Here is a 115,343-nt window from a genome sequence, read left to right as displayed (position 1 = left end):
ATTTGACCTTGTAGGAAATCACGGTTTTCAGCTTCGTATGCACGAACGCCATCCCATGAAGCCCACTGAGTATCAGTATCGATGTTCATTTTGATAACACCGTAACCGATTGACTCTTGGATTTCGGCTTCAGAAGAACCAGAACCACCGTGGAATACGAAGTTAAGTGCGTTAGGTGCGATACCAAACTTCTCAGCACAGTAAGCTTGAGAGTCACGTAGGATAGTTGGAGTAAGAACAACGTTACCTGCTTGGTAAACACCGTGTACGTTACCGAAAGATGCAGCGATAGTGAAACGTGGGCTGATAGCGTTTAGTTTCTCGTATGCGTATGCAACATCTTCAGGAGAAGTATAAAGCTCAGACGCGTCCATGTGAGAGTTATCAACGCCGTCTTCTTCACCACCAGTACAACCTAGTTCGATTTCTAGAGTCATGCCCATCTTAGCCATACGCTCAAGGTATTTGCCAGAGATTTCGATGTTTTCTTCTAGAGACTCTTCAGAAAGGTCGATCATGTGAGAAGAGAATAGAGGCTTACCAGTTTCAGCGAAGAACTCTTCACCAGCGTCTAGTAGACCGTCGATCCATGGAAGAAGTTTCTTAGCAGCGTGGTCAGTATGAAGAATAACTGGAACACCGTAAGATGCAGCTACAGCATGAACGTATTTTGCACCAGCTACAGCACCAAGGATTTGTGCACCTTGACCTTCAAGTTTAACGCCTTTACCAGCGAAGAAACCAGCACCGCCATTAGAAAACTGAACAACAACTGGAGCTTTAACTTTAGACGCAGCTTCAAGAACACCATTGATTGTGTCTGTGTTTACTACGTTTACCGCAGGAAGAGCAAATTTGTTTTCTTTTGCTACTGCAAATACTTTCTGTACGTCGTCGCCAGAAATAACACCAGGTTTTACAAAATCGAAGATCTTAGACATGGAAATAGTCCTATTTATTCTATCGTTTTAAAATTAAAAAACTTACGTTCAAATTTTTGCAAACGTTTGCTCACAACTTTTCTTATTGTATCAATAAACATTGTCATCAACAAACGCAAAAAGCGGGAATGTTTAGATTCCCGCTCTTAAATAATTATGCTTTAGCGCGCTCTTCAAGCATTGCTACTGCAGGAAGTACTTTACCTTCAACGAACTCAAGGAATGCACCACCACCAGTAGAAATGTAAGAAACGTCAGCTTTGATACCGAACTTATCGATAGCTGCTAGCGTATCACCACCACCTGCTACAGAGAAACCTTCAGAATCAGCGATTGCTTTAGAAATACCTGCAGTACCTGCTTCAAAGTTTTTGAATTCAAATACGCCAACTGGACCATTCCAAAGAATTGTTTTTGCGTTACTGATGATTTCAGCAAGAGCAGCTGTTGAATCTGGACCAAGGTCGAAGATCATGTCGTCGTCTTGAACTTCAGAAACGTGTTTGATTTCAGCTTCAGCGTTTTCATCAAATGCTTTTGCACATGCAACGTCAGTAGCAACAGGAATTGCACACTCTTTCATTAGCTTTTGAGCAGTCTCAACTAGGTCGGCTTCGTATAAAGACTTACCTACGTTGTGGCCTTCAGCAGCGATGAACGTGTTCGCGATACCACCACCAACAACAAGTTGGTCAGCGATTTTAGATAGAGACTCAAGAACAGTCAGCTTAGTAGATACTTTAGAACCGCCAACGATAGCAACAAGTGGACGAGCAGGCTTGTCCATTGCTTTACCTAGTGCTTCAAGTTCAGCAGCTAAAAGAGGACCAGCACACGCTACTGGAGCGTTCATGCCAACACCGTGAGTTGATGCTTGAGCACGGTGAGCAGTACCAAATGCGTCCATCACGAAAATATCACATAATGCTGCGTACTTCTTAGAAAGCTCTTCTTCGTTTTTCTTCTCGCCTTTGTTAAAGCGAACGTTTTCAAGAACAACTAGCTCACCAGCATTTAATTCAAGACCATCTAGGTAATCTTTAGCTAGTTTAACGTCACAATCTAGTGCGTCATTTAAGTAGTTAACTACAGGAGCTAGAGAGAACTCTTCGTTGTATTCGCCTTCCGTTGGACGACCTAGGTGAGAAGTAACCATTACTTTAGCGCCAGCTTCCAAGCAAAGCTTGATAGTTGGTAGAGATGCAAGGATACGAGCATCAGAAGTTACTTTACCATCTTTAACTGGTACGTTTAGGTCAGCACGGATAAATACGCGTTTACCTGCAAGTTCCAGGTCAGTCATCTTGATTACAGACATTTTTTGTCCTCTCAATTAAATAATAAAAAGTTTTCAAGCACGGCATCATTGCCAAACCGATTAAATTCTTACTGCATTATTCAGTAAATAGGGATGGAGTTCACTTTTTTCAAGGTGATAATTAATCTTTTTTCTCTTTCCATCACAAATAGTTTGAATGACGCTTTTATTTTCTCATTACTAATGCGGTATCTAACATTCGATTTGCGAATCCCCATTCGTTATCACACCAAACCAGCATTTTAACTAAGTGGCCATTACTCACTCTTGTTTGTGAACCATCGACAATCGCACTGTGGGGGTCATGATTAAAATCGATAGAAACAAGCGGCGCTTCAGTATAGTCAACTATATTATGTAATGTACACCGAGATGCGTTCACAATGGTTTGATTTATGTCATTAACTTTCACATTTGTATTAATTGTTACACTTAAATCCATCGCAGTGACGTTTACTGTCGGTACCCGCACGGAAATCGCTTCAAACTTGTTAGAAAATTTCGGGAAAATTCGCTCAATACCTTTATGAAGTTTAGTATCAACCGGAATAATTGATTGGCTTGCCGCACGAGTTCGGCGTAAATCAGGGTGATAAGCATCAATTACTTGTTGGTCATTCATCGATGAGTGGATAGTTGTAATGGTTCCAGAATCAATCCCAAATGCATCATCAATGGCTTTAATAATAGGAATAATACAGTTGGTAGTACATGAACCATTGGAGACAATTCTATGCTCTGGCAACAAAGTGTCATGATTAACACCATAAATGATGGTGTTATCTAAATCAGTACCACCTGGGTGTGAAAATAGAACCTTTTTAGCGCCAGCTTCAATATGTTTTTCACCATCCGCTTTTGAACCGTAAACACCTGTGCAATCTAAGACTAGATCGACATCTAATGAATGCCACGGTAACAGTGAAATATCAGCTTGATGCAATATTCGCACTTTATCCTGAGTACCATCAGATACATCGATATAGAGGTATTCTTGATCATGAGTGACTTTATGCTGAAAGCGCCCGTGGGTAGAGTCATACTGAAGAAGGTGTGCCATTCCCTCAGGTTGCGATAATTCATTCACCGCAACCACTTCAATTTGATCTCTTTTCCCGCTTTCATATAAAGCACGAAGAATACTGCGACCAATTCGGCCAAATCCATTTATCGCCACTCTTAACATAATTCTATTCACTCAGATTTATTTGCTGCCTATTGTACTCTTTTCGCTTTTTTCTTAAAGGATCAAAAAAGCGAAGCTACCTTTCGATAACTTCGCTCTCAATCTTATTTATGGCTTATTGCTAAATTAAGCTAATGCTTTTATTTAATTAAGCTAAAAGTTCTTTTGCTGTATTTACTACGTTTTCAGTAGTAAAACCAAACATTTTGAATAGCTCGTCTGCTGGAGCAGATTCACCAAACGTTGTCATACCGATGATCTTGCCACCGAAACCAACGTACTTGTACCAGAAATCAGCAATACCAGCTTCAACAGCAATACGCTTAGTTACTGATGATGGTAAAACCGCTTCACGGTACGCTTCATCTTGCTTATCAAATGCATCTGTAGATGGCATTGAAACAACACGTACAGCTTTACCGTCTGCAGACAATTGAGCCGCTGCTTCAACCGCTAGCTCCACTTCAGAACCTGTCGCAATAAGGATTAGCTCTGGTTGGCCTTCACAATCTTTTAGGATGTAACCACCCTTCGCGATATTAGCTACTTGCTCTGCGTTACGATCTTGTTGTGCAAGATTTTGACGAGAGAAAATAAGTGCAGAAGGGCCATCTTTACGTTCAATTGCTAGCTTCCAAGAAACAGCAGATTCAACTTGGTCACATGGACGCCATGTACTCATGTTTGGTGTTAGACGTAGAGAAGCGATCTGCTCAACAGGTTGGTGAGTCGGACCATCTTCGCCAAGACCGATAGAATCGTGCGTATATACTTGGATATTCTGAACTTTCATCAAAGCAGCCATACGCATTGCATTACGCGCGTATTCCATGAACATTAGGAAAGTTGCGCCGTATGGTACGAAACCACCGTGTAGAGCAATACCGTTCATGATAGCTGTCATAGCAAACTCACGTACACCGTAGTGAATGTAGTTACCAGAAAAATCTTCAGCCGTTAGAGATTTAGAACCAGACCACATGGTCAAGTTAGATGGTGCAAGGTCAGCAGAGCCGCCCATGAATTCAGGTAGCATAGCTCCAAACGCTTCTAATACATTTTGAGAGGCTTTACGTGATGCGATGTTTGCAGGGTTCGCTTGAAGATCAGCAATGATTGCATTTGCTTTCTCTTCCCATTCAGCAGGTAAACCACCATTTACACGACGCTTATATTCCGCTGCTAGTTCAGGGTGTGCGGCAGCGTATGCATCAAATTTTGCATTCCAAGATGCTTCTTTTGCAATACCTGCTTCTTTTGCATCCCACTCGCCATATACGTCAGCAGGGATTTCAAATGCACCATGCTTCCAACCAAGTTTTGCTTTAGTTGCAGCTATTTCATCAGCACCTAGTGGAGCACCGTGACAATCGTGTGTACCTTCTTTATTTGGAGAACCAAAACCAATAATAGTTTTAGTACAAATCAAAGTAGGGCGAGGATCTGCTTTTGCCGCGATGATTGCTGCATTAATCGCATCAGCATCGTGGCCATCAACCGCAGGAATTACATGCCAACCGTACGCTTCAAAACGTTTAGGTGTATCGTCAGAGAACCAACCTTCAACTTCACCATCAATAGAGATACCGTTGTCATCCCAGAAAGCAACCAACTTACCAAGACCTAATGTACCCGCTAAAGAACATGCTTCGTGAGAGATACCTTCCATTAGACAGCCATCGCCCATGAACACGTATGTATTATGGTCAACGATATCGTGACCTTCACGGTTAAATTGTGCAGCTAATGCTTTTTCAGCCATCGCCATACCAACACCGTTAGTGATACCTTGGCCTAATGGACCTGTTGTTGTTTCGATGCCAGGAGCATAACCGTACTCAGGGTGACCTGGAGTTTTAGAATGCAGTTGACGGAAGTTCTTTAAGTCTTCGATAGACAAGTCGTAACCTGAAAGGTGAAGCAGAGAATAAATCAGCATTGAGCCGTGGCCATTCGAAAGAATGAAACGGTCGCGATCAGCCCACTCTGGGTTTTGTGGGTTATGATTTAGGTGGCTACGCCATAATACTTCAGCGATGTCTGCCATACCCATAGGTGCGCCTGGGTGACCAGAGTTTGCTTGTTGAACACCATCCATGCTTAAAGCGCGGATTGCATTTGCTAGATGTTTACGTGAAGACATGCCTGCTCCTGAAAATTCGAAGGACTATATGTTTATTGAGCTCATTAACTCTTGATTAGTTACCCATAAATATGGATTAACTTAAATTTGCAGCGCCGTATTGTCGCAAAGCCTTATAACGACTGCAAACGTTTACTTAGGAAATAAAGCGCTTTTTTTCACGATTTAGACAGAAAACCTTATTTCTATGGATAATTATCACAATTAAACGCAAACGATTGGTTATGTCTTATATTCATATCATTCATTGAAATGGGTTGTAATTAATCAATTCTTCTCTATTATAGCCGTCTAGATGGAAGAACACCTACACTGTTAAACGTATAGACTTATATATACTGTGGGTATTTTCTTAAAATTTATTACCTATAGAAGTGGAGCTCATCATGGCTAAGCACCTATTTACCTCTGAGTCAGTATCAGAAGGTCATCCAGATAAAATTGCAGACCAAATTTCAGATGCAGTACTTGATGCGATCTTAGAACAAGATCCAAAAGCACGTGTTGCTTGTGAAACGTACGTAAAAACTGGCATGGTTATGGTCGGTGGTGAAGTCACCACTTCTGCATGGGTTGATATCGAAGAAATCACTCGTGAAACCGTTCGTGAAATTGGTTACGTACATTCAGACATGGGTTTTGATGCTAATTCTTGTGCAGTACTAAACACAATTGGTAAGCAATCTCCAGATATCAACCAAGGTGTTGATAAAGCCGATCCTAAAGATCAAGGCGCTGGTGACCAAGGTATCATGTTTGGTTACGCAACGAACGAAACACCAATTTTAATGCCTGCTCCAATTACTTACTCTCACCTACTTGTTAAAAAGCAGGCTGAAGTACGTAAGAGCGGCAAACTAGACTTCTTACGTCCAGATGCAAAATCTCAAGTAACTTTCCAATACGACCAAGGTAAAATTGTTGGCATCGATGCTGTAGTTCTTTCAACTCAGCATTGTGATTCAGTAACCACTCCAGATCTTCGTGAAGCAGTAATGGAAGAGATAATTAAGCCAGTACTTCCTCAAGAATGGTTAAATAAAGAAACTAAGTTCTTTATTAACCCAACAGGTCGTTTTGTTATCGGTGGCCCAATGGGTGACTGTGGCCTGACTGGTCGTAAAATCATCGTTGATACTTATGGCGGCGCAGCTCGTCACGGTGGCGGTGCATTCTCTGGTAAAGATCCATCAAAAGTTGACCGTTCAGCAGCATATGCTGCGCGTTACGTAGCGAAAAACATTGTTGCTGCAGGCATGGCTGATCGTTGTGAAATCCAACTTTCATACGCTATCGGAGTTGCTGATCCAACATCAATCATGGTTGAAACGTTTGGTACTGAAAAAGTATCTCACGACATCATCATTGAAGCGGTTCGTCAGCACTTCGACCTACGCCCATACGGTCTACAAGAAATGCTTAACCTTCTTCAGCCAATCTACAAGAAGACAGCAGCTTACGGTCATTTCGGTCGTGAAGAGTTTCCATGGGAAGCAACTGACAAAGCTGACATCCTGCGTGACTTTGCAGGCATTAAGTAAATTATTACTTAAATCTGTTTTAAAAAGGAAGCTTCGGCTTCCTTTTTTACTTTCAGGCCCCATATACTCTTTATAGCTTAAAGCATCACCTTTACAGCAACACTCAAAAATAAAGAGATTCAATGACTCCACTTCAACAAGCATCTATTGCTAAAGCTCAACAATGCATTCAACGAGCCTCAAGTTTTTTTAAACGTCCTTTTTCTTTACCTGAAATTAATTTTACTCAACGTGGAAAAATTGCGGGAACCGCTCGTCTTCAAGGCTGGGAAATACGCATCAACCCTATCCTATTAGAAGAAAATCAACACACTTTTATTAATGAAGTAATTCCTCATGAAATCGCACATTTAATCGTATTCAAATTATATGGCCGAGTTCGACCTCACGGTAAGGAGTGGCAGAGCGTAATGAATCAAGTATTCAATTTACCAGCTAGAACCACCCACAGTTTTAATGTTGAATCAGTCAAAGGAAAAACATTTACCTATCGTTGTAAGTGCACACAACACGAACTCACAGTACGTCGTCACAACCGAGTTCAACGTAAAGAAACTCAATACCTTTGTAAATCATGCCAGTCACCACTAAAACTCTCTAAACACCAAGCTTCATAGGCATAAAATCCCAAAATAAACCGATTTATCATTCTGTTTATTAAATTATCTATAATGCGAATTAACAATAAGCTACTCTTACTGCATTAATACAATAATCAGTAGAGCCTCTTATGAGATTAATTCGCTTAGCTATTGCAGCCTTTATTTTTTCTATCACTTTTCATGCTTTTGCCGCTCCTCCTTCTTCTTTTTCAAAAGCAAAAAAAGAAGCGGTCAAGATTTACCTTGATTACCCAACTTCATTTTATTGTGGGTGCGACATTACTTGGAAAAATAAAAAGAAAGGTATTCCAGATCTAGAAAGCTGTGGTTATCAAGTTCGTAAACAAGAAAAACGAGCCAGTCGTATTGAATGGGAGCACGTAGTCCCTGCCTGGCAATTTGGACACCAGCGCCAATGCTGGCAAAATGGTGGGCGAAAAAACTGCACTAGGAACGATAAACAATTCAAATCAATGGAAGCAGATTTACATAATTTAGTTCCAGCGGTGGGTGAAGTAAATGGGGACCGTTCTAATTTTCGTTTTTCACAATGGAATGGTAATAAAGGCGCTTATTATGGGCAATGTGCTTTTAAGGTCGATTTCAAAAGCAGAGTTGCAGAGCCACCAGCACAATCAAGAGGTGCAATTGCTCGCACTTATTTATACATGAATAATGAGTACCGCTTTAATCTATCCAAAGCCCAACGCCAATTAATGGAAGCATGGAATAAGCAGTATCCAGTATCAGCATGGGAATGTGAACGAGATAAGCGCATTGCCAAGATTCAAGGCAATCATAACCAATTTGTCTACAAAGCATGCACTAAATAAATTAGACAGAGCTAGAGGTTGAAAAAGCACATTTTAACCTCCATCCTTAAATGTAAGATAGTTAAAGAAAAGTAGACCATGAGAATACCAAGAATCCATCATCCAGAACTGCTTCCTTCACAAGGTAAAGTAAACTTAAGCGATGATGCCGCCAATCATGTTGGCCGTGTTATGCGAATGAAAGAAGGTGAAGCTGTACTATTATTTGATGGTAGCGGTGCTGAGTTTCCTGCAGTAATCACTTCTTCATCAAAGAAAAGTGTAGAAGTTGAGATCAGTGAACGTATTGATCGCAGCAGTGAATCACCATTAAATTTACATTTAGGCCAAGTGGTTTCTCGTGGTGATAAAATGGAATTCACCATTCAAAAATCCGTAGAATTAGGCGTAAATATCATTACTCCTTTGATTTCAGAACGTTGTGGTGTCAAATTAAACAAAGAACGTTTTGAAAAGAAACTCGACCAATGGCAAAAAATTGCGATTGCTGCATGTGAGCAATCTGGACGCAATATCGTTCCAGAGATACGTCCGATTATGTCATTAGAAGAGTGGTGTGCTGAAGAATATGAAGGTTTGAAATTAAATCTTCACCCAAGAGCAAAATACTCAATCAACACACTGCCAGAACCAGTCACTAATGTTCGCTTGTTAATTGGACCAGAAGGCGGGTTATCGTCTGATGAAATTAACATGACTGAACAGTATCAATTTGAAGAAACTCTGCTTGGTCCTCGCGTTCTTAGAACCGAAACCGCAGCGCTTACCGCAATTACAGCCTTACAAGTTCGTTTTGGCGATCTTGGCTAACTGGAGAAACACAATGATCAAACTCGGTATCGTAATGGATCCAATTTCATCCATTAACATCAAGAAAGACTCTAGCTTTGCCATGATGCTTGAAGCTCAAAAGCGTGGCTGGGAAATCCATTACATGGAAATGGCTGACCTACACCTAGATCAAGGTAAAGCAGTCGCTGATACCAAAGTGGTTAAGCTGAAAGAAGACCCAACAAGTTGGTATGAATTCAAATCAGAGCAAACTATCGATCTAGCTGATCTTGATGCGGTATTAATGCGCAAAGATCCACCATTTGATACCGAATACATCTACGCAACGTACATTCTTGAGCGTGCTGAAATTCAGGGGGCTTTAATCGTAAATAAACCACAAAGCCTACGTGATTGTAACGAAAAACTGTTTACAGCTTGGTTCCCAGAACTAACACCAACAACACTCGTTACTCGTAAAGCTGAAAAGATTAAAGCATTCCGCGAAGAACATGGCGATATTATCCTAAAACCACTAGATGGTATGGGTGGTGCATCCATCTTCCGTGTAAAAGCCGGCGATCCAAACGTATCGGTTATCATTGAAACGTTGACTAACCACGAACAAAACTACTGCATGGCACAAACCTTTGTTCCAGATATCAGCAATGGTGATAAACGTATTCTAGTGGTTGATGGCGAACCAATGCCTTATTGCTTAGCTCGTATTCCAGCAAAAGGTGAAACGCGCGGTAACTTAGCTGCAGGTGGTACTGGTGAAGCTCGCCCACTAAGTGAAACCGATTGGGCAATTGCTAACGCCGTTGCACCAACATTGAAAGAAAAAGGCTTAATTTTTGTTGGACTTGATGTTATTGGTGACAAACTGACTGAAATTAACGTAACTAGCCCGACTTGTATTAAAGAAATTGAAGCGGCGTTCGATATTTCAATCACAGGTAAACTAATGGATGCAATTGAGCGCCGAATTAACGCTTAATACTTCCAAGTAATATGAAGGGAGCTTAGCTCCCTTCAATGGAACTGAATAATTTAGGAGGCTATGTGGATTTAAAGAATCATTTTTTAGTCGCAATGCCTAGTATGAAAGATCCTTTCTTTCAGCGAAGTGTTATCTATATTTGTGAACATGATTCAGAAGGAACCATGGGGTTACGCATTAATGAAACGATTCCTATTTCATTAAAAGGTATGCTGGAACAAATTGAACTAGATAACCCCTCTCCAATTATATTTCCAAAAACCTTAACTCAACCAGTACTTAATGGCGGCCCAGTTTCTGACGATCGTGGTTTTGTTCTTCATTCAGAAAAAGACGCTTACACTTCGAGTATACGAGTAACTAACGAGCTTTATGTCACGACATCAAAAGATATTTTAGCGACATTAGGTACAGAATCTCAACCTCGTAAGTATTTGGTTGCTCTTGGTTATTCTGGATGGGATGCGGGTCAGTTAGAAAAGGAGTTGTCAGAAAACACATGGCTTATCCTAGAAGCAGATCCTTCCGTTATCTTTGATACTCCTATTCATGATCGTTGGAGAAAAGCGATTGGGATATTAGGTATCAATCCAGCAAATTTATCCAGCGAGGTTGGACACGCATGAGTTCACGTACCATCATGGCATTTGATTTTGGCACCAAAAGTATTGGCTCAGCCATAGGCCAAGAAATTACAGGTACAGCAAGCCCATTAAAAGCGTTTAAAGCACAAGATGGCACCCCTAATTGGGACGATATCGAAAAGCAAATTAAAGAATGGCAACCCGATTTAATCGTTGTTGGCCTGCCAACCGATCTACACGGCAAAGAGCTAGAAACGATTACACCGAAAGCAAAGAAATTTGCTAACCGTTTACATGGCCGTTTTGGTAATCAAGTTGAATTACACGATGAACGTCTATCAACAGCTGAAGCTCGCTCTGATTTATTTGAGTTCGGTGGTTATAAAGCATTATCGAAAGGCAATATTGACTGTCAATCAGCGGTGGTTATTTTAGAAAGTTGGTTTGAGAGTCAGTGGAGCTAAAATCTAAAAGCAGATGCAACAAGTTGCTTGAGACGCTTCGCTCCTATAAGCTCAAAAGCAGATATTAAGAGCAGTAATTATTTTACGTATTACTGCTTTTATAGTTTCTAGAGCATAGCCTTCTAGTTAGCGAAGCGTATCGCTTTTAGTCTAACGATATCGACACATTATCAAACTTCGACGTCGTAAATGAATCACCACGCTTCGTCTTCAGCATCAACCTCAAGTCATTCGCAGAATCTGCACTGTGCAATGCTTCATCTTCAGAGATTTTATTCGCTACCACTAAATCAAATAAACACTGATCAAACGTCTGCATGCCTGATTCTCGCGATTTTGTCATGGTAGCTTTTAATTCATGCAACTCACCTCTACGGATCAAATCCGAAATCCGAGGAGTATTTAACAACACCTCATAAACGCCATGACGCCCGTGACCATTTATATCAGGAACCAATTGTTGAGCAATGATCCCTTTTAAGTTCATAGAAAGGTCAAATAAGAACTGCTCTTTCTGATCTTTCGGTACTAAGTGGAGAATTCGCTCTAACGCTTGGTTAGCATTATTAGCATGGAGCGTTGCCATACAAAGGTGCCCCGTCTCCGCAAAGGTCATGGCGTACTCCATCGTCTCTCGACTGCGGATTTCACCAATTAAAATCATGTCAGGAGCCTGTCGCAAAGAGTTCTTTAACGCGACTTCATAGCTTTCGGTATCTAAGCCAACTTCACGCTGAGTAACGATGCATTTGTGGTGAGGGTGAACAAATTCAATCGGATCTTCAACTGTTAATATATGACCGGATTTATTATCATTACGATACCCTGTCATTGCTGCCATCGATGTCGATTTACCAGAGCCTGTTGCGCCAACAACCAGAACCAAGCCACGCTTAGCTATCGCTAGCTCTTTCATCACTTCAGGTAAATGTAATGACTCCATGGATGGAATTTTGGTTTCAATACGACGGATAACCACTCCTGGTTGCTCACGCTGCCAAAATGCACTCACGCGAAAGCGTCCACTTTCTTTTACAATGGCAAAGTTGGCTTCTAATGTTTGATTAAATTCAGTCTGGCGATCTTCATCCATCATCTCCGCTAATAATGCAGAAACAGATTCATTGGTCTGCTTGTGACCAATCGCTCTAAGCTCACCATGAATTCGCAATAAACATGGAGCATCAACCGTTAAATAAACATCCGATGCTTTTTGCTTTACCATTTGATGTAGCAATTCATCTAACGTCATAATTAAAAGCCCATGCTTGTTATTTCAACTTTCTTTGCAACTTCATCAGGATCAACCAAACCTTGAGCAATAATTTTCTTCGCATTTTGCTCCATTGTCTGCATACCAAAAGAAGAGCCAGTTTGGATAATCGAATACATTTGAGCGACTTTATCTTCACGAATCAAATTACGGATTGCAGGAGTCGCTATCATGATTTCATGACATGCAACACGACCACCACCAGTACGCTTTAATAAAGTTTGAGCCACAACAGCTCTTAATGATTCAGACAGCATAGAACGAACCATAGATTTATCACTACCAGGGAATACATCAATAATACGGTCAATGGTTTTTGCTGCTGAGCTAGTATGCAAAGTGCCAAACACTAAGTGACCGGTTTCTGCGGCGGTTAATGCTAGACTGATGGTCTCTTGATCTCGAAGCTCACCCACTAAAATAACATCAGGATCTTCACGTAATGCTGAGCGTAGTGCCGCTTTAAAGCTATGAGTGTCACGATGTACTTCACGTTGGTTAATCAAACATTTCTTATTCTTATGTACGAACTCAATCGGATCTTCAATCGTTAATACATGTTTATTATGATTCTCATTAATGTAATCCACCATAGCTGCAAGCGTGGTGGATTTACCCGACCCTGTTGGGCCTGTAATTAACACCAACCCTTTTTGATAATTTGAAATTGTTGTGAAAATTTCAGGAGCAGAAAGTCGCTCTAATGATGGGATATCAACCGGGATAGTTCGAAATACCGCAGCACAGCCTCTCGATTGATTAAATGCATTCACACGAAAACGTCCAACATTAGGTAATTCAAATGAAAAATCGACTTCTAACTTTTCTTCAAACTCACTGCGTTGAGAATCGTTCATAATGTCAGTCACTAAACGATGAACTTCTGCATGTGTAAAATCAGGCAATGTCAGTTTACGCACTTCACCATCAACACGTACCATAGGAGGAACTCCTGCAGATAGGTGTAGATCTGATGCGTTTTGTTTTACACTAAAGTCCAGTAGTTCTGTGATGTCCATAATTTTCCTCGGTAATCGTTTCTATGACTAGTATTAAGCAAAATATCCACCAAATCACTCTTCAGATAGAGAACAACATTCAAAAATGTGGTCGACGCCCAAATTCAGTGCAATTGTTAGCGGTAAGTAAAACCAAACCTATCGAGTTACTCGAACAAGCGATAGAAATTGGTCAGCGTGCTTTTGGTGAAAACTACGTACAAGAAGGCATTGAAAAGGTTCAATACTTTCAAAAAAACCATTCTGATACATCATTAGAATGGCATTTTATTGGCCCAATCCAATCTAACAAAACTCGTCCGATAGCGGAACATTTTGATTGGGTTCACTCTGTTGAACGTCTTAAAATTGCACAACGCTTAAATGAGCAACGTCCAAAAGAGCATGGCGAACTAAATGTACTTATTCAGGTCAATATTAGTTCAGAAGAGAGTAAATCTGGGACGACAAGCAACGAAGTAATGGAACTTGCAGCAGCTATAAATGAAATGCCAAATTTAACCTTACGTGGGTTAATGTCGATCCCTGCGAATGTATCCAATTACGATGAGCAATTGGCAGCATTTACACAACTTGCTTCCATTCAAAATCAATTACGCGCACAATATCCTCAAGTGGATACCCTATCAATGGGAATGAGTGGTGATATGGATGCCGCAATTGAAGCTGGCTCAACAATGGTTCGAATTGGTACCGCAATTTTTGGTGCTAGAGACTATAAAAACAAAGAATAACCTCAACTCGAATGATACCAATCTCAATTATAGCGATAGGTATAAAGTAAGGAAGACGAATGGAACATCGCAATATTGCTTTTATTGGCGCAGGCAACATGACTCGCTCGATTATTGCCGGTCTAATTAGCAGTGGTTACCCAAAAGATAAAATCACAGCCACAAATCCAAGCACAGAGAAACTTGAACATTTAGAAAAATGTTACGGCATTAATACCTCGACCAATAACATGACTGCGGCTGAAAATGCAGATGTTATCGTTCTTGCGGTAAAACCACAAATGATGGCAACCGCTGCTGAGCCACTACAAACCATCGATTACTCGACTAAATTAGTGATCTCTATTGCAGCTGGTATTTCTGCAAAGCGTTTAAATGAGATGTTCGCAACCGACCTAAACTTAGTGCGCGTTATGCCAAATACACCAGCACTAGTAGGCAAAGGCATGAGTGGTTTATTTGCTATTGAACATATCTCTGAACAAGATAAAACCTATGCAAGCGACTTAATGTCTGCCGTTGGTGAAGTATGCTGGGTCGAAAAAGAATCAGGCATTAACTCAGTAATTGCAGCAGCAGGAAGTGCGCCTGCGTACTTTTTCTTATTCATGGAAGCAATGCAAGCCGAAGCGATGAAACAAGGTTTTAGTGAAGACACTGCTCGTCTGCTCGTGCAACAATCTGCACTTGGTGCCGCTGAAATGGTCGTCGCTAACCCTGACACACAATTATCGACACTGCGTGAACAAGTGACCTCAAAAGGCGGTACAACAGCAGAGGCTCTACGCACATTTAATGAACATAAATTGCAAGAGATCGTAGCCAAAGCAATGCAAGCGGCTGTGTCTCGTGCAGAAGAGATGGAATCGTTATTTTAAGATAACCTTCTCTACTCAATTACTCTATTTACAAAACCAATGATTTTTAAGGTTAATAAACTATGAATGCAATGAGCTTTTTAATCTCGACCGTTTTTGATTTATACATCATGGTCGTGATCCTACGTATTTGGTTACAAGTCGCACGTGCCGATTTTTATAATCCATTTTCTCAATTTATCGTAAAGGCAACTCAACCCGTCGTTTCTCCTTTACGTCGTATTATTCCATCAATTGGCAGCCTAGACCTAGCAACCGTGTTATTTGCTTATGTGCTATGTGTCGTTAAATTTGTTGCATTACAAGTTGTCGTTGCAGGTGGTATTAATTTTGGCCCAGAATTCTTATTCATTGGTTTAATCGCACTAGCTAAAGCCGCTGGTGGTTTGCTGTTCTGGATCTTATTAGTACGTGCAATCCTAAGTTGGGTTAGCCAAGGTCGTAGCCCAATTGAGTATGTTATGCACCAATTAACAGAACCAATGCTTGCTCCTATTCGTAAAATATTACCTCAAATGAGCGGATTAGACTTAAGCGTATTGGTGTTATTTATTGTGCTTCAATTTGCTAACTTCCTAATGGGCGACTTAATTGGCCCAGTTTGGTATAGCTTGTAAATCAGTTATGCCAGTTAAATACGATAACGACGATTTGATCTTAAGACTTTACCTTCAACCAAAGGCCAGTCGAGATCAAATCGTTGGTATACATGGTGAAGAACTTAAAATAGCGATAACAGCCCCTCCAGTCGATGGGAAAGCCAATGCGCATTTAATTAAATACTTCTCCAAACTGTTTAAAGTTGCTAAAGGAAAAATTACGGTCGAGAAAGGAGAGCTAAATCGTCACAAACAAGTTCGAATTCATTCTCCGGAAATTATTCCAGAAGCAATTAAGCAGCTGTTACCATCAAAAAAATACTAGTGCCGAGTTAACCCTCGGCTTTTTTATATGGAAATCTTTTTATATGAGGATCGTTATGAAAAAAATAACCTTACTTTTGTCCCTGTTCCTTTTTAGCCTACCCACTTTTGCGGGACAATTTGTACAAATAAAAAATGTAGAGGTGCATTACTCTGCATTTAATTCCACCTTTCTAACTCCCAAAGTAGCCCGCGCTTATCAATTAAAACGCTCTGGTTACAACGCGCTAATTAATATCAGTGTGCTAGATACCTCTCAAGCAGGAAAGCCTGCCATCGCAGCCAAAATAACAGGTAACGCTAAAAATTTACTTGGGCAAACAAAAACGTTAACCTTCCGTGAAATTAAAGAGCAAAATGCGATTTATTATATCGCTGAGCTGCCAATTACTAATGAAGAAACCTTTCGCTTTGATATCGATGTATCTGCCGATACCAAGGGCGCAGGCAAATTAAAATTCAATCAAAAGTTCTACGTAGAAGAGTAAGAAAATCATTATGAGCAAAATCGTATTAGCAACAGGCAACCAAGGTAAAGTTCGTGAAATGGCAGATGTGTTATCTGACTTTGGATTTAATGTTGTGGCACAAAGTGAATTCAACGTCTCTGACGTAGCTGAAACAGGCACTACTTTCATTGAAAATGCCATTATAAAAGCACGCCACGCCGCTAAAGAAACAGGCCTACCTGCCATTGCTGATGACTCCGGTTTAGAAGTTGATGCATTAAATGGCGCTCCAGGCGTTTACTCTGCGCGCTATTCTGGTGAAGGCGCAACAGATCAAAAGAACATAGATAAAATGCTAGCTGCAATGGAAGGTGTTCCTACCGAAAAACGCACAGCGCGCTTCCATTGTGTTTTAGTACTAATGAAGCATGAGAACGATCCTACGCCATTAATTTGCCATGGTTCATGGGAAGGTCATATCACCACAGAACAACAAGGCGAAAATGGCTTTGGCTATGATCCTATCTTCTGGGTAAGTGAAGATAACTGTTCTTCAGCAGAGCTTGAACCTGCTCGTAAAAAACAATTGTCTCACCGTGGTCAAGCGCTGAAAAAACTGTTCGCTGCATTAAAAGAAGGTCAATAATTGATGCTAGTCCCACCACCACTTAGCTTATACATTCATATTCCATGGTGTATTCAAAAGTGCCCATATTGCGATTTCAACTCTCACGCATTGAAAACGACAATCCCTGAAGCACAATACATTTCAGCGTTAATTGACGATCTTGATACCGATCTTGCACGTTATGATATGGAAAATGAGCCACGTAAGCTGCACTCTATTTTTATAGGAGGTGGTACACCAAGCCTAATTACCGCTCCAGAGATTAAACGCTTATTAATCGAAATTGAAAAGCGCCTGCCGTTTGCTGATGATATTGAGATCACCATGGAAGCGAATCCAGGAACCGTAGAAGCTGGACGATTCATTGAATATCGTGAAGCAGGTGTCAATCGCATTTCTATTGGTGTACAAAGTTTCCAACAAGAAAAACTCGAAAAACTGGGACGAATCCATGGTAAAGATGAAGCCGTTCGCGCTGCTCGTCTGGCTCATGAAGCAGGATTAAACAGTTTTAATCTCGACTTAATGCATGGTTTACCAAACCAAACTATTGATGATGCCTTGTCTGATTTAAAACAAGCGATTGAGCTTAATCCGCCACATTTGTCTTGGTATCAGCTTACTATTGAGCCAAATACTGTGTTTTACTATAAGCCACCAACGTTGCCTGACGATGATGATTTATGGGATATTTTTGAACAAGGTCATCAAATTCTATCTGATGCCGGTTATGTTCAATATGAAATATCGGGCTACAGTAAAGTCGGTTATCAATGTCGCCATAATTTGAATTACTGGCGCTTTGGCGACTATTTAGGGATTGGTTGTGGTGCTCATGGCAAGCTCAGTTTTTCTGATGGTCGCATTGTTCGAACCACTAAAATCAAGCACCCACGCGGCTTCCTGGATTTAATGAAACCTTACTTAATTGACGAACAAAAGGTTACGGATCACGACAGACCTTTTGAGTTCTTTATGAACCGTTTTCGTCTATTAGAAACCTGTCCAAAGCAAGATTTCATTGATAAAACAGGGTTAGGATTTGAATCAATTCAAGAAACAATGGATTGGGCTAAAGAGAAGAAGTACCTAGAAGAAACAGAAACTCACTGGCAGATCACAGAGCACGGGAAGTTGTTTTTGAATGATTTATTGGAGGCGTTTGTGAGTGATGAGGATTAAAAACAGGGTTCAGAACGCTTCGCTTAAAGGTTTCAGGAAGAGCTTAAAAAGCTTTTCCTGAAACCTGCTCTTATTTTAAAATATAGAACGACCAATACGCTCTGAAAGCAACTCTAACGCTTTAGTTCCAGCTAACGAATTCCCTGATGGGTCCAACTCTGGAGACCATACCGCTATCGTCATCTCACCAGGAACAATCGCAATAATACCACCACCAACACCCGATTTTCCCGGCATACCAACACGATACGCAAACTCACCAGCTCCATCATATAAGCCACAAGTCGCCATTAATGCGTTAATTTGTTTACTCTGCATTGGCGTTACGATGAACTTATTAGTCTCTGGTTGAATACCTTTATTGGCTAAATAACCAAACGTTCTTGCTAAGTCAACACAGCTCATATTCAGTGCACAAGCATGAAAATAGTTTTTTAATACTGGCATCACTTCATTATCGAAATTACCAAATGAACGCATCAAATAGGCAATCGATGCATTTCGATCACTATGATCCATTTCTGAATTAGCGACGACACGATTATATATAATATGTTCATTACCTGAGAGCTTTCGCACAAATTCTAATAATCTATGCTTTGGTGCAGAAAAACGACTAAACAGCATATCGGCAACAACAATCGCACCCGCATTAATGAACGGATTACGAGGGACTCCTTGCTCCATCTCAAGCTGAATAAGGGAATTAAACGCTTGTCCTGATGGCTCTTTTCCTACTCTCTGCCATAATTCTTCAGGCTGATACAATTCCATAGCTAAAGTTAAGCTCAACGCTTTAGAGATTGATTGAATCGAAAAGCGTTCATCGGCATCACCTGATGTGATCATTTCACCATCATTGGTGTATACCGCTATCCCCAATTTATCGTTTGGAACACAAGCTAGAGCTGGGATGTAATCGGCAACTTTCCCTTGTCCAATAAGAGGACGCACTTCATTCAAAATATCATCTAATATTTGTTTTGTTGGCTTCATTATTTTTACTTCCTGTTGAGCGCAAGGACAAAAAAGCCAACACTGAGGTTGGCTTTAGTATTTATTTAGATTGGTATAAGAACCATGCAGCGCTTATGGTGCGCTGTCATACAACTTTAAAAAACTGATTAAACGTTACGACGGAATTTAATATCCCAAACGCCATGACCTAAACGGTGGCCACGCGCTTCAAATTTTGTTAGTGGGCGTTCATCTGGACGAGGAATGTAGTCACCATCTGTAGCGATATTCTCGTAACCCGGTGCCGCATTCATTACTTCGATCATATGCTCTGCGTAGTTTTCCCAGTCAGTAGCCATGTGGAAAATACCATCTGCATTTAACTTAGGACGGATCATCTCAGCAAACTCAGCTTTAACGATACGACGCTTATGATGACGTGCTTTATGCCATGGGTCAGGGAAGAACAATTGTAATGTATTTACTGATGAATCAGGGATCATTGATTCAAATACTTCAACGGCATCGTGACACATTACACGTAAGTTAGTTACGCCAGCTTCTTTCGCTGCAGCAAGACATGCGCCAACACCTGGGCGATGAACTTCAATTCCAAGGAAATTAAGCTCTGGTGCTTTCTGCGCCATCTCAACCAAAGATGCACCCATACCAAAACCGATTTCTAAAACGACAGGGTTGTTATTACCAAACACCTCGCTCCAGTCAAGCATTTGCTCAACAAAATCGATGCCCATGGTAGACCAGCACTCAGTAATAGCGCCTTCTTGGCCTTTCGTTAAACGTCCTTCGCGGCGTACAAAGCTGCGAATTTTACGAACAACTTTACCTTCTTCGGTAAAGTCGTTTTTAGTCACTTCAGTCATGATTGGATAACCTGGTTATTCTCTGAACAAGGATTGTGGATCCGGCATTATCCAAAGTTTAGCCCAGTGTTCAAGTATTATCTTTCGTTTTCGTCATAAACTCACTCAATACTCGAATTTATACTATCTAACGAATACCCCTATTTTCTGTCGGGTGTACAAATTCATTCTACTGTGGTGCAATTCACACCATTATAAAAAGCAATCGAGCATGTCATGACATCTTTCTCTCACGCCATTTTAGAGTGGTACGACAATTACGGCCGTAAGACGTTACCTTGGCAATTAGAAAAAACTCCTTATAAGGTATGGTTATCTGAGATCATGCTTCAACAAACCCAAGTAACTACCGTTATTCCCTATTTCGAGCGTTTCATGGCCCGCTTTCCAACGGTTGTTGATTTAGCTAATGCAGAACAAGATGAAGTCCTGCATTTATGGACCGGACTTGGCTATTACGCTCGTGCTCGTAATTTACACAAAACAGCCCAAATCATTGCTGAACAATATAATGGGAAGTTTCCAGAAACCATCGACGAAGTCATCGCTCTCCCGGGGATTGGACGATCTACTGCTGGGGCAGTGTTATCATTATCATTAAAACAACGTCATCCAATTTTAGATGGCAATGTAAAACGTACGCTTTCTCGCTGCTTTGCTATTGAAGGTTGGTCAGGTAAAAAGTCCGTTGAAAATGCCATGTGGGAAGTAGCCGAAGAACATACCCCAGAGTTTGGGGTTGAACGCTATAACCAAGCCATGATGGACATGGGGGCAATGGTTTGTACTCGCTCAAAACCTAAATGCAAATTATGCCCTGTCAATGATCTTTGCCAAGCAAAAGCACAAGATCGTCAATTGGATTTTCCAACTAAGAAACCCAAAAAAGACAAGCCAACCAAAGAGGCATGGTTTGCTATCTACTATCACGATGGTGATGTATTACTAGAGCAACGACCTCAAACGGGAATTTGGGGTGGACTATATTGCTTCCCCGAACAGCCAGAAAATACCTTAAATGATTTATCCGACCGCTATGGTATGGATGTGAAATCAAGCCAACAATTAATTGCTTTTCGTCATACCTTTAGTCATTACCACTTAGATATCACTCCTGTACTTATCACTCTGAGTAAGAAACCTCATATGGTGATGGAAGGAACGCGTGGAGTTTGGTATAACTTATCTCAACCAATGACGGTAGGATTAGCAGCTCCAGTTCAAAAACTGCTAGATACCTTACCGTTCGAAATTTCTAATGGAGAATAACCATGAGTCGCACTGTATTTTGCGTTCTTTTAAATAAAGAAGCCGATGGCCTAGATTTTCAACTTTACCCAGGTGAACTAGGTAAGCGTATTTTTGACAATATCTCCAAAGAAGCATGGGGCCAATGGCAGCATAAACAAACCATGCTTATTAATGAAAAGAAACTGAACATGATGGATCCAGAGCACCGCAAACTACTGGAAACAGAAATGGAAGGTTTCTTATTTGATGGCAAAGAAGTCATCATTGATGGTTACACACCACCAAGTGAATAAGTTATTGTAAATAAAGCAGTCTAATGGCTAATGCCGATCAGTTAGTCACTTTATTGAGTAATTACGCACTATTTATTCAATGTCTAATAGATATGGAAAAGTACCCGTTAAGAGAGTGAAAGATAGATACAACAAGGGCTCCAGAATGATTGTAATAAATTCGTCTGAAGCCCTTGTTTTTATTGATATTCGCTTAACTGACTGGCATTAGTCTAATGGCTGCTTTATTTTTATTCTTTTTCAGTTAGAGGGCATTCTGCCGTTAACATTATTATCGAGTTCTTATCTATATTGTCTTTATGAAAAAAATTATCCTGATTGCCTCTGCTTGTCTTTTTCTTACCAGTTGTAGCCGAGAATCAATAGAGTCTACTTTTGGTATTAATTACGATACCACTAATCGCTTTGCTAAAAACCTTGCCCCTCTTCCAGGGCAATTTACTAAAGATATAAAAGCACTCGACTCTTTAATTAACAGTTTTAATGCCAACATTGAAAAGCGTTGGGGTAAAAAGAATCTCGTTATTGCCAGTAAACGCTCATACGTAAAATATACCGATGGCTACTTAAGCCGATCTCAAGTTGATTTTACAACGGGCCGAGTTACGGTTGAGACGGTTGCAGGTACCGAGCCTAAAGCCCATTTACGTCAAGCAATTATTACGACCCTACTTACGCCTGACGATCCCGCAGGTGTCGATCTTTATTCTGATGCTGATGTTGCCCTTGATGGCAAACCCTTCTTATACCAACAAGTCGTTGATCAAGATAAAAAACCAATTGAATGGTCATGGCGTGCAGGTCGTTATGCTGATTATTTAATTGCTAATCACTTAAAAACAAAAAATATCGATTACAAAAAAGCCTTTTATGTCGATATTCCTATGGTAAAAAACCATACTCAGCTACGTGAATATCAATATGCTGATATTGTTCGTGGTGCATCTCAGCGTTATGACATCCCTGAAGATCTCATTTATTCCATAATTAGAACGGAAAGTAGCTTTAACCCATATGCGGTAAGTTGGGCAAATGCCTACGGGTTAATGCAAGTCGTCCCAAAAACAGCTGGACGCGACGTATTTAAATTAGTTAAGAAAAAATCAGGCGATCCAACCCCCGAATACCTTTTCAATCCTCACAACAATATAGATACCGGCACGGCTTATTTTCATATTTTAAAAACCCGTTACTTAAAAGACATTCGTAATCCTATTTCAAAACAATACAGTATGATTTCAGCTTATAACGGCGGCGCTGGTGGTGTATTTAATACTTTTAGCAGCAGTAGAAGCAGAGCAATTAGTGATATTAATAGCTTAAATCCAAATCAAGTCTACTGGGCTTTAACCAAAAAGCATAAAAATGCAGAATCTCGCCGTTACTTAGAAAAGGTTACAGCCTTTAAAAAAGAATTTAATTCAGGGAAGATTTAGCGATAAAATCGCCTATTCGATGAATTATCCATCAAACAACCAAAAAAATAGCGTATTTTGCAAAAAAAAGTTGACGGTAGGGGCAAAAATCCGTTTAATAGCGCTCGTTGCCCGGATAGCTCAGTCGGTAGAGCAGAGGATTGAAAATCCTCGTGTCGGTGGTTCGATTCCGCCTCCGGGCACCATACAATAAGATTGTTGGTGTAGTTCTAGATTAATTAAATGCTAGATCACGAATAGTCAAAAGAATTTAGTGTGCCGACTTAGCTCAGTAGGTAGAGCAACTGACTTGTAATCAGTAGGTCACCAGTTCGACTCCGGTAGTCGGCACCATTCTTTTGCCTCGATAGCTCAGTCGGTAGAGCAGAGGATTGAAAATCCTCGTGTCGGTGGTTCGATTCCGCCTCGAGGCACCATACAATTCCCTTTTAGTTCAGTTGGTAGAACGCCGGACTGTTAATCCGTATGTCGCTGGTTCAAGTCCAGCAAAGGGAGCCATACAATTTAATCTTTACGTTTTAAAGATTAATAAAAATTAGTGCCGACTTAGCTCAGTAGGTAGAGCAACTGACTTGTAATCAGTAGGTCACCAGTTCGACTCCGGTAGTCGGCACCATTTCTTACTTGTAAGAAGAATAGAAAATCTGTTCCCTTTTAGTTCAGTTGGTAGAACGCCGGACTGTTAATCCGTATGTCGCTGGTTCAAGTCCAGCAAAGGGAGCCACATTCAAAAGCCTTGTCGTAGGACGAGGTTTTTTTATTACTGACTTAATTCAGTAATAGCAAAAAAATATAGTGTGCCGACTTAGCTCAGTAGGTAGAGCAACTGACTTGTAATCAGTAGGTCACCAGTTCGACTCCGGTAGTCGGCACCATTTTTTTGCCTCGATAGCTCAGTCGGTAGAGCAGAGGATTGAAAATCCTCGTGTCGGTGGTTCGATTCCGCCTCGAGGCACCATATAATTCCCTTTTAGTTCAGTTGGTAGAACGCCGGACTGTTAATCCGTATGTCGCTGGTTCAAGTCCAGCAAAGGGAGCCATATTAAAAAGCCTCATCATTCTGATGAGGCTTTTTTTATGCTTGTTATTTGGCAAACTCAACACTACCATAACCTCCATTCATACCAATCCACAAACATACTATCATTACGATACAATAAGGATTGAGATCACTTATTTCACTAAGGTTACACCATGACAGATACTCCATCAGGTAAACCAGGCAATACTGGTATTAAACGAGTAATTAAAGCTACTGGGTTTTCTATTCAAGGTTTAAAAGCAGCATTTAAACATGAAGCCGCTGTTCGTCAAGAATTTGCGATGTTAGTTATCGCCACCCCTACCGCCCTACTACTTGATGTATCCACGATAGAACAAATCTTATTAATTGGTGTCTTTGTCTTAATCTTTATCGTAGAGCTATTGAATTCAGCTATAGAGGCTGTTGTAGACCGTATTGGGCCAGAACATCACGAATTAAGTGGCCGAGCTAAAGATATCGGCTCTGCAGCCGTATTTGTCGCTCTGTGCTTTGCAGGCTTTACCTGGCTAATGATCCTAGGTAACCATTATTTATAATTTTATTTATCTTGAATAGATAAATAGAACGTATCCATTTTAAAGAGGAAGATTTTAATGAACCCTATTATTCAAACATTAAAAGAACACAATGTTAGTGATGAAAAAATCTCAGAAGTATTTCAAGCACTAACACAAAACCCACTAGCAGCGATTGCAACAATCCAAAGCTTAGGGATTCCACAAGAACAACTTCAACCATTAATGATGCAAGTAATGACAAACCCAAGCTTAATTAAAGAAGCTGTAGAAGAACTAGGTTTGGATTTTTCAAAAGTAGAAGAAGCAAAAGCAAAGCTTGAAGAAAATCAATAAATCTTTTCAATGAGTAATACTAGAGCCCTGACTTCGGTTGGGGCTTTTTTGTATCGAGAGATCGATGGTGTGCTTTCTATGTTCCAAATACAACAAAGCCCCGATTTTCATCGAGGCTTTGTCATTTAAATATGGTACCGGTAGGCGGACTTGAACCGCCACTCCTTTCGGAAACGGATTTTGAATCCGTCGTGTATACCAATTTCACCATACCGGCTTTATCAGCATTACTGCTTGATGTGACTGATTATACTCAGAGATGATCATGGCGCAAGCTCTTTATTACTCTAAGATATTTGTTTGCTGAAATATTCAGCAGTTATTTACAATCTGATTTTCATTTTTATCGAATCTATCGTTATACTGCTGTCAGTTTTTTAATTTATGGAAGATAAAATGACAACACAAAAACAAGCAGGATTTATGCGCCGCATGGGGGCTTGGTTTTACGATACTCTAATCATCAGTGCTGTGATGATGTTAACCGGTGGTGCTATCGTAGCAACTCTTGAGATGCTATATGGCGTCGGCATAGTCAGTTATGGCTCATACCCTGATGTTAGTTCATATCTAAACCATGACCCTATGTGGAGCAATCTATACCCTATCACTCTTATTTCTGTTTTTGTTGGCTTCTTTGCTTACTTTTGGTGTCAGGGACAAACACTAGGAATGCGAGCTTGGAAACTACAAGTTCAACAACTTGATGGCTCACCAATTACATTAACTCAAGCCATTATCCGAATGTCTACCTCGGCATTTGGTTTAGGTAACCTTTTAGTATTCATGTCTCATGATAACGCCGCTTTCCAAGATACATGGGCAAAAACTCGAGTAATTGTTCTGGATAAAGCCGTATAGCTCTATTCACGTAAAATCAATTTATAGACACAAAAAAAAGGAGATACTTTACAGTATCTCCTTTTTATTGAATCGTTTATAACTTCCGATTTAACAAGGCCAAAGTAATTAACAAGAAAATTAAACTCGGTCCTAATGCACCAAATATGGGGTGGATGTTATACACCAAGGTCATAGGCCCAAACACTTCATTAGATATATAGAAGGTAAAACCAGCAATAACACCTGACAGTATTCTTGCTCCCATAGTCACACTTCGTAGCGGCCCAAAGACAAAAGAAAGAGCTAATAACATCATTACGGCAACTGATATAGGTTGCAATGCTTTACGCCAAAAAGCTAATTCATAACGCGATGCATCTAACTCTGAATCTTTTAAATAAGTAACGTAATCATATAACCCAGTAAGAGATTGCTCTTCTGGTTTTACAGTTACTACAGCCAATTTATCTGGCGTTAATGTCGTTGACCAATTCAGACTATCGACTTTCCTTTCACTAATGACTGCATCATCTTCCATTTGAGTAATAGAAACATCACTCATTAGCCAACCTGCTTCTTTAGATTGATAATCTGCTTTTCGTGCAAAAATAATATTATTTAATTGGCAGTCATCATCAAATTGCCACACGGTGACACCGTATAGTTTTTCTTGGTTATCAACACGAGATAAGTAAATAAAGTCATCAGCATCTTTAGCCCAAACCCCTGCTCTTACGGCAGCAATATTGCCGCCTGATGTTTCAAAAGTTCGTAAATCACGAGCCATTTTTTGGGCTTGTGGGGCTCCCCATTGACCTAACGCCATAACCATCAACATTAATGGGATTGCCGTTTTCAATACCGATACGCCAATATCTAATTTTGAATACCCCGCAGCTTGCATTACTACAAGCTCAGAGCTCGCTGCTAACATCCCTAAGCCAATCAAAGCACCAAGTAAGGCCGCCATAGGAAAGAACATTTCAATATCACGAGGCATGCTTAAAATAACAAAATAAAGCGCATCTAAAAGATCGTATGTGCCTTTGCCTACTTTTCGTAATTGCTCAACATATTTGATGATCGAAGATAACCCAACCAAGGTCACCAAACATAATGCAGAGGTTGCTATAATCGTACGGCCAATATACCAATCTAAAATCTTAAACATGTTTTGGTTTTCTCCGCATTTTATCTTTTAATTTTCTAACAAATACACTGTCCATTGAGTTCAATACAATACCAATAATTAATAGCACAGCATTTATGGCCCACAAGCCAATATAAGGCGCTAACCCACCGTCTTCTACTGCTGATTTACCCGCACTTAATGATAAGAAATAGGCAAGATACAACAGAACAGCTGGCCCCAATTTAGCAAAACGCCCTTGTCGGGGATTTACGGCTGACAACGGCACCACCACCATGGTTAATAGTGGTATACAAATAATAAGAGAGATTCGCCATTGCAATTCAGCTTTCGCTTCTAGTTCATTGCGTTTAATTAGATCCAACGTAGGAATCGCATCCCAATCACGACGCTTTTCTTTAACTTCTTTTTGTCCAATTAATAGCTCATAAGATTCAAAATTACTTTCAAGATAATCTAAACGAGTTGGAATACCTTCATATCGAGTACCACTTTGAAGATCTAATACTTGACGACCATCAGGCAATTCTTTCACTACACCTCGCTCTGCAACTAAAACGCTTGGACGCAATGAGTCACGAGGTATCGGTTGAGCGAGAAAAACATGCTCTAATTCTTTGCCATTTTTCGTATTAATATCATCAATAAATACGACAGCTTGGCCATCAGGAGAGCGCTGAAATTGACCTTTTTGCAATAAATCTACACCTGCATCAGTTTCAACAGTTTCCATTAATTGCGTTGTTTTTTCTTGGCTCCAAGGAGATAGCCATAGTGAATTAAACGCCGCGGCGGTTCCTGTAATTAATGCTAAGTAAAGCGCAGCACGAATAAGGATTGAATTCCCCATACCTGTAGCGTTCATTACTGTGATCTCACTCTCTGCGTATAAACGCCCAAAAGTAAGAAGAATACCTATAAAAATACTCAAAGGTAGCATCAGCAAGCCCATTGCGGGCATGTTCAAACCAACTAAAGATAGGATCAACCCTCCAGGGATATCTCCATCCGAAGCGTCAGCTAAAACGCTAATAAATTTTTGGCTCATAAAGATCAAAAATAAAACAAAAAAGATCGCAAATTGGCTCTTTAATGTTTCCTTGATCAAATATCTAATAATAATCACGTCGAATCTACCTATAGAAAACTTGTATTTTTGCCAGAATCACTATAATTTCCGTGTAAACCATTTATTTTTTAATCTTTGGCTAAATGTTAGCCTGCGAAATCGGAACACTAATAGTATAGTATCTAACTAGATTTTGCTCATTATCTAACATTTAGTTCTATTTGTCTTTAGGATGTAGGAGTACGCATGGAGTTCAGTGTAAAAAGTGGCAGTCCAGAGAAGCAGCGCAGCGCATGTATCGTTGTCGGTGTTTTCGAACCACGCCGTTTATCTCCAATCGCAGAACAGCTAGATAAAATCAGTGACGGTTACATCAGTTCATTACTTCGCCGTGGTGATCTAGAAGGTAAACCTGGTCAAATGCTGTTGTTGCATCAAGTACCAAATATTCTTTCTGAGCGTGTTTTATTAGTCGGTTGTGGTAAAGAGCGTGAACTTGGTGAGCGTCAATATAAAGAAATCATCAAAAAAACCATCAGCACACTAAATGAAACAGGCTCTATGGAAGCAGTATGTTTCCTTACCGAACTGCACGTTAAAGGTCGCGATACGTACTGGAAGGTTCGCCAAGCTGTTGAGTCTACTAAAGACAGCTTATACACCTTTAACCAATTCAAGAGTAACAAACCTGAGACTCGTCGCCCATTACGCAAGTTAGTATTTAATGTACCAACTCGCCGTGAACTTAACTTAGGTGAAAAAGCAATTAATCATGGTTTATCTATTGCCTCTGGCGTTAAAGCATCGAAAGATTTAGGCAATATGCCACCAAACGTTGCCAACCCAGCGTACCTTGCATCTCAAGCTCGTCGCTTAGCCGATGACTACGAAACCGTTACCACTAAAGTAATTGGTGAAGAAGAGATGAAAAAACTAGGCATGACTTCTTACCTAGCTGTAGGTCAAGGGTCTCATAATGAATCCATGATGTCAGTGATGGAATACAAAGGTCATTCTAATCCTGATGCAAAACCTATCGTACTTATTGGTAAAGGTCTGACGTTCGATTCAGGCGGTATCTCTATCAAACCAAGTGACGGTATGGATGAGATGAAGTACGACATGTGTGGTGCTGCCTCTGTCTTTGGTGCAATGAAAGCGCTTGCTAAGTTAAACCTTCCTTTAAACGTTGTTGGTGTACTTGCTGGTTGTGAAAACATGCCAAGCAGTAATTCTTATCGCCCTGGTGATATTTTAACTACAATGTCAGGTCAAACAGTTGAAGTATTAAATACCGATGCTGAAGGTCGTTTAGTACTTTGTGATGCGCTTACTTATGTTGAACGTTACGATCCAGAATGCGTTGTTGATGTGGCTACATTGACAGGCGCTTGTGTTGTGGCTCTTGGCCATCACATCAATGGCTTAATCGCAAACCATAATCCATTAGCTCATGAACTCATTAATGCGTCTGAACAATCTGGTGACCGCGCTTGGCGCTTACCTATGGCTGACGAATACAATGAACAACTGAATAGCCCGTTTGCAGACATGGCTAACATTGGCGGAAAAGCAGCTGGCACAATCACTGCTGGTTGTTTCCTTGCTCGCTTTGCTAAGAAATACCATTGGGCCCACATTGATAGTGCGGGTACTGCTTGGGTCTCTGGTGCCAACAAAGGCTCAACAGGCCGACCAGTCTCATTACTTGTCCAGTTTTTACTGAATCGTTCAGGCCAAGAAAACGTAGAATAAACCACTTCGTTTTATGATATAAAGGGCCTATATACAGGCCCTTTTTTAATGACTTATTTATGGTCATATACGCTGTAATAAATAAGAGAGATTATGAGCCAAGCACTGTTTTATGTTATTGAACCCACATCATCAACAGCGACTCAAGAAGGTCTGTTAAAATTTGTGTGTCAGCTTGCTCATTATTATTACTCTGAAAATGCTCGAATCTATATTTTAAGTAGCGATAAAGAACAAGCGTTATTAATTGATGAAGCACTTTGGCAGAATGAAATTTCTGAGTTCACACCACATAACCTTATTGGTGAAGGCCCAAAATCTGGTTCTCCAATTGAAATTGGTTGGGGAACACTACGCCCATCAGGCCGCCGACATGTGCTAATAAATTTAGCTCAAGAGGTCGCAACTTTTGCGGTTTCCTTTGCTCAAGTGGTAGACTTCGTACCCTGTGAAGAAAAAAGCAAACAACACGCTCGAGAAAGGTATAAAATATACCGAAATGCAGGCCGAGCCATGCAAACCGAGACATTAGAATAATGCCAATCATCATAGCTAAGTAACTTAATTAAAAGATAATTATTAACTTGAGCCATTAATTATGATATTTGGCATTCCACTTTTTAATAGAGATATTCGTGACGAACACTATGGAAAAGACATATAATCCGCAATCAATAGAACAAGCTCTGTACCAGACTTGGGAAGAAAAAGGCTACTTTAAGCCTCATGGCGATACATCAAAAGAAGCTTACAGCATCATGATCCCGCCACCAAACGTCACTGGTAGCCTGCATATGGGTCACGCTTTCCAAGATACCATCATGGATACACTTATCCGTGCTGAACGTATGAAAGGTAAGAATACTCTTTGGCAAGTCGGTACCGACCACGCAGGTATTGCAACTCAAATGGTTGTTGAGCGTAAGATTGCGGCTGAAGAAGGCAAAACAAAACACGATTACGGTCGTGACGCTTTCATCGACAAAATTTGGGAATGGAAAGCAGAATCAGGCGGCACAATCACGAAACAACTTCGTCGCCTAGGAGCATCAGTTGATTGGGATCGTGAACGATTCACAATGGACGATGGTTTATCTGCTGCAACTCAAGAAGTGTTTGTTCGTCTATACGAAGAAGACCTTATCTACCGTGGTAAGCGTCTAGTAAACTGGGATCCGAAACTGCACACTGCTATTTCTGATCTTGAAGTTGAAAACAAAGACAAAAAAGGCTTTATGTGGCACTTCCGCTACCCACTAGCAAACGGCGTTAAAACTGCTGACGGCAAAGACTACATTATTGTAGCTACGACTCGTCCAGAAACGATGCTTGGTGATACTGGTGTTGCTGTAAACCCTGAAGATCCTCGTTACAAAGATCTAATCGGTCAACACATTGAACTGCCTATCGTTGGTCGTTTAATTCCTATCGTAGGCGATGAGCATGCGGACATGGAAAAAGGCACGGGTTGTGTGAAAATCACTCCAGCTCATGACTTTAACGATTACGAAGTAGGTAAACGTCATAGCCTACCAATGATCAACATCCTTACTTTTAACGCTGATATTCGTGATACTGCTGAAGTATTCACAACAAACGGCGAAGAAAGCGATGTGTACAGCGCTGAACTTCCTGCTAAATACCACGGCATGGAACGTTTTGCCGCTCGTAAAGCTATCGTTGCTGAGTTTGATGAACTGGGTCTTCTTGAAGAAATCAAAGATCACGATTTAACCGTTCCTTACGGTGACCGTGGTGGTGTTGTTATCGAACCAATGCTAACTGACCAATGGTATGTACGTACTGCACCTCTAGCTGCTCCAGCAGTTAAAGCGGTTGAAGATGGTCAAATCGAATTCGTTCCTAAGCAATACGAAAACATGTACTTTGCGTGGATGCGTGACGTACAAGATTGGTGTATCTCTCGTCAACTTTGGTGGGGTCACCGTATTCCTGCATGGTATGACAACGACGGTAAAGTTTACGTTGGTCGTACTGAAGAAGAAGTTCGTGAGAAAAACAACCTTTCTCCAGTTATCGTTCTTCGCCAAGATGATGATGTACTTGATACATGGTTCTCTTCTGCACTTTGGACGTTCGGCACACAAGGCTGGCCTGAAAACACAGACGCACTTAAAACATTCCACCCATCAGAAGTTCTAGTATCTGGTTTTGATATTATCTTCTTCTGGGTTGCTCGTATGATCATGATGACCATGCACTTCGTGAAAGACGAAGAAGGCAATGCACAAGTACCATTTAAGACAGTTTACATGACGGGCCTTATCCGTGATGAGAACGGTGACAAGATGTCTAAGTCTAAAGGTAACGTACTTGATCCTATCGATATGATCGATGGTATCGGCCTTGAAGAGCTTGTTGAAAAACGTTGTGGCAACATGATGCAACCTCAACTTGCTAAGAAAATCGAAAAAGCAACGCGTAAAACGTTTGAAGGCGGTATCGAACCATACGGTACTGATGCTCTACGTTTCACTCTTGCAGCAATGGCATCAACAGGTCGTGATATCAACTGGGATATGAAGCGTCTTGAAGGTTACCGTAACTTCTGTAACAAACTATGGAACGCAAGCCGTTACGTATTAATGAACACAGAAGAGCACGATTGTGGCATGGCTGAAGGTGCAGAGCTTGAGTTCTCACTGGCTGACCAATGGATCGCGTCTCAGTTTGAAATCGCAGCAAAAGAATTTAATGCACACCTAGATAACTACCGTCTAGATATGGCAGCAAATACGCTGTATGAATTCATCTGGAACCAATTCTGTGACTGGTACTTAGAGCTAACTAAACCAGTTCTATGGAAAGGCACCGAAGCACAACAACGTGCAACGCGTTACACGCTAATTACGGTTCTTGAGAAGACATTACGTCTTGCTCACCCTGTTCTTCCTTACATCACTGAATCTATCTGGCAGAGCGTTAAGCCGCTAGTTAACGGTGTTGAAGGTGAGACTATCATGACTCAAGCATTACCTCAGTTTAATGAAGAAAACTTCAATGCTGATGTGGTTGCTGATCTTGAGTGGGTTAAAGCCTTCATTACAAGCATTCGTAACTTACGTGCTGAATACGACATCGCACCAAGCAAAGGCTTAGATGTGATGATTAAAGTCGCTGACGAAAAAGACGCTGCACGTATTCAAGCAAATGAGATTGTTCTTACTTCTCTAGCAAAACTAGACAGCATCAAAGTACTTACAGACAATGAAGAGACGCCTGCATGTGCAACCTCTCTTGTTGGTAAGTCTGAGCTGATGATCCCAATGGCGGGCCTTATCGATAAAGATGCAGAGCTTGCTCGTTTAGATAAAGAAGTAGCTAAAATCCAAGGCGAAATTAAACGTATCGAAGGTAAATTAGGTAACGAAGGTTTCGTTGCTAAAGCACCTGAAGTTGTTATCGCTAAAGAGCGTGAAAAACTAGAAGGCTATAAAGAAACCTTAGTTAAACTAGAAGCGCAAAAAGAAACAATCGCTGCACTATAAGTAAGCCTTTATATCTTTATTAGGTTGATATTATCGTAATGCATAAAAAAGGCCGATGTTAATACATCGGCCTTTTTGTTACCTGTCTCTTTTTATAACTAAAAAATCAATTCACTAAAATTAATGAGTCTACTTACAAAGGAAAGTGAATGACGTTTTCAGTTTTTGATAATCCAATCTCAAGTTCATGCAGTTGCCCATCAAGTATCACAGAAACCACATATAAATCATTTGAGTTCTTCGTTTGGTCATCCCAATACTTTGGTGCTTCAACCTGAAATAGTGCAGAAACATGCTCGCCTCTTACGTCGACAGGAATCGTTAATGTCATGCCATCAAACTTAATGCTGGCTGAAATTAAATTTGGCTTGTACATTTTAAAATGAACATCGACTTTAAGCTCACAACCATGGTGCCATATTTGCTCAACACTAATATGGTTTAGAGAAAGATGAGGGATTGGCTGGAAAAAGCAAACACCAAACACACCAATATCATCTTTAATATCGCTGTCTTTTACTGCACCAAAACGATAATGATATGCCTGATTTATTTCACAGACATTACTGACGTCATCATCATCTAATAACCAATCATCGTCATCTTCTTCTAAAAAGAGAACTTCGAAACGATTACCACCTAACTGTAAAAACTCTTTGATGTCTTTACGGTAACGAGTCATTTTTTCAGTACAATCAAATACGGCTACACCATTAATTCGCACCTCGGCATAGCGAGAGATCCCACTCATCACTAATTCAACCGCAGGATAATTCAGCAGCGTTTCATCCACCTCAAAAAAACGCATTAAATGCCATTCTTGACTATCTGCATCTTCAACAGAAAGAGCATCATGAGCAGAAGCAACGCCTTGTTGAATTGGAATGTCTTTAATGGACAATTTTGTGTCAGTTAACGGTGAAAGTTGCCATAACGCTTCTTTACCATTAAGTATAATTCTTGAGTTCATTACTATATTCATCCCTAAAAAAATGCCCTACACTTGTTATTACAAGCCTAGGGCACAGTCTCTCAATTGTCGCTATTCGACAATTTTTTATTCGTCGTCACCATCTTCGATAACATCATACTCAGCGTCTTCGCCTTCGTAGTATGTGCCCCAACCATCATAGATAATGTCGAATTTCTCAGCCAGTTGAACCAATTTTTCTACTTGAGCATCAATAACTTCAGCATCTAACGCTGAATCCATTACTGCATCACAGCAAAGGATCTTAGCACCATCTTCATCTTCAAGCTCTTCAGCTTCTAATACTTCAAAGCCCATTTTAAATGCTTCAACAACCGCATTTTCAAGCGCTTTAAAGTCTTCCGCCATTAAGTGGTGCTCGATAGCATACAGTGCGTCAGGCTCACTTCCGTCGGCTTTTAGCGATTCAATAATTTCACGCGTTTCCGCTTTTTGCAATTCAAGAAATTGCTCAACCGATAGATATTCATCTTCTTGAGACATAGTAAGACTCCACACTGTATAAAATAATAGAAATTAACTTGGGCATTATAGCCTGCTCAAACCAAATTCCCTAGCACTTCAATAATTAAAGAATATTTAGCTGCTATACGGTATTATTTCTCTTACTAGCTGTAGATATTAGAAAGGAATCTTATGAATAAGCTATTTGTTGGCTCTGAGATTGGTCAACTTCGCCGAGTTATTCTTCATCGTCCAGAAAGAGCATTGAGTCACCTAACCCCTACCAATTGCCGTAACTTACTTTTTGATGATGTACTTTCTGTTGAGAAAGCACTGCTTGAACACGATCAATTTGTAAAAACCCTCAGACAACAAGATGTAGAAGTCTTATTACTTCAAGATTTATTAGAAGAAACATTAGCAAACAAAGAAGCAAAGCAATGGTTGCTGAGACATCAAATATCTCACTATCGTTTCGGCCCTACTTTTGCTAATCAAATTCGGGTCTTTTTACTCGAAAAAGACAATAAAGAATTGGCTTCAATCTTATTAGGTGGTTTGGCATTTATCGAATTACCATTCAAAGCTCCATCGATGCTACAACAATTAAGTGACCCTTTTGACTTTGTCATTGACCCATTACCAAACCATTTATTTACTCGAGATACTTCATGCTGGATTTATGGTGGCGTTTCCATTAACCCTATGGCAAAAGCAGCAAGGAAGAGAGAATCAAATCATTTGCGAGCAATCTATAAGTGGCATCCTTTATTTTCAAATCATTCATTCCCCCGTTATTTTGAAGATGAAAATCGATACTATGATAATGCGACTATAGAAGGTGGGGATGTATTAGTTATCGGCAAAGGAAATGTCTTAGTCGGTATTTCAGAACGAACCACACCACAAGGCATTGAAAATTTAGCAAAGCAACTCTTTAGAACACATCAAGCAAAGCAAGTTATAGCCATTAAATTGCCAGAAGATCGCTCTTGTATGCATTTAGATACCGTCATGACTCATATGGATCATAATGTATTTTCTGTCTATCCAAGGGTCATTGACATGGCAATGTCCTGCTGGTCAATTACCGCTTGCGGCGAGCAACAACTGGCGATTAAAGAGATGCCAAACTTTCAGCACACTCTGATGTCCGCTTTAGAATTAGATTCACTTAATATTATTACAACGGGTGGTGATAGTTATGAAGCAGAGCGCGAACAATGGCATGATGCTAATAATGTATTAACCATTAAACCGGGTGTTGTCGTTGCTTATGAAAGAAATACTTATACCAATGAGAAATACGATAAAGCCGGCATAAAGGTACTACCAATTACCGGGGATGAATTAGGCAGAGGCCGTGGTGGTGCTCGCTGTATGAGTTGTCCTATTGAAAGAGATGGCATTTAATACCAATCGTAGTAAATAACTGGTCATCCTAGCTGGTTAAAATGCTCGATAACTACGTTGAAATTTTTGATTGTAGAATAACTACTTATCGAAAAATTTCGCCTTGTTCTCAAGCATTTTTCCTGCGCTATTTCTGATCACTTACTTACTGTGACTGGTATAGCCCTTTAAAATAAAAATTCACATTTAATGCATTTTTATGTTTAAATGTATTTTATCGGATTAAGACTATCAGCTAGGAGCACGGTATGGCTTTTAATATACGTAACAGAAATTTTTTAAAATTATTAGATTTTACCCCTAAAGAAATTATGCATTTACTTAAGTTATCTGCTGATTTAAAAAAAGCAAAATACGCAGGATATGAACAACCTCGCCTATCAGGTAAAAATATTGCACTTATTTTTGAAAAAGCCTCTACTCGTACACGCTGTGCCTTTGAAGTTGCTGCTTTTGACCAAGGAGCTAAAGTCACTTACCTTGGTCCATCAGGTTCTCAAATTGGTCAAAAGGAATCAATGAAAGACACTGCTCGCGTACTTGGCCGTATGTATGATGGCATTGAATACCGTGGCTTTGGTCAATCCATTGTAGAAGAACTCGGTAAGTATGCTGGCGTTCCAGTTTGGAATGGATTAACTGATGAGTTTCACCCAACACAAATTCTGGCAGACTTTCTTACAATGCAAGAATATGCAAATGGTAAACAGTTAAATCAAATTACTTTTGCCTACCTTGGTGATGCACGCAATAACATGGGCAACTCGCTGATGGTTGGCGCAGCAAAAATGGGCATGGAGATCTGTCTTATTGCACCAAAACAGTTTTGGCCAGAAGAAACATTAGTCGCTCAATGCCAAGAAATAGCAGCCCAAACTGGCGCCAAAATCATCCTAACGGAAGAAGTACAAACAGGCGTAAAAGGCTGTGACTTTTTATACACAGATGTTTGGGTTTCTATGGGTGAAGCACCAGAAGCATGGGATGAGCGTGTCGCATTAATGACGCCTTATCAAGTCAATATGGATGTAATTAAAGCAACCGAAAATCCAAACGTGAAATTCATGCACTGTTTACCCGCCTTTCATAATAATGAAACAACCATTGGAAAAGAAATCTCAGAAAAGTATGGTATGAATGGTTTAGAAGTTACTGACGAAGTTTTTGAATCTGACTACTCTATCGTATTTGATCAAGCAGAAAATCGCATGCACACAATTAAAGCGATTATGGTTGCAACCTTAGGTAATTAATCTAAGTACCCAATAAAGGAAATAGAAATAAGTTTGATGCAAACGCTTGCTTAGGATTTTGATACGAGTATAATCTCGCGCAATTTACTAGGAAATTATGATGTTATTGACTTATATTCATACAGCGGTCGACCCTATGCCTGCACTAACAAAGTGTGGTGGTCCCCTATTTTTTGATTTTCCTAATTACCGATATTTTTAAAGCCTCCTATTTTATAGGGGGCTTTTTTTTGATTTAAATATGACTGACACACTAAAGGGAAGAGAGACTATGGCTAACTCGCTATATCAAAAGCATATCATTTCTATTCCAGAACTATCTCGTGAAGAGCTAGAACTGATCGTAGAAACAGCAGGGAAAATCAAAAAAGAACCTCAACCTGATCTATTAAAGAATAAGGTTATTGCAAGCTGCTTTTTTGAAGCCTCAACTCGTACTCGCCTATCTTTTGAAACCGCAATTCAACGTTTAGGTGGTTCAGTCATTGGTTTTGATACTGCTGGTAATACGTCTCTTGCTCAAAAGGGCGAGACTCTAGCCGATTCAGTTCAAATCATAGCTTCTTATGCCGATGCTTATGTTATGCGTCACCCTAAAGAAGGTGCAGCACGCCTTGCTTCTGAATTCTCAAACGGCACTCCAGTAATTAATGCCGGAGATGGCGCAAACCAACACCCAACGCAAACCTTATTAGACTTGTATACTATTTACGAAACTCAAGGTCGTTTAGATAATATTAATATCGCCTTTGTTGGTGATTTAAAATACGGTCGTACCGTTCACTCTTTAACTCAAGCGTTAGCTAAATTTAATGGTGTTAAGTTCTTCTTTATCGCACCAGAAGTATTAGCAATGCCTGATTACATTTGTGAAGAGTTAGATGAATTAGGCATTGAATACCAGCTACTTAATAGTATGGAAGATGCAATTCCTGAATTAGATATTCTGTATATGACTCGTGTTCAAAAAGAGCGTTTTGATGAATCTGAATATGCGCATATTAAATCAGCTTATATTCTTTCTGCGCAAGATTTACAGCCAGCTCGTAACAACCTAAAAGTGCTTCACCCGCTTCCTCGTATCGATGAAATTGATACTGATGTTGATAAAACACCACACGCTTATTATTTCCAACAAGCAGAAAATGGCGTTTATGCACGACAAGCTCTATTAGCGCTTGTTCTTAATGAAACACTTTAGGAGAAACGATGATGCCTAATAAAACTCAATTACGTGTTGAAGCTATTAACAACGGAACAGTAATCGACCATATTCCTGCAAATATTGGTGTTAAAGTCTTAAAGCTATTTCAGATGGATAAAACAGTAGAACGCGTAACGATAGGCTTAAACTTACCTTCTTCTGCTTTGGGCTCTAAAGATTTATTGAAAATTGAAAACACCTTTGTGACGCCAGAGCAAGCAAGTAAATTAGCACTCTATGCACCACACGCAACGGTTAATCAAATTGAAAACTATGAAGTGGCGAAGAAGATCCCTCTTCAGCTACCAACACAAATTACAGGTGTGTTTGAGTGTCCAAACAGCAATTGTATTACTCATGGTGAGCCCGTTGATAGTAGCTTTAAAGTCATTACAAAAAACGAAGATGTTCACTTAAAGTGTAAGTATTGCGAGAAAGTATATTCACGTGAAGTAGTCACTGATTTAAATTAATCCTATTGTTAATACACAATTTTTAGCCTCAGATATTCTGGGGCTTTTTTATTGGTAAAGTTTGTTTTATATTGGGTTTATTGAACCTAATACCAATCTGGATAAGTAGTTGTTCAGAGAATTGCGTAGGAAAAATCGATTAGAGCAAGGCATATGTTTTATAACTAGTAGTTCTAATTATAAAATTTATAACGCAGCTATAATCAATTTTAACAAGCAAGAATGAACAAATATTTATGTTGATTGGTATAATATTCATCCATTCAAAAAGGAATCATTACAATGACTAAAGTTCTTCATACAGATAACGCACCAGCAGCAATTGGTCCATACATTCAAGGTGTTGATCTTGGTAACATGGTACTGACTTCTGGCCAAATCCCTGTCAATCCAGCAACTGGGGAAGTATCTGATGATATTGCAGAACAAGCTCGTCAATCTCTAGAAAACGTAAAAGCGGTTGTGGAATCTTCTGGCCTAACTGTTTCTGATATTGTAAAAATGACGGTATTTGTTAAAGACTTAAATGATTTTGGTACTGTAAATGAAGTGTATGGCAACTTCTTTGATGAACATAAAGTAGCAAACTACCCTGCACGTTCTTGTGTTGAAGTTGCTCGTCTTCCAAAAGATGTTGGCATTGAAATCGAAGCTATTGCCGTCCGCAAATAAGATCAAAAGCAATAAATAACGTAATTAAGGTAGGCTCTATAAGTTTCTGCCTTATTTTTTATTCAAATATTGTATTGTTTGAGAATAGACTGTTTCAAACCATACAGAGAAAATAGTAGGATTTTTTTCTAACTCTTTTGCAATATCACTCTCTCGCCACCATTGAATATCACTAACTTCTTCTGGATTAATCGTAAAGTTAACGTCAGGGGAGTTTGCTAATAAAATATAATCCAACTCATGCTCACTTAAACCATTCTCTAACTCTGCTTGATAAATAAACCAACCCAAATTTTCAAATGCATTTGCAGCGACATCAGTAATGCCAATTTCTTCTTCTAATCGACGCTCTCCAGCTGATTCAATCGACTCATGAAGTCTTGGATGTGAGCAACAGGTATTACTCCACTTGCCTTTGCTATGATATTTACACTCCGCACGTTTTTGTAAAAGAAATTCTCTTTCTTCTTTACCATTACGATAAAGCAAAACTGAGAAAGCCAAATGTAATAGGCCTTTTTCATGCGCTTCTAACTTTTCCATTGTACCAATAGCTTGACCCTGTTGGTTTACAAGGACGACTTCTTCTTTCATTATTATCTACACGTTTTAAGGATATACACATCAAAAACAAAAGGGTATACAGCAAGCTGCATACCCTTAAAATTATAATAAAAACTTAAACTTAGCTGCGCTCCGCAACCTCTTTGTTTAATTCTTCTAGCTTAGTTTTCATCTGTTCACGACACTCATTCGCTAGCTCACGAACGTTTGTTTTATCGTAACCATCAAGACTTACCGCCGGTAAAATTTCAACAATCACAACACCATTATTCCAACGGTTTAATTTTACGCCTTCAGTATTACTACATACAATTGGCGTTACAGGAACCTCAGCAGCTATTGCAGCATGAAACGCACCCGTTTTAAATGGCAATAATCCGCGGCCACGAGAGCGAGTTCCTTCAGGAAACATCCAAACAGACACATTACGTTTTTTAATGTTATCCGCTACTTGAGCAATAGTACCAACGGCTTTACTACGGTTATTACGGTCAATAAGAATATTACCCGTGATCCAATAAAGCTGACCAAATAATGGCATCCACGCTAAGCTTTTTTTGCCTACCGTTACCGTTCGAGGCTGAATAGCACCAGAAACCGTAAATAAATCCCAGTTATTTTGGTGGTTAGCAATATATAAACTTGGGCCTGCATTCTTAACACTCTCAGGAACGCGAACTTCAAGTTTAATACCAAACACTCGTGACATACGAGCAAACCATAGACCAAAAGTATAAACGTGTTTTGGATTACGTGGACTCAGTAAACAATAGCCACAGCCAAATACAAACGTAAAGACAGCAAAGATAGCCAGAGCAACTAGGCGTAACAATGCGATCATAAGTGTTTCTCCTACATACAAACAATAAAAAACCGGGTAATTATATACCCGGTTTCCGCTTAGCTTTTCAGCAAAATAATCAGTAAGATTATAAATCGCTACTACGAACTCTCTCGATATTCGCGCCTAATGCGGTTAACTTGTCTTCGATCTTATCATAACCACGGTCGATATGATAAATACGATCAACAATTGTTTCACCTTTCGCTATACAACCAGCAATCACAAGGCTTGCAGAGGCACGTAAATCTGTCGCCATCACTTGAGCACCACTTAAACCATCAGTATCGCCACAAATAGCGGTATTACCTTCGATTTCAGCATGAGCGCCCATGCGTTGCAGTTCAGGAATATGCATGAAACGGTTTTCAAAAATCGTTTCAGTAATAATGCCTGGGCCTTTTGCCATCATGTTTAGCAAAGTAAACTGTGCTTGCATGTCTGTTGGGAATGCAGGGTGTGGTGCTGTACGGATATTTACCGCTTTAAGCTCACGACCAGTCATATCCAGGCTAATCCAGTCTTCACCCGTTTCAACTTTTGCACCCGCTTCTTCAAGCTTAGCAAGCACTGCTTCAAGAAGGTGCGCTTTAGTGTTCTTACAAACAACTTTACCGCCTGATACAGCAGCAGCAACTAAGAAAGTACCCGTTTCAATACGGTCAGCAACCACTTCATGATAACCACCACCAAGACGCTCTACGCCTTCAATAGTAATAGTATCACTACCCATGCCAGATACTTTCGCACCAATGGCGTTTAGGAAGTTCGCAGTATCAACGATTTCAGGTTCACGCGCTGCGTTTTCTAAAATAGTTTTACCTTCAGCTAATGTTGCTGCACACATCACAGTGATTGTTGCACCAACACTTACTTTATCCATTACGATATGAGCGCCTTTCAGACGACCATCAACTTCCGCTTTAACGTAGCCTTCTTCAAGCTTAATCGTTGCACCAAGTTGCTCAAGTCCGTGAATATGAAGATCAACAGGACGAGCACCGATAGCACAACCACCAGGTAACGATACTTGGCCTTTACCAAAGCGAGCAACTAATGGACCAAGCGCCCAAATTGATGCACGCATTGTTTTAACAAGGTCATACGGCGCACAGAAATCATTAACGCCGCTAGCATCAATATGAACTGAACCATTACGAGAAACATTAGCACCTAGGCGTTGTAATAACTCCATAGTTGTATCTACATCACGTAATTTTGGAACGTTTGCAACTTCTACTGGTTCTTCAGCCAGCAGTGCTGCAAATAAAATTGGCAGTGCAGCATTTTTTGCACCAGAAATCGTAACTTCTCCAGAAAGTGGTTGTTCACTTCCTTGAATTCGAAACTTATACATTCAAAAGGGCCTCTTAGAATAAGCTATTTAATTTTTTATCACGTGCCCACTCTTCCGGAGTAAACGCTTTTATTGATAGAGCGTGAATGGTATTTGTTGAGATGTGTTCCATCAAAGGTCCATAGATGGTTTGTTGTTTCTTAACTCGGCTCATTCCATTGAACGATTCATCCACAGCAATAACTTCAAAATGGCTTCCTTCACCTTTAACGTGAATCTCTTGAAGTTGAAGTGCTGCGTCTAATAATTCTTTAATCTCGGCGCTATCCATTACTCTACCTTTTGCGTTATTAAGTGATCAGCAAACAATGATTCCACATTACTTAATTTAATTAAAGTAACGAGCTGATCAGGGACGAAAGCAAGCATTATATGACAGTTTTGTTTTTTTGCATGCTCTATTAGGTGTAAAAGTAACACAACACCTGCTGAGTCAATACGATTAACGTGAGTTAAGTCTACCTTTACTTGTGTAATATTAGGTTTCCATTGTGTCAATTTATTCCAAATATTAGGCACAGTCTCACGTTCAAGAGCCCCTTTGAAGTAAATTTCATCAGAGTTAGACTCACATAAATCCACATAACTCATTACTTGCTTCCCTCTAAACGAATAGGTTGAGCTGCTAATGAAGTCAATTCTTTGCTTACCGAATCAATACCATCTTTACGGATTTTTGCGCTCCACTCAGATTGTTTTGTTGATAATAGGCTCACACCTTCCGCAACCATATCGAACGCTTGCCATTCTGACGTCTTTTTATTCTTACGAAGCTTAAAGTCAACTTTTACCGTTGGTCGAGCGGAGTCAAGAATATCAACACGGACACTAATTATAGATTTCTTTTCAGGGATTGCTTTTGGTTTCTCTAAAATGATTTTTTGATCCGTGTATAACGTTAATACTTGAGCGTAAGATGATACTAAATATTCACGAAAAGCCGTCACAAATAGCTCTCTTTCTTCGGAACTTGTCTTTTTCAGGTGAGGACCTAGTAATTTATAAGCGGCATATTTAACATTAACGTACGGCATTAATTCTTCTTCAACGACCGTTTTTAATACATTAGGATCTTTTTGAATTGCAGGTTGTTCTGCTTTTAAACGAGCAAAAGTATCTTCTGACACTTGCGCCATCATTTCATAAGGTTTTGTTTTATCAATTTCTTGGGCGTGAGCTGCTCCTGAGAACAGAGTAATTACCGCTACAAACATACTCAACCATTGTTTCATTATTCTTCCTCACTTTTATCTGATGAGTCACCACCAATGCTATACAGTACTTGTCCTATCATATCCTCAAGAACTAAAGCCGATTTAGTATCTTCAATATAATCACCATTGCCTAACATATCGATATCTTCATCAATAAATCCAGGTACGATCCCGATGTATTGCTCGCCAATTAATCCTGACGTTAAAATTTGTGCCGCAGAAGTTTCAGGAAATTGACCAAACTGCTTATCGATTTCCATACTAACGACAGGCAAATAACTTTCTGTATCTAAAGTAATACCCTCAACTCTACCAACCACTACGCCGCCAATTTTAACTGGAGAGCGAGATTTCAAACTGCCGATATTATCAAACTGTGCATTTAGCGTGTAATACTCACCGCTACCGCCACTACGAACGTCCGCCACTTTAAGCAATAACATTAATAACGCTGCCATCCCGGCTAAAACAAAAAGACCAACAAAAAACTCTACTTTACGTGTCTGTTGCATAATTAATTCCCAAACATCAGTGCTGTCAGCACAAAATCAATACCTAATACCGCCAGTGACGAATGCACTACCGTTCGTGTTGTTGCCAATGAGATCCCCTCAGAGGTCGGTGTTGCATCGTAGCCATTAAATAACGCAATCCACGTCACGATAAAGGCGAACACCACACATTTAATAATGCTGTTTACTATGTCATAACGCACATCAACTGATGATTGCATTAATGACCAAAAACTACCGTAATCAATACCTTTCCATTCGACACCAACTATCTGCCCTCCCCAAATACCGATCGCCATAAAAATCATTGCTAATAGTGGCATTGAAATAACACCAGCCCACAAACGCGGAGCAATAATTCGACGCAAAGGATCAACGGCCATCATTTCCATACCAGAAAGTTGTTCTGTCGTTTTCATTAAACCAATTTCAGCCGTTAATGCAGATCCTGCACGCCCTGCAAATAGTAATGCTGTAACCACTGGGCCCAACTCTCGTAGTAAGGACAACGATACTAACTGGCCTAAACTGGTTTCTGCGCCATAATCCACAAGGATGACATAGCCTTGAAGGCTGATGACCATGCCAATAAATAAACCAGAAACCATTATGATGACCAAAGAACGAACCCCAACTGAATACAGTTGAGTTAGTAACAATGGAAACATTTTTACTGGTTGAGGTTTGGCAATAATTGCCCCAAGTAACATAAAAGTGGCTCGCCCGAACATTTCACAAACCGATAAGGCTCGCTTACCAAGTTGCTCAATTGACGAAATAAGTGAAAAATTACTCATGAGTAAACAATGCCTCATTTAATGGTTTCGCTGGAAAACGAAAAGGAACAGGTCCATCAGAACGACCATCCAAAAACTGACGCACTTGAGGATCAGGGTTATCTTCAAGTTCTTGCGGTGAACCTTGAGCAATGATCTGTCCATTAGCTAATAGATACACATGATCAGCAATACTCATAACTTCAGGAACATCATGAGATACTACAACTGAAGTAAGTCCTAAAGCATCATTTAAATTACGAATTAGATCAACCAAGACTCCCATTGTTATAGGATCTTGGCCAACAAAAGGTTCGTCATACATAATGAGATCTGGGTCCAATGCAATCGCTCGTGCCAATGCTGCTCGACGAGCCATACCACCAGACAATTCGCTTGGCATTAACTCGGCTGCACCACGTAATCCTACCGCCTCAAGCTTTAGCAATACTAATGTACGAATGAATTCCTCTGATAATTTTGTATGTTCGCGCAACGGGAAAGACACATTATCAAACACATTCATATCAGTAAAAAGAGCGCCAGATTGAAATAGCATGCCCATTTTTTTACGGGCTAAATACAATTCTTTTCGGCCTAGCTTAGGAATATTCCACTCTTCAAAATGAATATTTCCCGACTCTGGAGGAATTTGACCACCAATTAATCTTAGCAACGTGGTTTTACCAATACCTGACGGCCCCATAATCGCCGTTATCTTTCCTTTTGGTACTGATAAATTAATATCATCAAAAATAATTCTATCACCACGTTTAAAGGTTAAGTTTTCGACTTTTATTAAAGTTGTGCCTATATTCATATCATTACTTTTCATCAAAAGCCCTTCCTAGCAACATAGTGATAAGTATACGTTAACTTATCCATCAAACTTATTATTTTTAACATTCTTTCGAATATCCCCTTCCTGAGTCGCCTTTTTTCTTTCCTTTTCGTCAGAGAAGCGTCAAAATTGATGGTTAACTATAAAAACATCTTTTACAAAAGGAAATTAACACCATGACAGAGCTGCTCATGCCATCTCTACTTCTTATCGTTGGGCTCTCTCTACTTGTTTGGGGCGCAGATAAACTGGTATTTGGTTCTGCCGCGTTAGCGAGAAACTACGGAATTTCGCCATTAGTCATTGGTATGACTATCTTAGCCATGGGGTCTTCTGCACCTGAAATGATGGTATCAGCAGCTGCTGCACTTGATGGTAAAACAGATACCGCCGTAGGTAATGTAATTGGCTCAAACATCGCTAACATTGCGTTAATTTTAGGTATTACCGCGATAATCAAACCACTTGCTATCAGTTCTGGCATCATCCGTCGTGAATTACCACTGATGCTAATTGTAACCTTGTTAGCTGGCGGCATCATGTACAACAATTACCTTGGTTTTAATGAAGGTTTATTGTTAATTGCCCTTTTTGCAGCTTTCATTATTGCGATGCTCTACATTAGCAAAAGCGAACAAAAAAATGGTGACAACCTTCTTGAAGAGCAAGAATCTGAAATTCCAGAAGGTGTTGAAAATAAAAAAGCTCTATTTTGGGTCGTTGTTGGTTTAATCTTACTGCCTGTTGGCGCAAACATGCTAATCGACAACGCGGTTGTTATTGCTAAGTATTTTGGTATGAGTGATCTCGTTATTGGTTTGACGATTATTGCTTTAGGGACAAGCCTTCCAGAACTTGCAGCTTCAGTAGCTGGTGTTTTAAAAGGTGAAGACGATATGGCTGCGGGTAATATTATCGGTTCGAATGTATTCAACATTCTCGCGGTTATGGGGATCCCTGCACTTATTAACCCATCAGAAATAAGCCCAGACTTAATGGGACGAGACTTTTACGTAATGATGGGGGTCTCGATTTTATTATTGTTTATGGCACTAGGTAAGAGCCGTAGCATTAACAGAATTGAAGGTAGCATCTTAGTTACATGCTTCTTGGCTTATCAAGGTTACCTGTTTTACTCAATGTAACTCTATCGTTAAATAGCCACAAAAACACAAATAGGTCATCAATAAAACTTAGTATTAATTGATGACCTATCTATTTTTCACATTCCCTTCCTCATTAGAAACCACTCTACCTTGAACTACCTCTGGTATATGGCATAATAATTGTATACGCTACTCTTCTAGCTCTTACATCTGCTATAACCCAAATAAAAGGTGGTAACCCGATGGCAACTCAGTTTGATTTCTGCAAAGCAGGAAAAAATGTTCTTCAAATTGAAATTGATGCACTCACCCAACTGAATAACTACATTAATGATGATTTTACCAAAGCATGCCAATTAATGCTGGAATGTAAGCGTAAGGTCGTTGTAATGGGAATGGGGAAATCGGGACATATCGGTAATAAAATTGCGGCTACCTTAGCAAGTACTGGCACCCCTTCTTTCTTTGTTCACCCAGGTGAAGCAAGTCATGGTGACTTAGGCATGATTGAAAAAGGCGATGTAGTTATTGCCATTTCAAACTCAGGGGAAGCGGGAGAAATTTTAGCCTTACTGCCCGTAATTAAACGCCTTGGTATTACTCTTATTACCATGACGGGAAATCCTGAATCAAGTATGGCTAAAGTGGCTGATGTTAATCTGCAAATAACCGTACCTCAGGAAGCTTGCCCTCTAGGATTAGCACCGACATCAAGTACAACAGCAACCTTAGCAATGGGCGATGCTTTTGCTGTTGCTCTACTGCAAGCAAAAGGATTTACTGCTGACGACTTTGCTTTGTCTCACCCAGGTGGCGCATTAGGCCGTAAATTACTGCTATTATTATCTGATATCATGCATAAAGATGATGAGTTACCAATGGTAACCGAAGGCGCATTAATTAAAACGGCGCTGCTAGAGGTTTCTGAAAAAGGACTTGGCATGACAGCTATTGTTGATAGCGAGCAAAAAGTCATTGGTATTTTTACTGATGGTGATTTACGTCGCTTATTGGATAATCGCGTTGATATCCATACTCAAACTATTGGTGAAGTAATGACTCCTTCTCCAGCCGTTGCAAATCCAAATTTATTAGCGGTAGAAGGCCTAAATTTAATGCAAGATAAGAAAATTAATGGCTTACTACTGTGTGATGAAAATAACCGCTTAGTTGGTGCTCTTAATATGCACGACTTATTGAAAGCAGGTGTAATGTAATGACAGCTAAATTCATTCCAACGCTCTATGGCAATGTTGAAGAGTCTATATTCAACATTGCAAAAGACATAAAATTACTGATCTGTGATGTTGATGGCGTTTTTTCTGACGGTCTTGTTTATATGGGCAATAGCGGGGAAGAGCTAAAAACGTTCCATACTCGTGATGGTTACGGTGTAAAATCATTAATGTCTGCAGGTGTAGAGATCGCTATCATTACTGGCCGTAATTCTAAGATTGTAGAAAACCGCATGACAGCGCTTGGTATTAAACTGCTCTACCAAGGCCAAGACAATAAATTACAAGCATACCAAGATATTTTAACTAAACTCAATATAGCTCCAGAACACACAGGCTACATCGGTGACGATCTCATTGATTGGCCAGTAATGGATAAAGTGGCATTAAAAGTATGTGTCGCTGATGGACACCCACTGCTCGTTCAACGAGCAAACTATGTAACCACGATTAAAGGTGGGCATGGTGCTGTTCGAGAAGTCAGTGATTTGATCTTAGAAGCAAAAGGTGAGTTAGAACAGCATAAAGGTTTAAGTATATGACCTTAAAACATCTTTTCATGACAATATTATTAATGATCTCTACCTGGTCAGGGTACTACTTATATTATGAGTACACTCAGAACGATCAACAAATCGCTCCTGATCAGCAAGTTCCTGTTTTTACGGGTAGAAACACAACTAATAATAATTATGATGAAAATGGTGTTCGCAATTATCAAATTAACGCGAAAGCACTAGAGCGTTTTGCTAAAACAGGCGAAACTAATTTTACTACTCCTCACCTTTTTGTCTTCCAAGACGGAAAAATAAAGGAATGGGAAATAATTTCTGATATTGGCGTTTTAAACAAAAAACACGTCCTCTACTTAAGCGGTAACGTGATTGTCAAAAACTTACTGCCTGAAGCAGCATTTGAAACAATGACAACTGACAGCTTAACAATAGAGCTCTCTACTAAAGATTTTATGACAGAAGATGTCGTTAACCTTGTTGGCCCAACGTTTGAAACGACAGGCGTAGGAATGAAAGGTAATTTTACCAGTCAACAAGCGACCCTATTAAAGAATGTACAAGGTATCTATGAAGCTTTCACAAATTAGCCTACTTGCTGGTCTGCTATTTAGCTCCCCAAGCTGGGCACTAAGCAGCGATACAGAACAACCAATTCACATAAACTCAGACTCGCAAAATTTTGATATGCAAAGTAACCAAGTCACTTTTTTAGGTGACGTTACCTTAAAGCAAGGCAGTATCAAAATTTTTGCAGATAAATTGGTGGTAATTAGACCTCAAGGTCAAGAAGGCCGAGAGATCCTAGAAGCTTACGGAAAACCAGCGCGTTTTAGTCAATTGACTGATGATGGTAAAACGCTGAAGGGTAAAGCAAATAAATTACGTTATGAGTTAGAAAATGAATTTCTAAAAATGACGGATAGTGCTGAATTAACTCAAGATGACAGTATTATCCAAGGGAAAGTAATTACTTACAATATGCAAACCCAAAAACTAATTGCTGATGGTGGTAAAAACGAACGCGTTACAACCATCCTTCAGCCTAGCCAATTGAATAAAAAATAATTATGGCCATTTTAGAAGCAAAAAATCTCGCAAAGACATACGGTAGCCGTAAAGTGGTTTCCGATGTAAGCCTGACCGTTGAGTCTGGTAAAATTGTTGGTTTATTAGGACCAAATGGTGCTGGTAAAACAACCTCTTTCTACATGATCGTAGGGTTAGTTTCTCGTGATGAAGGCTCTATCACTATCGATGGCGTTGATATATCACTGCAACCAATGCACAACCGCTCAAAAATGGGGATTGGGTATTTACCACAAGAAGCCTCTATTTTTAGAAAATTATCTGTTTTTGATAACATCATGGCAGTGCTCCAAACTCGTAAAGATTTATCAAAACCAGAACGTTTAGATAAGCTTGAAGAGTTATTAGATGAATTTAATATCCAGCATATTCGTAACAGTAATGGTATGGCACTTTCTGGTGGTGAACGCCGTCGAGTAGAAATTGCGCGTGCACTGGCTGCAAACCCAAAATTCATTCTACTTGATGAACCTTTTGCTGGTGTCGATCCTATTTCTGTAATCGATATCAAAAAAATCATTCAACATTTAAGAGATCGCGGTTTAGGTGTGTTAATTACAGACCATAACGTTCGTGAAACCCTTGATGTATGTGAACACGCTTACATAGTAAGTCAGGGTCATATGATTGCAAACGGCACGCCAGATCACGTCTTGAATGATGAACACGTAAAACGCGTTTATCTTGGTGATCAATTTAAGTTGTAATATATAAAGGTATAGCTAAATAATGAAAGCATCTCTTCAGCTAAAAATGGGCCAACAGCTTGCAATGACTCCACAGTTGCAGCAAGCCATTCGATTACTACAGTTATCGACACTTGACCTGCAGCAAGAGATTCAAGAAGCTCTCGACTCTAATCCTCTTCTTGATGTTGAAGAAGAGCAATTGAGCACGCCTGAAAGTTTATTATCTCCAGAGCCGACACCTGAAAAAGAAACAGCAACAGCAGAACAAGAAACACCTGTAACTGACAGCAGTGATGTTATTGAGAGCAATAATATATCTGAAGAATTAGAAATGGATGCTAGCTGGGATGACGTTTACAGCGCTAACAGTGGCAGCACTGGATTAGCTATCGACGATGATACCCCGCTATATCAAGGTGAAACAACAGAAAGCCTTCAAGATTACCTAATGTGGCAAGCTGATTTAACGCCATTCAGTGATATTGATCGTACTATTGCTACTACAATTATTGAGTCTTTAGATGACTACGGCTACCTTACAATTGCTCTTGATGAGGTACTCGAGAGTGTTGGTAATGATGATGTAGAGATTGATGAAGTAGAAGCAGTACTAAAACGAATTCAGCAATTTGATCCATTAGGTGTCGCTTCACGCAATCTGGCTGAATGCCTGCTATTACAACTCGCGACCTATCCTCATGACACCCCTTGGCTTCCTGAAACAAAGCTTATTCTAACAGAACATATTAATTTATTAGGTAATCGAGACTACCGACAACTGGCAAAAGAGACTAAGCTTAAAGAACAAGATTTAAAGCAAATAATGATGCTGATCCATAAGCTTGATCCTCGCCCTGGTAACCGTGTAATTGATACAGATACAGAATACGTAATTCCGGATGTTTCAGTATTTAAACATAATGGGAAATGGGTAGTAACAATTAACCCAGACAGCGTCCCTCGATTAAAAGTTAATGCCGAGTATGCCGCATTAGGTAAAGGATTAGGCAATAGTCCTGATGGACAATTTATTCGAACTAATTTGCAAGAAGCGAAATGGTTAATTAAAAGTTTAGAGAGCAGAAACGAGACGCTGCTCAAAGTTGCACGTTGTATAGTTGAACATCAGCAAGATTTCTTCGAATATGGTGCTGAAGCGATGAAGCCAATGGTGCTTAATGACATCGCTTTGGATGTTGAAATGCACGAATCAACAATTTCTCGCGTAACAACACAAAAATTCATGCATACCCCTCGTGGTATTTTTGAATTAAAATATTTCTTCTCTAGTCATGTTAGTACGGATAACGGTGGTGAATGTTCATCAACTGCGATTCGGGCACTAGTGAAAAAATTGGTCGCAGCTGAAAATCAAGCCAAACCATTAAGTGATAGTAAAATAGCCACTTTACTAGCTGAACAAGGGATCCAAGTAGCACGACGAACCATTGCAAAATATCGTGAATCACTTGGGATTGCCCCATCAAATCAGCGTAAACGTTTACTCTAATTAACAGAAAGGAAGTGTTATGCAAATAAACATCGTAGGTCAAAACGTCGAACTTACAGATAGCCTTCGTGAATATGTAGAAACCAAATTCCAAAAATTAGACCGTTTTTTTGAACATATAAATCATGTGCATGTGGTATTAAAGTTAGAAAAAGTACTGCATGTGGCCGAAGCAACACTTCATGTAAATCAAGGTGACATACACGCCCATTCTGACGCAGAAGATATGTATGCCGCTATTGATAGTTTAGTGGATAAACTTGTTCGCCAACTCAATAAACATAAAGAAAAACTAAGTAGTCATTAACATGCAATTAAGCACCATTCTTTCATTGGATTGCACTAAAAGTGCAGTCCAATGTACAAGCAAAAAACGCGCATTAGAACTTATCAGTGAAATTGCAGCCCCTCATATAGACCAAAACCCTCAAGATCTTTTTGAAAGTTTATTAAACCGAGAAAAAATGGGAAGTACAGGTATTGGCAACGGTATCGCTATTCCTCACGGTCGAATTTTTAACTGTGATAACGCAGTCGCAGTATTACTTCAATGCCAAGAACCAATTGAGTTTGATGCGATAGACAATCGTCCTGTCGATATTCTTTTTGCCTTACTTGTGCCAGATGAACAATGTAAATTACACCTAAAAACATTGTCTAGTGTTGCTGAAAAACTCAATGATAAACACGTTTTACGTCAACTTCGCCACGCCGAAACTGATCAAGAACTGTATCAACTTTTCACTTCTTAAATCGATTCAAAGGTCATCATAATGAAACTCATGGTAGTTAGTGGAAACTCGGGCGCAGGTAAATCTGTTGCACTGCGAGTATTAGAAGATTTAGGCTATTATTGTGTTGATAATTTACCTGTTGACCTTCTTTCACAATTTGTTGAGTCAATTCAGCACAGCAGCCAAAATGTGGCTGTAAGTGTTGATATTAGAAACCTACCTAAAGATCCGTCATTACTGAAAAATACATTAGCTGAATTAAAACAATCTCATGATGTTACTGTCATATTTTTAGATGCCGAAGATAAAGAGCTAATAAAACGCTACAGTGAAACTCGCCGCTTACATCCATTATCCCTTATTGGAGAGCAATGCTCTTTAGAGCAAGCCGTTGAGTTAGAGAAAAACATTCTTAGTGATTTTAAAGAAGAAGCCGATCTTGTTCTCGATACCACAACAAAATCAATTCATGATCTAAGTGAAACCTTACGATCTAGAATTCTCGGTCGAGAATCAAAAGAATTAGTTATGGTATTTGAGTCTTTTGGATTTAAACACGGTTTACCCACTGATGCTGATTATGTATTTGATGTTCGTTTCTTACCTAATCCGCACTGGGAACCGGGACTAAGACCAATGACTGGTTTAGATAAACCAGTCGCAGACTACTTAGAAAAACATGATGATGTCATTCAATTAAAAGAACAAATCCAAGGTTTTCTAACCACTTGGCTACCCGCATTAGAAAAAAATAATCGCAGTTATTTAACCGTTGCTATCGGTTGCACTGGTGGGCAGCACCGATCTGTTTATATAACTCAACAACTAGGTCAGTATTTTAAAGAACAAGGGAAACAAGTCCAAATACGTCATAAAACACTAGAGAGACACTGATCTATGCCAATTTCATCTCGCCACCTCTTAATCAAGAATCGTCTTGGTTTACACGCAAGAGCCGCTATCAAGTTAGTTGAGATGGCACAAAGCTTTGATGCCGTAATAACATTGACGAATGATGAGAACAAACAAGCCACCGCCGATGGCGTTATGGGGTTACTTATGCTTGATTCTGCACAAGGACAATTTGTTGATGTTTCAGCCGATGGCCCTGACGCTGAACAAGCATTGAACGCCATTTGCGAACTTATTGAAGCTGGTTTTGACGAAGATGAATAAGTTATTATTTACAACATCAATAGTTTGACCCAATCCTCACAAAATTCACTTATCGTCCTCTCTAAATTACGTTACTATTCAGCCCATTATCTAATCTAGATTGTCTATACTCATAATTCGAGTTAGAACAGCGATTAAATGGGGGAGAGCATGCAAGAACCACAAGATTTCGATCAAACCCATCAAACTCTTCAAGAAGTATCTAATGCACTTGATAGTGGGATGTTTGTCCATGTACGACGTTTATTACAAGACATGGAACCCGAGGATATTGCCCATCTATTAGAAGCATCACCCAGAAAAAGCCGTAATGTATTATGGCAACTAACCGATCCTGAAGATTACGGTGAAATTCTTGACGAACTGTCCGAAGATGTAAAAGACGGTATTGTCTCTAGAATGGCTCCTGAGAGCATTGTAGAAGCAACAGAAGGTATGGAGACAGATGATGTCGCTTACGTTCTTCGTAGCTTACCTGACGATGTTTCTCGTGAAGTATTAAGCCAAATGGACACAGTAGACCGGTTTCGTGTAGAAACTGCGCTATCTTACCCAGAAGATACGGCTGGCGGTATGATGAATACCGACTTCATTACCATTCGAGCCGATGTTGAAATTGATGTAGTTCTACGTTATTTACGTATGAAAGGCGATCTTCCAGAATCAACAGATGCCCTTTATGTTCTTGACGAAGAGAGCCGCCTAATTGGCCACTTATCTTTAGCGACTCTTTTAACTACTCAACCAGACATTCTTGTTAATGAAGTCATGGATGATGCAGATGAAGCCATTCCAGTAAATACTGACGATGGTGAAGTCGCCAATCTATTTGAACGTCGAAACTGGGTTTCTGCACCTGTAGTTGATGAAAATCACTTACTGCTTGGTCGTATCACCATCGATGATGTGGTCGATGTTATTCGTGAAGATGCCGAACACTCAATGATGAGTATGGCTGGTATGGATGACGAAGAAGATACTTTTGCACCAGTCGTTAAATCAGCTCGACGTCGTAGTGTATGGCTAGGCATGAATGTATTAGCCGCTCTTGCTGCTGCATCGGTTTCTAATATGTTCGAAGCCACATTGGCGCAAATGGCATCGATTGCCGTACTAATGACGATTGTCCCTTCAATGGGTGGTGTTGCCGGTAACCAAACCGTTGCTCTAGTGATCCGTGGTCTAGCGGTTGGCCACATCGGTGACAGTAACCAGAAGGAGTTATTGCTCAAAGAAGCAGGAATAGGCTTGCTTAATGGTATTTTGTGGGCTTCTATCATTGGCGGTATCGTCATGGTGTGGAAGGGCGACATCATGCTTGGAGCTATCATTTCTGCAGCGATGCTCGTTAACTTAACCGTTGCCGGAATTGCAGGTGTTGCTATTCCTGTCCTTCTAAAGAAAATGAATATTGATCCTGCACTAGCGGGAGGAATGGCATTAACAACCATCACAGATATTATTGGTTTATCTGCTTTTCTTGGCCTAGCAACCATCCTTATGTAATTGTTTTTTAATACTAGAATCAAAAAAGCGCGCTCTCATTCAATGACAGTGCGCTTTTTTATCTTAGATTTAACTTAGTCTAACCGAAGGAAATATTATTGACCCGCAATCTTCATTGATTCAATCAAGATTGAACCCGTTTGAATTTGTGAGCGCGTTTCAACATCATTACCTACTGCGATAATATTTTGGTACATCTCAGCTAAATTACCTGCAATCGTAATCTCTGATACTGGGTATTGGATCTCACCATTTTCAACCCAAAAACCAGCGGCACCACGAGAATAATCACCAGTAACCGTATTTACGCCCTGCCCCATAAGCTCAGTAACTAAAAGCCCTGTACCCATGGTTTTTAGCATCTGCTCAAAACTTTGACCCGTTGATTTTACAAACCAGTTATGAATACCACCCGCATGACCTGTTGGTGTCATATTCAATTTACGAGCAGCGTAACTTGTTAATAAGTATGTAGCTAACACACCATCAGTAATAATTTCACTATCTTGCGTATATAGCCCTTCACTATCAAATGGGCTACTTGCTAAACCTTTTAATATATGTGGACGTTCGCTAACATTAAACCATTCAGGTAAAATCTTTTCGTTTAACTTATCAAGCATAAATGTTGATTTACGATAAAGGTTCGCACCACTGATGGCCATCACAAGATGTCCCATCAAGCCAGTTGCTACATCAGCAGCAAACATAACAGGTACTCTCATTGTATTTAGTTTCTGAGCATCTAAACGACTTACGGTTCGTTCAGCTGCATCTAAACCAACTTTCTTAGCATCCCACAAATCATCACGTTGACGAGCAACGGTATAACTATAGTCACGCTCCATATCCCCATTTTTGTCCACGCCAATGACACTACAGCTGATGCTGTGACGGCTTGATGGATAGCTCGCTAACATGCCGTGACTGTTACCATAAACTTTAATGCCATAATGACTGTCATAGCTTGCACCATCACTCTGTTTAATCGACGAGTGATACTCTAATGCCGCCTGTTCAGCTTCAATCGCTTTTTGTGCTGCATAGCCAGGCTCTGGCTCATCAGGATGAAACAAATCTAAATCAGGAATATTTTTCGCCATTAATTCTTTTGGCGCAGGTCCAGAAAATGGGTCTTCAGAAGTATAATTCGCGATATCTAAAGCCGCAGCAACGGTCTGCTGAATCGCCTTATCACTTAAATCAGATGTCGATGCACTGCCTTTTCGGTGGCCTCGATAAACAGTAATGCCTAACGCGCCATCACGATTAAATTCAACGTTTTCAACCTCTCCCATTAAAGTAGAGACACTGATACCAGTTGTTTTTGTGATTGCGACTTCTGCAGCACTCGCGTGTTGTGTAGCCATTTCTAACGCCTTGGCTACTGCAGCTTCAAGTTCTATTTTTTGATTCATCATTTGGGCTTTTGCATCCATAACATCTGACTGAATATATACATTTTTACTAGAATAACATTCTATGTGATAAATTTGCGCCCAATTATCCATTTATCTTGCTAAAATAGAGATAATCACCCATTAAAGAATGAAAATCATGGCACGTAAAAATCAAAAAGCTCCTTGGGAAGAAGAAGAAGAGATCATCTGGGTAAGTAGAACCGAGATGAAAAACGACATGGAAGATCTACAAAAATTAGGCGAAGAGTTAGTTGGCTTGAAGCCAGCAGTTCTTGCTAAATTTCCACTATCAGAAACTCTGCAAGTAGCTATTTCTGATGCGCAACGTTTTAAGAACGAAGCAAAACGTCGCCAATTACAATACATTGGCAAGCTAATGCGTCTTGAAGATCCAGAACCAATTCAATTGGCTTTGGATAAAGTTCGTAATAAGCACTCACAAGCGACTATCGCACTTCATAAGTTAGAAATCTTACGTGACCGTATGATTGAAACTCCAGATGTTGTAATTGAAGAAGTGATGGTGAAATACCCTGAAGCGGATCGCCAACGCTTCCGTCAGCTTGCTCGTCAAGCTAAAAAAGAAAAAGCATCGAATAAGCCACCAAAGGCATTCCGTGAGATTTTCCAAATTTTAAAAGACTTGTACTTAGAAGAAGACTCATAAACCTTCTTTTTCGTTCATAAAAAAAGAGCCAAGCATCAAATGATACTTGGCTCTTTTTTATATACCTAGGTTGTAACGAGTAGAGCTACTCAGTACCACCAACGGTTAATGTATCTAATTTCAATGTTGGTTGACCAACACCAACAGGAACGCTTTGACCTGCTTTACCACAAACACCAACACCACGATCTAATGATAAATCATTACCAACCATCGAAATTTGCTGCATTGCTTCCATACCAGAGCCAATCAAAGTTGCTCCTTTTACTGGGCGAGTAATTTTACCCTCTTCAATTAGATAAGCCTCTGATGCAGAGAACACGAACTTACCAGAAGTAATATCCACTTGACCACCACCGAAGTTTGGCGCATAGATACCTTTTTTAACTGTTGAAATAATTTCTTCAGGCGTATGTTCGCCAGGCAGCATATAAGTGTTAGTCATACGAGGCATTGGCAAATGAGCATAAGACTCACGACGGCCATTACCCGTCGGTGCAACTCCCATTAAACGGGCGTTTAACTTATCTTGCATATACCCCTTCAATACACCATTTTCGATTAATGTATTGTATTGGCCAGCAACGCCTTCATCATCAACGTTTAATGAACCACGACGATCAACTATTGTCCCATCATCGACAATAGTACATACCGAAGACGTTACTTTTTCTCCGATCTTTCCAGAGAATACTGAAGACCCTTTACGATTGAAGTCACCTTCAAGTCCATGACCAACCGCTTCGTGTAATAAAACACCAGGCCAACCAGAACCAAGGACTACAGGCATCATTCCTGCCGGAGCAGCATCCGCATCTAAATTAACTAAGGCCTGACGAATAGCTTCATCTGCAAACTCAAGAGCAATGGATTTACCATTCACTTCAGTTAGAAAATAATCGTAACCATAACGACCACCACCACCAGCACTACCACGTTCACGTTTATCACCACGTTGAACTAATACACTAATCGACAAACGAACCAATGGACGCACATCAGCAGCATAAGTTCCATCAAGTGCAGCAACCAACATTTGTTCGTAAACTCCGCTAATACTTACCGAAACTTCTTGAACTAGTGGCTCTTTTGCTCGGATATAAGCATCAACTTCTTCAAGTAATGCTATTTTTTGTTGTTTATCTAAACTATTAAGAGGATTGATAGGCGCATAGAATTGAGGGATGGCTTGAGATGAAAATGCTTTTACTTTGCCTTCACCACTTTGTTGAACAATACCACGAGCCGCTTTTGCGCTTTGAGTTAATGCTTCAAGATTAATTTGATCAGAATAAGCAAAACCTGTTTTCTCACCAGCAACAGCACGAATACCAACACCACGATCAATATTAAAAGACCCATCTTTAATAATACTGTCTTCAAGTACTAACGATTCATGCCAGCAAGACTGAAAGTAGATATCAGCATAGTCTACGTCTCTTTTTGCAATGGTGCTCAAGGTCTGAGACAGTTCCTGCTGACCGATCCCTGCTTGACTCAATAAGGATTGTTCTACTTCTTGCAAACTCATTCGAGGTACTCTTGTTAAGAATTTAAGATCTAGGATCTGATTATGAATAAAAAAGAGTGTATTTTATAGTGAAACTCACTCTTTTCTTTAATAAACCGTATACACACCGAGTTTAGTTTAACTGGCAATTTAATCTTGCATGTTTTTCTACAGGCATTTTTTTACGGATAGACCCTAACTGTGATAAATCAACATCAGCGATAATGACACCCGTACCCTCTTGTTGCAGGGCCGCTTTATTTCCCCATGGATCAACGATCATTGAATGCCCCCACGTTTCTCGACCAGCACCATGAGAACCCCATTGACCAGCGGCTAATAACCAACATTGAGTTTCAATCGCTCTTGAACGCAATAAAATATCCCAATGGGCATATCCCGTTACCTTAGTGAATGCAGCTGGAACGGCAATAATTTCTGCACCTTGTCGACGAAGTTCACTGTACAGTTGAGGAAAACGAACATCGTAGCAAATAGATAATCCTAGTTTCCCAACGGGTGTATCAACAACTTTAATGTCATTACCTGCTGTAAATGTATCAGACTCACGATAGCTTTGGTGCCCATCTTCAACGTCAACATCAAACATATGTAATTTATGATAATGCTCTACAAGCTCTCCGACATCATTATAAACTAAACACGTTGACGATAAACTTTCATTAGGGTTTCTTATTGGAAAAGAGCCAACGACAAGCCAAATCTGGTATTGCTTTGCCAACCCAGATAACCTCTCTTGTAACTCTCCCTCCCCAAGGAATTCAGCATGTCGTTCATAATCTTCTTTCTGTCCAAAAACGATACTGTTTTCAGGGGTTAAAGCCAGCTTAGCTCCTTGCTGACGTAATCCTTTTAGCTTGAGATTAAGTTGTTTAATATTATCTTCAGGGTTTACACCTGAATTCATTTGAATAACACCAACCTTTCTCATCATACATCCTTATTATTGACTTTGTTGAAACTCTATATTGCATTAATTATCCGTTTTTTCTGGTAGTTGGTATTCACCTTGACTACGAGATAGTTCTTTTACTGCTGGTGACTCTAATGGGCCTTCAACTTTGTAGTTCACCTGCGTAATAACATCAATAACAGGCGCTATCGCCGTCGCAACAGCAAGTACAATTATTGCAGTCTGTGGGGCAACAGCAAAAGCAGTAAGAATTGGAATACCAGAAGTTAAATCAGGTGTAAAACTCACCTCTGCATCCACTAAACGAGTATTGAGATCAGCCTTTCCTTTAATTATCATCTCGCCAGCAACCGCATCCATAAGCAAATTATTACTGACAAAAATACCATCCCTCATCTTCCCACTGCCAGTAATCGAGTTGAATGCCATACCATCATCAAAAACATCTCTAAAATCGAGTTTCATCTTACGAATGATAGAATCGATACTAAATAGGCCAAGAAAACGTGCCGCTCCTTTAACATCAGTAATTACACCTTCACCCAAGGTCGAGGAAAGATCTCCTGAAAGTGTATCAACTTGAATGCTCCAAGGTGCCCCTTCCCATTTCAGATCCGCATCCATACTGTATGTTGCTTTTTGGATACCGGAGCTGATACCAAAACGCGCAAGTAATTCGGAATTATTTTCTCCTGATGCTTTCATTTTAAAAGAAGAGAGACTCTTATCTTTATTTAATAGCCAGTCACCTGACATCGCTAATTTATTTTCACCACTGGTGATTTTGAGCTTATCAAGGTAAAAAGTTTTCCCTTTCTTATGCAACTTGGTATCAAGCTTACCTAACTTATAACCTTGTACCCATGTATCTTTAATCGTTAACTCTAAGTTCGGCATCAAGCGGAAGAAATGACGATCAAACTCAGAAATAATCGGTTCATGAGCTTTTGCTTGGTTTAGTCGCTTTTGGTTCTCAGGCTCATCTAAGCTTGGAATAAAAATATGAAGATTATCCAATTGAACCAATAGTTCCCCAGTTTCTTTCAAACTTGCCTTTCCATCAACCTCTTGACTATTAACTTGAGCATACCAACCTTGCGATTTTTTACGTGCATTGATATCTACATCATTCCAATCTAACGAAGCTAAATGTAAAGACTTAATATTTGCATCAATACGAGTTGGTATTGGAATGACTGGAAAGTGACTCATTGACGCCTTTTTAGAACTTAACTTTTCTTTATTTAAAATAGGCTCAGATAACCAAGCATCAGCATCAAAAAATTTAGTATTAATAGAGGCAGATTGCCCAACAATAGGGCTAACTCTAAAATTACCACGTCCAACAACGACATGGCTGGCTGTAATGACTGGCGTTTCTTTTGTGATATTAATTTCTGTCTGGTATTTTGCATCTGGTAACGTTAAACGCCCCGAGAGTTTTTCTGAATTCCCAGAAACCTGTAATAATGCTTTTTCTCCGTTCCCTTTATTCAACGCCAATGGATAAGGCAACGTTGAACTGACCTCATTTAATGCCGCGTTGACGCCAAGTTGATAAGTGAAGCCAATATCTGCAACCTGTAAATTTATGGTTGAGCTCCATACCGATATACCATCAACTTTATCCATCACTGGCGAATCAATATAGTCTTTAAGCTGTGAAACTTTCCACTTACCTTTCGTTTCAATATTCACACTATAAAAATCAGATTGTGCTTCACCGTTAAAAGAAAGGGATATTGGCTGCCCTAATAACGACGCTTTAATACTTGATGCTTTAACTACATCATTATCAAACTCAATTCGACCTTTTGCATTAGTGAGAACTATATTAGGAGACTGCAATTCGATGTGATTATTTGCAAGATCGGCGTAACCCCATGCACGGACATCATCTCCATTAAATGGGATATCAAGACGTAATAACGCATCAACACGATTATCTACTTGAATACTGTTTAATGCTGCACCAACAGAATCAACTAATGGCGTTGCTGTCATATATTCACGAACGGCTTTACCTGAACCATTAGCGGTTGCACGAATAGTTAACTTTCCATCTTCCGATAAGTTAGCAATACGCCCAGTAACACGGGTCGCGTGTACATCCATAAGTTCGGCTGAATGTGAGCTTAAGAACATAGAAGCGTTTTGGAACATTAAATCCAACTGAAGATCGGTTAATGGCGGCCACGCAGTATCAAACGAGAACTGAGCATCTTTTAAACCGACTTTAACTTGAAATATGCCATCGTATTTGGTGTAAGGGAAATCAGCGACTTCACCATACCAAAGCAGTTGAACGGTTTTTGCACTACCACCTTGTACGGCTGCAGATAAATAATCCGTTAAATCTTGCCCTAATGCTAACGTAGGTAAATAACGCCAAGTTTGATCTGCATGAAATGCATCGGCTTCAGCATAAAAAGAGAGTACTGATGGCTTGTCTTTTGGAAAATCTAAACGAAACTCACCTTTAGCTTGCAGATCTGGCGTTGATACTTTGATGTAATCAGACCATAAACGCCACCCGTTATCATTGACTTCCCAGTAGGCGGTTACATTACCTTGTTTAATATTTAATGGCGCTTGGAATACATCACCATAAGGCAGGGTATCATCCACTAGTGATAATGTTGCTTTGCCCTTTTCTTCATCACCTGCAACTAAAATATCCAATTTATGAAAGCCTGGGAGTAGCTCCCACTGCTTCATTCCTGCAGCATGAATTGATGCTGAATAATTCAACCCTGTGGAGTGATCATACTCAATACGAATATCGTTAATACTTCCTTTGGGATCAAGAGTTGTTAGAAGGTCTGTAATATTATCTTGAGAAGCTGGCAGTAACGTTTTCAAGTCTAATGCGCTATGAAGATCAATATGCGCCAGGTTTAATACCCACTTATCAGGCTGCCATGTAAAACTTCCTGAAACCTGTGGCCACATATCATTTTGATTCTTAATTCGAATGTCAGAAGCTAATACCTTCCAACCATCTTTATTAGGCTGAAGTTCAAATACCCCGGCCTCAACACTTGCTTGATGTACTTCTTTACCTTCAAGCCAGTTAATATAAGATGGCGATGCCTCAACAAGCGCATCAATTGGTTGGCCATCTTTAAATGACAACCAAGCATTCGCTGAAACTTCACCTTGAGTTACTCCATATTCTTTTTGGATATCATCAGTTATCCACGGAGTGACTTGAATATTTTTGGCCTCGACGTAGAAATTCCCATCCAAGCTTTTAAATGTGCCTTTCTCTTTGAAATTGGCAATGACTTTGAGCTGATTAATCTCACTGCCAAGAATGCTTACAACGCCTTCTGCAAGATGTCTTCTGTTTTCATTTCGCCACTGAAGTGAATCTATTTGAAGTGTTTTATCATTACCATCCAATGCAACAAGAGTTACTTGAGAATCTTTTAATGAAAAGTGATTTAGTCTCACTAAAAACAAATCTTCAAGACGCTTTGCCAAAGACTCGTCATTACTTTTTTTACTTGGTTTCTTCGCATCTTCTGCTTCTTTAGAATCATTACCTAATGACGTCAAATCAGCAACTAACTTATCAATACGTAGGTCAGCAAATTGAGGCTGCTGAGCCCACAGAGAAGAAAGAATATTCAGTTGGATCTCAACCTCCTTAACAGAGATAATTTCATCTCCAGAGATAGGATCTACTGCTGTCAGTTTTTTAAGATTCAATGAGGGATTAGTGTTTCTCCAACGACCATCAAGCTCACCAATAGAGATTGAAAAACCGGTACTTTTGGAAAGAAAAGCTTCAACTTCAGGTTGATATTGATTAAGTGAAGGAAGAAGTAGGCGTAGGCTTGTAATGACTAATGCTGCCAGTAAGAATACCAGCAGCAATAATCCCATCAAGCAACGTTCAAAACGAATTAACTTAGTGGTCACGTATTTTTATTCTCTACATCATTACGACATCAAACTGCTCTTGAATATAAAGAGGTTCAGCTTGAATTTTAACCTGTTTACCTATAAATAGTTCGAGTTCAGCAAGTGCATGGGACTCTTCCCCTTCTAGGGCATCAGCGACAGCGACAGAAGCATAAACTACAAATTTATCTGAATCATACGCTCTGTTTACTCGAGTAATTTCACGTAAGATCTCATAGCATACACTTTCTACGGTCTTAACAGCGCCACGTCCTTCGCATGTTGGGCATTGGCCACATAATACATGCTCAATACTTTCACGAGTACGTTTACGGGTCATCTCAACAAGGCCAAGCTGCGTAAAGCCATTTACGTTGGTTTTAACTCTGTCTTTCTCTAATACAGAGCCTAACACTTGTAATACTCTACGGCGATGCTCTTCACTCATCATATCGATAAAGTCGATAATAATAATACCACCAAGATTTCGTAAGCGAAGTTGACGAGCAATAGCCTGAGTTGCTTCGATGTTAGTATTGAAAATCGTCTCTTCTAAGTTACGACGTCCAACAAAAGCACCTGTATTGATATCAACCGTAGTCATGGCTTCAGTTTGATCAATAATCAAATATCCACCTGACTTTAATTCTACCTTACGATCAAGTGCACGCTGGATTTCATTTTCCGTTTCGTACATATCAAAGATAGGCTTGTCGCCAGAATAATACTCAAGTTTTTTGGTTAACTCTGGAACAAACTCAGAGGTAAATTCTTTTAATTTCTCAAACGCCAGCTTTGAGTCAACACGAATTAAATCAAGTTCGGTGCCCACGAAATCACGTAAGATGCGTTGGTCTAAACCTAGCTCACCATACAACATTGATTTCGTTTTGCTCTTTTTACGACGCTCAATAACCTTATGCCATAAACGCTTTAAAAAAGCCGCATCTTGTGAGATTTCAGCTTCACTTGCGCCTTCTGCTGCAGTTCGAATAATAAAGCCACCGAATTCATCGCAATAATCAGAAACCGTATTTTTTAAACGATTGCGTTCTTTCTCACTTTCAATTCGTTGAGATACACCAACATGACTTGCGCCTGGCATAAACACTAAATAGCGAGAAGGAAGAGTAATGTCTGTCGTTAAACGAGCACCTTTAGTTCCAAGAGGATCTTTAACAACTTGCACTACCAAATCTTGCCCTTGGTGTACTAATTGAGAAATATCTCTTACTTGAAATTGACGTTTTTCATTTTCAGATACGCACTCGGTATGAGGAACAATATCTGAGGCGTGCAGAAATGCGGCTTTATCCAAACCGATATCTATAAACGCTGCTTGCATCCCCGGTAATACACGGCTTACTCGACCTTTGTATATATTACCCACAATACCGCGTCTTGCTTCTCTTTCAACATGAATCTCTTGAAGCACTCCGGCCTCAATCATTGCAACTCGAGTTTCGCTCGGAGTTACGTTTATTAACAACTCTGTACTCATTGGAGCACCTCACTAATTTTACAAAAATTGGTGTAAGAGCTGATCTGTTTCCATCAAAGGCAGTCCCATGACAGCGTGATAACTGCCATCAATACGCGAGACAAATCGCCCACCACTACCTTGAATACCGTATGAACCTGCTTTATCGCAAGGTTCTCCACTTTCCCAATATTGTTCTATTTCTTGTATTGAAAGTGTTCTAAACCACACCTGTGTTATTACTGTTTTGGTTCTTTTTTTTTCAGGTGTTGCTAGTGTAACGGCTGTCATTACTTGATGTTGACGACCAGACAAAGCTAAGAGCATTCTCTTAGCATCTTCAAAATCTTTAGGTTTTTCTAGAATAACACCATCAATAACAACGATGGTATCAGAGCCCAGCACTGGGATATTCTTATTTTCTATTTGTTCTATGGCTTTCACACCTGCTTGCGCTTTATCTTGTGATAATCGCTCGACGTACATAAGAGGCGTTTCATGTGCTTGATGCACTTCTGCAACATCAACAGACAAGATCTCAAATTGATAGCCCAATTGAGCTAATAGTTCTTTTCTTCGTGGAGATCCTGAAGCTAAGAATACTTGAGTAGTCATTACATTTCCTTATCGAATTGACCAATGGCGACGAACTCTACGCATTAACAAAAATAACCAAGGCCATAAAATAAAGTTTAACACGCCAGCCCATAAGAAGTGTGCGTTGAAAGACACATCATGAACTAAAAATTCACCCATAAACTCTAAAAGTTTACCTAATAAGGTTAATCCTGAAAAAATAGCGGCTTGTTGCCATAATGCTAAGTTTCTCAATACCTTAAAATTAGCGGCCACAAGATAAACTAAAATTGCCATCGTCATACCACGAATACCCAAAGTGGTCCCCAATAGAAGGTCCCAAAGAATACCCAATAGCATTGCTGTTCCAACATTAACTCGATGAGGTAATGCAAGTACCCAATAAAAAGTAACGAGAATAATCCAAGACGGTCGGAGAACTTCTAACGCTCCAGGCCATGGTGCTGCTTGTAAAGTTAAAGCAATTAAAAAAGAAAGCCAAATAATGATTCTACCGCGCATTAAGTGACTACTGCTCATTTGCCATCTCCTCTGTACTCACTTCTGTTCCTGTTGGCCATACTAATAATAGGTAACGTAACTTATCAAATTCAACCGAAGTTTCTAAATCAATTGAAGCAAAGGGACGCTTATTATCATTATCAACCATAGAAACATAGCCGACAGGGTAACCTTCAGGGTAACGTCCACCTAAACCAGAGCTCACAAGTAAGTCTCCAACTTCAATATCAGTATTTGTCGGTATATGCTCTAGTTGCATAGTATCTAAGTGACCTTTACCAGAAGCAATCACTCGAATATCGTTTCTAACAACCTGCACAGGAATGGCATTATTTGGATCGGTTAGTAATAAAACTCGACTATTGTGAGCACCAACGTAGTTAATTTGCCCAACAATACCTTTATCACTGATCACCGGCTGACCTTCATAAACACCATCAACTTGGCCTTTATCGATCATAACTTGATGTGTATAAGGAGCTGAATCTACCGCCATCACCTCAGTGACCATTTTTTTCTCATCTCGAATAAACGGTGAACCAAGTAGATCGCGTAATCGACTGTTTTCTTGCTTAAGTTGTTCCATCAACAATAAATTGCTGTTCAGCACAAACATCTCTTGCTTAAGCTTTTGATTTTCAAGCATGAGAGTATTACGGCTATTAAACCTGTCATACATGCCATCAAACATAGTACGAGGAAGATTTGCCGCATAATGAATCGGAGAAACAAAACTATTTAATAAGTAACGAATGTCGGAAAACGCATTTAAACGACTATCGGCTAGCATGAGGCTAGCCGATACCATTACAGCAATAAACAGGCGAAACTGTAGAGAAGGACCTCTATCAAAGATTGGAGTCATATCCACTCACCCGTTAGTTGTTATTACTCTTCACTAAAGAGATCGCCACCATGCATGTCGATCATTTCTAATGCTTTACCGCCACCACGAGCAACACACGTAAGTGGTTCTTCGGCAACAACGACAGGGATACCAGTTTCTTCAGTAAGAAGACGGTCTAAATCACGTAAAAGTGCACCACCACCAGTCAATACCATACCATGCTCTGAAATATCAGAAGCAAGTTCTGGTGGACATTGTTCCAGTGCTACCATAACTGCAGATACGATACCTGATAGAGGCTCTTGAAGTGCTTCTAAGATTTCATTTGAGTTAAGCGTAAAGCTACGAGGAACACCTTCTGCAAGGTTACGACCACGAACTTCAATTTCGCATACGTCATCGCCAGGGTAAGCTGAGCCGATTTCGTGCTTAATGCGCTCAGCCGTAGCTTCACCGATTAGGCTGCCATAGTTACGACGTACGTAGTTGATGATCGCTTCATCAAAACGGTCACCACCAATACGTACAGATGAAGAGTAAACCACACCATTTAGTGAAATAACGGCAACTTCTGTTGTACCGCCACCTATATCAATAACCATTGAACCAGTTGCTTCTGATACAGGAAGACCCGCACCAATCGCAGCAGCCATTGGCTCATCGATTAGATACACTTCACGAGCACCAGCACCCTGTGCTGATTCACGAATTGCACGGCGCTCAACTTGTGTAGAACCACAAGGAACACACACTAATACGCGTGGGCTTGGACGTAAAACACTGTTGTCATGCACTTGTTTGATGAAGTGCTGAAGCATTTTCTCTGTCACATAGAAGTCAGCGATAACGCCATCTTTCATTGGACGGATAGCAGAAATATTACCAGGAGTACGACCTAGCATTTGCTTCGCATCATGACCAACAGCAGCAACACTTTTCGTTGAGCCATTACGGTCTTGACGAATAGCAACTACTGACGGTTCATCAAGAACGATGCCTTGACCTTTTACATAAATAAGTGTGTTGGCAGTACCTAAATCAATCGATAGATCGTTTGAAAACATGCCACGAAGTTTCTTGAACATAATCTTCGTATTTCCTGAAAGCGTGAGAATAAGATAAATATATCTAAATGTACCAATGCCTAGCCTAATCAGCAAGGCATTGCTACAGAATCCTGAAGCAAATCAGGATTTTTATTAATATTTTAGTTAGAAGTACCAATTATGTTACTTTCGCTGCGAAATATGATGCGATCATTTCCACGGTAAATACCAAAGGTAACCACAGTTGATGGATCTTCATCGCCTTGGCCTCGCCAATTGTATTGCAACCAAGGTTGTTCGTCATTCGACCACGAAGCATTCTGACAGTTCATATTAGGATCATCTTTTTGTGCCGATTCAGGGTCTAGACATAACCAGAAGCGTACTTGTTCACGTAAATTACTGCTGTCTGGCTCAGCAATCAGAGAAGCCGTATTAATACCATTAACGACAACCCCACTCCCAGTTAACTTAGATGCACTCGAATTCGTAGGATCTGGCCATATAATTTGTTTATCATGTTTTGCGCCATCAAAATGAGAGTTCTCGTCTGTTTTACTAACAACAAATCGACTCCCATTCCAGAACTCAACTCGGAGTGGGACAATCACACGTTGACCTACAGCCGTTCCAACACTATCTAGTACCATTCGGCCGTATCGAGTACTCGGTTGAGATAACAATTCTTGTTCCAACACTGCTTCTTGATTTTTATCAAAAGAAACAGGATCAACTCCACTTATTGCTAAGCTCAACGCAGTCGTTATCGAATCCCCTCCCTCATTAAATGGACCATCAGTCGTTGTTGTTACATTACCAGCCAACATTGATGCACTTTTTCTTGACCAAATGACACTATTTGAAAGATCTGGCGTCTCCCAAGTCGCATTACTCCAATGGGTATTATCTAAATCAGAAGACGCAATATTCAACCGACTATTATAGCCACCGGTTAATAAGAAACTGGCTTTTAAGTTTGTATCAAACAACCCATAGTTAGCGACGATTGAATCATTATAAGAATAAGCTGTTACTTCAAAGTTTACGTCATCAAAAGGTTGTGCCATATAGGAATAAGTCCCTTCTGAAGATCCTTGATTTTCAGGGTAATCCCATAATGTATTTGTAATGGAAAAATAAGCAGGATAGAAGCGACCTACTGGTTTAGAGCCCTTATCTATACCACCTTGAATACCATCATAAAAACCAACACTTAAAGCCTCTACGTTAAATTGAATACTACCAACCTCATCATAAGTCATGTTTTCAAATAGATAATGACTAGTTGAGTTACTGCCTGCATAAATATTATTAGAAAAAGAAAGCAACGGAGATAAAGTACCTAGCATTCCTCCTATGCTTAATTGCGGAGTATCTAACGTCGGATCTAGTGCCGTAATTAACGCCTGAGGAGCCGATGGCTTAAAGAAATTTTGCGTTACTGGCAACTCACACAAATCAGAATTAGGGCTACTGCTATATTGAACTGGTTTAACTTTAAGAGAGAACGCTTCAGCTGCTGCAACAAAAGCAGGGCCATTCGAACTGTTACCGTCTGCTGCAACATCACTACAAACTGCAAGCTTCCATGGTCTAGATTCAACATTTACAGTTGTTGATAACAAGCCTGAATCAATAGGGTAATCATTACAATCAAAATTAGGAGGGCAAATAAAGCTAGGATCACTCAATGCAAAGTGGAGTGAACCAGCTTCTCCATAAGTTAAATTAGTTGTCGCTATGCCTTGATTAAAAGTAAGCCCAATTTGATTTGGATTTATCAGACTAGCCAACTCTAAATCTGTTCTTATTCCATCATATGAATTAGGAGAATCTAAAATATACGGCGATACCTCTAATTGTTTATTACCATTATAGTCTTGAACAATATCAGGAGATCCGTCATTACAAGCCAATACATTGATATCAAAACTCTGCGATTTATTTGCAATAGCTTTAATCGTATTAACATCAAATTTAAATGGCACAAATTCAAAGTGTTCTTTCTCTGTCTCGTTCAGATTATCACTAGAAGCCGTAACATCAAAAATATCCAAATCGGAGCTATCTAAGTACAGTGTTTTTTCACCATCTACGAACGTTGAACCTGTAATTGAGCAATCAGCAGCAACTGATTTATCTGGAGATTCTGACCAACATGCAGAGCCATTATCTTTAGTATTAATCACTGCAGAAAAAAACTTATTAAATCCGAGAACAGGGCCATTATCATCTTCAACGGTAAATTTCACAGGAATGCGTTCACAGGTTAAACTGTAATCAATTTGTGGAGTGACTTTTAAAGTATAGTTTTTAGGAGGGTCAAAGCATTCACTTTGTCCAATAATGCGTGAATTAGAGAATAATTTAAGGGTTTTAGCAGTTACCGCTCCATATACAGAAACACGACCATTTAAGGCTATATTACCTTCACTATATAAATGCGCTTTTAATAAATTAGACCCGGCCATAAGTATATTGGCATTTACTCCATGGGCTGCAATTAATAAGTTATCAGGTTTCGCCTCATGATTATAAATAACATTGCCTGGATCATTCCAATTTTGAACATGAATAATTGTTTTTTCTATATTAGAAAAATGAATTTCAGCGAATCCTGTTGCACTAAATTGATTTACCCAATAGATCCCAGGCTCAATAACTACTTGAATATAATCAACAGCATTCCCCCCCATCAGATTTATCGCGGTGTAATGACCTGGACTAATTGTGATATCACTTAATCCGTTTATAGACCCGTCGACCCCAGTAAACTCTGTAGTTACTGATAAGTGAGGTACAATTAAAGAAGGAGCTGCAATACAATCACCGCTACTTCCATCGCTATCCTCACAGGTATTTCCTGATTTTAGATTCATAGAGCCAGAAGGAAAACCAACCGTACGGTTAGGGGTTTCAATATACGAACGGTTTTGTCCCTTTTCCCCATCAACAATTAATTGTGTTTCTATTCCTCCACCATCAAACCAAGTTTGAGCCGCTGATGGAAAATATTCACACATATCAAATAGATCATTTTTATTTTCAAAAACCAAATAACCAACAGTCTCTAAAGCACCATGCTCTCGAGTAATATAATCTTCATCAAGCATAAATGATAATTCATTATTCTGTTGGCCTTCGCATAAACGTAGCCAACCACCATCCGCACCTTGACGTGTTTGCTTCGATATTAATACGGTATAGTTAGAGTCAAATGACGGTGGTAATGAAATTGTATTATTCAGACAAGAGCGTGCCAATGTATTCAAGGCTCCAACGTCATCGCCTTTACGTTTCTTTTGGTTAACATTCTCTTTTTTCCCAACAAAAAACGAAGTCCCGCGATCCGTAATTCCACTAAAGTCTTGAATCGCTAAATAGGCTATTTTTTCTGGTTTATCATTCGCTGGCATTATAGAAGAACGCCCTAATTCAAGAGTTGTTTCAAAATTTTGAGGGGATATATATCTATTTGAAGTGGTTGCCCATACATTAGTTTGAGATAACCCTTGAACCTGAGTAAAGACTATTGGAGGCCTTGAAAAAGGTGATTTAAAATCAACATTTAACCACTTCTTATGCTTGTGCTTTACTTTTTTTCCAATATAAGCGACGCCAGAAATAACCCCAGCCTCAGCCAGCATAGTAGGCTGTGTCGGATCTAATACAATCTTCCCTTCTTCAACCACTACGTATTGAATTGATAACATTTGAATTTGTTCAGATTCTTCATACACCCGAGTTTTTTGACGTATCGTTGCATTGGTTGAAGAAACACTTTCAAGAAATAATGTAGACGACACATCGGTCGTATAATTAGCAGTATCAAAAGAAGATAATAAAAAAACTAATGGGGATGTATAAGTATTCTCGAATGTAATAGTACAACTTTGTTCTATACAATTTTGATTATTCAGTACTCCAAACTCAAAATTATTATTTGCGTTTGCATGAGAAATAAAAACAATAAAAAGAAAACTTAACTGTAGTAACCGTTTTATATAAACCACAATAGCCATCAATTTATCTCCTTCGCCCATACTTCTTGTACTCGCGTCACTTTATTTGCTCCAGAGCCACAAATAGCCGTGCTCTTTATTTTAAAATATTGAATAATTTCATCATGATAAGAAACTTCACTCCTTTCACACACCACACTAGGGTTATGACTGCATCCACTATTTGCCAAAGCCATATTCGGATTACGCTCAACCCCATCACAAATAGCATCGTCAACACCTGATTGCCCTAAAGGAAATAACTGAACCAAGCCCCATTCAGCACCTGAGTGCGCTAAAAACCAAGCTTGTGTTCCTAACACTTCCTTTGAAACCGTATCTGAATTACTGGTTTCGACCTTCAATAAATTTAATGATAAATAGCCGATAACAACCATAACGACAATCGACATGATTAACAGGTTACCTTTTTGCTTTGTTTGATTATGGAACATTAATCACCTGCACATCATGTTGATATTGGGTTGTTTCACCTAGATCATTTTCAAACGCTAACACCATTCTGACCATACTATTTCGGTGTATTGACGCCTGCTCAAAAATGAATTTACCGCTATTAATGTGATTAGCCAACTGATTAACAAAACTTAATTGGGTCTGTGTGTTTGTAACCGTTCGATTCACTTTTCCGGGAACAATACAGTAACTAATGACTTCAGGTTTATAAATAAAAGCACGTCCAGATACCGAGTTAGAAGTAAATGCGGGGTTGTTATTGGTAGAAAAATTAATCGTAGAAACGCCACCAGAAACAGTAACCGAATCAATAGCAACATATCGACTACCGTTGATTTCAATCAACTCATTTTGATTGCTTGGATTAATGGTAAGGTTTAAGCCTGCAATCACACTGGCCTTATTAGAAAGTAGAACTGTATCAATTTGCTTTTCATTAAATAGTGGTAGTTCTAAATAAAAGGCACTCGCCTCTACAGGAATAAAGCTAACACACTCTTGGGAGCTTGAAACTTCAATACTATTAGGCACGGCATGACGTAATTCACGGCTCAATTTCTCAATCAGAAATTTTGCCTGCATTTGATTATCTTGACGATCAATGCTGTCGTTATAACTTTGAAATCCGAGCTGGAGCGTATTGCTCGCAGCCAAAGCCACAATGCCAACGACCACAACCGTTAAAATCAATTCAATTAAGGTAAATCCACTTAATTTCGTCATTAATAATTACCTCTGTAAGCACTAAAGGTATATTTGGCATATTGGCTTGCATAAAGCGTGATAATTATTTTTTTATATTGCGTAATAGCAGTATTCTTAGCATCTATATCTGCATACATAACATTAATTTCTACGGTAAAATGCTTATATTCATCCGCACTTGATGTATCTATTAATTGGTTTAATTGATATGACGGTAAAGTATTTGATGAACATTCAGATAACGCTCCCCAGCAACCAATAAAATCATCCACATCATTAAACGTGATAGCGCTATTTTCTGCTGCTCCATCTCGTCCCAAATTCTTCACCAAAGTACAACTCGGAATCATCATTCCAGAGTGCACTTCTCCACAACGATATTGGCCACCATTAGGATCGCTATGTTGATCGAATTGACGACTTAATATATCCGTCATCACTGAGTGCCCAAGCGCGGCGGCTTGTGCTTGGTAGGTGGCTTGATGAGACGTAGTTGAGGAAGTAAACACACCAGAAATCAATACTGATAATGCAAAACCTAAAATCACAATACCGACGATTGATTCTATTAAGGTTAACCCTCGCTGATAGGTTAATTTCAACCTCATATTTGACACCCGCCCCCTTGAGTTGAACGATAGATAAATCCTTCACTATTAATACATACCGAACGACTCTCGTTTGAAGAAGGTGTTGTTATCGTTATACGACAATCACTAGCAGTACAAAGAGAAGAGGATACTGAAGAGGTAACCTTAGTTATTGGTCTACCAAGCAAATCAAATGACAACTCAGAAACAGCTCCGCTTATTGAATTAAAAGCATAGCTTAGTTTGATTAACTCTAATTGTTGCTGATCCGTATCTTTAGAATAATCAGAAAGTGCCGCACTGGACATGCCTTGGCTTTGACAAGATTGAGAGACACCAAATTTACTCGTTGTCATTAAAATTGAGCGACAAGAATCGCTATTATCGGGGGCATTAGTTTGCATTGCAGCAATCTGGACTTGACGCAAGATGGATACGACCTGCTCTTGAGCTGCTGTAGAAGAAAAGCGGCTCGCCCCCATGTATTTACTAGAGGTGTAAATAGCAATAATCGCTAGAATAACGATCACTACAACCAATTCAACTAATGTGAAACCTTTTGTTTTTATTGGTTGTTTTTGTAGGGATACTACGAGGGGAAAAATCATCATCCGTTACCTTATTGTCTCCTGTTACTAGGATAACGGAATTTATAAGGATAGCGAAGGTAATGTTAATTTTAGATACAAAAAAGCCAGCGGAGATCGCTGGCTTTTAGAGGCATATTAAGGTTTATTTATTAACACTTAGTCGCAGTTACAATTACAGAGACACCAGATGAAAGTGTCGTTGCTTCACTGTATGTTACGTAACAATTGGTCTCTGTAATTTTTGAAGCTAAAGTTGGTTTTGGATCTTGTTTAAAACCAACAACTAATGTTGAACCAGAAACTACAGAACTCCAATCCTCATCTAAACCAACAACCGCTGCGCCAATACCAGCAGAAGTTGCTTTAGGGTAGCCGTAAACAGTATCAATACCATCAATAGCAACAGTCTTTTCTGATGTTTCTTTACCATCAATTGCAGCTTTACCATACACAATACCAGAAGCTCCTGACATTGCGCCTTTTAAACCTTGCAGTGACGATGCACGAGCATCAGATTGCAGGTTAAGAAATTTAGGTGCTGCGGTTACTGCTAGAATACCTAGAATAACGATTACAACTACCAACTCAATAAGTGTGAAACCACCTTGTCTTTTCATGTTACTTCTCTCTTTTATTATTAATATGATGGTACTTAAATGGTGCCACCGTTATTGTTAAAACTAATATATAGATATAATTAAGTCTTATTTTCCAATTAATATTATTTGGAAAATTAAATAAGCATTAATTATTAAATTTATTATTGTAATGTCACCACAACACGACCTGACTCAGGCTCGTAAGTAAAGAAGTGTCCTTCATTTTCTTGTTGTGTATATTTACATTGATTACGGCTATTTTCGGTTATTACTTCTGCTAGATACTTGGCTTTATTATCTTTATGATCATCAGTAACGTACGGTGCATTTTGTAATAACATTTCCATTAATAATATACACTCTTTTGCCGTTAGTGCTGTTGGATAACTACCTGTATCATTGCCATCTAAATCTTCTCGTGGAGCTATTGGGTAACCCGGACGAAATTCAGATTGATTTGATTGCGATGGATCCGTTAACCAAAATTCTGTTCCATCATAACTCACCGCATTATAACCATCAGTTCTTGGACGAGCTTCTGCTTCCCATTGTGCTCTTGCTGAAAGAACAGCCGTAGCATATCCGCCCGCAACTCCTTCAACACTCGCTTTTTTCGCTTCAAGACTAACATCTAAAAATCGAGGTAGTGCGACAGTTGCCAACAACCCTATAACTACGATCACTATCACTAGCTCAACCAGTGAGAAACCTTTTTGGAACTTCATCGTAATGCTTCTCTCTATTTCTATTTTCTTTCTGAATTGTAAGGGATTTTACAATAAAAAACACAGTGTTAGTCAAAAAAATGCCAACTTAGTTTTCATTCAAAAAACCGACGTTAACTTTAAACACGCCATTTACCAACATTACAGAAACAATTTTATCATTCGATATACCATACTCACAACCATACTGAGCCACTTTTGCTTTTTTTTTCGTCACATGAATCGCTTCTGTATAAATTTTCTGTTTTTCTGGTAATAAAAGGTGTAGCCATTTTTGACAATTTAACTCTTTATCATCAAGAGTCAGTGGCCAGCCTAATTTGGTAAATGTTACTTCTATTCCGTCTTTAACAATAACGTTAGGTTGCCCATTTACAACCCAATAATTTTTAAATTCATTAGCTGAAGATAATATTTCTCGGCTACTCATTAATAACGCGGTATCTTCCACTTCAGGCTCGATTCTGTCCCATTGATATAAAATAACAGCGAGAAATACAATAACAAGCCCACCCCATATAAACCGGGTTGTTGACATCATTACGACCCTTTTACTACATCTAACATATTCCACATTGGTAAGAAAATACCTAATGCTAATATCAAAACCATTCCTGAAACAATAACCAATAACAGAGGTTCAATCCTTGCTGTTAATGTCTTTAAGTCATAATCCACTTCACGGTCATAAAAATCTGAGACTTCTAATAATAAATCATCGATTTGCCCTGTCTCTTCACCAACGGCTATCATTTGTTGAACTAAGGGTGTGAAAATACCACTCTGAGCTGCGGTTGCTGACATACTAGTACCTGACTCAATCCCATTTTTCATTTCAAGCAATCTATTCTCTAGGTATTTATTCTCTAAAGATTCAGCAGAAAGCGCGAGTGATTGGTTAAGTGGTACACCTGATTTTAACATCAAAGCAAACGTTCTTGAGAAGCGAGACATTTGCGCACGCGTTACAATATCACCAACAATAGGCAACCGAAGACGGCACTTATCCCAAGCTTCTCTCCCCTTTGGCTGACCAATCCAGGCTTGAAACGCAAACAATGCTGCTGCCATTCCTGCGATTAAAAAATGCCAATAATTAACAAAGAAACTAGAGGTTGTAATTAAGATCCGTGTTGGCAATGGTAAATCAACACCAAAGCGAGAAAACATGCTCGCAAACTGAGGAATAACCTTAATATTTAATACAAACATCGCAAGTAAGATGAACGTTAATACAAATATCGGATATCGCATTGCCGATTTAATTCGCTTACGAGTTTCCATCTCTTGTTCGTAATAATTAGCCAATTGCATTAACACAAGATCCAACCGCCCTGTATTCTCACCAACATGTATCATTGATACAAACAAAGAGCTAAATACATGAGGGTGTTGTTGCATTGATACCGACAAACTACGACCATTAGTTAAATCAGCCGTCACCTCTTCCAATGCATTTTTTAATAATTTGTTATTACTGTTCTGTGATAATCCATTCATCGCTCGTAATAAAGGAACTCCAGCTTTAGTTAGGCTGTACATTTGGCGACAAAAAATAACGAGCACTTCTAAAGGGATCGTTGGCTGAAACCACTTCTTCCAGTCAGTTGCACTTGAGTTCCCACCAAAATTACTCGCTCGAATTGAGGTAGGTATCACGCCATCATTCATGAGTTGCTCAGCCGCCATTTCTTGCGATGTTGACTCGATAGACCCTGAGACTTGTTCACCACGGCTATTACGTCCGCTATATTTAAATATTGCCATGCTAATGCCTACATCAATATTGGTTGATGAGAAGCCGCATTATCGCCTTCGCCCAATACCATTACTTCATCAAGACAGATAATCCCATTCATAGCAAGCTCCATTGCTGACGCTAACAGTGGCTTATAATCTGGGTTTTGACGGGCTTTTTGTGAGAATCCAACCGCATCATTTGCTCTTAATGAATCCATCATTGGTTGATCTAATTCTAACAACTCAAACACACCAATACGCCCACGATATCCAGTTAGGTTACAACTTTGACAACCATAGCCTCGTTGAAAAGGTACGGATACTTGATTAGGAAAACGAGTTTGTACCCATTGCTTACGAGGCTCATCAAGCGTATCAACACCAGAACATTCTGGGCACACTTTTTTAACCAATCGTTGTGCTAATACAGCACGAACAGCACTGGCAACAAGATAACCAGGAGCACCCATATCCATCATTCGTAATGCACTATCTATCGAATCATTCGTATGTAAGGTAGATAACACCAAGTGGCCCGTTAATGCGGCACGTAACCCGATCTCTACCGTTTCCTGATCTCGCATCTCACCAATCAAAATAATATCTGGATCTTGACGGAGAAAGGTTCTTAATATTTTTGAAAACGTTAAATCAATTTTACTGTTTACTTGCACTTGATTAATTCGAGGCAAGCGATATTCTACAGGGTCTTCAGCAGTAATGATCTTCTTACTTGGTGTGTTTAGCTCACTAAGTGCCCCATATAGAGTGGTTGTTTTTCCTGAACCAGTTGGCCCTGTAACTAAAATCATCCCATGAGGACGTCGTAACTGTTTACGTAAACGAACTAAAAGGTGATCGGGTAAGCCAGAATATTCTAACTCACGAAGTCCTGACGTTTGATTTAGCAAACGCATTACCACAGATTCACCATACTGCACTGGCATTGTCGATAAACGAATATCAACCGACTGACCACGGGATTTAATATTAAAGCGTCCATCTTGAGGTAGACGTTTTTCTGAAATATCCAAATTCGCCATCAGCTTCAAACGAAGCACCAACGCTGATGCAATATTCACTTCATTTAGTAACGTTTCATGCAATACACCATCAATACGTTGACGCAGACGCAGTACTTTGTCATCGGGTTCAATATGAATATCAGACGCACCAACTTGAATAGCATCTTCAAATAATGAGTTAATGAGTTTTACGACAGTAACTTCGTCATTATCACTACCTGAAATTCCAAAATTAAAATCATTGCTGTCTTGATGCTCTGATTGCAACTGCTCTGCAAAAGAGGCGATTTCTTTGGTTCGACGATAAAAGCGATCGAAGCTATCAACCAACTGTCTTTCTGAAGAAATAACCATTTCAATTTGATATTGCTGTAATTGAGAAAATAGTGCTTCTTGAGCAGAGAGATCGGCAGGATCACTCATTGCAACTCGAATGGTATTACCTTGCTGGCTCAACACTAAAGCTCTCAATCGCCTCGCATGAACTTCAGGTAACAAATGGACAGCAGCAGCATCAATATCCGCTCGATTCAAATCAACTAAAGGCACATCTAATTGTTGAGATAGAAAAGTGAGCATTTGTTTTTCAGATAAAAAACCTAACTGAATTAAGGTCCCACCCAACTTCCTACCTGTTTTTTTCTGTGCTAATAGCGCTTGCTCAATTTGTTCTTCAGTGACAATGTTTTCTTCGACTAATAAATCACCAAGTCTTTTTCTTAACTTAAGACGCATTATTCATTTCCCTTCATTGTCGCTAATAGTTTTATTCTGTCTCTCACGAAAACCAAAGAAGAACGAGACAATCCAGGCTTAATTAACGCGGTTTGATAAGTATCATACGCCTGTTCTGTTTTCGCTTCTCTTTCATAAACAATCGCTAAACCTAGCCACCAACGACCGTTGTCTGGTTCTTTTTTTACTAACATCTGATAGCTTTCATTTGCTAAATCCATCAATTTTAGTTTTTGAGCTAGACCACCACGAGTCGCTAAATAATCCACACTAGCATCCAGAGGTATATATTCTAATACCGACAATGCCGCCTCTGGCTGTTTTTCTTTTTGCAATAAGCTGGCTAAAGCTAAGCGTAAATTAACGCTATCATTATCAAGTTTTATTCCTTGTTGTAATATTGCAGCGGCCTCTGTTACGTCTCGTTTCCCATAAAGTAATGCCGCGAGTTTTTTACGCGACTCTTCATCATTCGGTTGATATTTTAAGACGGTATAATATTCTTTTGTCGCTTCTTTAAAATCCGATCTATCTAGTGCTTTTTTGGCTGCATCACGACTTTTTTGAGCCAACTCAGAAGGCAGCAGTTCCACCTCCTCAACTTGAAACTCTTGGCTTACCTCTTCACGAGGAGTCTTAGGGATTACCGAAGGTTGTTTCGTTGCAGGTAGAGCAACATTGGTATTTGCGGCAATCACCACTGATAACTTGTCGCTATTATCGATATAAATAGCACTCACCTCTTTTGCAGAGCTTTTCTGCGTTGGTGAATTAGCTAAAGCTATTGAAGGTACAGAGAGTGCATCTATTTTTGAAATAGTAGGTATTTCACTACTCGTTGTTAATACAGGACTAACCTCTGCTGAGTTATTTAATGTTGCCCAACCAATAAGAGACAATGAGCTAAGCACACCAATAGCAAAAAAGAACGAAGCTTTAAATCTTGATTCTATATTAGGTACATTTGCTGGAGAAATACTCTTTTTAAACCCCGCGTCAGTGTCTTTCTTTGTAATGTTGAGTAAGGCTTTATTCGTTGCACTCACGATGCTCTCCAACCCCAAAATCTGGGAAAGTAATACTTAGGCTGTATGGTATCGGTTGTGTCTAAAATCGCATTAAATACCGATTTTGAAGACACTATACTTAACTGTTCTGAAAAAGAAATAAGTAGCGATTTATGACATATTTGATTAATGAGTCGCGGTACCCCACTGCTTGCTCGCCAAATAGCCTTCATTTGAGAAAGTGAAAATGGATTACTTAAACAACCAGCCCCCACCATTCGATAATCAATATAAGCTACAGTTTCACTCACATTTAACGGGCGTAACATTGCAGAAAACGTAATCCGCTGTCTGAGTTGACGTAAGTGATATTGTTTTAGCCTTTCATCTAACTCTGGTTGCCCAAACAGGACAATTTGCAATAATTTACAATAATCCGTTTCTAAATTACCGAAGAGACGTAATGTTTCTAATGCTTCATCAGACAAGGCTTGTGCCTCATCAATAAAGACAACTGCTGTTTTTCCTTCTGCATGTAAATCAATCAACTTTTCATGAATACGATCAGTTAACGCAATACCATCCCCACGTTGGTCAAGCCAAAGTTCCTTTGCTAGTGCTTGCCTTAACTCATACCCACTCATGACAGGATTAGGTAAGTAAAGCAATTCAACACTCGGAGGCAATTGACTCATTAACATTCGGCACACGAGTGTTTTTCCTGTCCCGATCTCCCCTGTAACTTTAATAACGCCTTCTCCCATGGAGATTGCAGACAATACCGTCTGAATTGCCTCATAGTGAGGCAATAATCCATGAAAAAGAGAAGTATTTGGCGTTAAAGTAAAAGGAAGTTGCTTTAAACCAAAATGTTGTTCATACATAATTTAACGATTACTCGTCAGGAAACCACTCTTGTAATAAATCACGAGAGCGCTCCAATTCTTCTTGCCATGTATCTACACCAACAACGGTTGGTTTTAATAAAATGACCAATTCTGTCTTTTGGGTTAATTTACTCACATTGCGGAATAGGTGCCCTAAAGCAGGAAGGTCTCCTAAGAATGGAACTTTTGAAACTTGATCTACGGTTTGTGACTTCATCAAACCACCAATGACCACGACATCACCACTTTTCGCTCGAATAACCGAATCAGATTCACGAATTGAACTTTTCGCTAATGGAAGCTCTAAAATCCCAACGTTCTCACCCAAGTTAATCTCTTTTATTTCGTTTTCAACATCGATAACGGATGGGTGCACATGCAACATCACATTACCTTTATCATCAATTTGTGGAGTCACATCTAATGAAATACCAGAGAAGAATGGGGTTAAGGTTACTTCAGGAGAAGCATTTGCATTATCGCCATTACCTATAACACTCGACACATCTGTAACGTAGTATTCATCACGACCAACTTTAATTACCGCTTTTTGATTATTAGCCGCAGTAACGCGAGGGCTTGAAAGTACATTTAAATCGCCTTGTGTATCCATAAAGCTCAAAACTGCACTAAAATTTCCGTCAGAAACAGTTACATTAGTTTGCCCACCCAATAAAGTTCCGATGGCATCCATACCAGGTAATACCGCTGAGCTTGCTAGTTTATCAACCACAACATCTGTTCCACCAATAGAAGCCGTTAAATTAGACCAATTAATGCCTTGTTGATAACCATCGCTTAATGTCACTTCTAACAACTTAGCTTCTAAAATAACCTGTCGTTGCAAACGCTTATGAGACGTACCTAAAAATTGTTTAACTTTACGTAGTTCATCAGGAGAAGCTGTAATAGTAAGCACTCCTGCTTGTGGCGAAGCTACGACACTTCGTCCTGAACCACTTCCAATCATAACAGAAACGGCATTCTCTAATTCTTTCCAGAAGTCACTTTCGCTCGTAGTTTCAATCTCGGTTCCACCCGTAGCTGATGAGGATGAAGACGAACTATTATTAGAGTTTGAATTATCACTACCACTCGAATTACTATCAGAATTTGTAATTGATCCCGTGGTAATCGTAGTTAAAGAACGCCCTTTACGAGTTAATTGTAAATAGTCGATAGGGATAGTTTCAGTTCTAATCGTTGCCGGGTAGATTTGCAGGATTTTACCTGATTTAATGATTTCGTAGCCGTATAAATCTTCAACAGAAGACAGCACATCATCCAATGTCGCGTCATTTACATTCATCGTTATGCGCCCTGAAACATCAGGATGAATAACAACACTATATTCTGTGCCTTTAATTAAGCTGGTAAAGAAGGCTGTAGCATTAACGCCATTCGCTTTCACTCTAAAACGTTTAACTGGTTCTTCAACCTCAACATTTGGAGAACTTAAGTCTGGCATTAAATCAGCCTGAACCGAAGCGGGCAGTTCTGTTAATAATTGACCGCCATTTTCATTAATCGATTTATCTAAGGTCTGTTTAATTTCAACAGGATCACGGTGGCCCATAGAGCACCCCGCTAATGACGCTACCATGAATCCAATGATGACATTACGTACTTTCATTACTGCTAACCTTAATTCTTAATATCTTGTGAAAATAGGGAAAGTTGCCATTTCTTACCAGAACGACCAATCGAAACGCTTTCTTCGTTAATAGCTAACAAGGTATACCCAGATATTTTGTCACCTTTTATCATTGATTTATCGTCTAACACTGCGTTACAGTCAGATTCACTACTGCAGCTGATTGCTTGTAAAGAAGGGAAATATTGACGTTTTTTTATTACTTTCTTTTTTACTGGTTCAGGTTGAAACCAACTTAATGGCTCAGTAGGATCATGTCCAACAACGGCTTCTGACGCACTAATAGATGCAGAGAACAGTACGACCATTAAAAATAAATGCTTCATATTAACCGCCAATAAACCCTTTACGAGAACCCAACGTATACACTTCAATAGTCAATTCAGCCACTGGGTACTCAACGACTTGATAGCGAAAGTTTCGCCAATAATATTTCACTGACAACGCTTCTAAATTAGAAAGGTATGTTTCTATATCGAAATAGTTACCAGACAAGACCAATTTAACTGGATGAATGTAATAACCTGCATTATTGTTTTCATCTAATAGCCTTTCTGAAGGCAATGTCGTCATCGATTTTAAGGTTAATTTTGATGATTTCTGCAATACTGTTTCTAGTAGTTGAGCCATCTGACTCGGTGAAACCAAAGCAGCAACTCGAGTTGATAGTAATTGAGCTAAATCTTGGCTATCAAGGGTCAATTCCTGATATTGCTTATCAATTGCTACATTTGGGTCTTTTTGCAATCTAAACTGCGCTAATTCAATTTGTTGCTTCAAAGACGTAATTGAACTCGTTAAACGATTTACCTCTCGTTGCGCCTGCTGATGTTGTTCTATTTTCGGTTCGATAATAACAGTCAATGAAATAAAAATTACCGCGACCCAACCAACCAGAGTAATTAATATTTTCTCTCGTTGTGATAATGCAGAAAATGCCTCTTTGGCTTTAGTCCAATATTCCATTACTTATCCTCTGCTGTCTTAGTGTTTAAAATAAACGACACCAGCCCTTCCTCATCTGTTTTTATTTCTAGCTGATCGAATGTACGACCAACTAAATGTAATTCGTTTTCAAAGCTCTTAATCCAATTAGGAACAACATCGGGAGTTCGTGCAAACCCTGTAAAGTTCACATCATCGCCTGAAATATAGATCTTAGTTAATGAGATGTTCCCTTTACCTAATTGGGTTAAACTACTCATCACGCCTGAATAACCTATTTGCATACCTTCATCAAAATTATCTATAACTTTTAATGACGCTTTTTTAGATTGAATATCTTCTTGCAAACGCTTAATTGCGGCTAATTTTGCAGCCGAAGGTTTATGGCTTTCGAGCTTTTTATTTAACGTTGATAATTCTTGTCGGTAACCATTCTCTTCTGATGTTAATTGAGAAATATGACTCTCTAACTGATTTAGCTGCCATTGATAATACCCAAGAAATAGACCAGTAAAAATAAGGCCTATTCCCCAGCTAACAATTACATTCTTCAATGAAAAATAGTCAACTTGAGGTTTTAACTTATCATTATATAAATTAATGTTTGGTTGATTAAATAAACCAAGCCAACTTAATAATTCACCGGCTCGAAATACTCTAGGATCCTCAAGTAATAAAGAGGCAACTTGCACACCTAATCGTTTCTGTAGCTCTGAAACAAGAAGAGAGTCATCTTCATCATCACAACGAACATATAAATGATTAATATTGAGACTATGCAATTGAGCACTTAAATAATCTAACGAACGCTGTAACTCTAGAGCTAAGCTATCAAATTGAAAACTATTTTCTAAATCACCAGTTAAAGGCGGCATAATTCCACGCAAAGAACGGTTAAGATATAAACGCTTCTCATTAAAAGCTAATAACTTAAATTCCGCAGCTTTACTGTATGTAAGTAACATGAAGCTACTTTCATCTTTTTTAGAATGACTCCACACCAATTCATCCGGCGTGATATTACCAACCTGAATAGAAAAAGATTGTAATAAATCAATCAATGTTTTAATTATCACTAATTGAGAGATATACACCTGCATTTTACCATTCGATGTTTCTACACCATCAGCTACTATATCGGCAACACGATCTGAAATAAGATCTTTAACTAAGAAAGGTAATGCACCCGTTAATTCTTCTTTAGGCAAATTAGGGTTATCAATTTGAAAAGATTGATATAGATGAGAGCCAATAATAATATTTACTTTGCAATCAGAAAGAGCCATTTTTTGGCACGCTTCAATAAGCCCTTCTTTCCATTCATTAGATTGATCTATCGGCGTAAAATGTTGCTCTTTAAGTTCATTTTCATTATCGCTTTTGGCAATATAAATACCACCTTGTAGTATCACGATAGATGTAGTGACTTTCACTGAACGAGAGAATTTCAGTTTTTTAAATACACCCATAATATTCATTTATTGTTCAACTCTCATCTCTTACTTTATTAACAACACTCTCAAAAGAGCTACACCATACGCAATAGTACAACATTCTATTCTTTTCGGGTATGGGATTATCTATAAAATGAGAGACATTCTACTTCCCCCAGCGATTTCGTCTCTTTGGAATGGATATTTTTTCTTGGTGGTGAAATAACGCTGTTTCTGCTTCAAAAACACGTCCTTGTCCTCCCTCTACACCAAGCTCTTTCAATAGTTTTAATTCTTTTTCGTTCTCAACCCCAACGGAAAGAACTTCCGCGCCAGTGTTTTCACACGCCCCTAAAAGACTACGTACAAATAATTGATTTTCATAACGTTGATAGATGTCCTTCATTAAACTACGATGAAGTTTAATGTAATCAACATTTAGATCTTTAATATAATGTGTACTTACAATAGTTCTACCGGCTTGCTCTACAACTAACTGGCACCCAAAACTTTTTAATAGCCTTGCAATTGGTCTAACCGCATCTAAATAAGTCACAACTTGCCCCTCAACTAATTCAAAGCTCAAACGTTTGAGTTGAACTCTTGGGGTTTGTAATAAACGGTTTCTTAGTTGTCGTACGAATGCTGGAGTTTGTAAACTCTTTACCTGTAGATGTACTGAAAATGAATATTGAGAGAAGTCAGGGTCACTTAATAAAGGAAATACTTGCTTCAATACTGCACTATCTAATTTTACCTGATAGCCAACTTGTTTAATGGCAGGTAAGAATCGGGACGCTTTTATCTGGACGCCATTTTCATCTCTAATACGAGAAAATATTTCTAAGTGAAGTAGGTCAAGTCCATTACCTTTAAATAAAAAGGTAGGCTGCTTATAAAGAAGTAGTTGCTCTTGCTCAAAAATAGCATCAAATAATGTTCTCCAACGAACGCTACCCAAACTTTCGGTAAGCTGTTGCTGTTTTTTAAATAAAGACCAACTATTATTATTTTGCAACAGTGCACTACGATGAGCCATATCAAGCTCATCCATTAATCGGCCTCTTCCTTCACCACTCACATACATATTAACCCCGATGTGACACCAATTATCACCATTTAAACTCTTGGGTGGTATTATTTTTTCAACAACTTTTAAACACTGAGAAGCTATTATTTTAGCTTCCTTTAATGATTGCTGAGGAATAAGTAAAGCAAAGTCAGAACGGTAATAACGAGAAAGAACACCATCACTATAACGCTGAATAATATTATTCAATTGCTTACCAATCTCAACAATCAAATCATCCGCAACAGCTTTACCTTGCTCTTCAATTAGATCATCCCAACCATTAATTCGTAAAAGTAAAAGAACACCTTGGCTTTGCGATTCCTGTAACGTTGACTCTAATTTACTATCAAATAATACTCGATTAGCAGAGCCCGTTAATTTATCTAAAAAAGTATGCGTCCGTATGAAGGTATCAAAACGACTGCGCTCCTTTCGTGCATCTTTTAACTCAGCAATAATTGAGTCCAATGCTAAACTAGCCGTTGCTGGCCACTCTTCCTCACTCCCCACAGAATACTCATCCAATCTTCCGGCAAGTAACATTCTTCCACGCTCTTCCAGTAATTCAGAACCGTGAAGCTGCTTTCTTAACCAAACAACTCCCCATAATAATGAAACAATGATGACTGCGATCGCAGCGGTAATCGAAAATAATGCACCTAAAGAGTAAGTAAACGCACTATAAGGAGGTAGAGATTTAAAGCCAATCGAATAGCCTTTATTTATCTGAAGAGGTAAGGTTTTTTGATATAAAAGGTTATCATCAGGCATCATAGATAACGTTTGAAATGAATAGACTGGCCCCGTAGGTGAAGAAAGCTCCATACTTACAACACTGCTAGCTTTGAGTAGCTTTGGTAACCATTTAGCCATTGATTTCGCTTCTTCAGGAGCGGCTAACTCTTCATCAACAACTTTAACCACACCAGCAAGGTAGTGCTCTAGATATTCATTACCAATTTGCTTAAAAGAAACTGCCCCACCAATAAATAAAATAAATATAGCAGCAGAAACCATTAAGGTAACAAATGAAATAAGACGATTACTTAAACGTAAACTAGGAGTTTTTCTCATTAAACTCTTCTTCCTTGAAGCAAATAGATTGTAGATCGTAATACAGTTCTAAATATAATTTTTAGAACTATCTCTAAATACACATTAGATATGATACAAATATTTTACCTATATCTCTATAGAGTGAATCACCTTAATAACATAAGCCTATTAGAAATAAGCAATGAGTTAATAATTGAATACAAACAAAAAAACCTCGAAAATTCGAGGTTTTTATAACAATACGTTTAATCCTTAAACAGGATCTAGAACGGAATATCGTCATCAAAATCCATTGGAGGCTCATTGTATTGAGGTTGAGCAGCTTGTGGAGCTTGTTGTTGAGGAGCTTGTTGCTGCTGCGGTGCAAAATTATTTTGCTGAGCAGGCTGTTGAGGTTGACCCCAATTACCTTGCTGCTGTTGACCACCAGCAGGAGCACCCTGACCACGACCACCAAGCATTTGCATTACACCATTAAAGCCTTGAACAACAACTTCTGTTGTAAAACGATCTTGTCCGTTTTGGTCTTGCCATTTACGTGTTTGAAGTTGACCTTCTACATAAACTTGAGAACCTTTACGTAAATATTCACCAGCAACTTCAGCCAACTTTCCAAACAAAGACACACGGTGCCATTCTGTTTTTTCACGTTGTTCACCAGTTGCTTTATCACGCCATGATTCAGACGTTGCAATTGTAATATTTGCTACCGCACCACCACTTGGCATGTAACGGATTTCAGGATCTTGCCCTAAGTTACCAACAAGAATAACTTTATTAATACCACGGCTGGCCATAGTTTGCTCCAGAGATTAGGGTGAACATGATGTCACCCGATTTAATATAAAATGATCTTCAGTCTAACACGTTCATAGTAATTTCTGATAGTCCTAAACTTAGGTTCCTTTCTATAACGTCCTAAAATAGAAGAAGCTTTGCTGTACACCTCACGACTTAACCATTTAAAAAATGCAGATAAGTCAGATATATGAGATATCTACCACAAATAAAAGTAGATACACTGTCACTTTTTTGACGGTAAATTAACTTAATATAAATTTCTACTCATATAATGTTAAAACTAACTTAAAGTTCTTGGAGTGGTATGAAACAGCAAAATCTACAAGTGATAAATAATAGCTATCGCACCTTAATCAAGGCTTTTGATTTTATTGCAATAAATGCTTTGCTTACGTCTATACTTTCATTTCATGGATTGACAGAAACGGCCATTGATCTATCTGCAGGTTTATTATTCTCAACAATCTACCTACTACTCAGTGAATACTTAGGTCTATATATAATTGACACAAAAAAACACCTTATAAAATACCTTTTAAAGTAATTACTATCTCTAGGTCTAGCTATCATTATTTACTCTATGCTCAAACTCCGACTTCTAGACTTAGAAGGTATAGAGATTAGTAACCTATCCCCTAGTATTAACCTTCAATTGTACGCAATTACATTCATCATTCTTTCAGTTTCTCGAATAGTTTGTACTCTTTCATATTACACCTTTATTTTACCCAATCTAAGAGTAAGAAATATTGCAATTATAGGGTTGACCCCGGCTGGCCTTTCCATTGAAAAAGCTTTGATAGAGAAATATAAAAACCAAAAAATAAACATCGAGTTTTATGACGATCGCTCAAATTATCGCTTCAGCTATATAGCAAAGAGTTCCTATACAGGAAAAGTATCCACACTTATAGATAAAGTGAAAAACAATCTAATCGACGATGTTTATATTGCCCTTCCTATGGTGGCAAAAGACAGAATCAAAGACGCAATACTTCAATTATCTAACTCTACCGTTGATGCTTATATTGTTCCTGATTTATACACTTATAAACTGAGCGTCTCTCAAATAGCTCGAATTGGTAACGTTCATACATTTAGCATTTTTAGTTCACCATTTGAAGGCCTAGGAGCGCTAACAAAGCGCATTGAAGATACCGTTATTGGTTCGCTTATTACCTTGCTGATTTTACCCGTACTTTGCATTGTGGCTTTAGGTGTGAGACTGAGTTCACCAGGCCCTATTTTATTTAAACAAGATCGTTATGGATTAGGCGGAAAAAAAATTAAAGTATGGAAATTCCGTTCAATGAAAGTAATGGAGAACTCAGAGATTGTTACCCAAGCAACGAAAAATGATCCACGAGTCACGCGTTTTGGTAGCTTTATCCGTCGCACTTCGCTAGATGAACTTCCTCAATTTATTAATGTATTGCAAGGCGATATGTCCATTGTTGGCCCTAGACCTCACGCTGTTTCTCACAATGAGGAATATCGTGTCTTAGTCGACAATTACATGGTAAGACATAAAATTAAACCAGGGATAACAGGATTAGCTCAAATAAATGGTTACCGCGGAGAAACCGATACGTTAGATAAAATGGAAAAACGAGTGGAGTATGATATTAAATATCTACAAAACTGGACATTATCTCTTGATATTAAAATTATATTTTTGACCGTATTTAAAGGATTTGTAAGTGATACTGCTTACTAAACCAACCATTACAGCGCATTTATTATTGCTTAGTTTACCCTTTCTGAGCAGTACTGCTTATGCAAATTTAACCCCAAAACCGCATATTGGCCCTGCTGGTATTGAGTTTCAAAGTAGTTTAGATCTTGATTATGGTTATGATGATAATGTAAATTTTCAATCAGAAAAAACGCCTAATATAGAATCTGATTTTTTTAATGTAAAACCTTTGCTTCAATTAAAAGGGGTTCGTGGGGCGGATATTTATACCCTCCAATATTTAGGCGATTATCGCCAATACCAAAAAGACAGTACCTCTGATAATTACGACGATCATACAATTAGATTTATAGGAGCTTGGAAAAAGGGCTTTAATAATGACTTATTGTTTACGATTGAAAATAAACTTGGCCATGAAAATCGTGGGGAAGGTTTAACTGAAGGTTTCATTAACCAGGAAGGCTTAGTTGACAACAACGGTAATCCAGTTGCAAGCTTTAATAAATATGGTATCGATAATGTATTAAAAACAAACATGTTTAATACAGAGCTTCGTTATAGTATCGACAAGCAAGACAGTATTGGCAAATTAAGCTTTGCCGTTCAATATAAAGATTTTAACTATGATGATAGAAGTAGTAACGATATCCATCAACATAACTTCAACCAATACATAAAAGACCAAAATTGGGATCAAACAACGTTTACCGTAGAATTATTTGATCAGGCTTCAAGTCGCACTCGATTTCGTTACTCAATAATAAGTAACCTACGAGATTATGACGAAGATACTCAAAAAAATACCAATGAGACCTTTTTTGTTGCAGGAATAAAAACCCAGCAAACCGGAAAAACGACAATTGATGCCAATATTGCTTGGTTATATAAGACCTTCCCAAACCAACCTGACTCTGAAGATTTTCGAGGGTTAAATTGGGATATAGACTTAGCTTGGAGCCCGGTAAGATATTCAACCTTTCACTTATTTACAGATCAAAGTGTAGAAGATCCAACCGAAATTGGAGGCTATGTTTTAAAGACTAAGTATGGGACACGCTGGCAACATTTTGGGTGGTCTAATAGACTCTCAACTGAATTAGGTTTTAATTATGAAATCAGTGCAGATAAAAATCAAGATGATGGAAAAACGACCACAACAACCGATATTATCGCAAAATTAACGTACAAATTTAGACCATCAATTATACTAGAGTTAAGCTATCAGCAATTAATTAATGAGTCAGATAAAGAATTCGATGATTTTGAAATCAACGATTCCGCAGAAACCATAATACAAACACTAGGCTACGACAAATCCATTATTATGTTTACAACTAAAGTGCAGATTTAGATGAAATCCCTCTTTATATCTTTTTGCTTATTCATCTCAGTGCTCTCTCACGCTTATGCATCAGACGCGCCATTACCTATAAATACAGAAAACCAGAAGTCAGAAAATACGATTCCAAAAGATGAATTAGACTACGTTTTAGGTGCTGGGGATAGCATTGATATATCTGTCTTCAAAGAACCAGAAATGAGCTTACAGTTAAAAATTCATCGTGGTGGATTTGTAAACTTTCCTTACATTGGTGATATACAACTTATAGGAAGAACACCAGCACAAGTTGAAAAAGACATTGAACTCAAGCTTGAAGATGGTTACATCGTACAGCCTATGGTTACCGTCAGTATAGAAGCATTTAGAAAGTTCTTTATTAGTGGCGAAGTTGCCAACCCTAATGGATATGAATTTCAACCTGGGTTAACTGTAGAGCAAGCAATAGCGATGGCCGGTGGTTTTACTGACCGCTCAGATAGAGATGGTATAAATATTCGGTTAGCAGCAACAAATGAATTAATTGAAAATGTGGGTCCAACCTATCCAATAGGTCCGGGTGATGTTGTTATTATTGAACAGAGTTTTTTCTAAATTATGGCACAATCAATTATAGAAAATGGAAAAAAGTTAGAAAGCACAATTGATTTTTCTAACTTTTTAAAAGAGTTTAAGAAGTACCGCTTACGAGTTCTACTTATTGTTTTGACAGTAACTCTTGTTGCTTTACCATTAATTTACTCAATGACGCCTCAATATTCTGCAACTGCAACTCTCATATTAAAAGCAAAGTCAGATAACTCAACTCCGATTGATCAAGTCGAAGATTTTGACGCAACTCAAGCTGAATACTACCCAACTCAAATTGAAGTTATTCAATCAAAGCAAGTGATAGAAGAGGCAGTTCTAAAGTTAAATTTACAAGACGATCCGCTATTTGAAATCAAAAAAACAGAAAAAAACATTTCAGAAAAAGAGCATATACAACAAATAGTAAAGAGCATCAGTAAAACCCTCTCCGTCACTCCGATTCGCTTTAGTCAATTGGTGAAAATTTCTTATGAATCAAAATCCCCAAAGATGTCAGCTGAAGTAGCAAATGCCATAGTTGAAGCTTATATTAATCTAGAAGAAAAACGCAAAGTAGAGAAAACGAAGCAAGCTCAAGAGTGGAATACTATTCGCATGAAAGAGCTAAAAGAAAAAATCAAGCAGCAAAAAAGCGACATAGAAAAATTTCTTAGCGAACATGGCTTATTAACTTATCAAGGTATTGATGGTTTTGAAACAGAGCAATTAGCCTTAGTCAATGATCGTTTAGCGACAGCAAAAGAAAAACGAATCACAGCAAAAGCAAACTACAACACTGTGAGTGAGGCACTTGGATATTCTCTTGATGATGTTGCAACCCTACCTTCGATTTCTAATCATGCTCAATTACAAGATTTACGTATTGCACTTATTCAAGCAAGACGTAGCTTATTTGATCTACAAAAGAAATATGGCCCAAAGAACCCACTAATTTTAGAAGCTAAAGCTCAAATTAATGCTATCGAATTGCAAACTACTTCGCTATTAAAAGAGCTTAAAACTGGATTATATAAAGAATATCAAGCGTCAATAGAGCGAGAAAATAAATACAAAGCTTTACTTAATGAACAAAGAAAAAATTTCACAAAGCTAGCTGCTCAAAAAGACACCTACAATACAATGAAAGCGGATTTAGATAAGACGCAAGAGTTGTATGAAAAAATATTTTCGCGTAGTAAGGAGCAAGAATTAACCGTCCAGTATCGAGAACCAACAGCGACATTATTAGACTCTGCAACTATACCTAACAAGCCAAGCAAACCAAATAAAACTTTATTTATCATCATGATATTCATGATGACATTTATTATCAGCTTATTATTTATAATAATTAAATCAGCATTAAATAAATCAATAAATAATTTAACGCAAGTTAGAACTCGTTTAGGCCTCAATGCAATCGGAGAGCTCCTTCCATTCAACTATATTGAAGAAATTTCTCTATTCTCTAAAGGTTTCTTTGCTAACTCTTACTCTGGAGAGACTGTCCATGCAATTAGAACCAGTATTTTATTAAATGACAAACCTTGGCCGACTATTGGTTTGGTCTCAACTAATTCTAACGAAAGCAATGAGTTAAGCAGCTACCTTCTTGCTCTATCTTTATCGCAAGACCGTTCAACACTATTAATAGATTTAGACTTTAGGAAGGATAACTCTCTCACAGAAGAACTGTTAATGACTCAACCTTTAAGTGAACAACTAAGTTCACCTAACGAAGAAGAGAGTAATTCAGAGGTATTACCTATATTAACTGTCATGGGAATGGCTGAAGTACTCGAAAAAATCACCCAATTAATGATTGTATAATTTCATTAGCAAATAATTTATCGTTCTTGCCACGTGGTACCTTGACTTCTGCTCCCCTGCTTACGCTATCTTCACAAGAACTAGAATTAAGATTGCAAGAAATGAATCAACAGTTTGAGCAAGTTATCGTGCATTTGCCGGCACTCTCAGAAAGTAAAGATACACAGCTAATTACTCGTTATTTATCGGGGGTTATTTATACCGTTAAAGCGGGCACATTAAGCGCAAACAATATCTTAACTAACATTGATAAGTTGACTCAACAGCAAACCCCAATCATTGGTGCCATATTAAATAATGTCGCTGATGACGAATTAGAAACAGAAGAAACTAAACAACAACTAATTCATCAAAACGAAGATTTATTAAGCTAGGTTTACGAATGAGTTTACTTAAAAGCGTTTCAACGATTGCTGGTGCCTCTGTTATTTCTCAAATAATCGGGGCAATATCTATTTGGCTAATTTCCCACAAGTACGATATGACACAAGTGGGTACTTACGCATTGGTATACAGCATTGTCTTAATTGGAGCGCAGATTTGTACCTTTGCATCCCAATTACTCCTCCCTAAACAAAGTGAAGAAAAAGTAACTCAAAATATTATTTTTTCATTACTACAAAGCTTGGTTATCGCCCTACCTTATAACTTTATAATGACATTATTTTTTGAATTGAATGGGTATTTACTGTATGTACTAACCCTTTGTCATGCTTGGATTTTAGTATCAGAAAACTTATTACTAAGAATAGAGAGCATCCGTTTATTAGCCTTTCAACGCATTTCTATTTCACTGCTTGTCATCGGAGCGGTATTCTTAACTCCAACCACTAAGCTCTTCTATTTAAGTTGGGCTATTGGCTTATTTACTCTTATAACAGCTTGGCTTTTACATTCAATTTCTTTTTCACAAATTCACTTTTCTCATTTCTCTTTAAAAAAGAATCTACAGTTTATGAAAGAGAATCGAGTTCATCTTAGTGGGATTGGAAGTGCTGAAATTTTAGCGATGGCAAATAATAACTTACCAACTCTCTTAATTAACTTTTGGTTTTCCCCATTAATTGCAGGTTATTTTGCGGTAGTGAATCGCTTCTGCTTAGCACCAGTCACCATTGTTGGTAATGCAGTTCGAAATTCTATTTTTTCGAAGTGGTCTATCGACTTTCGTCACAACACCTTTAATTTCCAAGAGTTTAAAAAAGTCCGCCTAATGCTTCTTATCCTGGGACTTATCGCCACGGTAGGTGTATTTATCTTCTATCCACTCGTCATGCAACTTGGTTTTAATGATGAATGGTTAAGCTCAGTACCAATGTCTCGCTATATGCTGCCTTATTTACTTCCTGCTCTTGCCGTTTGCCCTCTTACTGTTATCGAATTGGTTTTTGGCTCGCCTAAGTACTTTCTGCGCATCCAAATTGAGCAATTATTAGTCATTGTAATCGCCTTTGTTATATTCCCATATTTCCATAACGATTACGCTTATTCAGTTCTTTTATTTTCGACTCTATCATTGGTTCGTTACAGTTTTATCTATAGAAAAGTAAATCAAAGAGCTCATCGGTTAGCGCAGGAAGATAAAATGTCATGACGTTAAATACCGGTTTATTTTTGCAATTTTATGCAGTTACCAGCCTCGTCCTTTGTGGGGTAACACAATATTTCACCGGAATTTCTGCCATTTTATGGTTGCCATTTTTGCTTGCTTTCACAATGACAGGCTTACTATTTTTACAGAATAGGTACTCACCGTTAGGCCTTGATCACAAAGAAATCATCATACTTATTTTATTTACTGGTTTCTTCGTCCAAGCAGTACTCAGTACTTTTCTTCAAAATGGTATAACCACTACGATCATAGGCTTAAAAAATGAACTCGCTCTCTCTTTAATTCTATTTTGTCTATTATTGAGGTTTTGCCGCGAATCTCAGATATACCGAGTAACAAAAACACTTTATTGGATTTTTTATGCCCAATTCCCAGTAATTTTATTTCAAATACTAGTCATTGTGCCAAAGCGTGTTATCGCGCATGGTGAGTTTGAAAAATGGGATTCCGTTGTGGGGACCTTTGGTGGAGACCCTATGGGAGGCGGCAATACAGCAGCAATGGGACTTTTTTGTTTACTCATAATGTTACTTAAGCTTTCTGAATATAAACATGGCTTGTGTTCAATAAAATCAACCATCCTACATATTGGTGCTGCATTTACCCTTTGTATTTTAGGTGAAGTAAAATTCGTTATTTTATTATCACCAATTCTATTGGCTTATGTATGGTTATCACCTAGCTACATAAAAGGCATGAAAAGCTACGACATAAAAATTATTTTATCTATTGTAGCTGGCATGTTTTTCCTTATGAGTATTGCCATCTTATTACTTTCAATTTCTTATTCATCAGCTTTCGGCAGTGACCCAGAAAAAGGACCATTAGATATTTTCATGGGTTCTTTAGAATATATTTTCGACCCTAATTACATAATGCCATCAGGTGAGTTAGGGCGAATGACTACTGTTTTCTTTTGGATTAATAATAACGATCTTTATGGTCTTCCAAGTGCATTATTTGGTTATGGATTAAATACCACAAACCACGGAAGCGCTATCTCACCAGGATTTTTGAATGTCTTTTTTAATCTAATTCTAGATACAACAGCATTAAGTGTTCTTTTATGGGAATTAGGCCTCGTTGGAACATTATTTTTCATATCTATGACACTCTATATTCTTCGAGTATGTAAACCTACCCCCCTATTTAATCGAGATGAAGTAACACAAGACGACATTAAATTAATGAGCTACCCTCCCGCATTCAATGCTTTTGCTATTGCTTGCTTATTAAGTCTTCCGTATAGCCAAATATTGATGTTGGTTCCTATGCTTCAGTTTATTTTTTACCTATCATTAGGTTCAAACTTAGTGATCCGAAAATCCCTAATCACGGCGGCAGCGAATCATGACTAATTTCCCTTTTATTTCGGTTATTATTAAAACCTATAACGAAGAAGCTGGTCTAGCTAAAACCATTAGTAGCATTCAGCAGCACATGGGAGAATACCCCCATAAAATTATTGTTGCTGACAGCTTATCCACTGATAGGACGCAAACAATTGCATCAGAAATGGAAGTAACGGTTGTCTCATTAACCAATGCACAAGATCGCTGCTGTGGTGTTGGCCATCAATTAGGCTACTTACATAGTGAAGGCGATTTCTTATTGCTACTTGATGGAGATATGGAATTAGAACCTGACTTCATAGAGCAAGGTATTTCTTTCTTAATGAGTCACCCTGACTACGCAGGTGTTGCTGGTGTTGTCGAAATGGATGATGTTGATAGCTATGAGTTTAAATCTCGCAAACAGCGTATAGACCAAATCTATCCATTAGGCGATTGCTCCCATTTAGGCGGCGGTGGCTTATATCGAAAAAGTGCCATTGATAAACTTGGTTATTTAACTAATCGCAATTTACATGCTTATGAAGAGTCAGAATTAGGAATGCGCTTAAGTTTAGCTGGCTATAAACTGCATCGACTTAATGTTCCATATTTCTTTCATACTTCTTACACCATGTCCTCATTAGCATTGATGAAACACCGATGGAAAGGTGGCTACCTATTTGCTTCTGGCGAGCTTCTAAAAGGCTCCTTTGGAACTCCTCTATTTAAAAAAGCATTAAACACTATTAAAAATGAAGCTATTTTTACACTTTATTTAATGATGTTATTCGGTTCATTCTTCACATTAGACCCCGCTATTATTGTTTTTTCTGCCCTGCCTTTATTCGCATTTATTGCTTTAAAAACAATTAAAAACAATTAAAAACAAATCAATCAGAGACGCTCTTCAAAGTGTATTTAATCTATCTGTTTTTTCAATCGGTTTAATTCGAGGGTTATTTTTACCACTTAAAGACCCAAAACAACCACCACAGCATAAAGTTATTAACGAGGGCAAAAAATGAAAATTCTGTTAGTTAATAAGTTTTTCTTTATGAAAGGCGGGGCTGAAACAGTGTACTTTCAGGAGCGAGATATGCTGCTCTCGGAAGGTGTCGATATTATTGAATTTTCGATGAAACATGAAAAAAATCTAGCCTCAAAATACACTGATTTTTTTGTTGATAACGTCGATTATTATCAAGAGCAAACTATTAAGAATAAAATTGAGACTGCTGTAAATTTTATCCATAACAGTAAAGCATGCGAAAAATTTAAAACATTATTAGAACAAGAAAAACCTGACTTGGTGCATTTTCATAATATCTATCACCAATTAACACCATCCATAATCAAGGTGGCAAAACAGTCTGGCTGCAAAACGGTACTTACTGCCCACGATACTAAAATTGCTTGCCCAAGCTACACTATGTACCGTGATGGTCATACATGCGAAGCCTGTGTTCATGGCTCTGTTTGGAATGCGACCAAATATCGATGTCAGGAAGGCTCTCTAGCAAAAAGTGTTTTACTTTCTATTGAAGCTATCTACCAAAATATCAGTAAAAACTACCAACAGCTTGACGCAATTATTTCTCCAAGTCGCTTTCTTGGCCGATTTATTCAGCAAAAACTACCTAATAACCGAGTTGATGTCATTGTTAACGGTATTGACGAAAATGTATCTTTAGAAGGAACAAGTGACCAAGGTTATTTTCTTTACTTAGGTAGATTAAGCCAAGAAAAAGGCGTACCAACTCTCGCAAAAGCACACCAACTCATGTCGCAAAAAGCAGGATTAAAAATCGTTGGTGACGGCCCTGAATTTGCACAATTAAAAGAAACGTACCCAATAGCTGAATTACTTGGTTTTAAGATCGGCGAGGAATTATTAACTCTAATTAAAGAAGCAAAAGCCGTCGTTGTTCCATCGGAATGCTATGAAAACTGCTCAATGTCTGTTATCGAAGCTTTATCTTATGGTAAGCCTGTGATTGGTTCTAAAATTGGTGGAATACCAGAACAAATCCGTGATGGTATTGATGGCTACTTATTTGAAGCAGGTAATGCCCAAGATCTAGCAAATAAGCTAGATTCATTAATTACTGAACCAGAAAAAACAACCCAAATGAGCAGTAATGCCAGAGAACGATTTTTAAGTAAATACACACTCAGCAAACATAAAACAGATTTATTAAATCTATACCAAGCGCTTTTAAAAGGATAACAGATGACAAATAAAATCACCGTTATTGGTACTCGTGGGATCCCAAATGTACTTGGTGGCGTCGAAACACATTGTCAACACCTCTACCCTGAGATCCATAAACAATTTAATAGTGATATTTGTATAGTCGCTCGTTCACCTTACGTTGACTACAAAACATCAAGCTATCAAGGCGTAAAAACAAAAGCTATTTGGGCTCCAAAAAAGAAATCATTAGAAGCAATTATTCACTCGACTCTGGCTTCATTTTCTACTCTTTTTGATAAATCAAAAATTGTTCATGTGCACGCTATTGGTCCAGGTCTTGTGGTCCCATTATTGCATCTACTCGGAAAAAAGTAATTTTCACTCATCACGGCCCTGATTATGATCGTCAAAAATGGGGTGGGGTTGCTAAACGTATCCTTCAACTTGGTGAAAAGTTAGCAGTTACTTACGCGAATGAAGTTATTGTTATTTCAGAGGTTATTAATAACATCATTAAAGATAAATATAATCGTCATGACGCTCACCTGATCTATAATGGCGTAAAATTACCAAGGCCATTAGCACAAGAAAAAATAGAGCATGCACTCTCTACACTTTCTCTAAGCACCAATAATTATTTTGTAGCGGTAGGTCGCTTAGTTGAAGAAAAAGGATTTCATGATTTAATTGAGGCTTATGGTAAAGCTAATTTATCAATTCCTTTAGTTATTATGGGCGATACCGATCACCCAACACCTTATAGTGAAAAACTAAAAGAGCAGGCAAGTAAAGTAGATGGCGTCATCATGACTGGTTTCTTAAAGGGTGAACAGTTACAAGCCCTTTTCTCTCAAGCCAAAACTTTTGTAATGCCTTCATATCATGAAGGTTTACCTATTGCCTTATTAGAAGCAATGTCTTATTCATTGCCGGCAATTGTGAGTAATATTCCTGCTAACTTAGAAGTAAAATTGACTAATGAGAGTTATTTCTCTGTTGGTGATATCAATGAATTATCAGCACAGTTAGTACATCATGCTCAAATCGACACTAAAAAAATCAACTACGACAAGTATCTTAATTATTATGATTGGAAAAAAATAGCAAAACAGACAATGTCTGTTTATAACCAAACAACATCTAAAAAGAAGTCATGATGAATAAAAAACAACAACGTTTAATCGCTCAGTTCTATGCATCTCTTGATGAAACAACAGCAAGTGAACTCACGAGTGAGCAACGAAAATCGATAGAACGAGCAATCATAGCAACAGGACTTGGCTCGAATAATAAAGTCGATATTCGAAAAAGCATTTCTATATTCAATAAACGTTACTTCTTCGTTTTCTTATTAGGTCGTGATTTTAGACAACAATTAAGAAATGAGTCTCCTTTTGCTGTCTTTATGATGACATTGCTAATGGCCCTAGGTGTACTGAGCCTATTTGCTCTAGCGGTTGTTACTTTATATTTAATAAAATCAGCACTCGGGATCGACATATTTCATAATTTCTCATTCGGAATTTGGGATTGGTTTAAAGAACTTATGAATATTACCTAATTAATAATGATACCAAGCTCCCTTTTCATCTAAAGCGCTTCATTTCAGTTTACTTAATCGCTAAACTGCACTCATAACAATAATGCTCAAGTAAGCGTTATTCACTAATTTTAATCTTGTTTTCTAGGACTTTGTAATGATCAAAAAATGTCTTTTCCCTGCCGCAGGCTACGGCACTCGCTTTTTACCAGCAACGAAATCAATGCCAAAAGAAATGATGCCAGTGGTAAACAAGCCTCTGATTGAATACGGCGTAGAAGAAGCTATCAATGCAGGTATGGACGGAATTTGTGTAGTAACAGGTCGTGGTAAGCATTCATTAATGGATCACTTTGATAAGAACTACGAATTAGAACACCAAATTAGTGGTACCAATAAAGAAGAATTACTTGAAGATGTTCGTGAATTGATCGACGCAGCTCACTTTACTTACATTCGTCAGCGTGAAATGAAAGGTTTAGGTCATGCTATTCTTACTGGTCGCGAACTTGTAGGTGATGAACCGTTTGCTGTCGTACTTGCAGATGACTTGTGTGTTAATGAAGAACAAGGTGTTCTTTCACAAATGGTTGCGCTGTATAAGCAATTCCGCTGCTCTATTGTGGCAGTAGAAGAAGTGCCAGATAACGAAACTCACAAATACGGCGTTATTGCTGGTGAAATGATCAAAGACGATTTATATCGTGTAGACAACATGGTTGAAAAACCAGAACCAGGAACAGCACCAAGTAACCTTGCCATTATTGGTCGTTATATTTTAACTCCTGATATTTTTGAAATTCTAGAAACAACAGAGCCAGGCAAAGGTGGTGAGATCCAAATCACTGATGCGCTATTAAAACAAGCTCAATCAGGTTGTGTTCTTGCGTATAAATTCAAAGGTAAGCGTTTTGACTGTGGTAGCGTTGAGGGCTACATCGAAGCAACTAACTACTGCTACGAAAATATTTACTTAAAAGATAAAAAATCCGCAGAACTTGCACAACAAAAAACAGGTAAAAAATAATACCTCTGCTTACTAGTTATATAAACGCCTTGTGATATATCTCAAGGCGTTTTTATTTCCCACATAATATCTCCCTTTTAATAAAACTACTGTTTTTTTACCCAGTACCTCTTTGTTGTTTTGATACTCTGTGCAATACTTATCTCTAGTTATTCTTTAAAGCAGAGAGACATTTTCATGGATAAAATTGAAGTTAGAGGGGCAAGAACCCATAACCTAAAAGACATTAGTTTAACTATCCCAAGAGATAAACTAACCGTTATTACTGGTTTATCTGGTTCAGGCAAATCCTCTTTGGCCTTTGATACTTTATATGCAGAAGGTCAACGACGCTATGTAGAGTCGTTATCTGCTTATGCTCGCCAGTTTTTATCCCTAATGGAAAAACCAGATGTAGACCACATCGAAGGCCTTTCTCCTGCTATTTCTATCGAACAAAAATCAACGTCTCACAATCCTCGTTCTACTGTCGGAACAATTACTGAGATTTACGATTATTTACGTCTTTTATATGCACGTATTGGCGAACCTCGTTGCCCTGAGCATCATGTAGAACTAACTGCACAAACTATCAGTCAAATGGTTGATAAAGCGCTAGAGTTACCTGAAGGCACAAAGCTGATGCTATTAGCTCCTATTGTGAAAGAGCGTAAAGGTGAACATGTTAAAACCTTAGAAAATTTAGCTGCTCAAGGATTTATTCGCGCTCGTATTGATGGCGAAGTTTGCGATCTTTCAGATCCACCGACGTTGGAATTACATAAAAAACACACCATTGAAGTCGTTGTTGATCGTTTTAAAGTCAGAGAGGACCTAAAACAACGCCTTGCTGAATCTTTTGAAACCGCTTTAGAGCTTACAGGCGGTATTGCTGTTGTCGATTATATGGATGATAGCAAAGATGAACCCCTGATTTTCTCTGCTAACTTTGCATGTCCACATTGTGGTTACAGCATGTCAGAACTTGAGCCTCGCCTATTTTCATTCAATAACCCAGCAGGAGCTTGTGGTACTTGTGATGGTCTAGGTGTTCAACAATATTTTGATGCCGACCGAATTGTTTTAGACAATAAGCTCAGCATTGCAGAAGGCGCAATTAAAGGCTGGGATCAAAAAAACTATTACTACTTCCAAATGCTAACTTCATTAGCAAATCATTATGGATTCGATCTTTTCGCACCATTTAAATCTCTATCGAAGAAATTCCAAAATATCATTCTTAATGGTTCAGGAACGGAAGAAGTTGAGTTTCAATACAGTAATGACCGTGGTGATTTACGTGTTAAACGTCACCCTTTTGAGGGCATATTAAATACGCTTGACCGTCGCTACAAAGAAACAGAATCAAGTTCTGTTCGTGATGATTTATCTAAATATATTTCGACTCAATCTTGTTCAAGCTGTCACGGTACGCGTTTACGTTTAGAAGCGCGTAGTGTATTTGTTGGTGATACAACATTACCTGAAATCTGTGAAATGAGTATTCAAGACTCAATGGCATTTTTTAGTTCTCTAGAACTGAAAGGGCAAAAAGCTCAAATCGCAGATAAAGTAATGAAAGAGATTAATGAACGTCTGCATTTCCTTATCAATGTAGGTTTAAATTACCTTAATTTATCACGCAGTGCTGATACCCTTTCTGGTGGCGAAGCGCAGCGTATTCGCTTAGCAAGTCAAATTGGTGCGGGTTTAGTTGGTGTTATGTACGTTCTTGATGAACCTTCTATCGGTCTTCATCAACGAGACAATGAGCGCCTATTAAAAACCCTTAATCACCTTCGTGATCTTGGTAATACCGTCATTGTGGTGGAGCATGACGAGGACGCGATAAGAAGTGCCGACCATATTATTGATATTGGTCCAGGCGCTGGGATTCATGGTGGTCATATTGTGGCTGAAGGTGATTACCAAGCTATTATTTCGAACCCAAATTCACTAACAGGCCAATACTTAAGTGGTGCTAAAGAAATCGCGGTACCTAAAGAACGCATCAAAGCCGATCCTAAAAAACAGGTCGAATTAATTGGAGCGACAGGTAATAACTTAAAAGACGTCACATTAAAATTACCCGTAGGCCTCTTTACTTGTGTAACGGGCGTTTCTGGCTCAGGAAAATCAACGTTAATTAACGATACCTTCTTTAAGATCGCCCATACGCAATTAAATGGAGCTACCACATCAGAACCTGCTCCTTATAAAAAGATCAAAGGGATCGAACATTTTGATAAAGTGATCGACATTGACCAAAGTCCAATTGGCCGAACTCCTCGATCAAATCCTGCAACTTATACAGGGATCTTTACCCCTATTCGTGAGCTGTTTTCAGGCACTCCAGAATCACGTTCACGTGGCTATAAACCTGGTCGCTTTAGCTTTAACGTTCGCGGTGGTCGCTGTGAAGCATGTCAAGGTGATGGCGTAATCAAAGTCGAAATGCACTTCTTACCTGATGTGTACGTGCCATGTGATGTATGTACTGGGAAGCGATATAACCGTGAAACACTAGAGGTAAAATACAAGGGTAAGAGTATTGACGAAGTACTCCAAATGACCATTGAAGATGCTCATACCTTCTTTGAGCCAGTACCTGTTATCGCTAGAAAGCTACAAACCTTAATGGATGTAGGCTTATCTTATATTCGCTTAGGCCAAGCTGCTACCACACTCTCTGGTGGTGAAGCCCAACGAGTGAAGTTAGCTCGCGAGCTCTCTAAACGAGACACAGGAAAAACACTGTATATCTTAGATGAGCCAACAACTGGATTGCATTTCCACGATATTCAACAACTATTAAATGTTCTTCACCGTTTACGAGAACGAGGAAATACGATAGTGGTTATCGAACACAATCTTGATGTAGTAAAAACCGCAGACTGGATTATCGATTTAGGACCAGAAGGCGGACAAGGAGGTGGAGAGATAATTGCAGAAGGAACACCAGAAGATGTTGCATTAATTGAGGGCTCTCATACGGCACGCTTCTTAAAACCAATGCTAAAGTAATAAAATTAAGCCTTTTATTGCTTGGATCAGATAGAATAAAGCCAGCATTTTGTTGGCTTTACTTTTATTCTCATGCTCGTAATAAGGAATTAATGAAACATGGCAACGCTACTCACTCAAGGAACATTATTAGAAGCTAGAAAGATTAAAAAACCATTAACTAAATCCTATCTATTCAGCTTAAGTGTTCTTTTCTTTGTTTGTGCTCATTTTTTCCAACCTAACCCAGGAGGTTCAGGGCTACACCTAGCATTCAATGCCGCCTCTTGGATCCCTGCAAGTATTGCAATCGCAATTGCCTTATTTCATACAGCAAAACAGGGGCTAATTAAATATTCCACCTTAACTCTGGTTTTATTGTTCGCTGTTAGCTTACTTTCCCTTCCTCTGTTTTATCATGATGCCTCCCCTCAATTAGCTTTAGGAAAGTTTTTAGGTTTATGGGCTGGATTACTTTTCTTCATTACTCTGCAACAGTTCACCTTTTCAAATAAACAGAAGCAGTGGCTCTTGTGGTGTATTATCGGTTCAGTGTTAATCGAAGCGGTTTTTGGCTATATCCAATACCTTTTTCTAAAAGAAGGGAACAGCTTCGGTTATAACGTTATAGCGAATCGCCCTTACGGTATTTTTCAACAACCCAATGTAATGGCAAGTTTTCTAGCGACAGGGCTCGCTATCGCCTCTTACTTCCTTGCTCGACAACCAATTAAATACCGTGAAAATGTTATTGCACTCACTCTACTTTATGCAACGATCTTATTTACCTTACCACTGATCGTCGTATTAGCATCTCGTACAGGTTGGCTAGCGACGGCTTTCAGCCTTATTTTATTAACGCCATACATGTGGAAATATTGTACGAAACAACGTTTCTTTTCTTGGATATTAGCGTTAATTATTGGTTTTAGTGGTAGCTTTGTTTTATTTAACTTATCTCAAGATACTTTATCTAAAGTATCATTAATTAGTCAAAAAGCGGATCTAGAAAGCCCGAGACGGTATACCTTTCCACAAGCTCTAGACATGTTTTTAGAAAAGCCGATTACCGGTTATGGTTATGGTAATTTCGAGGCTGATTACACCCTATATACAGCAAAACAACACCAAATTTCATCAAGCTACAAACCGGGGTTGCCTTCAATGGATCATCCTCACAATGAAGTATTATACTGGGGCGTAGAAGGTGGCATCGTTGCAATATTAGGTTTGTTAATTGCCGCGGGAGGAGTGTTACTCAAAATACGAAAAAGCAAACTAGATACACAATTTGCTTTGCTCGCTTTAATTGCTCCGATCTTTATTCATAGTCAATTAGAGTATCCATTTTACCACTCTATGCTGCACTGGTTTACATTCATCATTCTTCTGTTCTGGATAGATCAACTAAGCTGTAAATATAAAAAGTACCGCATTAGTGATATCAGTAAAATAACATTACGAGTCAGCTCATTAGTACTGCCAATTGTCACTGCTTTTTATATGCTTTCAACACTTCACACGAATTGGGTTTTAACTAAATTTGAAACCACTCGACCAATGAACCCTGATATTTTAAATCAAGTAACTAACCCTGTGATTTGGGAAGACAGATTTAATTGGGATGTGTTATCTGCTCAACTATCCATTGGGATAATGAACAAAAAACCAGAACTGATCACGCCTTATATTACTTGGTCAAAAGAACTGATTAAAACCAAGCCAAGACCAGCCTTTTATCAAAACCTAATCATTGCTTATCAAGCTTTAGGCGAAGAAAAAAGAGCAGAAGATATTAGAAGAGAAGCCATTTATCTCTTTCCAAATAACAAATTTGAATTGGTACAACTCGACGAAAAGTTACGTCAAAAATAAAATCATAAATAAAGAAACAGTAAAAAGCCGCTACGTTTTTAGCGGCTTTTGTATTTGCAACCTAAAGAACATCAGATAATGCTTTTAAACATAATGCGACATTTTCTTTTTTAGCCGCATACCCCATCAAACCAATACGCCAAGTCTTTCCGGCTAAATCACCTAGCCCTGCGCCAATTTCTAAATTATACTCATTCAGTAATCGACTCCTAACTTCTACGTCGCTAACACCTTCTGGAATATAAACGGCATTAAGCTGTGGTAAACGATACGCTTCATCAACCATAAACTGAATACCTAGCGATTCTAATCCTTCTTTTAATTCTTGATGATAAAATGCATGTCGACTCCACGCGGCTTCTAATCCTTCATTTTTAAGCATCAATAATGATTCGTGCAATGCATACAAACTATTTACAGGCGCAGTATGGTGATAACTTCGTTTTCCTTCACCACTCCAATAAGACAGGACTAAGCTTTGATCTAAGAACCAGCTTTGAACAGCTTTAGTTCTTGATTTCATCTTATCGACCGCTCGCTTGGAAAACGTCACAGGAGATAAGCCAGGAGTACAAGATAAACATTTTTGAGAACCAGAATAAACCGCATCTAATTGCCATTTATCAACTAATAATGGTACACCACCCAACGACGTTACTGCATCAACAATAGTCAAGCAGCCATGCTGGCGTGCAAGAGTTGAAATGGCTTCAGCATCACTTAATACACCGGTTGATGTCTCTGCATGCACAAAAGCGACGATCTTAATATCTGCATGTTGCAGTAAAGCCTCTTCAACTTTATTTAGTGAAACTGGCTCACCCCATTTATCATCGATAACAATCACAGTTCCACCACATCGCTCAACATTCTGACGCATACGCTCGCCAAAAACACCATTACGACAGACTAAAACTTTTTCGCCTTCTTCCACGAGATTAACAAAACAGGTTTCCATTCCTGCACTTCCTGGTGCAGAAACCGCAATGGTAAACTCATTTTCTGTTTGAAATGCATACTTAAGTAGCTCTTTTACTTCATCTATCATTTTAATGAATAGAGGATCTAAGTGGCCAATCGTTGGGCGACTTAATGCCTGCAATACTTGTGGCGATATATCAGAAGGTCCAGGTCCCATAAGGGTTCTTTTTGGCGGGATAAAACTTTGCATCATTCACTCCTTGAAATATAGGGTGTATAAAGAATAGACACAATAATAATTAAACTCAATTAGACGAAGTAATTAGAGTGACTTAACTATAGAAAATAGCCATAAAACACTTACATTTACTTTAAATAGGAGAAACGCAAATAAAGTCATTACTATTGATTGACATTTACTTCATAAAAAAGCACATTGTTAACATATGTTTTGTTATATAAAACATACACAGAAGAGGAGCACTGCCTAGGTAGCTTTATTTGTGGAGCCCAAACTCCTAAACAAATAAGTAAGGGAGAGCAGTGCCGAGATAATCTTGATTGGGAAAAGATTATCGATCGTATAGGCTGAATCCTTACGATTGCCACTTAATTTTAAGTGGAGAGCTTCTAGCAGCTATTTATTTTTTGCTATGACTCTTCACATTTATTTCCACATTGGATGTAGTCGGGAGACAGGAAAGTGAACCCTATAAATGTTGCTAAATTTGGCGGAACAAGTGTTGCAAATTTTGAAGCAATGAGCCGCAGCGCTTATGTCATAGAACAGAACCAAAATACTCACCTTGTCGTTATCAGTGCTTGCTCTGGAGTCACTAATCTTTTAGTTGAACTCGCAAACGGCACACAAGATAACAAAAGAAAAAAAGCAATTCTCTCTGAACTCAAGTCCATACATTTTTCAGTATTAGACCAACTTTCCGATCCAATTTACCCTGAAAAAGCCATTCTTGAAATTCTTGATGATATAGAAAAAGCGGCTGACGCTGCGACTTTCCAACCTAGCGATAAACTTACTGACCACCTTGTCGCGTGTGGTGAGTTAATGTCTACCCACCTTTTTACTCAACTATTGATTGAACGTGGAAATTCTGCGGTTCGCTTTGATATTCGAACCATACTACGCACCGATTCCAAGTTTGGTAAAGGTGAACCTCAACTTGAAGAAATTACTCGTTTAGCTAGAGAAAAACTGATACCTCTATGCCAAAAACATATCGTTGTAACACAGGGCTTTGTTGGCTCAGATAGCCGAGGGAATACAACAACATTAGGTCGAGGAGGCAGTGATTACAGTGCCGCTTTGATTGCAGAATCAGTGAATGCGTGTGGATTAGAGATTTGGACCGATGTTTCGGGTATTTATACAACCGATCCACGCATTGCCTCTGCTGCCTCACCAATCCCTGAAATCAGTTTCAGCGAAGCCTCTGAAATGGCAAATTATGGGGCTAAAATATTGCATCCATCAACCCTATTGCCAGCACTTCGCCATCAAATTCCGGTATTTGTTGGTTCATCAAAAGAACCAGAAAAAGGCGGCACATGGATTAAACAACAGGTAAATAGTGCGCCTTTATTTAGAGCACTAACCTTGCGTTGTAATCAAACGATGGTGACGTTGCATAGTCCAAACATGTTCCATGCTTACGGTTTCCTTGCCGAAGTGTTTAAAATTTTGGCAAAATACCAAATATCTGTAGATTTAATTACAACTTCTGAAGTCAGTGTTGCATTAACATTGGATCAAACAAATACCAACGGAAAAGCGCCTGAATTGCCAGCAGAAGCACAGCAAGAACTTGAAGAACTCTGCACAATAGAAATAGAACACAATTTATGCTTAGTTGCCCTCATTGGTAATCAAATGAGTCACTCTAAAGGCTCAGCTAAACAAGTATTCGGTACTTTAGAGGATTTCAATTTACGTATGATTTGTTATGGTGCAAGTCAGCATAACCTCTGCTTCTTACTGCATGAGTCAGAGTCAAAACAAGCTGTAAAAGTGCTACATAAAGAGCTCTTTGAAAAATAAGCCTACACTTTAAGCTAATCTAAAAAAGCCCATTCGTTACTGGTGAATGGGCTTTTTGTTTTAATGTGCTTTATTTAAGAAGTCTAGTTTAAGTTTGGACCTAACCATTTTTCAGTCTCTAGCATGTTCCAGCCTTTTCTCTCAGCATAACTCTCGGCTTGATCTTTTTGGATCTGAGCTATCGCAAAATAGCGAGAATCAGGATGAGAGAAATACATACCAGAAACAGAGGCTCCCGGCCACATAGCGTAGCTAGAAGTCAACGACATTCCTATTGCTTCTTCAACATCCATCAACTCCCACAATGTCCCTTTTTCTGTATGCTCAGGACAAGCAGGGTATCCAGGTGCAGGACGAATACCTTGATACTTTTCACGGATAAGATCATCATTTGAAAGGTCTTCATCTGGAGAATAGCCCCAAATATCGTTACGTACTTCTTTATGCAAATACTCGGCAAACGCTTCAGCTAAACGGTCAGCAACGGCTTGGATCATAATGGCATTATAATCATCACCTTTGGCTTTATAGTCATCTGCAAGCTCTCGTTCACCAATGCCACCAGTCACAGCAAAGCCACCAATCCAATCGGCCTTTCCGCTCTTTTTCGGTGCGATATAATCAGATAAACAATAGTTAAACCCTTTTGGCTTTTCTGTTTGTTGACGTAAATTATGTAGCACTTTCAATACCTCAGTGCGTGATTCATCGGTATACACTTCAATATCATCATCAACACTGTTAGCAGGAAAAAGAGCACACATTCCTCGTGCTTTTAGTAAGCCTTCTTTTTCTACACGATCCAACAAATCGTTCGCGTCTTTATATAAACGCTTCGCTTCTTCACCCACCTCTTCATGCTCTAAAATTGCAGGGTATTTGCCCATTAAAGACCATGTCATAAAGAAAGGAGTCCAATCAATATATTCGCGTAACGTCGCAACATCCATATCATCAATAATATGTACACCCGGCTTTACAGGTACTGGAGGCGTGTAGTTTACCCAATCAATATCGACTTTGTTTGCTCGTGCTCTTGCTAGTGAAACGGGTTTTGTTCGTGGTGTTTTACGGCTATGTTGATCACGCACACGCTCGTAATCTAAATCCAACTTCTCAATAAATGCTGGTTTCAATTCATCAGACAGTAACGAGGTACAAACACCAACCGCACGAGAAGCGTTATTAACATAAACCACAGGTTGAGAGTAATTTTGCTCTATCTTCACCGCGGTATGCGCTTTAGACGTCGTTGCCCCACCAATCAAAAGTGGCAAATCAAATCCTTGACGCTCCATCTCTTTAGCCACATGAACCATCTCATCAAGTGATGGTGTAATAAGGCCTGAAAGTCCAATAATATCGACGTTCTCTTCTTTCGCTACTTTTAGTATTTTCTCACAAGAAACCATCACGCCAAGATCTATGATTTCATAGTTATTACATTGAAGAACAACCCCAACAATATTCTTGCCGATATCGTGAACGTCACCTTTCACCGTTGCTAATAAGATTTTGCCATTAGTTGAACCGACATCTTTCGTAGCATTAATAAAAGGTTCTAAATGCGCTACGGCTTGTTTCATCACTCGCGCAGACTTAACCACTTGAGGAAGGAACATTTTCCCTTCACCAAATAAATCACCCACGACGTTCATGCCGTCCATTAAAGGACCTTCGATCACTTCAATAGGGCGAGCGGCATTGACTCGTGCTTCTTCTGTATCTTCAACAATGAAGTCAGTAATTCCCTTCACTAAAGAATGTTCAAGCCGTTTTTCTACTGACCATGTTCTCCATTCTAAAGCCGATTTATCTTCAACCTTTCCGACCGCTCGTTCTAGATATTCTGTTGCCATATCAAGTAAGCGTTCTGTTGAATCATTACGACGGTTAAGTACGACATCTTCTACCGCTTCACGTAAATCTTCAGGTACATTATCGTAAATTTCTAATTGGCCTGCATTTACGATACCCATATCCATACCGTTCTTAAAACAGTGATATAAGAACACGGCGTGAATCGCTTCACGTACGTAATTATTACCTCGGAATGAGAATGATACGTTAGATACGCCACCTGAAATCATGGCATGGGGAAGCGTTCTTTTTATATCAGCAACGGCTTCAATAAAATCAACAGCGTAGTTATTATGCTCATCGATCCCCGTTGCAACAGCAAAGATGTTTGGGTCAAAAATAATGTCTTCTGGTGGGAAACCAATTTCATCCACTAAGATGTTATAAGCGTTAGTACATATTTCTATTTTTCGCTCACGCGTATCCGCTTGGCCGACTTCATCAAAAGCCATCACAATCACAGCAGCACCATAGCGACGGATTAGCTTAGCTTGTTGTAAGAATTTTTCTTTACCTTCTTTAAGCGATATTGAGTTAACAATACCCTTGCCTTGAATACATTTAAGTCCAGCTTCGATAACTTCCCATTTAGAAGAATCGACCATTACAGGAACTTTAGATATCTCAGGTTCTGAAGCACACAGGTTTAAGAATTTAACCATACACGCTTCAGCATCAAGCATCCCTTCATCCATATTGATATCGATGATTTGAGCACCGTTTTCTACTTGCTCACGAGCGACACTTAATGCTTCATCATATAGCTCTTCTTTAATTAAACGTTTAAAGCGAGCAGAGCCGGTAACATTGGTTCTTTCACCGACATTTACAAAAAGAGAGTCTTTTTCAATAGTTAGTGGCTCTAAACCCGATAAACGACAAGCAACAGGAAGTGTCGGTAATTGACGGGGCTTAACACCTTCAACCACTTGTGCCATTTGGCGGATATGCTCAGGTGTTGTACCACAACAACCACCAATCAAATTTAGGAAACCACTTTCAGCCCATTCCTTTACATACTCTGCCATTTCTTCTGGAGAGAGGTCATATTCACCAAAGGCGTTAGGTAAGCCGGCATTAGGGTGCGCAGACACGCTGCATTCTGAAATACGAGATAACTCACTCACATACTCACGTAACTCATCAGGTCCCAACGCACAGTTCAAACCAAATGAGATTGGTTTAACATGACGTAATGCGTTATAGAAAGCTTCGGTTGTTTGTCCTGATAAGGTACGTCCTGATGCATCGGTTATCGTACCGGAGATCATTACAGGTAATGTTATACCCATTTCTTCAAAAACAGATTCGACAGCAAAAGAACAGGCTTTTGCATTCAAGGTATCAAAGATAGTCTCGATAAGAATTAAATCAGAACCACCTTTAATTAAGGCACGAGTTGATTCTGAGTAGGCTTCGACTAATTCATCGAAAGAGACATTTCGATAACCAGGGTCATTCACATCTGGGGAAATAGAACACGTTCGGTTTGTCGGGCCTAAAACACCAGCAACATAACGCGGTTTATGAGGCGTTTTTAATGTCCACTCATCTGCGACTTCTCTTGCTAATCGTGCCGCTTCAAAGTTCATTTCTTCACTCAGGCTTTCCATGTCATAGTCAGCCATTGCGATCGTTGTCGAGTTAAAGGTGTTCGTTTCTAAAATATCAGCACCCGCTTCTAAATAAGCAGAATGAATATCCCTGATAATTTGAGGACGAGAAAGCACTAAAAGGTCATTGTTACCTTTTAAATCACAATGCCAATCACTAAAGCGCTCTCCACGATAATCTTGCTCTTCAAACTTATACTCTTGGATCATGGTACCCATACCACCATCTATCAAAAGTATACGTTCTAAAAGTTGTTTTTCTATTTGAGTTTTCTTATTGCTTCCTGCCACGGTACAGCCTCATCCATAATACTTTTCTGTTACAATCCTATCACACATCTAATAGAAATCTAGACGTCCAAAATGGTTTTATTTTCACAAATTAGAAATAAAGTTTGATATTTATCAATTTGAGTGGAAAATGACCTCTATCACATTTTGTTACACAAATAACATATATAGAGGTTAAACAATGTCCGTATATAACACACTCTGTTTTCTTGCAGCAGCTGCTATGTTAATCGCATTTTTTAATAGCAAAATAGGGAAAATGCAAACAACCATAGCAATCACTGCAGGTTCAATGATGCTATCACTAGTGATCATTGTTGCGGGTCATAATGGTTGGTTTAATCTTAGAGAGATTGCGACTGAAACGCTAACAGACATAAATTTCGAAGATTTTCTCTTAAAAGGAATATTAGGTTTCTTATTGTTTGCAGGTGGTTTAGGAATTAAATTACAAAACCTCAAAGACCAAAAGTGGGAAATTACCGTATTGGCTTTAGGCGCAACTCTATTCTCTACTTTCTTTATAGGTTTTGTCCTATGGGGAATATGTAACCTAATTGGTATTAATTTCGATTTAATCTACTGCCTATTATTTGGTGCTCTTATCTCGCCAACCGATCCAATTGCAGTTCTCGCTATTGTAAAGAAACTCAATGCACCACAGCGTATCTCAACTCAAATTGAAGGTGAATCTCTATTCAATGATGGTTTTGGTTTGGTCATTTTTGTCACTCTATTTACGATTGCTTTTGGTTCAGAAACACCAACAGTAGGCAGTGTTAGCGCCCTCTTTTTACAAGAAGCTATCGGTGGCATCATTTATGGTTTAGTTTTAGGCCTAATTTTCCATTACTTAATCAGCTCAACCAATGACCACTCGATGGAGTTACTATTAACGATAGGTATTCCAACCTCTGGTTATGCATTTGCTGAAATACTTCATGTTTCAGGCCCATTAGCGATGGTGGTATCGGGAATCATGATTGGTAACTGGACTCGCTATATTGGCTTTTCAAAAGAGAGTGAAGATCATTTAGATCACTTCTGGGAATTAGTTGATGAGTTTTTAAATGGCGTGTTATTTCTTCTTATTGGTATGTCTATGCTGCTGTTCCAGTTCCACCAAGAAGATTGGATCTTAATGGCAATATCTATTCCATTGGTACTAGCAAGTCGCTATTTAAGTGTTTTCATTTCATACATTGGTTTTAAGCGTTTCAGAACCTATAACCCACTATCAGTTAATATTTTAACGTGGGGCGGTCTTCGTGGAGGCTTAGCTCTGGCAATGGCTTTGGCGATTCCATCTGGTATTTTAGTTATCCCAGATAAAAATATTGATGTACGAGAGCTAATCCTTGTTATGACTTACTCTGTCGTTGTTTTCTCTATTCTTGTTCAAGGCTCAACGATTACAAAAATGATTGAGAAAGCAAAAAAACTAGAATGATACTTAGTTAACTTTCTATAAACCTTATAAAAAAGCCCCATTATCCAGCTAGATAATGGGGCTTTTATTTTTAACGTTCTAAAGATTTATGAGCAGAGAAGAATTAACCTCTACCGCCTTTAATCGCTTCAATGATGCCAGTTGTTGAACAACCATCTTCAAAGTTCAATACTTTAACTTCACCACCGGCTGCAATGACTTCTGCACCACCAGCAATATCTTCAATCACATAATCACCACCTTTTACTAGCATGGTTGGCAATACTTCTGAGATTAAACGTTGTGGCGTATCTTCAGAGAAAGGAACAACCCAATCAACCGCACCTAAGCCAGCCAATACTGCCATACGACGATCCGTAGGATTAATTGGACGACCAGGGCCTTTCAGGCGTTGTACTGATTCATTCGTATTTACCGCAACAATTAGGCGATCACCCAACTCTGCTGCATGATTTAAGTAAGACACATGACCCGCATGAAGAATGTCAAAACACCCATTAGTCATAACGACTTTTTCACCACGTTCACGCGCTTGTTTTACCGCGCTGATCAGCTGTTCTTCACCAATAATA

The 115,343-nt window shown here is 39.0% G+C and carries 105 protein-coding genes, 10 tRNA genes, 3 pseudogenes and 1 riboswitch (2 of these 119 running past the window's edge); of the genes and pseudogenes, 66 read left to right on the top strand and 52 right to left on the bottom strand.

The window, feature by feature from the left end; all coding sequences use genetic code 11:
- From fbaA to tkt, 4 genes are all read right to left on the bottom strand, one after another.
- Nucleotides 1-941: the 5' portion of a class II fructose-bisphosphate aldolase gene (gene fbaA / locus BTO22_RS01565; RefSeq protein ID WP_105054004.1), read on the bottom strand. Its footprint begins 136 nt before the window's first position; 941 of the gene's 1,077 nt are visible here — the first part of the coding sequence; the start codon lies at nt 939-941; its stop codon lies beyond the left edge, outside the window.
- Nucleotides 942-1,095: 154 nt separating this feature from the next.
- Nucleotides 1,096-2,259, bottom strand: a complete 1,164-nt coding sequence (locus BTO22_RS01560; RefSeq protein WP_105054003.1) for a phosphoglycerate kinase — start codon at nt 2,257-2,259, stop codon at nt 1,096-1,098.
- Between the two features lie 166 nt (nt 2,260-2,425).
- Entirely contained in the window at nt 2,426-3,445 is a 1,020-nt protein-coding gene (epd, locus tag BTO22_RS01555; RefSeq protein ID WP_105054002.1) for an erythrose-4-phosphate dehydrogenase, read from the bottom strand.
- 148 nt (nt 3,446-3,593) lie between these two features.
- Nucleotides 3,594-5,588, bottom strand: coding sequence for a transketolase (gene tkt / locus BTO22_RS01550; RefSeq protein ID WP_105054001.1), 1,995 nt, complete (start codon nt 5,586-5,588; stop codon nt 3,594-3,596).
- A 386-nt stretch (nt 5,589-5,974) separates the two neighbouring features.
- Between tkt and metK the strand changes: the two genes are divergently transcribed.
- The 7 genes from metK (at nt 5,975) to ruvX (ending at nt 11,386) form a co-directional block, all read left to right on the top strand.
- The gene (gene metK / locus BTO22_RS01545) at nt 5,975-7,129 is read left to right on the top strand and encodes a methionine adenosyltransferase (RefSeq protein ID WP_105054000.1); all 1,155 of its coding nucleotides are present in this window, start codon (nt 5,975-5,977) and stop codon (nt 7,127-7,129) included.
- Nucleotides 7,130-7,251: 122 nt separating this feature from the next.
- Nucleotides 7,252-7,746 carry a SprT family zinc-dependent metalloprotease gene (locus BTO22_RS01540; protein WP_105053999.1) on the top strand — a complete coding sequence of 165 codons (495 nt, stop codon included), beginning with the start codon at nt 7,252-7,254 and terminating at the stop codon, nt 7,744-7,746.
- A 113-nt stretch (nt 7,747-7,859) separates the two neighbouring features.
- Nucleotides 7,860-8,564 (top strand): endonuclease, encoded by a 705-nt coding sequence (locus tag BTO22_RS01535; RefSeq protein ID WP_060992486.1) that lies wholly within the window; start codon nt 7,860-7,862, stop codon nt 8,562-8,564.
- Between the two features lie 78 nt (nt 8,565-8,642).
- A complete protein-coding gene (gene rsmE, locus BTO22_RS01530; RefSeq protein WP_060992487.1) occupies nt 8,643-9,374 on the top strand; it encodes a 16S rRNA (uracil(1498)-N(3))-methyltransferase in 732 nt (243 codons plus the stop codon).
- A 13-nt stretch (nt 9,375-9,387) separates the two neighbouring features.
- Nucleotides 9,388-10,335 (top strand): glutathione synthase, encoded by a 948-nt coding sequence (gene gshB / locus BTO22_RS01525; RefSeq protein ID WP_105053998.1) that lies wholly within the window; start codon nt 9,388-9,390, stop codon nt 10,333-10,335.
- 65 nt (nt 10,336-10,400) lie between these two features.
- The gene (locus BTO22_RS01520) at nt 10,401-10,964 is read left to right on the top strand and encodes a YqgE/AlgH family protein (protein WP_060992745.1); all 564 of its coding nucleotides are present in this window, start codon (nt 10,401-10,403) and stop codon (nt 10,962-10,964) included.
- Nucleotides 10,961-11,386, top strand: coding sequence for a Holliday junction resolvase RuvX (ruvX, locus tag BTO22_RS01515; RefSeq protein ID WP_105053997.1), 426 nt, complete (start codon nt 10,961-10,963; stop codon nt 11,384-11,386). Before BTO22_RS01520 ends, ruvX begins: the two co-directional genes overlap by 4 nt.
- A 145-nt stretch (nt 11,387-11,531) precedes the next feature.
- Here ruvX and BTO22_RS01510 read toward each other — a convergent pair whose 3' ends face one another.
- Complete coding sequence (locus BTO22_RS01510; protein ID WP_105053996.1) at nt 11,532-12,638, bottom strand: PilT/PilU family type 4a pilus ATPase; 1,107 nt, start codon at nt 12,636-12,638, stop codon at nt 11,532-11,534.
- A gap of 2 nt (nt 12,639-12,640) precedes the next feature.
- Complete coding sequence (locus BTO22_RS01505; protein WP_061004615.1) at nt 12,641-13,678, bottom strand: type IV pilus twitching motility protein PilT; 1,038 nt, start codon at nt 13,676-13,678, stop codon at nt 12,641-12,643.
- A 23-nt stretch (nt 13,679-13,701) separates the two neighbouring features.
- On the opposite strand from BTO22_RS01505, the gene BTO22_RS01500 reads away from it, so the two are divergent.
- The 7 genes from BTO22_RS01500 to hemW all read left to right on the top strand — a co-directional run bounded on the left by BTO22_RS01500 (nt 13,702) and on the right by hemW (nt 18,472).
- Nucleotides 13,702-14,412 (top strand): YggS family pyridoxal phosphate-dependent enzyme, encoded by a 711-nt coding sequence (locus BTO22_RS01500; RefSeq protein ID WP_105053995.1) that lies wholly within the window; start codon nt 13,702-13,704, stop codon nt 14,410-14,412.
- A 59-nt stretch (nt 14,413-14,471) separates the two neighbouring features.
- Nucleotides 14,472-15,290: a pyrroline-5-carboxylate reductase gene (gene proC, locus BTO22_RS01495; protein ID WP_105053994.1), complete on the top strand. Its 819-nt coding sequence runs from the start codon at nt 14,472-14,474 to the stop codon at nt 15,288-15,290.
- A gap of 62 nt (nt 15,291-15,352) precedes the next feature.
- Entirely contained in the window at nt 15,353-15,907 is a 555-nt protein-coding gene (locus tag BTO22_RS01490) for a YggT family protein (RefSeq protein WP_105053993.1), read from the top strand.
- Nucleotides 15,908-15,914: 7 nt separating this feature from the next.
- Complete coding sequence (yggU, locus tag BTO22_RS01485; protein WP_105053992.1) at nt 15,915-16,214, top strand: DUF167 family protein YggU; 300 nt, start codon at nt 15,915-15,917, stop codon at nt 16,212-16,214.
- A gap of 55 nt (nt 16,215-16,269) precedes the next feature.
- Nucleotides 16,270-16,701, top strand: coding sequence for a DUF4426 domain-containing protein (locus tag BTO22_RS01480; protein ID WP_105053991.1), 432 nt, complete (start codon nt 16,270-16,272; stop codon nt 16,699-16,701).
- A gap of 10 nt (nt 16,702-16,711) precedes the next feature.
- Nucleotides 16,712-17,308: an XTP/dITP diphosphatase gene (locus BTO22_RS01475; protein ID WP_105053990.1), complete on the top strand. Its 597-nt coding sequence runs from the start codon at nt 16,712-16,714 to the stop codon at nt 17,306-17,308.
- Between the two features lie 3 nt (nt 17,309-17,311).
- The gene (hemW, locus tag BTO22_RS01470; protein WP_105053989.1) at nt 17,312-18,472 is read left to right on the top strand and encodes a radical SAM family heme chaperone HemW; all 1,161 of its coding nucleotides are present in this window, start codon (nt 17,312-17,314) and stop codon (nt 18,470-18,472) included.
- Nucleotides 18,473-18,547: 75 nt separating this feature from the next.
- On the opposite strand, the gene glsB is transcribed toward hemW, so the two are convergent.
- On the bottom strand, nt 18,548-19,468 hold the full coding sequence (glsB, locus tag BTO22_RS01465; RefSeq protein ID WP_105053988.1) for a glutaminase B: 921 nt from the start codon (nt 19,466-19,468) through the stop codon (nt 18,548-18,550).
- Between the two features lie 128 nt (nt 19,469-19,596).
- The gene (gene trmB, locus BTO22_RS01460; RefSeq protein ID WP_105053987.1) at nt 19,597-20,313 is read right to left on the bottom strand and encodes a tRNA (guanosine(46)-N7)-methyltransferase TrmB; all 717 of its coding nucleotides are present in this window, start codon (nt 20,311-20,313) and stop codon (nt 19,597-19,599) included.
- A gap of 216 nt (nt 20,314-20,529) precedes the next feature.
- Between trmB and mutY the strand changes: the two genes are divergently transcribed.
- From mutY to BTO22_RS01390, 14 genes are all read left to right on the top strand, one after another.
- On the top strand, nt 20,530-21,582 hold the full coding sequence (mutY, locus tag BTO22_RS01455; protein WP_105053986.1) for an A/G-specific adenine glycosylase: 1,053 nt from the start codon (nt 20,530-20,532) through the stop codon (nt 21,580-21,582).
- Nucleotides 21,583-21,584: 2 nt separating this feature from the next.
- Nucleotides 21,585-21,857: an oxidative damage protection protein gene (locus tag BTO22_RS01450; RefSeq protein ID WP_060992501.1), complete on the top strand. Its 273-nt coding sequence runs from the start codon at nt 21,585-21,587 to the stop codon at nt 21,855-21,857.
- Between the two features lie 299 nt (nt 21,858-22,156).
- On the top strand, nt 22,157-23,293 hold the full coding sequence (gene mltC, locus BTO22_RS01445; RefSeq protein WP_105053985.1) for a membrane-bound lytic murein transglycosylase MltC: 1,137 nt from the start codon (nt 22,157-22,159) through the stop codon (nt 23,291-23,293).
- Nucleotides 23,294-23,402: 109 nt separating this feature from the next.
- Nucleotides 23,403-23,478, top strand: a tRNA-Phe gene (locus BTO22_RS01440).
- A gap of 72 nt (nt 23,479-23,550) precedes the next feature.
- Nucleotides 23,551-23,626: transfer RNA gene (locus BTO22_RS01435), tRNA-Thr, on the top strand.
- A gap of 7 nt (nt 23,627-23,633) precedes the next feature.
- A tRNA-Phe gene (locus BTO22_RS01430) sits at nt 23,634-23,709 on the top strand.
- A gap of 6 nt (nt 23,710-23,715) precedes the next feature.
- Nucleotides 23,716-23,791 (top strand) — tRNA-Asn (locus BTO22_RS01425).
- Between the two features lie 42 nt (nt 23,792-23,833).
- A tRNA-Thr gene (locus BTO22_RS01420) sits at nt 23,834-23,909 on the top strand.
- A 32-nt stretch (nt 23,910-23,941) separates the two neighbouring features.
- Nucleotides 23,942-24,017: transfer RNA gene (locus tag BTO22_RS01415), tRNA-Asn, on the top strand.
- 75 nt (nt 24,018-24,092) lie between these two features.
- A tRNA-Thr gene (locus BTO22_RS01410) sits at nt 24,093-24,168 on the top strand.
- Nucleotides 24,169-24,175: 7 nt separating this feature from the next.
- A tRNA-Phe gene (locus BTO22_RS01405) sits at nt 24,176-24,251 on the top strand.
- A 6-nt stretch (nt 24,252-24,257) separates the two neighbouring features.
- Nucleotides 24,258-24,333 (top strand) — tRNA-Asn (locus tag BTO22_RS01400).
- Between the two features lie 154 nt (nt 24,334-24,487).
- Entirely contained in the window at nt 24,488-24,874 is a 387-nt protein-coding gene (locus BTO22_RS01395) for a diacylglycerol kinase (protein ID WP_105053984.1), read from the top strand.
- Between the two features lie 57 nt (nt 24,875-24,931).
- Entirely contained in the window at nt 24,932-25,189 is a 258-nt protein-coding gene (locus BTO22_RS01390) for a DUF2999 domain-containing protein (RefSeq protein WP_105053983.1), read from the top strand.
- A 132-nt stretch (nt 25,190-25,321) separates the two neighbouring features.
- On the opposite strand, the gene BTO22_RS01385 is transcribed toward BTO22_RS01390, so the two are convergent.
- Nucleotides 25,322-25,406: transfer RNA gene (locus tag BTO22_RS01385), tRNA-Leu, on the bottom strand.
- Nucleotides 25,407-25,585: 179 nt separating this feature from the next.
- Here BTO22_RS01385 and BTO22_RS01380 point away from each other — a divergent pair.
- The gene (locus tag BTO22_RS01380; RefSeq protein WP_060992505.1) at nt 25,586-26,050 is read left to right on the top strand and encodes an RDD family protein; all 465 of its coding nucleotides are present in this window, start codon (nt 25,586-25,588) and stop codon (nt 26,048-26,050) included.
- A 76-nt stretch (nt 26,051-26,126) separates the two neighbouring features.
- Here BTO22_RS01380 and lptG read toward each other — a convergent pair whose 3' ends face one another.
- Together lptG and lptF are read right to left on the bottom strand one after the other, a co-directional pair.
- On the bottom strand, nt 26,127-27,203 hold the full coding sequence (gene lptG / locus BTO22_RS01375; RefSeq protein WP_105053981.1) for an LPS export ABC transporter permease LptG: 1,077 nt from the start codon (nt 27,201-27,203) through the stop codon (nt 26,127-26,129).
- Nucleotides 27,196-28,308 (bottom strand): LPS export ABC transporter permease LptF, encoded by a 1,113-nt coding sequence (lptF, locus tag BTO22_RS01370; protein ID WP_105053980.1) that lies wholly within the window; start codon nt 28,306-28,308, stop codon nt 27,196-27,198. Before lptF ends, lptG begins: the two co-directional genes overlap by 8 nt.
- A gap of 189 nt (nt 28,309-28,497) precedes the next feature.
- Between lptF and pepA the strand changes: the two genes are divergently transcribed.
- The 3 genes from pepA to BTO22_RS01355 all read left to right on the top strand — a co-directional run bounded on the left by pepA (nt 28,498) and on the right by BTO22_RS01355 (nt 33,515).
- Nucleotides 28,498-30,006, top strand: coding sequence for a leucyl aminopeptidase (gene pepA / locus BTO22_RS01365; protein WP_105053979.1), 1,509 nt, complete (start codon nt 28,498-28,500; stop codon nt 30,004-30,006).
- 93 nt (nt 30,007-30,099) lie between these two features.
- The gene (locus BTO22_RS01360; protein WP_105053978.1) at nt 30,100-30,543 is read left to right on the top strand and encodes a DNA polymerase III subunit chi; all 444 of its coding nucleotides are present in this window, start codon (nt 30,100-30,102) and stop codon (nt 30,541-30,543) included.
- 110 nt (nt 30,544-30,653) lie between these two features.
- Complete coding sequence (locus BTO22_RS01355; protein WP_105053977.1) at nt 30,654-33,515, top strand: valine--tRNA ligase; 2,862 nt, start codon at nt 30,654-30,656, stop codon at nt 33,513-33,515.
- A 133-nt stretch (nt 33,516-33,648) separates the two neighbouring features.
- Here the strand turns inward: BTO22_RS01355 and BTO22_RS01350 are convergent, their stop codons facing one another.
- Nucleotides 33,649-34,485 carry a glycosyl hydrolase 2 galactose-binding domain-containing protein gene (locus BTO22_RS01350; protein WP_181044535.1) on the bottom strand — a complete coding sequence of 279 codons (837 nt, stop codon included), beginning with the start codon at nt 34,483-34,485 and terminating at the stop codon, nt 33,649-33,651.
- A gap of 87 nt (nt 34,486-34,572) precedes the next feature.
- Nucleotides 34,573-34,989 carry a ribonuclease E inhibitor RraB gene (rraB, locus tag BTO22_RS01345; RefSeq protein WP_060992512.1) on the bottom strand — a complete coding sequence of 139 codons (417 nt, stop codon included), beginning with the start codon at nt 34,987-34,989 and terminating at the stop codon, nt 34,573-34,575.
- A 153-nt stretch (nt 34,990-35,142) separates the two neighbouring features.
- Between rraB and arcA the strand changes: the two genes are divergently transcribed.
- The 5 genes from arcA to BTO22_RS01315 all read left to right on the top strand — a co-directional run bounded on the left by arcA (nt 35,143) and on the right by BTO22_RS01315 (nt 39,965).
- A complete protein-coding gene (arcA, locus tag BTO22_RS01340) occupies nt 35,143-36,363 on the top strand; it encodes an arginine deiminase (protein WP_105053976.1) in 1,221 nt (406 codons plus the stop codon).
- Between the two features lie 248 nt (nt 36,364-36,611).
- Nucleotides 36,612-37,616 (top strand): ornithine carbamoyltransferase, encoded by a 1,005-nt coding sequence (argF, locus tag BTO22_RS01335; protein WP_105053975.1) that lies wholly within the window; start codon nt 36,612-36,614, stop codon nt 37,614-37,616.
- Nucleotides 37,617-37,887: 271 nt separating this feature from the next.
- A complete protein-coding gene (pyrB, locus tag BTO22_RS01325) occupies nt 37,888-38,817 on the top strand; it encodes an aspartate carbamoyltransferase (RefSeq protein ID WP_105053973.1) in 930 nt (309 codons plus the stop codon).
- An 11-nt stretch (nt 38,818-38,828) separates the two neighbouring features.
- Nucleotides 38,829-39,293 carry an aspartate carbamoyltransferase regulatory subunit gene (pyrI, locus tag BTO22_RS01320; protein ID WP_105055531.1) on the top strand — a complete coding sequence of 155 codons (465 nt, stop codon included), beginning with the start codon at nt 38,829-38,831 and terminating at the stop codon, nt 39,291-39,293.
- A gap of 282 nt (nt 39,294-39,575) precedes the next feature.
- Complete coding sequence (locus tag BTO22_RS01315; RefSeq protein WP_060992517.1) at nt 39,576-39,965, top strand: RidA family protein; 390 nt, start codon at nt 39,576-39,578, stop codon at nt 39,963-39,965.
- 51 nt (nt 39,966-40,016) lie between these two features.
- Here BTO22_RS01315 and idi read toward each other — a convergent pair whose 3' ends face one another.
- From idi to mlaF, 9 genes are all read right to left on the bottom strand, one after another.
- Nucleotides 40,017-40,559, bottom strand: coding sequence for an isopentenyl-diphosphate Delta-isomerase (gene idi / locus BTO22_RS01310; protein ID WP_081091586.1), 543 nt, complete (start codon nt 40,557-40,559; stop codon nt 40,017-40,019).
- 91 nt (nt 40,560-40,650) lie between these two features.
- Nucleotides 40,651-41,370, bottom strand: coding sequence for a 1-acylglycerol-3-phosphate O-acyltransferase (locus BTO22_RS01305; protein WP_105053972.1), 720 nt, complete (start codon nt 41,368-41,370; stop codon nt 40,651-40,653).
- 88 nt (nt 41,371-41,458) lie between these two features.
- The gene (gene murA / locus BTO22_RS01300; protein WP_105053971.1) at nt 41,459-42,727 is read right to left on the bottom strand and encodes a UDP-N-acetylglucosamine 1-carboxyvinyltransferase; all 1,269 of its coding nucleotides are present in this window, start codon (nt 42,725-42,727) and stop codon (nt 41,459-41,461) included.
- 13 nt (nt 42,728-42,740) lie between these two features.
- On the bottom strand, nt 42,741-42,998 hold the full coding sequence (ibaG, locus tag BTO22_RS01295; protein WP_060992521.1) for a BolA family iron metabolism protein IbaG: 258 nt from the start codon (nt 42,996-42,998) through the stop codon (nt 42,741-42,743).
- A complete protein-coding gene (locus BTO22_RS01290; protein ID WP_105053970.1) occupies nt 42,998-43,318 on the bottom strand; it encodes an STAS domain-containing protein in 321 nt (106 codons plus the stop codon). The genes ibaG and BTO22_RS01290 overlap by 1 nt, the downstream gene beginning before the upstream one ends.
- Nucleotides 43,318-43,959, bottom strand: a complete 642-nt coding sequence (gene mlaC, locus BTO22_RS01285) for a phospholipid-binding protein MlaC (protein WP_105053969.1) — start codon at nt 43,957-43,959, stop codon at nt 43,318-43,320. Before mlaC ends, BTO22_RS01290 begins: the two co-directional genes overlap by 1 nt.
- Nucleotides 43,959-44,453 (bottom strand): outer membrane lipid asymmetry maintenance protein MlaD, encoded by a 495-nt coding sequence (gene mlaD / locus BTO22_RS01280; protein ID WP_060992524.1) that lies wholly within the window; start codon nt 44,451-44,453, stop codon nt 43,959-43,961. The genes mlaC and mlaD overlap by 1 nt, the downstream gene beginning before the upstream one ends.
- A gap of 2 nt (nt 44,454-44,455) precedes the next feature.
- The gene (gene mlaE / locus BTO22_RS01275) at nt 44,456-45,250 is read right to left on the bottom strand and encodes a lipid asymmetry maintenance ABC transporter permease subunit MlaE (RefSeq protein WP_061004651.1); all 795 of its coding nucleotides are present in this window, start codon (nt 45,248-45,250) and stop codon (nt 44,456-44,458) included.
- Nucleotides 45,243-46,049, bottom strand: a complete 807-nt coding sequence (mlaF, locus tag BTO22_RS01270; protein ID WP_060992747.1) for a phospholipid ABC transporter ATP-binding protein MlaF — start codon at nt 46,047-46,049, stop codon at nt 45,243-45,245. Before mlaF ends, mlaE begins: the two co-directional genes overlap by 8 nt.
- 197 nt (nt 46,050-46,246) lie before the next feature.
- Here mlaF and BTO22_RS01265 point away from each other — a divergent pair, with 197 nt between their 5' ends.
- The 12 genes from BTO22_RS01265 (at nt 46,247) to mgtE (ending at nt 55,627) form a co-directional block, all read left to right on the top strand.
- Entirely contained in the window at nt 46,247-47,215 is a 969-nt protein-coding gene (locus BTO22_RS01265) for a calcium/sodium antiporter (protein WP_060992526.1), read from the top strand.
- Between the two features lie 203 nt (nt 47,216-47,418).
- Entirely contained in the window at nt 47,419-48,393 is a 975-nt protein-coding gene (gene kdsD, locus BTO22_RS01260) for an arabinose-5-phosphate isomerase KdsD (RefSeq protein ID WP_105053967.1), read from the top strand.
- Nucleotides 48,393-48,953 carry a 3-deoxy-manno-octulosonate-8-phosphatase KdsC gene (kdsC, locus tag BTO22_RS01255; RefSeq protein WP_105053966.1) on the top strand — a complete coding sequence of 187 codons (561 nt, stop codon included), beginning with the start codon at nt 48,393-48,395 and terminating at the stop codon, nt 48,951-48,953. Before kdsD ends, kdsC begins: the two co-directional genes overlap by 1 nt.
- Complete coding sequence (gene lptC / locus BTO22_RS01250) at nt 48,950-49,513, top strand: LPS export ABC transporter periplasmic protein LptC (protein WP_105053965.1); 564 nt, start codon at nt 48,950-48,952, stop codon at nt 49,511-49,513. Before kdsC ends, lptC begins: the two co-directional genes overlap by 4 nt.
- Nucleotides 49,494-49,991, top strand: a complete 498-nt coding sequence (lptA, locus tag BTO22_RS01245; RefSeq protein WP_105053964.1) for a lipopolysaccharide transport periplasmic protein LptA — start codon at nt 49,494-49,496, stop codon at nt 49,989-49,991. The genes lptC and lptA overlap by 20 nt, the downstream gene beginning before the upstream one ends.
- Before the next feature lie 2 nt (nt 49,992-49,993).
- The gene (gene lptB, locus BTO22_RS01240) at nt 49,994-50,719 is read left to right on the top strand and encodes an LPS export ABC transporter ATP-binding protein (protein WP_060992531.1); all 726 of its coding nucleotides are present in this window, start codon (nt 49,994-49,996) and stop codon (nt 50,717-50,719) included.
- Between the two features lie 22 nt (nt 50,720-50,741).
- Complete coding sequence (locus tag BTO22_RS01235; RefSeq protein ID WP_105053963.1) at nt 50,742-52,211, top strand: RNA polymerase factor sigma-54; 1,470 nt, start codon at nt 50,742-50,744, stop codon at nt 52,209-52,211.
- 19 nt (nt 52,212-52,230) lie between these two features.
- Nucleotides 52,231-52,518: a ribosome hibernation promoting factor gene (gene hpf / locus BTO22_RS01230; RefSeq protein WP_105053962.1), complete on the top strand. Its 288-nt coding sequence runs from the start codon at nt 52,231-52,233 to the stop codon at nt 52,516-52,518.
- Nucleotide 52,519: 1 nt separating this feature from the next.
- Nucleotides 52,520-52,963, top strand: coding sequence for a PTS IIA-like nitrogen regulatory protein PtsN (gene ptsN / locus BTO22_RS01225; protein WP_060992534.1), 444 nt, complete (start codon nt 52,520-52,522; stop codon nt 52,961-52,963).
- 21 nt (nt 52,964-52,984) lie between these two features.
- On the top strand, nt 52,985-53,839 hold the full coding sequence (gene rapZ / locus BTO22_RS01220) for an RNase adapter RapZ (RefSeq protein ID WP_105053961.1): 855 nt from the start codon (nt 52,985-52,987) through the stop codon (nt 53,837-53,839).
- Between the two features lie 3 nt (nt 53,840-53,842).
- The gene (locus BTO22_RS01215; protein ID WP_105053960.1) at nt 53,843-54,121 is read left to right on the top strand and encodes an HPr family phosphocarrier protein; all 279 of its coding nucleotides are present in this window, start codon (nt 53,843-53,845) and stop codon (nt 54,119-54,121) included.
- Nucleotides 54,122-54,271: 150 nt separating this feature from the next.
- Entirely contained in the window at nt 54,272-55,627 is a 1,356-nt protein-coding gene (gene mgtE / locus BTO22_RS01210; protein ID WP_105053959.1) for a magnesium transporter, read from the top strand.
- A gap of 95 nt (nt 55,628-55,722) precedes the next feature.
- Here mgtE and pmbA read toward each other — a convergent pair whose 3' ends face one another.
- The gene (pmbA, locus tag BTO22_RS01205; RefSeq protein ID WP_105055530.1) at nt 55,723-57,066 is read right to left on the bottom strand and encodes a metalloprotease PmbA; all 1,344 of its coding nucleotides are present in this window, start codon (nt 57,064-57,066) and stop codon (nt 55,723-55,725) included.
- Between the two features lie 118 nt (nt 57,067-57,184).
- Between pmbA and yjgA the strand changes: the two genes are divergently transcribed.
- Nucleotides 57,185-57,715, top strand: coding sequence for a ribosome biogenesis factor YjgA (gene yjgA / locus BTO22_RS01200; protein ID WP_181044534.1), 531 nt, complete (start codon nt 57,185-57,187; stop codon nt 57,713-57,715).
- An 85-nt stretch (nt 57,716-57,800) separates the two neighbouring features.
- Here the strand turns inward: yjgA and tldD are convergent, their stop codons facing one another.
- From tldD to BTO22_RS01070, 26 genes are all read right to left on the bottom strand, one after another.
- On the bottom strand, nt 57,801-59,246 hold the full coding sequence (tldD, locus tag BTO22_RS01195; protein WP_105053957.1) for a metalloprotease TldD: 1,446 nt from the start codon (nt 59,244-59,246) through the stop codon (nt 57,801-57,803).
- Nucleotides 59,247-59,358: 112 nt separating this feature from the next.
- On the bottom strand, nt 59,359-60,177 hold the full coding sequence (locus BTO22_RS01190) for a carbon-nitrogen hydrolase family protein (RefSeq protein ID WP_105053956.1): 819 nt from the start codon (nt 60,175-60,177) through the stop codon (nt 59,359-59,361).
- Between the two features lie 42 nt (nt 60,178-60,219).
- Nucleotides 60,220-64,086, bottom strand: a complete 3,867-nt coding sequence (locus tag BTO22_RS01185) for a YhdP family protein (protein WP_105053955.1) — start codon at nt 64,084-64,086, stop codon at nt 60,220-60,222.
- Nucleotides 64,087-64,099: 13 nt separating this feature from the next.
- On the bottom strand, nt 64,100-65,569 hold the full coding sequence (gene rng, locus BTO22_RS01180; RefSeq protein ID WP_105053954.1) for a ribonuclease G: 1,470 nt from the start codon (nt 65,567-65,569) through the stop codon (nt 64,100-64,102).
- A gap of 18 nt (nt 65,570-65,587) precedes the next feature.
- Nucleotides 65,588-66,163 (bottom strand): Maf family protein, encoded by a 576-nt coding sequence (locus BTO22_RS01175; RefSeq protein ID WP_105053953.1) that lies wholly within the window; start codon nt 66,161-66,163, stop codon nt 65,588-65,590.
- 9 nt (nt 66,164-66,172) lie between these two features.
- Nucleotides 66,173-66,664: a rod shape-determining protein MreD gene (mreD, locus tag BTO22_RS01170; protein ID WP_105053952.1), complete on the bottom strand. Its 492-nt coding sequence runs from the start codon at nt 66,662-66,664 to the stop codon at nt 66,173-66,175.
- Nucleotides 66,654-67,511 (bottom strand): rod shape-determining protein MreC, encoded by an 858-nt coding sequence (gene mreC, locus BTO22_RS01165; RefSeq protein ID WP_105053951.1) that lies wholly within the window; start codon nt 67,509-67,511, stop codon nt 66,654-66,656. Before mreC ends, mreD begins: the two co-directional genes overlap by 11 nt.
- A gap of 23 nt (nt 67,512-67,534) precedes the next feature.
- Nucleotides 67,535-68,578 (bottom strand): rod shape-determining protein, encoded by a 1,044-nt coding sequence (locus BTO22_RS01160; protein ID WP_060992546.1) that lies wholly within the window; start codon nt 68,576-68,578, stop codon nt 67,535-67,537.
- Nucleotides 68,579-68,700: 122 nt separating this feature from the next.
- Entirely contained in the window at nt 68,701-72,561 is a 3,861-nt protein-coding gene (locus tag BTO22_RS01155; protein WP_105053950.1) for a DUF6701 domain-containing protein, read from the bottom strand.
- The gene (locus tag BTO22_RS01150; RefSeq protein ID WP_181044533.1) at nt 72,561-72,995 is read right to left on the bottom strand and encodes an MSHA biogenesis protein MshP; all 435 of its coding nucleotides are present in this window, start codon (nt 72,993-72,995) and stop codon (nt 72,561-72,563) included. Before BTO22_RS01150 ends, BTO22_RS01155 begins: the two co-directional genes overlap by 1 nt.
- The gene (locus BTO22_RS01145) at nt 72,985-73,740 is read right to left on the bottom strand and encodes a PulJ/GspJ family protein (RefSeq protein ID WP_105053949.1); all 756 of its coding nucleotides are present in this window, start codon (nt 73,738-73,740) and stop codon (nt 72,985-72,987) included. Before BTO22_RS01145 ends, BTO22_RS01150 begins: the two co-directional genes overlap by 11 nt.
- Nucleotides 73,740-74,330, bottom strand: coding sequence for a type IV pilus modification PilV family protein (locus tag BTO22_RS01140; RefSeq protein ID WP_105053948.1), 591 nt, complete (start codon nt 74,328-74,330; stop codon nt 73,740-73,742). Before BTO22_RS01140 ends, BTO22_RS01145 begins: the two co-directional genes overlap by 1 nt.
- Nucleotides 74,327-74,923: a prepilin-type N-terminal cleavage/methylation domain-containing protein gene (locus BTO22_RS01135; RefSeq protein ID WP_258132411.1), complete on the bottom strand. Its 597-nt coding sequence runs from the start codon at nt 74,921-74,923 to the stop codon at nt 74,327-74,329. Before BTO22_RS01135 ends, BTO22_RS01140 begins: the two co-directional genes overlap by 4 nt.
- 128 nt (nt 74,924-75,051) lie before the next feature.
- Nucleotides 75,052-75,519, bottom strand: coding sequence for a type II secretion system protein (locus BTO22_RS01130; protein WP_105053946.1), 468 nt, complete (start codon nt 75,517-75,519; stop codon nt 75,052-75,054).
- Nucleotides 75,520-75,662: 143 nt separating this feature from the next.
- Nucleotides 75,663-76,226, bottom strand: coding sequence for a prepilin-type N-terminal cleavage/methylation domain-containing protein (locus BTO22_RS01125; protein WP_105053945.1), 564 nt, complete (start codon nt 76,224-76,226; stop codon nt 75,663-75,665).
- An 88-nt stretch (nt 76,227-76,314) separates the two neighbouring features.
- Nucleotides 76,315-76,767, bottom strand: coding sequence for a type IV pilus, mannose-sensitive hemagglutinin protein MshF (locus BTO22_RS01120; protein WP_258132410.1), 453 nt, complete (start codon nt 76,765-76,767; stop codon nt 76,315-76,317).
- A complete protein-coding gene (locus tag BTO22_RS01115; protein WP_105053943.1) occupies nt 76,767-77,993 on the bottom strand; it encodes a type II secretion system F family protein in 1,227 nt (408 codons plus the stop codon). The genes BTO22_RS01120 and BTO22_RS01115 overlap by 1 nt, the downstream gene beginning before the upstream one ends.
- A gap of 8 nt (nt 77,994-78,001) precedes the next feature.
- Nucleotides 78,002-79,726 carry a GspE/PulE family protein gene (locus tag BTO22_RS01110; RefSeq protein ID WP_105053942.1) on the bottom strand — a complete coding sequence of 575 codons (1,725 nt, stop codon included), beginning with the start codon at nt 79,724-79,726 and terminating at the stop codon, nt 78,002-78,004.
- On the bottom strand, nt 79,726-80,772 hold the full coding sequence (locus tag BTO22_RS01105) for a tetratricopeptide repeat protein (protein ID WP_181044532.1): 1,047 nt from the start codon (nt 80,770-80,772) through the stop codon (nt 79,726-79,728). The genes BTO22_RS01110 and BTO22_RS01105 overlap by 1 nt, the downstream gene beginning before the upstream one ends.
- On the bottom strand, nt 80,769-81,617 hold the full coding sequence (locus BTO22_RS01100) for an ExeA family protein (protein ID WP_105053940.1): 849 nt from the start codon (nt 81,615-81,617) through the stop codon (nt 80,769-80,771). The genes BTO22_RS01105 and BTO22_RS01100 overlap by 4 nt, the downstream gene beginning before the upstream one ends.
- Before the next feature lie 10 nt (nt 81,618-81,627).
- The gene (mshL, locus tag BTO22_RS01095; RefSeq protein ID WP_105053939.1) at nt 81,628-83,253 is read right to left on the bottom strand and encodes a pilus (MSHA type) biogenesis protein MshL; all 1,626 of its coding nucleotides are present in this window, start codon (nt 83,251-83,253) and stop codon (nt 81,628-81,630) included.
- An 11-nt stretch (nt 83,254-83,264) separates the two neighbouring features.
- On the bottom strand, nt 83,265-83,600 hold the full coding sequence (locus BTO22_RS01090) for a type IV pilus, mannose-sensitive hemagglutinin D (MSHK) (RefSeq protein ID WP_105053938.1): 336 nt from the start codon (nt 83,598-83,600) through the stop codon (nt 83,265-83,267).
- Nucleotide 83,601: 1 nt separating this feature from the next.
- A complete protein-coding gene (gene gspM / locus BTO22_RS01085; RefSeq protein ID WP_105053937.1) occupies nt 83,602-84,240 on the bottom strand; it encodes a type II secretion system protein GspM in 639 nt (212 codons plus the stop codon).
- Complete coding sequence (locus BTO22_RS01080) at nt 84,240-85,688, bottom strand: MSHA biogenesis protein MshI (RefSeq protein ID WP_258132409.1); 1,449 nt, start codon at nt 85,686-85,688, stop codon at nt 84,240-84,242. The genes gspM and BTO22_RS01080 overlap by 1 nt, the downstream gene beginning before the upstream one ends.
- A gap of 130 nt (nt 85,689-85,818) precedes the next feature.
- Complete coding sequence (gene csrD, locus BTO22_RS01075) at nt 85,819-87,798, bottom strand: RNase E specificity factor CsrD (protein ID WP_105053935.1); 1,980 nt, start codon at nt 87,796-87,798, stop codon at nt 85,819-85,821.
- A 245-nt stretch (nt 87,799-88,043) separates the two neighbouring features.
- Nucleotides 88,044-88,577 (bottom strand): single-stranded DNA-binding protein, encoded by a 534-nt coding sequence (locus tag BTO22_RS01070; protein WP_105053934.1) that lies wholly within the window; start codon nt 88,575-88,577, stop codon nt 88,044-88,046.
- A 308-nt stretch (nt 88,578-88,885) separates the two neighbouring features.
- Between BTO22_RS01070 and BTO22_RS01065 the strand changes: the two are divergent.
- The 14 genes and pseudogenes from BTO22_RS01065 (at nt 88,886) to BTO22_RS01005 (ending at nt 106,580) form a co-directional block, all read left to right on the top strand.
- Nucleotides 88,886-90,298: pseudogene (locus BTO22_RS01065) on the top strand (undecaprenyl-phosphate glucose phosphotransferase).
- A complete protein-coding gene (locus BTO22_RS01060) occupies nt 90,282-91,628 on the top strand; it encodes an outer membrane beta-barrel protein (protein WP_105053933.1) in 1,347 nt (448 codons plus the stop codon). Before BTO22_RS01065 ends, BTO22_RS01060 begins: the two are co-directional and overlap by 17 nt.
- Nucleotides 91,629-92,210, top strand: a complete 582-nt coding sequence (locus BTO22_RS01055) for a polysaccharide biosynthesis/export family protein (RefSeq protein ID WP_105053932.1) — start codon at nt 91,629-91,631, stop codon at nt 92,208-92,210.
- 3 nt (nt 92,211-92,213) lie between these two features.
- Complete coding sequence (locus BTO22_RS01050) at nt 92,214-94,016, top strand: GumC family protein (protein ID WP_258132408.1); 1,803 nt, start codon at nt 92,214-92,216, stop codon at nt 94,014-94,016.
- A 101-nt stretch (nt 94,017-94,117) separates the two neighbouring features.
- Nucleotides 94,118-94,390, top strand: a complete 273-nt coding sequence (locus BTO22_RS20100; protein ID WP_258132407.1) for a hypothetical protein — start codon at nt 94,118-94,120, stop codon at nt 94,388-94,390.
- A gap of 8 nt (nt 94,391-94,398) precedes the next feature.
- Nucleotides 94,399-95,610, top strand: coding sequence for a lipopolysaccharide biosynthesis protein (locus BTO22_RS01045; RefSeq protein WP_105053931.1), 1,212 nt, complete (start codon nt 94,399-94,401; stop codon nt 95,608-95,610).
- Nucleotides 95,607-96,986 (top strand): capsular biosynthesis protein, encoded by a 1,380-nt coding sequence (locus BTO22_RS01040; protein WP_105053930.1) that lies wholly within the window; start codon nt 95,607-95,609, stop codon nt 96,984-96,986. Before BTO22_RS01045 ends, BTO22_RS01040 begins: the two co-directional genes overlap by 4 nt.
- Nucleotides 96,979-97,987, top strand: a pseudogene (locus BTO22_RS01035) (glycosyltransferase). Before BTO22_RS01040 ends, BTO22_RS01035 begins: the two are co-directional and overlap by 8 nt.
- Nucleotides 97,984-99,189, top strand: a complete 1,206-nt coding sequence (locus tag BTO22_RS01030; RefSeq protein WP_105053929.1) for a glycosyltransferase family 4 protein — start codon at nt 97,984-97,986, stop codon at nt 99,187-99,189. The pseudogene BTO22_RS01035 and the gene BTO22_RS01030 overlap by 4 nt, the downstream one beginning before the upstream one ends.
- Nucleotides 99,190-99,192: 3 nt before the next feature.
- Nucleotides 99,193-100,313 (top strand): annotated as a pseudogene (locus tag BTO22_RS01025) (glycosyltransferase family 4 protein).
- Entirely contained in the window at nt 100,310-100,717 is a 408-nt protein-coding gene (locus BTO22_RS01020; protein WP_060992573.1) for a hypothetical protein, read from the top strand. Before BTO22_RS01025 ends, BTO22_RS01020 begins: the two are co-directional and overlap by 4 nt.
- Before the next feature lie 136 nt (nt 100,718-100,853).
- Nucleotides 100,854-101,723 (top strand): UTP--glucose-1-phosphate uridylyltransferase GalU, encoded by an 870-nt coding sequence (gene galU / locus BTO22_RS01015; protein WP_060992574.1) that lies wholly within the window; start codon nt 100,854-100,856, stop codon nt 101,721-101,723.
- A gap of 177 nt (nt 101,724-101,900) precedes the next feature.
- A complete protein-coding gene (gene uvrA, locus BTO22_RS01010; protein WP_105053928.1) occupies nt 101,901-104,726 on the top strand; it encodes an excinuclease ABC subunit UvrA in 2,826 nt (941 codons plus the stop codon).
- A 99-nt stretch (nt 104,727-104,825) separates the two neighbouring features.
- Entirely contained in the window at nt 104,826-106,580 is a 1,755-nt protein-coding gene (locus BTO22_RS01005) for a PglL family O-oligosaccharyltransferase (RefSeq protein WP_105053927.1), read from the top strand.
- 61 nt (nt 106,581-106,641) lie between these two features.
- Here BTO22_RS01005 and BTO22_RS01000 read toward each other — a convergent pair whose 3' ends face one another.
- On the bottom strand, nt 106,642-107,751 hold the full coding sequence (locus BTO22_RS01000) for a pyridoxal-phosphate-dependent aminotransferase family protein (protein WP_105053926.1): 1,110 nt from the start codon (nt 107,749-107,751) through the stop codon (nt 106,642-106,644).
- 215 nt (nt 107,752-107,966) lie between these two features.
- Nucleotides 107,967-108,139, top strand: a riboswitch (Lysine riboswitch).
- Nucleotides 108,140-108,204: 65 nt separating this feature from the next.
- Between BTO22_RS01000 and lysC the strand changes: the two genes are divergently transcribed.
- Nucleotides 108,205-109,557: a lysine-sensitive aspartokinase 3 gene (lysC, locus tag BTO22_RS00995; protein WP_105053925.1), complete on the top strand. Its 1,353-nt coding sequence runs from the start codon at nt 108,205-108,207 to the stop codon at nt 109,555-109,557.
- A gap of 83 nt (nt 109,558-109,640) precedes the next feature.
- Here lysC and metH read toward each other — a convergent pair whose 3' ends face one another.
- Nucleotides 109,641-113,321 carry a methionine synthase gene (gene metH, locus BTO22_RS00990; protein ID WP_105053924.1) on the bottom strand — a complete coding sequence of 1,227 codons (3,681 nt, stop codon included), beginning with the start codon at nt 113,319-113,321 and terminating at the stop codon, nt 109,641-109,643.
- Between the two features lie 181 nt (nt 113,322-113,502).
- Here metH and BTO22_RS00985 point away from each other — a divergent pair, with 181 nt between their 5' ends.
- Entirely contained in the window at nt 113,503-114,771 is a 1,269-nt protein-coding gene (locus tag BTO22_RS00985; RefSeq protein ID WP_105053923.1) for a cation:proton antiporter, read from the top strand.
- A 103-nt stretch (nt 114,772-114,874) separates the two neighbouring features.
- Here BTO22_RS00985 and hldE read toward each other — a convergent pair whose 3' ends face one another.
- Nucleotides 114,875-115,343, bottom strand: the final stretch of a protein-coding gene (gene hldE, locus BTO22_RS00980; RefSeq protein ID WP_105053922.1) for a bifunctional D-glycero-beta-D-manno-heptose-7-phosphate kinase/D-glycero-beta-D-manno-heptose 1-phosphate adenylyltransferase HldE. Its footprint extends 962 nt past the window's final position; 469 of the gene's 1,431 nt are visible here — the last part of the coding sequence; its start codon lies off the right edge, out of view; it ends in the stop codon at nt 114,875-114,877.

The organism is Aliivibrio sifiae (assembly GCF_002954705.1).
In the GTDB taxonomy this organism is placed as follows: Bacteria; Pseudomonadota; Gammaproteobacteria; order Enterobacterales; family Vibrionaceae; genus Aliivibrio; species Aliivibrio sifiae_A.
This window is presented reverse-complemented; position numbering and strand designations above follow the sequence as displayed.

Coding starts and splice junctions, on each gene's coding strand:
- rraB (WP_060992512.1), bottom strand. CDS start 34,989: ATGTCTCAAGAAGATGAATATCTATCGGTTGAGCAATTTCTTGAATTG.
- ibaG (WP_060992521.1), bottom strand. CDS start 42,998: ATGGATAGCGCCGAGATTAAAGAATTATTAGACGCAGCACTTCAACTT.
- lptG (WP_105053981.1), bottom strand. CDS start 27,203: ATGTTTAAGATTTTAGATTGGTATATTGGCCGTACGATTATAGCAACC.
- rsmE (WP_060992487.1), top strand. CDS start 8,643: ATGAGAATACCAAGAATCCATCATCCAGAACTGCTTCCTTCACAAGGT.
- BTO22_RS01090 (WP_105053938.1), bottom strand. CDS start 83,600: ATGAAGCATTTATTTTTAATGGTCGTACTGTTCTCTGCATCTATTAGT.
- lptC (WP_105053965.1), top strand. CDS start 48,950: ATGACCTTAAAACATCTTTTCATGACAATATTATTAATGATCTCTACC.
- BTO22_RS01120 (WP_258132410.1), bottom strand. CDS start 76,767: ATGATGTCAACAACCCGGTTTATATGGGGTGGGCTTGTTATTGTATTT.
- epd (WP_105054002.1), bottom strand. CDS start 3,445: ATGTTAAGAGTGGCGATAAATGGATTTGGCCGAATTGGTCGCAGTATT.
- yggU (WP_105053992.1), top strand. CDS start 15,915: ATGCCAGTTAAATACGATAACGACGATTTGATCTTAAGACTTTACCTT.
- BTO22_RS01490 (WP_105053993.1), top strand. CDS start 15,353: ATGAATGCAATGAGCTTTTTAATCTCGACCGTTTTTGATTTATACATC.
- gshB (WP_105053998.1), top strand. CDS start 9,388: ATGATCAAACTCGGTATCGTAATGGATCCAATTTCATCCATTAACATC.
- BTO22_RS01160 (WP_060992546.1), bottom strand. CDS start 68,578: ATGTTCAAGAAACTTCGTGGCATGTTTTCAAACGATCTATCGATTGAT.
- pepA (WP_105053979.1), top strand. CDS start 28,498: ATGGAGTTCAGTGTAAAAAGTGGCAGTCCAGAGAAGCAGCGCAGCGCA.
- BTO22_RS01100 (WP_105053940.1), bottom strand. CDS start 81,617: ATGTATGAACAACATTTTGGTTTAAAGCAACTTCCTTTTACTTTAACG.
- BTO22_RS01125 (WP_105053945.1), bottom strand. CDS start 76,226: ATGAAGTTCCAAAAAGGTTTCTCACTGGTTGAGCTAGTGATAGTGATC.
- BTO22_RS00985 (WP_105053923.1), top strand. CDS start 113,503: ATGTCCGTATATAACACACTCTGTTTTCTTGCAGCAGCTGCTATGTTA.
- hemW (WP_105053989.1), top strand. CDS start 17,312: ATGCTAGTCCCACCACCACTTAGCTTATACATTCATATTCCATGGTGT.
- BTO22_RS01450 (WP_060992501.1), top strand. CDS start 21,585: ATGAGTCGCACTGTATTTTGCGTTCTTTTAAATAAAGAAGCCGATGGC.
- pyrI (WP_105055531.1), top strand. CDS start 38,829: ATGCCTAATAAAACTCAATTACGTGTTGAAGCTATTAACAACGGAACA.
- BTO22_RS01055 (WP_105053932.1), top strand. CDS start 91,629: ATGAAATCCCTCTTTATATCTTTTTGCTTATTCATCTCAGTGCTCTCT.
- BTO22_RS01130 (WP_105053946.1), bottom strand. CDS start 75,519: ATGAAAAGACAAGGTGGTTTCACACTTATTGAGTTGGTAGTTGTAATC.
- argF (WP_105053975.1), top strand. CDS start 36,612: ATGGCTTTTAATATACGTAACAGAAATTTTTTAAAATTATTAGATTTT.
- tldD (WP_105053957.1), bottom strand. CDS start 59,246: ATGAGTTTGCAAGAAGTAGAACAATCCTTATTGAGTCAAGCAGGGATC.
- BTO22_RS01475 (WP_105053990.1), top strand. CDS start 16,712: ATGAGCAAAATCGTATTAGCAACAGGCAACCAAGGTAAAGTTCGTGAA.
- BTO22_RS01000 (WP_105053926.1), bottom strand. CDS start 107,751: ATGCAAAGTTTTATCCCGCCAAAAAGAACCCTTATGGGACCTGGACCT.
- mlaD (WP_060992524.1), bottom strand. CDS start 44,453: ATGCAACAGACACGTAAAGTAGAGTTTTTTGTTGGTCTTTTTGTTTTA.
- proC (WP_105053994.1), top strand. CDS start 14,472: ATGGAACATCGCAATATTGCTTTTATTGGCGCAGGCAACATGACTCGC.
- trmB (WP_105053987.1), bottom strand. CDS start 20,313: ATGACTGAAGTGACTAAAAACGACTTTACCGAAGAAGGTAAAGTTGTT.
- lptA (WP_105053964.1), top strand. CDS start 49,494: ATGAAGCTTTCACAAATTAGCCTACTTGCTGGTCTGCTATTTAGCTCC.
- arcA (WP_105053976.1), top strand. CDS start 35,143: ATGAATAAGCTATTTGTTGGCTCTGAGATTGGTCAACTTCGCCGAGTT.
- ptsN (WP_060992534.1), top strand. CDS start 52,520: ATGCAATTAAGCACCATTCTTTCATTGGATTGCACTAAAAGTGCAGTC.
- BTO22_RS01510 (WP_105053996.1), bottom strand. CDS start 12,638: ATGACGTTAGATGAATTGCTACATCAAATGGTAAAGCAAAAAGCATCG.
- BTO22_RS01500 (WP_105053995.1), top strand. CDS start 13,702: ATGACTAGTATTAAGCAAAATATCCACCAAATCACTCTTCAGATAGAG.
- murA (WP_105053971.1), bottom strand. CDS start 42,727: ATGTATAAGTTTCGAATTCAAGGAAGTGAACAACCACTTTCTGGAGAA.
- BTO22_RS01360 (WP_105053978.1), top strand. CDS start 30,100: ATGAGCCAAGCACTGTTTTATGTTATTGAACCCACATCATCAACAGCG.
- BTO22_RS01110 (WP_105053942.1), bottom strand. CDS start 79,726: ATGCGTCTTAAGTTAAGAAAAAGACTTGGTGATTTATTAGTCGAAGAA.
- BTO22_RS01020 (WP_060992573.1), top strand. CDS start 100,310: ATGATGAATAAAAAACAACAACGTTTAATCGCTCAGTTCTATGCATCT.
- BTO22_RS01115 (WP_105053943.1), bottom strand. CDS start 77,993: ATGGCAATATTTAAATATAGCGGACGTAATAGCCGTGGTGAACAAGTC.
- BTO22_RS01155 (WP_105053950.1), bottom strand. CDS start 72,561: ATGGCTATTGTGGTTTATATAAAACGGTTACTACAGTTAAGTTTTCTT.
- uvrA (WP_105053928.1), top strand. CDS start 101,901: ATGGATAAAATTGAAGTTAGAGGGGCAAGAACCCATAACCTAAAAGAC.
- BTO22_RS01235 (WP_105053963.1), top strand. CDS start 50,742: ATGAAAGCATCTCTTCAGCTAAAAATGGGCCAACAGCTTGCAATGACT.
- BTO22_RS01175 (WP_105053953.1), bottom strand. CDS start 66,163: ATGACTACTCAAGTATTCTTAGCTTCAGGATCTCCACGAAGAAAAGAA.
- kdsD (WP_105053967.1), top strand. CDS start 47,419: ATGGCAACTCAGTTTGATTTCTGCAAAGCAGGAAAAAATGTTCTTCAA.
- BTO22_RS01315 (WP_060992517.1), top strand. CDS start 39,576: ATGACTAAAGTTCTTCATACAGATAACGCACCAGCAGCAATTGGTCCA.
- BTO22_RS01380 (WP_060992505.1), top strand. CDS start 25,586: ATGACAACACAAAAACAAGCAGGATTTATGCGCCGCATGGGGGCTTGG.
- hpf (WP_105053962.1), top strand. CDS start 52,231: ATGCAAATAAACATCGTAGGTCAAAACGTCGAACTTACAGATAGCCTT.
- BTO22_RS01045 (WP_105053931.1), top strand. CDS start 94,399: ATGAGTTTACTTAAAAGCGTTTCAACGATTGCTGGTGCCTCTGTTATT.
- mlaE (WP_061004651.1), bottom strand. CDS start 45,250: ATGAGTAATTTTTCACTTATTTCGTCAATTGAGCAACTTGGTAAGCGA.
- mgtE (WP_105053959.1), top strand. CDS start 54,272: ATGCAAGAACCACAAGATTTCGATCAAACCCATCAAACTCTTCAAGAA.
- BTO22_RS01390 (WP_105053983.1), top strand. CDS start 24,932: ATGAACCCTATTATTCAAACATTAAAAGAACACAATGTTAGTGATGAA.
- tkt (WP_105054001.1), bottom strand. CDS start 5,588: ATGTCTTCACGTAAACATCTAGCAAATGCAATCCGCGCTTTAAGCATG.
- mlaC (WP_105053969.1), bottom strand. CDS start 43,959: ATGAAACAATGGTTGAGTATGTTTGTAGCGGTAATTACTCTGTTCTCA.
- rapZ (WP_105053961.1), top strand. CDS start 52,985: ATGAAACTCATGGTAGTTAGTGGAAACTCGGGCGCAGGTAAATCTGTT.
- csrD (WP_105053935.1), bottom strand. CDS start 87,798: ATGAGAAAAACTCCTAGTTTACGTTTAAGTAATCGTCTTATTTCATTT.
- kdsC (WP_105053966.1), top strand. CDS start 48,393: ATGACAGCTAAATTCATTCCAACGCTCTATGGCAATGTTGAAGAGTCT.
- BTO22_RS01190 (WP_105053956.1), bottom strand. CDS start 60,177: ATGAGAAAGGTTGGTGTTATTCAAATGAATTCAGGTGTAAACCCTGAA.
- mreC (WP_105053951.1), bottom strand. CDS start 67,511: ATGACTCCAATCTTTGATAGAGGTCCTTCTCTACAGTTTCGCCTGTTT.
- BTO22_RS20100 (WP_258132407.1), top strand. CDS start 94,118: ATGAATCAACAGTTTGAGCAAGTTATCGTGCATTTGCCGGCACTCTCA.
- BTO22_RS01290 (WP_105053970.1), bottom strand. CDS start 43,318: ATGAGTTATGTGGATTTATGTGAGTCTAACTCTGATGAAATTTACTTC.
- BTO22_RS01535 (WP_060992486.1), top strand. CDS start 7,860: ATGAGATTAATTCGCTTAGCTATTGCAGCCTTTATTTTTTCTATCACT.
- BTO22_RS01005 (WP_105053927.1), top strand. CDS start 104,826: ATGGCAACGCTACTCACTCAAGGAACATTATTAGAAGCTAGAAAGATT.
- galU (WP_060992574.1), top strand. CDS start 100,854: ATGATCAAAAAATGTCTTTTCCCTGCCGCAGGCTACGGCACTCGCTTT.
- rng (WP_105053954.1), bottom strand. CDS start 65,569: ATGAGTACAGAGTTGTTAATAAACGTAACTCCGAGCGAAACTCGAGTT.
- BTO22_RS01135 (WP_258132411.1), bottom strand. CDS start 74,923: ATGATGATTTTTCCCCTCGTAGTATCCCTACAAAAACAACCAATAAAA.
- pyrB (WP_105053973.1), top strand. CDS start 37,888: ATGGCTAACTCGCTATATCAAAAGCATATCATTTCTATTCCAGAACTA.
- BTO22_RS01540 (WP_105053999.1), top strand. CDS start 7,252: ATGACTCCACTTCAACAAGCATCTATTGCTAAAGCTCAACAATGCATT.
- BTO22_RS01350 (WP_181044535.1), bottom strand. CDS start 34,485: ATGAACTCAAGAATTATACTTAATGGTAAAGAAGCGTTATGGCAACTT.
- BTO22_RS01150 (WP_181044533.1), bottom strand. CDS start 72,995: ATGTTCCATAATCAAACAAAGCAAAAAGGTAACCTGTTAATCATGTCG.
- BTO22_RS01505 (WP_061004615.1), bottom strand. CDS start 13,678: ATGGACATCACAGAACTACTGGACTTTAGTGTAAAACAAAACGCATCA.
- gspM (WP_105053937.1), bottom strand. CDS start 84,240: ATGGAATATTGGACTAAAGCCAAAGAGGCATTTTCTGCATTATCACAA.
- glsB (WP_105053988.1), bottom strand. CDS start 19,468: ATGAAGCCAACAAAACAAATATTAGATGATATTTTGAATGAAGTGCGT.
- mreD (WP_105053952.1), bottom strand. CDS start 66,664: ATGAGCAGTAGTCACTTAATGCGCGGTAGAATCATTATTTGGCTTTCT.
- mutY (WP_105053986.1), top strand. CDS start 20,530: ATGACATCTTTCTCTCACGCCATTTTAGAGTGGTACGACAATTACGGC.
- BTO22_RS01040 (WP_105053930.1), top strand. CDS start 95,607: ATGACGTTAAATACCGGTTTATTTTTGCAATTTTATGCAGTTACCAGC.
- idi (WP_081091586.1), bottom strand. CDS start 40,559: ATGAAAGAAGAAGTCGTCCTTGTAAACCAACAGGGTCAAGCTATTGGT.
- metK (WP_105054000.1), top strand. CDS start 5,975: ATGGCTAAGCACCTATTTACCTCTGAGTCAGTATCAGAAGGTCATCCA.
- BTO22_RS01480 (WP_105053991.1), top strand. CDS start 16,270: ATGAAAAAAATAACCTTACTTTTGTCCCTGTTCCTTTTTAGCCTACCC.
- BTO22_RS01030 (WP_105053929.1), top strand. CDS start 97,984: ATGAAAATTCTGTTAGTTAATAAGTTTTTCTTTATGAAAGGCGGGGCT.
- mltC (WP_105053985.1), top strand. CDS start 22,157: ATGAAAAAAATTATCCTGATTGCCTCTGCTTGTCTTTTTCTTACCAGT.
- BTO22_RS01145 (WP_105053949.1), bottom strand. CDS start 73,740: ATGACGAAATTAAGTGGATTTACCTTAATTGAATTGATTTTAACGGTT.
- BTO22_RS01140 (WP_105053948.1), bottom strand. CDS start 74,330: ATGAGGTTGAAATTAACCTATCAGCGAGGGTTAACCTTAATAGAATCA.
- BTO22_RS01355 (WP_105053977.1), top strand. CDS start 30,654: ATGGAAAAGACATATAATCCGCAATCAATAGAACAAGCTCTGTACCAG.
- BTO22_RS01560 (WP_105054003.1), bottom strand. CDS start 2,259: ATGTCTGTAATCAAGATGACTGACCTGGAACTTGCAGGTAAACGCGTA.
- pmbA (WP_105055530.1), bottom strand. CDS start 57,066: ATGGATGCAAAAGCCCAAATGATGAATCAAAAAATAGAACTTGAAGCT.
- mshL (WP_105053939.1), bottom strand. CDS start 83,253: ATGAAAGTACGTAATGTCATCATTGGATTCATGGTAGCGTCATTAGCG.
- mlaF (WP_060992747.1), bottom strand. CDS start 46,049: ATGAATATAGGCACAACTTTAATAAAAGTCGAAAACTTAACCTTTAAA.
- BTO22_RS01050 (WP_258132408.1), top strand. CDS start 92,214: ATGGCACAATCAATTATAGAAAATGGAAAAAAGTTAGAAAGCACAATT.
- BTO22_RS01265 (WP_060992526.1), top strand. CDS start 46,247: ATGACAGAGCTGCTCATGCCATCTCTACTTCTTATCGTTGGGCTCTCT.
- BTO22_RS01070 (WP_105053934.1), bottom strand. CDS start 88,577: ATGGCCAGCCGTGGTATTAATAAAGTTATTCTTGTTGGTAACTTAGGG.
- BTO22_RS01395 (WP_105053984.1), top strand. CDS start 24,488: ATGACAGATACTCCATCAGGTAAACCAGGCAATACTGGTATTAAACGA.
- BTO22_RS01305 (WP_105053972.1), bottom strand. CDS start 41,370: ATGATCGCATTGTTACGCCTAGTTGCTCTGGCTATCTTTGCTGTCTTT.
- BTO22_RS01215 (WP_105053960.1), top strand. CDS start 53,843: ATGCCAATTTCATCTCGCCACCTCTTAATCAAGAATCGTCTTGGTTTA.
- BTO22_RS01080 (WP_258132409.1), bottom strand. CDS start 85,688: ATGGGTGTATTTAAAAAACTGAAATTCTCTCGTTCAGTGAAAGTCACT.
- yjgA (WP_181044534.1), top strand. CDS start 57,185: ATGGCACGTAAAAATCAAAAAGCTCCTTGGGAAGAAGAAGAAGAGATC.
- lptB (WP_060992531.1), top strand. CDS start 49,994: ATGGCCATTTTAGAAGCAAAAAATCTCGCAAAGACATACGGTAGCCGT.
- ruvX (WP_105053997.1), top strand. CDS start 10,961: ATGAGTTCACGTACCATCATGGCATTTGATTTTGGCACCAAAAGTATT.